The sequence below is a fragment of the Variovorax sp. FW301-JW7 genome (assembly GCF_058788795.1).
In genome coordinates, this window is the sequence record NZ_JBYTBC010000014.1 from 1 (window position 1) to 114,049 (window position 114,049).

A 114,049-nucleotide genomic window follows, 5' to 3' on the forward strand; every position below is an offset into this window, starting at 1 on the left:
CCGGTGAAGCGCTCGACGACGACGGCGTTCTGCGGCGCCGACGCGGGCAGCTGCAGCTTGATGAGCCGCGCCTGCTCAGAGAGCCGCGCGACGTTCAGGCCTTCGAGCTTCCATGGCGCTGCGCCATGGAAGATATTGAAACTGTCTGGCATGGATAACCACCTCCCCGGTGTCGCTGCCGGTATGCCCGGCTATGGTCTATTTCTTCACATGCGTGATCTTCCCGCCTGCCTTGTCGAACCAAAGACCGGCCTCGGAAGTACTGCATGAATCTGGATAACTCTACTTCAAGGAAGAAGCCTCGAAACGACTCTAAATTGAGTGCTTCTGATTGCATTTCCCCAGAAATTGGGTTGCTTGAGTTGGTAAAAGAAGGCGTTCGTTCTCATGTGGGCCGCAGGCGCTGCAGTGGACCTCGTGCCAACTTATGGATGAAGTTTTTCTGGCAAGCGACAGCTCGATGGACGCGACGCGAGCATCGCGCTTTGGTGAAAAAGAGCAGCGGCTGACCGCCCCATTGAAATCAGCCACGGTCGTGTCTGAAAAGAGCGACCGGGGCAGCCGGCACCCCGAGAACCGGACATTCACTCGCTATCTTTGGCGGCAGCCTGACAACTTGCGGCAGCGCCCACGCAGACGCGGCAAGCGCGACGATGCCGAGCCGCCCGCCGTTGCGACGAACGCGCGCACTACACGGCGCAACATCGCCCAAACCTCCCTCATCGCCCTCGCGAAACACCTGCCCGAAGCGCGTTTGCCGCCCTGTCTTTCCGTCGATACGATCCCGCGCCTTTGCCCTCGTTTCTCGCGACGGGCAGTGCTTTTTTCGAACAAGAAAGGAATGCGCGGGTGCCCCCAACAACGACTGCTTCTCCGACCGCTTCGAACGCCAATGCCAACGCCGACTGGCAACAGCGCAGCCGCCGCCATGTCTGGCACCCCTGCACCCAGAGCATCCGCCTCGACGTGGCGCCGCCGCTGCCCATCGCGCGCGGCGAGGGCGTCTGGCTGACCGACCACGAAGGCCGGCGCTACCTCGACGCCACCAGCTCGTGGTGGGTCAACCTGTTCGGCCACGCGCACCCGGCGATCAACGCCGCGCTGAAGGCGCAGCTGGACACGCTGCCGCACGTGATGCTCGCCGGCTGCACGCACGCGCCGGCGGTCGAGCTGGCCGAGCGGCTGGCGGCGCTCACGGGCCATGCGCTGGGCCATTGCTTCTATGCCTCCGACGGCGCCTCGGCCGTGGAGATCGCGCTCAAGATGAGCTTCCACGCCTGGCGCAACGCGGGCCGCGCCGGCAAGCGCCGCTTCGTCGCGCTGCGCGGCGGGTACCACGGCGAGACGCTGGGCGCGCTGCACGTCACCGACGTGCCCGTGTTCCGCGACGCCTATGCGCCGCTGCTCGCCAGCGCGCACCTCGTGGCCTCGCCCGACGCGCGTGCCGCCCGGCCCGGCGAAGACGCCGCCGCTGTCGCGAACCGCGCCGCCGACGAGCTCGAAGCGCTCTTGGCCGCGCAACACGACAGCATCGCCGCCGTGATCGTCGAGCCGCTGGTGCAGTGCGCCACCGGCATGGCGATGCACGACCCGGCCTACCTGCGCCGCGTGCGTGCGCTGTGCGACTGCTTCGGCGTGCACCTGATCGCCGACGAGATCGCGGTTGGCTGCGGGCGCACCGGCACCTTCTTCGCGTGCGAGCAGGCCGGCATCTGGCCCGACTTCCTGTGCCTGTCGAAGGGCATCAGCGGCGGCTACCTGCCGCTGGCGCTGGTGATGACCCGCGAAGCCATCTACCAGGGCTTCGTCGACGACGACGCCGCGCGCAGCTTCCTGCACTCGCATTCCTACACCGGCAACGCGCTGGCCTGCCGCGCGGCGCTCGCCACGCTCGACCTGTTCGAGCAGGAAGACGCGCTGAACCGCAACCAGGACCGCGCCGCGCGCCTGCTGGCGCGGCTGCGCGAGGGGCTCGCCGGCCAGCCGATCGACCACCTGCGCCAGCGCGGAATGATCACGGCCTTCGACGTGCGCGAGCCCGGCGCGCGTTTCGCCGAGCGCTTCCACCTCGCGGCGCGCGACCACGGCCTGCTGATGCGGCCCATCGGTGCGACCGTGTACCTGATGCCGCCGTACGCCATCGCGGACGACGTGATCGATCAACTGGTGGACGGCACGCTCGCGACGCTGAAAGCCGTCACCACCGCACCCGGCGCCACCGCCGACGAAGGAGCCCGCGATGCTGCGCTTGCTTGAACGCCTGCAGGACGAGATCACCGCGCTCGACGCGCGCTCGCTGCGCCGCCGCCGGCAGATCGCCGAGACCGCCTGCGCGCCCGAGCAGATCCTCACGCTGGCCGGCGCCACCGCGCCGCGCACGATGCTCGGCTTCAGCAGCAACGACTACCTGGGCCTGGCCGCGCACCCCGCGCTGGCCGAGGCGCTGGCCGAAGGCGCAGCGCGCTACGGCACGGGCAGCGGCGGCTCGCACCTGATCCTGGGCCACTCGCGTGCCCATGCGCAGCTCGAGGAGCGGCTGGGCGAATGGATGGCGCCGCACATTCCGCAGGCGCGCAGCCTGTTCTTCTGCACCGGCTACATGGCCAACCTGGCGGTGCTGTCGGCGCTGGGCGACGGCGAGGCGGTGATCTTCTCGGAGACGCTGAACCACGCCTCGCTGATCGACGGCGCGCGGCTGGCCCGCGCCCGCGTGGAACGCTACCCGCACTGCGACCTGCAGGCGCTCGACGCGCAGCTGGCTGCCTGCGACGCGCCGGTCAAGATCATCGTGAGCGACGCCGTCTTCAGCATGGACGGCCACATCGCCCCGGTGGCGGGCCTGCTCGCGCTGGCCGAGCAGCACGACGCCTGGCTGGTGATCGACGACGCACACGGCTTCGGCGTGCTCGGCGCCACCGGGCGCGGCGCGCTGCAGGCGCTGGCGCTGCGCTCCGAGCGGCTGGTGCTGATCGGCACGCTGGGCAAGGCGGCCGGCGTGTCGGGTGCCTTCGTGGCGGCGCACCGCACGGTGATCGACTTCCTGGTGCAGCGCGCGCGGCCCTACATCTTCACCACGGCCGCGCCGCCGGCGGTGGCGCATGCGCTGCTCACCAGCCTGGCGCTCATCGAGGGCGAGGAGGGCATGCGCCGCCGCGCGCAGCTGCGCGCCCGCATCACCCAGCTGCGCAACGGCCTGAAGCAGGTGCTGCCGGCCGACGGCAGCGCCTGGCTGGCCGATTCGCCGACCGCGATCCAGCCGCTCATCGTGGGCGACAACGCGCGCGCCATGCAGACCATGGAACGGCTCGATGCACACGGCCTGCGCGTGGGCGCGATCCGCCCGCCCACGGTGCCTGCCGGCACCGCGCGGCTGCGCATCGCGCTGTCGGCCAGCCACACCGAGGCCGACGTGGCGCGGCTCATCGATGCGCTGGGCGAGGCCCTGGCCGAACCGTGGCCGGAGGCCGCATGACGACAACGGCAGCCGCTGCGCAGCGCCGCTGGTTCGTCACCGGCACCGACACCGGCGTGGGCAAGACGCTGGTGAGCAGCGCCATGCTCGCGCTGCTGGCCGCCTCGGGCCTGCGCGCGGTCGGCATGAAGCCGGTGGCGGCGGGGCTCGATGCCATCGACGGCGAATGGCGCAACGAAGACGTCGAGCGCCTGCAGGCGGCCGGCAACGTCGCCGCGCCGCTGGCCTGGCGCTGCCCCTACGTGCTGAAGGCGCCGATGTCGCCGCACCTGGCGGCGCGGGAAGAGGGCGTGCAGGTCGCGCTGCCCGTGCTGCTCGATGCCTTCGAGCGGCTGTCGGCGCAGGCCGACGCGGTGGTGGTGGAAGGCGTGGGCGGCTTCTGCGTGCCGCTGGGCGACGACCTGGACACGGCCGACCTCGCGGTGGCGCTGGGCCTGCCCGTGATCCTCGTGGTCGGGCTGCGGCTGGGCTGCCTCAACCATGCGCTGCTCACCGCCGAGGCGATCCGTGCGCGCGGGCTGGTGCTGGCCGGCTGGGTCGCGAGCGTGGTCGAGCCGCAGATGCTCTCGCCCGAAGGCAACCTGCAGACGCTGCGCGCCCGGCTCGGTGCGCCGCTGTTGGGCGTGGTGCCGCACCTGGCCGCGCCCGAGGCCGCGCGCGCCGCCGAGCACCTCGACCTGCGCGCGCTGCGGGCGAGCGCGGCGCATGCCGCGCGTCGCACCGAGGCGCCGCTCGTGTCAGCCGCGACGGCCTGAATCGGCCAGCCGCTGGGCGCGCACGCCGCCCTGGCGCGCGAGCATCCAGCCCGGGTACTCGGGCGCCAGCGCGCTGGCCTTGTCGAGCGCCGCGAGTTCGTCGGCCGTGAGCCGCACCTCGGTGGCGGCGATGTTGTCGTCCAACTGGTCGATGCGCTTGGCGCCGACGATCACGCTGGTCACCACCGGCTGGTGCAGCAGCCAGGCCAGTGCGATCTGCGCCACCGACACGCCGCGCGGTTCGGCGAACTGGCGCATGAGGTCGATGCAGTCGTAGGCGCGTTCCACGTTCACCGGCGGAAAGTCGAAGCTCGCGCGGCGGCTGCCTTGCGCGGTGGCGGTGTGGCGGTCGACCTTGCCGCTGAGCAGGCCGCCGGCCAGCGGGCTCCAGACCATCAGGCCGAGCTGCTCGCTGCGCAGCATCGGCACCAGCTCGCGCTCCAGGTCGCGCCCGGCCACCGTGTAGTAGGCCTGCAGCGACTCGAAGCGCGCCAGCCGGTCGCGCTCGGCGATGCCCAGCGCCTTGGCGATCTGCCACGCGGCCCAGTTCGACACGCCCACGTAGCGCACGTGGCCCTGGCGCACGAGGTCGTCGAGCGCGCGCACCGTTTCCTCGATCGGCGTGATCGGGTCGATGCCGTGGATCTGGTACAGGTCGATGTGGTCCAGCTGCAGCCGCTTCAGGCTGGCCTTCACGCCGTCCATGATGTGGTAGCGCGAGGCGCCGGCCGAGTTCACGCCCTTGCTGCCGGTTTCGCCCAGCACCTTGGTCGCGACCACCACGCGGTCGCGCGGCACCTTCAGGTTCTTCAGCGCCTGGCCGGTGATGGTTTCGGACAGGCCCTCGGAGTACACGTCGGCCGTGTCGATGAAGTTGATGCCGGCGTCGAGCGAGCGGCCGATGAGGCCTTCGGCCTCGCCTTGCTGCAGCTGGCCGATGTGGTCCCAGATGCCCGGCGCGCCGCCGAAGGTCATCGTGCCGAGGCAGAGTTCGGAAACCAGGAGGCCGGTGCGGCCGAATTGGCGGTATTGCATCGAAAGTTGTCCTTTGCGGGTGGAGGGGCCGTCCGGCCTGACGGGTGGCCGGCGGTTGCGAAAAAGTATCCCGCCGGCGCGCCCCGGCGGGCGAGCGCGTTTCTGCAAAGTCTTTGCCTATTTCTCCAGACCTCGTGCGCAGGCCGTGCGAAGGAGAGGATGCGACGCTAAGCTGCGGGCAGCCCAATCCTCCATGGCCGCCACCGCGGCCGCTCTCCTTTGTCAGAGGCCTACCCATGTCTGATGAAACCCCCGACACCGCCACCGTCCTCGCCATGCCGATGCCGCTGGAACCCGAACTCGATGCCGCCCGCGAAGAGCTGGTGCAGCTCATCCGCCACATCACGCGCGGGCAGGACGGCACGGTCGAATGCGCCGTGCCCGGCCTGCAGGTGCACTGCATCAGCAAGCCCGACGGCCCCAAGCACGGCTTCGCGACGCCGGCGCTGGGCCTCATTGCGCAGGGCTCCAAGCGGATCATCGTGGGCGACGACATCTACGTGTACGACCCCATGAACTACCTCGTCACCTCGGTCGACCTGCCGGTGTGCGGCCAGGTGTGCGTGACCAGCGAGAACGAGCCCTACCTGGGCGTGCGGCTGGAGCTGGCGCTCGACGAGATCGGCGACCTCATCGGCGACGAGAAGCTGCCGGCCAAGGCCAACGCGCCGGCCTCGCGCGGCATGTACGTGAACCGCATCGCCATGCCGGTGCTGGAGCCCGTGCTGCGCCTGCTGCGGCTGCTCGACACGCCCGAAGACATTCCGATCATGGCGCCGCTCATCAAGCGCGAGATCATGTACCGGCTGCTGGTGAACGGCGAGGGCGCGCGGCTGCGCCAGATCGCGCTGCACGACAGCCACACGCAGCGCATCGCCAAAGCCATCAGCGCGCTGCGCACCAACTACGCGCAGTCGCTGCGCGTGGAAGACATGGCGCGCGCGGTGCACATGAGCGTGTCGTCGTTCCACCACCACTTCAAGGCCGTGACGGCGATGAGCCCGCTGCAGTACCAGAAGCAGCTGCGCCTGCAGGAGGCGCGCCGCCAGATGCTGATCGCCGGCACCGACGTGGCCAGCGCCGCGCACAACGTGGGCTACGAAAGCCCTTCGCAGTTCGCGCGCGAGTACGGCCGCATGTTCGGCGCGCCGCCGCTGCGCGACAAGCGCCGCTGGCTCGGCGAGGCCGGCAACGACGCGACCTCGATGGAAGCCGCGTAGGCATTGCATCGGTCGCATTGCATCGGTCGCATCGCGCCCGTGCGCCTATAGCACCTGCCGCGATTTCTTGCGTCGTCGCGGCCATGCAGGTTTCGCAAATTCTCGCTATCGTTTTGTTCGCTGCAGCACCCGTCCGCCCGTGGAGGCGGGACTACTCAACAACTCGGAGAGATGCATGCTTTGGGAAAAGAAGCTGGCGCAGTGGAGCGCCGCGGTTCGCGCACGGGCCAACCTGCCCGCGCGGCTCACCTTGTGGGACGGCCAGTCCTACGACTTCGGTGACTTCAGCGGACCGGCGGTCACGCTGCACGTGAAATCGCCCGCGGCGCTGTCGCTGATGCTGCAGCCCACGCTCGACAACCTGGGCGAGGCCTACGTCAAGAGCAAGATCGACATCGAAGGCAAGCTCAGCGACGTGATCGACATCGCCTACGGCCTGGCGAAGACCTCGCTCGACAAGCCCGGCGGCGCGCTGCAAAGCATGGCCCGCTACTTCGCGCACACCAAGTCGTCGGACAAAAAATCGATCGAGTACCACTACGACGTGTCGAACGCGTTCTACCAACTCTGGCTCGACGCGAACATGGTCTATTCGTGTGCCTACTTCGAGAACGGCGACGAAGACCTGGCCACCGCGCAGCTGAAGAAAATAGACCACATCCTCACCAAGATCGAACTCAAACCGGGCCAGACACTGCTCGACATCGGCTGCGGCTGGGGCGCGCTGGTGATCCGCGCGGCGCAGAAGTTCGGCGCGCGCTGCGTAGGCGTCACGCTGTCGCAGAACCAGTTCGACCTCGCGACCGAGCGCGTGAAGGCCGCAGGCCTCGCAGACCGCATCGAGATCCGCCTGCAGGACTACCGCGACGTGACCGGCCAGTTCGACCGCATCACCAGCGTCGGCATGTTCGAGCACGTGGGCCGCAAGAACCTGCCCGAGTACTTCAAGCGCGTGCAGCAGCTGCTGGCCGACGACGGCATCGTCATGAACCACGGCATCACCTCGTCCGACCCCGAGGGCGGCGGTGTGTCGTACGGCGGCGGCGACTTCATCGACCGCTACGTGTTCCCCAACGGCGAGCTGCCGCACATCAGCCTGGCGCTGCAGGCCATGCAGCAGGGCGGGCTGGAGGCCTTCGACGTGGAGAATCTGCGCCGCCACTACGCGCAGACGCTGCGCCACTGGAGCGACGCCTACGAGGCCCATGCCGACGAGGCGCGCGCACTCGTCGACGAAGAGAAGTTCCGCATCTGGCGCATCTACCTCGCGGGCTGCGCCTATGCCTTCGAGAACGACGACGTGGCGATCTACCAGATCGTCGGGCGCAAGGCGGGCAGGGCGGCGAGCACGCTCCCGTGGTCGCGCCGCTATATCTACGACGGCACCTCGGCGCTGCGCGCCTGACCCGTCAAGGCCGCGGTGCGGCTACTCGAGCGTGAAGCCGATCTTCACCGTCACCTGCCAGTGCGCGACCTTGCCGTCGACCACATGGCCGCGCGTCTCGGTGACGGTGAACCACTGGATGTTGCGCACCGTCTCGTGCGCCTTCGCGATGGCGGTCTGCACCGCGTCCTCGATGCTGGTCTTGGACGAGCCCGTCAGCTCGAGCGACTTGTAGACATGGTTCGACATGGCGGCTGCTCCTTGGGTGGTTGCGCGCCCATCGTAGCCAGCGCAGGGGGCGCGAGGCAACACCTTTGGGCGCGCGGATGCGATGCAAACCGCATCAGGACATTCGCAATCCGTCGTTGGCAACGGCGGGTGCGCTTCGCAGAATCGGCGGCATCGAACCAGGGAAACCGCCCGCCATGCCACTGCACACCGTCGCTTCTTCGTCCCCGGCCGCACAGGCCCGCCACGTCCTCGCGCTGACCGCCATTGCCTGGTGCATCGCGCCGGCGTCGCCGCATGAAGTGGCGCGCCGCGCACCGCATGGCCATGTGCCGCTGCGCGTGCGCAGGCGGCTGCATGCCACGGCCGTGGCGGCCCTTTTGCCCTATGCCTGGTGAGCCGCACGACCCCGCAGATTCCAGATATCGATAGAGGAATTCAGCGCAAACGGCCCGCACGATGGCTCGCAGAATTTGAAGCACACCCGCTTCCACTGCGCCATCGCCGAACACCGTGTCCTACTCGCTCTCCCTGCTCGACAAGAGCCTGATCCCCGAAGGTGCCGATGCCGCGCAGGCGTTCCAGCACACCATCGCGCTGGCCCGGCGCGCCGAACGGCTGGGCTACCGCCGCTACTGGCTGGCCGAGCACCACGGCAACCGCACCTACGCCGGTTCGGCGCCCGAGGTGCTGGCCTCTCACCTGCTGGCCAAGACCTCGCGCATCCGCATCGGCACCGGCGGCGTCATGCTGCAGCACTACAGCCCGTTCAAGGTCGCGGAGACCTTCAAGGTGCTGGCCTCGCTGGCGCCGGGCCGTGTCGACCTGGGCATCGGCAAGGCGCCGGGCGGCCTGCCGCTGACCAGCAAGGCGCTGCAATCGCTGCACGATCCGGCGAAGGCGAAGGCCCTCGATTTCGAAGCGCGCCTGCGCGAACTCGACGCCTTCCTGCACGACGGCGTGCCCGCCGACCATGCGCTGGCCGGCGCCGTGGCCACGCCGTTCCCGCCGGTGGCGCCGCAGCGCGTGCTGCTCGGCGGCAGTCCCGAGAGCGCGCTGCTCGCGGCGCGGCTGGGCTGGCAATTCGTCTATGCGGGCCACTTCAACGGCGACCCCGTGAACATCGGGCAATCGATCGACGCCTACCGCGGCGCGACCGGCCGCGCGCCGCTGCTCGCGCTGTTCGCCTTTGCCGCCGAAACGCACGACGAGGCCGCCGAGCACGTGGGCGCGCTGCGCAGCTTCCGCGTGACCTTGCCCACGGGCCAGAGCGTGAACCTGCCCAGCCTCGAGGCCGCCGCCGAGTTCGCGCGGCAGGCCGGCGCGAGCGACTACCGCACCGAGGAGCGGCGCCCGCATGTCATCGCCGGCACCGGCGACGAGGTGCGCGACGCGCTCGAGGCCCTCAGCGCACGCCACGGCATCGAGGAGTTCGTGATCGACATCCCGGTGGCGGACTTCGGCGCGCGCGCCACGGCGGTCGAGCTGCTGGCGCAGGCCCGCGAACCCGCGCTGGCCTGAGTTTTTTTCTTTTTCCCATCACAAGAACGATCGTCATGAGCAACATCCAGTTCGGCGTCATGCTGCAAGGGGCCGGCAGCCACATGAATGCCTGGAAACACCCGGGCGGCCCGGCCGATGCCAGCGTCAACCTCGACTTCTTCATCCGCAACGCGCAGAAGGCCGAGGCCGCGGGCATCGCCTTCGCGTTCGTGGCCGACGGGCTCTACATCAACGAGAAGTCGATCCCGCACTTCCTCAACCGCTTCGAGCCGATCTCGATCCTGTCGGCGCTGGCCGCCGTCACCACGAAGATCGGCCTGGCGGGCACCATCTCCAGCTCGTACAGCGACCCGTTCACGGTGGCGCGGCAGTTCGCCTCGCTCGACCTCATCAGCGGTGGGCGCGCGGGATGGAACGTGGTGACCACGCCGCTGGAAGGCAGCGCGAAGAACTACAGCCGCGCGCACCCCGAGCACGCGCTGCGCTACGAGATCGCCGACGAGTACCTGGCCGTGACGCAGGGCCTGTGGGACAGCTGGGACGACGACGCCTTCGTGCGCGACCGCGAGAGCGGCCAGTTCTTCGACCGCGACAAGCTGCACACGCTGGACCACAAGGGCCGCTTCTTCCAGGTGGCCGGGCCGCTGAACATCCAGCGCTCGCCGCAGGGGCAGCCGGTGATCTTCCAGGCCGGTTCGTCGGACGCGGGCATCGGCCTGGCGGGCAAGTACGCCGACGCGGTGTTCACCCATTCGCCCTCGCTCGAAGACACGCGTGCGTTCCTCAAGCAGGTCAAGGCCAGCGCCGTGGCGCAGGGGCGGCAGGCCGGCGACGTGAAGATCTTCCCGGGCATCGGCCCGGTGGTCGCGGCCACCGAGGCGGAAGCCGAGGCCAAGTACCTCGCCATCCGCGCACTGCTGACGGTCGAGGAGGCGCTGGCCTACCTGGGCCGCTTCTTCGATCACCACGACTTCAGCCAGTACCCGCTCGACGCGCCGTTCCCCGAGCTGGGCGAGATCGGCCGCAACAGCTTCCGCTCGACCACCGACCGCATCAAGGCGAATGCCAAGGCCAAGGGCCAGACGCTGCGCGAGGTGGCGCTCGAAGTCGCCACGCCGCGCACGCAGTTCGTGGGCACGGGCGAGCGCATCGCCGACGAGATCATCCGCTGGGTGGACGAGGGCGCGGCCGACGGCTTCATCCTCGGCTTCCCGGTGCTGGGGCAGGGCCTGGACGACTTCATCGCGTTCGTGATTCCGGCGCTGGAGGCGCGCGGCCGCTACCAGCGCACGCTGCCCGGCCAGACCCTGCGCGACCATCTGGGCCTGCCGCGCAAGGCGAGCCGCCATGCCGCGCCGCAGGGCGGCGCCACCGCCGAGCGCAAGGCCGCCTGATGGGCGCCGCGCTGCCACGACCGGCCCTGAAGGACATTCACCGCGTCGAATCCACCATTACCGGCTACGGCGACGAATTCATTGCGCTGCGGCGCGACATTCACCGCCACCCCGAGCTGTCGTTCAAGGAGCACCGCACCTCGGCGCTCGTGGCCGAGCGGCTCGCGGCCTGGGGCTACGAGGTCACGACCGGCCTGGCCGGCACCGGCGTGGTGGGCACGCTGCGGCGCGGGCCGGGGCGCAGCCTCGGTATCCGCGCCGACATGGACGCGCTGCCGATCCAGGAAGCCACGGGCCTGTCGTATGCGAGCGAGAACGCGGGCGTGATGCATGCGTGTGGCCATGACGGCCACACGGCGATCCTGCTTGCGGCGGCGCGTTTCCTGGCCGAGGCGGGCGCCTTTCGCGGCACGCTGCACCTGATCTTCCAGCCCGCCGAAGAACTGGGCGCGGGTGCGAAGAAGATGATCGACGAGGGCTTGTTCACGCGCTTCCCGTGCGACGCCGTCTTCGGCCTGCACAACTGGCCCGGCGTGGGGGCAGGGCACGTCGGCTGCGTCACCGGTCCCGCGATGGCGGCCATCGACCAGGCGCACATCACGGTGCGCGGCAAGGGCGGCCACGGCGCGCAGCCGCACGAGACGGTGGACCCCGTGGTCGCGAGCGCGCACCTGATCGCGGCGCTGCAGACCGTGGTGTCGCGCAACGTCGATCCGCTCGACATGGGCGTGGTCACGGTGGGCTCCATCCACGGCGGCGAGGCCTCCAACGTGATTCCGAACACGGTCGAGCTCAAGCTCACGGCACGCTCGTTCAAGCCCGAGGTGCGCGCGCTGCTGGCACAACGCATTCCCGCGCTGGCACGGGCGCAGGCCGAGAGCTTCGGTGCGCAGGCCGAGGTGGACTACCGGCCGGGCTTTCCGCCGGTGATCAACCACGCGGAAGAAACCGCCTTTGCGCGCGCCGTGGCGCTCGACACCTTCGGCGCGCAGCGGGTCGATCCGGCCTTCCGCCCGCGCACCGCCAGCGAAGACTTCGCCTACATGCTGCAGGCGCGCCCCGGCAGCTACGTGTTCTTCGGCAACGGCGAGAGCGCCTCGCTGCACAGCCCGCGCTACGACTTCAACGACGCGATCCTCGCGCCCGCGGCCGTGTACTGGGGCCGGCTGGCCGAGCGCTTTCTTTCCGCCGACGGCGACACCCAGGAAACCACCCCATGAGCGAACAGTTTCTCTACACCACGCCGCTGGACCCGTTGGCCCGGCCGTTGATCGAAGGGCTCACCTTCGAGTACGACAGCCGCTACGGCGACGTGCTGCGCGAACCCGGTGCACCGCGCGAGATCGACCGCTACGCGCCCGAGGTGTTCGCGCCGCCGCACGGCAACTTCGTGCTGCTGCTGCGCGACGGCGTGGCGATCGGCGGCGGCGCCTTCATGCGCCACGACGAGCGCACCGCCGAGCTCAAGCGCGTGTGGACGCACGGCGCGCTGCGCCGCCAGGGCCTGGCCAGCCGCGTGCTGGCCGAGCTGGAGGCGCAGGTGCTGCGCCAGGGCTACGAACGCATCTACCTCACGACCGGCTTTCGCCAGCCCGAGGCCGTGGGCCTGTACCGCAGCCATGGCTACACGGCGCTCTTCACCGACGACGCCGACCCCGAGACGCCGCGCAAGCTGCCCTTCGAGAAGCACCTGGCGCAGTGGGCGACGCAAGGCCGCGTGGGTGCGGCACTGAGCGAGGCAGTGTCGCGATGAACACGACCACCGTGCTCGACGCCGGCCCGGAGCCTCGCACCCCCACGGCACCCCTGCGCCGCAGCGATGCGGCACCGCCCGCCAAGGGCGACTACTCGCACTTTCGCATCGTCCCCGCGACCTACCCGGCGCGCACCGTCGGCACCGTCTTCGCGGTGGCGGTGATCGGCCTCGTGCTGCATTCGGTGCTCACCAACCCGCGCTGGGGCTGGCCGGTGTTCGCGCAGTGGTTCTTCTCGGAGCCGGTGCTGGCCGGGCTGGGCCGCACGCTGTTGCTCACGGCGCTGGGCGCGGTGCTGGGCTTCTTCTTCGGCACGGGGCTGGCGCTGGCGCGGGTGTCGCGCTCGCCGCTGCTGGCGCGGCTGGCCTGGGTGTTCACCTGGCTCTTCCGTTCGGTGCCGGTGATCGTGCTGCTCTTGATCATCAACAACCTGGGTTACCTGTACGAGACCGTGTCGCTGGGCGTGCCGTTCACCGACCTGACCTTCTTCTCGTACCCGACCACGCAGCTCATCAGCCCGTTCGTGGCGGCGCTGCTGGGCCTCACGCTGAACCAGGCGGCCTTCGCCTCGGAGATCGTGCGCGGAGGCATCCTGTCGGTGGACCAGGGGCAGCTCGAGGCCGCCGCCGCGCTGGGCCTTTCGCGCCGGCGCCAGGCCTCGCGCATCGTGCTGCCGCAGGCCATGCGCAGCATCCTGCCCACGGCCTTCAACGACATCATCGGGCTGGCCAAGGGCACCTCGAACCTCTACATCCTGGCGCTGCCCGAGCTGTTCTACACGATCCAGATCATCTACCGGCGCAACCTGGAAGTGATTCCGCTGCTCATGGTGGCGACCGTGTGGTACCTCGTGATCCTCACCGTGCTGTCGGTGGCGCAGCACTACATCGAGCGGCATTTTTCGCGCGGGGCGCTGCGTCATGCGCCGCGCTCGTGGCTGTGCGGCGTGGTGCACGGGCTGTGGGCGCGGGGCAGGGCGCCGGCCGTGGTGCCCGTGTCGGCACCGGCACCGGCCCCCGCGCAGGTGCCGCGCTGGAACGGCTCGCGCGCCCCGGGCGGCGAGGTGACGATCCACGGCGTGTCCAAGCGCTTCGGCGCGCTGCAGGTGCTCGACGACGTGACCTTCACCGCGCCGCGCGGCAGCGTCACGGTGATCCTCGGCCCCTCGGGCTCGGGCAAATCGACGCTGCTGCGCACCATCAACCACCTGGAGCGCGTGGACGACGGCTTCATTGCCATCGACGGCGAACTCATCGGCTACCGGCGCGATGCCGACACGCTGTACGAGCTGCACGAGAAGGACATCCTCACGCGCCGCGTCGACGTGGGCATGGTGTTCCAGAACTTCAACCTGTTCCCGCACCTCACGGTGCTGGAGAACATCGTCGAGGCGCCGCAGTCGGTGCGCGGCCTGCCGCGCGCCGAGGCCGAGGCGCTGGCCACCGACCTGCTGGCCCGCGTCGGCCTGGCCGACCGCAAGGACGCCTACCCGCGCCAGCTCTCGGGCGGCCAGCAGCAGCGCGTGGCGATCGCGCGGGCGCTGGCGCTCAAGCCCAAGGTGCTGCTGTTCGACGAGCCCACCTCGGCGCTCGACCCCGAACTGGTGGGCGAGGTGCTGGCGGTGATCGAGGAACTCGCGAGCTCCGGCACCACGCTGCTCATCGTGACGCACGAGATCGGATTTGCCCGCGAGGTGGCCGACACCGTGGTCTTCATGGAGCAGGGCCGCATCCTCGAGACCGGCACGCCCGAGCAGGTGTTCAACGCACCGCGGCATCCGCGCACGGCCGAATTCCTGGCCAAGGTGCTCTGAGTTTTTTCTTCTTTCTCTTTTCCAACCGACCGCTTTCATGACCCATCGACGCCTTCTCCTGTCCGTTCTCCTGGCGGCCTTGCTGCCGATCGCCGCCACGGCCCAGACCGCCCCGGCGCCCGACCTGAGCCCCGAGCAACCCGGCCGTCCGCGCGCGCAGAAGATTGAAGAGGCCGTGCGGCTCGCGAAGGACTTCAAGTTCCAGAAGGAAGGCGTGCTCGTCGTCGGCACCACCACCGGCCGGCTGCCGTTCGCGGCCTACGCCACCGACACCAAGACACCCGTGGGCAACGCGCCCGACATCGCGCAGCTCGTGGCCGACAGCCTGGGGCGCAAGCTGGAGCTGGTGTCCACCGCCTGGGCCGACTGGCCGCTGGGCCTGCAGTCGGGCAAGTTCGACGTGGTGGTGTCCAACGTGACCGTCACCGAGGAGCGCAAGGAGAAGTTCGACTTCTCGACCTACCGCAACGACCAGCTGGGCATCTACGTGAAGTCGGACAGCAAGCTCGGGCCCATCAAGGAGCCCAAGGACATCGCGGGCCTGAAGCTCATCGTGACGGCCAGCACGAACCAGGAGCAGATCCTGCTGCGCTGGAACAAGCAGAACATTGCCGCCGGCCTCAAGCCCATCGAGATCCAGTACTACGACGACGATGTGGTGCAGCGCCTGGCCATCCAGTCGGGCCGCGCCGACGCCTACGTGGGCCCCAACGCCATCGCGGCCTACGAGGCGCGCGACGGCAAGACCCGGCTCGCGGGCCTGGTGTCGGGCGGCTGGCCGCTCAACGCCGAGATCGCCGTCACCTCGCGCAAGGGCTCGGGCATTGCCGAGGCCGTGACGCTGGCGCTCAACACGCAGATCAGGAACGGCAACTACGGCAAGGCGCTGTCGCGCTGGAACCTGGCGTCCGAAGCGATCGAGGTGGCGCGCACCAACCCGCCCGGCCTGCCGAAGAACTGAGGGGAGGGGACCATGTCGCTCAAGAAAAAACTGGGGGCGCTGGCCACCCTCGGGCTGATGGCGTTCGCGCCGGCGCACGCCGCCGACACCTTCGACTTCAGCCCCGAGCAGAAGGGCCGCCTGCACACCGGCAAGGACGCCGAGGCCGTCAACGCCATTCCACCCAGCTTCAAGTTCGTGAAGGAGGGCGTGCTGACCATCGCCATCGCGCCGTTCGCGCCGCCGATCTCCACCTACGCCACCGACGCGAAGACGGTGGTGGGCTTCGACCCCGACTTTGCCCACCTCATCGCCGAGGCGCTGGGCCTGAAGCTGGAGCTGCGGCCCGTCGCCTGGGCCGACTGGCCGCTGGGCCTGAGCTCGGGCAAGTACGACGCCGTGATCTCCAACGTGGGCGTGACCGAGCAGCGCAAGGAGAAGTTCGACTTCTCGACCTACCGGCTCGGCCTGCACGGCTTCTACGTGCGCACCGACAGCGCCATCCAGTCGATCAAGGAGCCGAAGGACGTGGCGGGCCTGAAGCTCACGACCGGCGCCGGCACCAACCAGGAGCGCATCCTGCTCGAGTGGGACCGGCAGAACGTGGCCGCGGGCCTGAAGCCGGTGTCGATCCAGTACTACGACGACGATGTGACGCGCTGGCTGGCGGTGACGACGAAACGCGTCGATGCCAACTTCAACCCCAACGCACCGCAGGCCTACGAGGCCGCGAAGAACGGGCAGCTGCGGCTGGCCGGCACCGTGAACGCGGGCTGGCCGCTGAAGTCGGACGTGGCCGTGGCCACGCGCAAGGGCAGCGGGCTGGCGGTGGCGCTCACCACCGCGGCCAACAACCTGATCCGCAACGGCACCTACGCCAAGGCGCTCGCGCGCTGGCGTCTGGCCGAAGAGGCGCTGCCGAAATCGGAGGTCAACCCGCCGGGGTTGCCGAAGTTCTGACCCTGCGAGCGACACGACCATGACCATCCACCACATCGGTTTCCTCACGCCCGGCAACTACGACGAGGCCGACCCGCACGCCGGCCTCGAAGCCGCGCTGCGGCTCTTTGAATTCGGCGAGCGGCGCGGCTTCGACAGCGCCTGGGTGCGCCAGCGCCACCTGGAGCGCGCCGTGTCGTCGGCACCGACCTTCCTGGCCGCCGCCACGCAGCGCACGCGCCGCATCGAACTCGGCGCGGCCGTGATCCAGATGGGCTACGAAAACCCGTTCCGGCTGGCCGAAGACCTGGCCACCGTCGACGTGCTCTCGCGCGGCCGCCTGCAGGTGGGCCTGAGCGCGGGCGCGCCGCCGCACGGCGCCTTGCTGGGCGGGCGCTTCCAGGACGCACCGCCGGCCACGGTCGACTTCACGCACAAGCGCGTGGCGCGGCTGCGCGCCAACCTCGAAGACGTGCTGCTGGGCGACGAAGACACGGTGGTCGAATCCGCCGGTGGGCGCGTGCGTCCGCGCGTGCAGCCCTATGCACCCGGCCTCGTCGGGCGGCTCTGGTACGGCGGCGGGTCGCTGCGCTCGGCCGAATGGGCGGGGCGCAACGGCTTTCACCTGCTGCTAGGCAACGTGCTCACGGGCGAGACCACCGACGATTTCCTCGAGGCGCAGACCGGCCTCGTCGAACGCTACCGCGCCAGCGAAGTGCCGGGCGCGCGACGTGGACGGATCGCGCTGGGCCGCGTGATCGTGCCGCTCGACGGCGCCGATGCCGCCACGCGGCGGCGCTACCGCGCGTTCGCCGCGGGCCGTGTCGAGCGCACGCTGTCGCCGCAGGGCGAACGCCGCACGCTGTTCGCCGGCGACCTCGTGGGCAGCGCCGACGAGATCCTGGAGCGCCTGCACCGCGACCCGGTGCTGCCGCTGGTGAGCGAGCTGCGCGTGGAGCTGCCCTACAACTTCGACAGCGAGGCCTACGAGCAGATCCTGGACGACCTGGCGGTGCGCATCGCGCCCGAACTGGGCTGGCGCGTGCGCGCCGAGCTGCCGCATGAAGCGCTCGCGGTCGCCTGAGCCTCAGACGCTTTGCGCATGCGCTTATCGCAAACGCTTCGTTGGTGATCGCGGGTGGCCTGCCTAGAGTTCGCTCTGATCTGTTTCAGATGTCTTCCATTCAACACAAGGAGTCCCGCATGTCGATCTTCAGCAGATGGTGGCGCGTTGCGTCCCTCGCCACGCTGACCTTCCTGGCCACCGCACCGTCGGCCTTCGCGCAGGCTTCGGCCGACGGCAGCGGCCCGCTGGTCTCCACCGACTGGCTCGAGAAGAACCTGCGCAACCCCAAGCTGCGCGTGATCGAGGTCAGCGTGAACCCGGGCCTGTACGAGCGCGGCCACATCCCGGGCGCGGTGAACTTCTCGTGGCACAACGACCTCAACGACCGCGTGCGCCGCGATATCGTGAGCCAGGCCGAGTTCGAGAAGCTGCTGTCGTCGGCCGGTGTCGACAAGGACACCACCGTGATCCTCTACGGCGACACCAACAACTGGTTCGCGGCCTGGGGCGCCTGGGTGTTCGACCAGTACGGCGTGCAGAACGTGAAGCTGCTCGACGGCGGGCGCAAGAAGTGGGAGGCCGAGAACCGCGTGCTCGACAACCGCGCGCCCGAGCACGTCGCCACGCGCTTCAAGGTGACGCAGCCCAACCCGCAGCTGCGCGCGCGGCTGGCCGACGTGCTGGCCGTGGCCGAGGGCCGCTCCGACGCGAAGCTGGTCGACATCCGCTCGGCCGACGAGTACAGCGGCAAGATCTTCGCGCCGGCCGGCGCCGCCGAACTGGCGGTGCGCGCGGGCCACGTGCCCGGCGCGGCCAACGTGCCCTGGGGCCGTGCGGTGAACGAAGACGGCACCTTCAAGTCGGCCGCCGAGCTGAAGGCGATCTACGCGGCCGTGGGCATCGACGGCAGCAAACCGGCCATCACCTACTGCCGCATCGGCGAGCGCTCGAGCCACACCTGGTTCGCGCTGCACAAGATCCTGGGCTACAAGAACGTGCGCAACTACGACGGCTCGTGGACCGAGTACGGCAACGCCGTCGGCGTGCCGGTCAACAACCCGGCCGGCACGGTGTGGGCGTCCAAGTGAATGAATGAGTTGAGGTGAGATGAGTTCGAGGTGAGTCGGCGTTGGAGGGGCCTCGCGGCCTCTCTGATGAGCGACATTGGGCGAGCCCTCGGGCTCGCTTTTTTTTGGTCAACACAAAAGGACCGAGGCATGTCCGCTTCGTCAATCAACGCGGCGCCTGCGCCGCTTTCCCGCACAGGCCTGGCCGCTGCGGTCGTCGTGTTGTTGCTGGTCGCCGCCGGCGTGCATCTGCTCGGCGAGCGCAGCGGCGGCCGTGCGCTGGCCTTCGCGCTCGGGCTGGGCGCGGTGCTCGGCGTGGTGCTGCAGCGCTCGCGCTTCTGCTTCTATTGCCATGCGCGCGACTACTTCGAGGGCGGCGACGCACGCGGCCTGCTGGCCATCGTGGCCGCGCTGGCGGTCGGCACCGTGGGCATGCACGTCGTCATGACGGGCTGGCTGCCGGTGCCGCAGCCGGGGCGGTTGCCGCCCGATGCGCACATCGGGCCGGTCAGCGGCGCGCTCGTGCTCGCGGGGCTGGCCTTCGGCGCGGGCATGGTGGTGTCGGGCTCGTGCATCAGCGCGCACTGGTACCGGCTGGGCGAAGGCTCGCCGACCGCGCCGTTCGCGCTGCTCGGTGCGGGCGCGGGATTCCTGCTCGGCTTTGCGAGCTGGAACTGGCTCTACAGCGCCACCATCGCCACCGCGCCCGTGGTGTGGCTGCCGCATCACCTGGGCTATGCGGGCTCGGCCGCGCTGCAGCTGGCGGTGTTCGCGGCGCTCGCGGCCTGGCTCTGGCGGAAGCTGCCGGCGGGCGAGGCGGCGTCGCCCACATCGCACAGCTTCATCGACGCCGCGCGCCGCCTGCTGCACGGGCGCTGGCCGTATGCGTGGGGCGGGCTCGCGGTCGATGCGATCGCCGTGATCGTGGTGCTGCGGCTGCGTCCGCTGGGCGTGACAGCGGCGCTCGGCAGCGCCGCGCGCGACCTCGGCAATGCGCACGGCCTGCTGCCGCAGCGGCTGGACGGCCTCGACGGTTTCGGTGGCTGCGTCACGGCGGTGGTCGAAAGCCTCTGGCAGACGCCCAACGCGCTGCTGGTCGGTGGCCTCGTGGCTGGCGCACTGGCCGCGGCGTTGGCGAGCGGGCAGTTCAAGCCCGCATGGCCCACGGTGGGGCAGGTCGTGCGCGGCCTCGGCGGCGGCGTGCTGCTGGGGTGGGGCGCGATGACCGGACTGGGCTGCACGGTCGGCAACCTGCTGTCGGGCACGATGGCCGGCGCGCTGTCGGGTTGGGTGTTCGGTGCGAGCGTGCTGCTGGCGGTGTGGGGTGGATTGCGATTGAAGCGGCTGGCGACGAGGGCTTAACGCCCTGTTCATCGTCACGCGGCAGACACCGCATTTCCATATGCGGAGTCCTTCTTTCGGGACGGCGCGGGGCAGGGCACAGTCCCCCACGCACAGGCACAGGACGACGCCGCCCCGCGCGGTCGTCCGCCTGTCTTCTCTTCCAAAGAACACCCGAGGGATTCCATGCTCCGACCACTCCTGACCGCGGCTCTGCTGGCCGCCGGCCTGCTACAGGCGCCTGTTGCCGCCGCCGAAACCGTGCGATGGGCGCGCAGCGCCGACCCCGCCACGCTCGATCCGCATGCGGTCAACACCGGCACCAACTTCGGGTTGCTGCACCAGATCTATGAGCCGTTGATCCTGCGTGGCGCCGACAGCAAGCTGCAGCCCGCGCTGGCCACCTCGTGGAAGCTCACGGCCGACCCGACGGTGTGGGAGTTCAAGCTGCGCCCCGGCGTCAAGTTCCATGACGGCGCGCTGCTCACGGCCGACGACGTGGTGTTCTCGCTGCAGCGCGCGCAGGCGCCGAGCTCGGCGCTCAAGTCGCTGCTGTCGTCGGTGGCCGAGGTGAAGAAGGTCGATGCGCTCACGGTGCAGGTCAAGACCAAGGGCCCGAACCTGATCTTCCCGAACAACCTCACGAACCTCTTCATCCTCAACGAGGCTTGGGCCCGGGCGAACAAGGCCGAGCAGTCGCAGGACGTGGCCAGCAAGACCGAGAACTTCGCCACCCGCAACGAGAACGGCACCGGCCCCTACGTGCTGGCCTCGCGCGAGGTCGATGCGCGCACGGTGCTCAAGCAGTTCCCGCAGTACTGGGGCCGCGGCCAGTTTCCGCTGGACGTGACCGAGCTGGTCTACGTGCCGATCAAGTCGCCCGCCACGCGCGTGGCCGCGCTGCTGTCGGGCGAGGTCGATTTCGTGCAGGACCTGCCGGCGCAGGACGTGGGCCGGCTCAAGGCCGACAAGCGCCTGCGCGTGACCGAAGGGCCCGAGAACCGCTCGATCTTCCTGGGCCTGAACGTGGGCGCGAAGGAACTCAAGTACGCCGACGTGAAGGGCAGGAATCCGCTGGCCGACCCGAAGGTGCGCGAGGCCATCGGCCTGGCCATCGACCGCGACGCGATCAAGGCGGCGGTGATGCGCGGGCTGTCGAACCCCTCGGGCATCATCGTGCCGCCGTTCGTGCACGGCTACGAGAAGGGCTTCGCGGCCTACCCGAAGGCCAACGCGGCGCAGGCGAAGAAGCTGCTGGCCGAGGCCGGCTACCCGAACGGCTTTGCGATCACGCTGCACACGCCGAACGACCGCTACGTGAACGACGAGGCCATCGGCACGGCGGTGTCGGGCTTTCTCGGGCGCATCGGCATCAAGACCACGGTGGCGGCGCGCCCGATCGCGCTGCACAGCACCGCCATCAACTCGGCCGACACCGACTTCTACCTGTTCGGCTGGGGCGTGCCGACCTACGACTCGGCCTACATCTTCGATTACCTGGTGCACACGCGCGGCAAGGACGGCCGCGGCCCGACCAACGCCACCGGCTACAGCAACGCCGAGGTCGACGCACAGATCGCATCGCTCGCGGCCGAAAGCGACAAGGCGAAACGCGACGCCACCATCAAAAGCATCTGGCAGACGGTGCAGAAGGAGCGCATCTACATCGCGCTGCACGACCAGGTGCTCAACTTCGCCTCGACCCCGAAGTTGGACATTCCGGTCAGCCCCGACGGCAGCGTGTTCTTCAAGAACGTGAAGGTAGCCAAACCCTGACTACACACACCTCATGTGGGTTCATCTCTTACGCCGGCTCGGCCAGTCCGTGCTGGTGCTGCTGGCGGTGTCGTTCGTGTCCTTCCTGGTGTTCCGCCACATCGGCGACCCGACCATCAGCCTGCTCGGCGAAGACGCCACGCTGGAAGAGCGCGCCGCGCTGACGGCCGAGCTGGGCTTCGACGGCCCGGTTCCGGTGCAGTACCTGCGCTACGTGGGCCATGCGCTGCAGGGCGACCTGGGCGTGTCGTACCGGCTCAAGCGGCCGGTGGTCGAGCTCATCGCCGAGCGGTTGCCGGCCACGCTCGAACTGGCGCTGGTGGCGGCCGTGCTGGCGGTGGCGGGCGGCGTGGCGTTGGGCGTCTACACCGCGATCCGGTGCGACAGCGTGGCGAGCCGCGCGGTCATGGCGGTGTCGCTGGTCGGCGTGTCGCTGCCCACCTTCCTGATCGGCATCGGGCTCATCTACCTGTTCGCGGTCGAGCTGCGCTGGCTGCCCTCGTTCGGGCGCGGCGACACGGTGCAGCTGGGCGGCTGGAGCACCGGGCTGCTCACGGCCTCGGGCTGGGCCTCGCTGCTGATGCCCGCGCTGACGCTGGGCCTGTACAAGCTGACGCTGATCATGCGGCTGGTGCGCGCCGAGATGCTGGAGGTGCTGCGCGCCGACTACATCCGCTTCGGCCGTGCGCGCGGGTTGCGCGAGCGCGACCTGAACTACGGCCATGCGCTGCGCAACACGCTGATCCCGGTCATCACCATCACTGGGCTGCAGATCGGCTCGCTGGTGGCCTTTGCCATCGTCACCGAGACGGTGTTCCAGTGGCCGGGCGTGGGCCTGCTGTTCATCACCTCGATCCAGGGGGTGGACGTGCCGGTGGTGGCGGCCTACCTGCTGCTGATCGCGCTGCTCTACGTGGCGATCAATTTCATCGTCGACCTGCTGTATGTGCTGGTCGATCCGCGCCTGCGACGCGCCTGACTCCTTCTTGTTTTTCCGAATGACGCTTCCTTCCCCGACCGGCGCCCCCGCGCCGCGCCGCTGGCGCAACGCCGAGTCGCCCGTGCTGCGCGCCTTCGCACGCTCGCGCACCGTGCAGCTGGCCGCCTTCGTGCTGCTGCTGGTTGCCCTGGCCTCGCTGTTCGCACCGTGGATCGCGCGGCAAGACCCCTTCGACCCAGCCGTGCTCGACCTGATCGATGCCTTCACGCCGCCGGGGCAGCAGGGCGCCTCGGGCGCGTTCTACCCGCTGGGCGCCGACGACCAGGGGCGCGACGTGTTCTCGGCCATCCTCTACGGGCTGCGCATGTCGCTGCTGGTGGGCGTGAGCGCGGTGGGGCTGTCGCTGGCCATCGGCGTGCCGCTCGGGCTGGCGGCGGGCTATGCGGGCGGCTGGTTCGACACGCTGGTGATGCGCGTGGCCGACGTGCAGCTGACCTTTCCGGTGCTGCTGGTGGCGCTCTTGATCTTCGGCATTGCGCGCGGCCTGCTGCCCGAGGGCTACCGCGACGACATGGCGGTGTACGTGATCGTGGCGGCCATCGGGTTGTCGGAGTGGGTGCAGTACGCGCGCACGGTGCGCGGCGCCGTGATGCTCGAGAAGCACAAGGACTACGTGGCCGCCGCGCAGATCATCGGCCGCTCGCGCACCGGCATCCTGGTGCGGCACATCCTGCCGAACCTGCTGGCGCCGGTGCTGGTGATTGCCACCATCAGCTTCGCGCTGGCCATCGTGGCGGAGTCGACGCTGTCGTACCTGGGCGTGGGGCTGCCGCCCACGCAACCGTCGCTGGGCACGCTGATCCGCATCGGGCAGGGCTTCCTGTTCTCGGGCGAGTGGTGGATCCTGCTGTTTCCGGCGCTGGTGCTGCTGGCGCTGGCGCTGTCGGTCAACCTGGCGGGCGACTGGCTGCGCGACGCCTTGAATCCGAGGCTGCAATGAGCGCGCGCGACCCATCGCCATCGCCCCACGGTGAAACACCCGTGCTGCGGGTGCGCGGGCTGGACGTGGCCTTCGACATGCACCGGGGCACGGTGCAGGTGCTCAATGGCGTCTCGTTCGAGATCGCACCGGGCGAAATCCTGGGCGTGGTCGGCGAGTCGGGCGCGGGCAAGTCGATGGTCGGCGCGGCCGTCATCGGGCTGGTGCCGCCGCCGGGGCGCATCGCGGGCGGCACGGTCGAGCTGCATGGCGAGCGCATCGACACGCTGCGCGGCGAAGACATGCGCCGCGTGCGCGGGCGCCGCATCGGCAGCGTGTTCCAGGACCCGCTGACCAGCCTGAACCCGGTCTACCCGATCGGACGGCACCTCATCGAAACCATCCGCACGCACCTGCCCGTGAGCGAGCAGGAGGCACGCCGGCGCGCGCTGGCGCTGCTGGCCGACGTGGAGATTCCCGACCCCGAAAGCCGCATCGACCAGTACCCGCACCAGTTCTCGGGCGGCATGCGCCAGCGCGTGGCGATTGCGCTCGCGCTGTGCGCCGAGCCGCAGCTGCTGATTGCCGACGAGCCCACCACCGCGCTCGACGTGTCGGTGCAGGCGCAGGTGATCCGCGTGTTCCGGCGCGTCTGCCGCGAGCGCGGCACTGCCGCGATGCTCATCACGCACGACATGGGCGTGATCGCCGAGGCGGCCGACCGCGTGATGGTGATGTACCAGGGCCGCGTGCTCGAGACCGGCCCGGTGCGCCAGGTGCTCGACCACCCGCGCGAGCCGTACACGCGCGCGCTGATGGCCGCGATTCCTTCGGTGCACGACAGGCTGCATCGGCTGCCGGTGCCGGAGATCGGCGCGGACATCGCCGTGGCCGCCGCGTTGCCGCCCGCGCAGGCCGAGACCGTGGCTGCGCCAGAATTGGCCGACAGCCCGCCGCTGATCCGCGTGCAGGGCTTGTCGCGCGAGTTCGATCTTTCGGCCGGCTGGCTCGTGCGCACGCTGGCACGCCAGCCGAAGAAGGTGCTGCACGCAGTCGACAGCGTGAGCTTCGACATCGCGCGCGGCCGCACCTTCGGGCTGGTCGGCGAGTCGGGTTCGGGCAAGTCGACCGTGGCGCGCATGATCGCCGGCCTCACGCGGCCCACGGGCGGCAGCGTGCATTTCGACGGCATCGACCGCTGGGGCGACGCCGCGCAGACGGCCGCGCTGCGCCGGCGCTTCCAGATGATCTTCCAGGACCCGCACGCCAGCCTCAACCCGCGCTGGCGCGTGGACCGCCTCATCGCCGAGCCGGTCGAGGTGCTGGGCCTGGCCGCCAGCGCCGACGAAACCGCCGAGCGCGTGGCTCAGGCGCTGCGCCGCGTGCGCATGTCGCCCGACGACGGTCGGCGCTACCCGCACCAGTTCTCGGGCGGCCAGCGCCAGCGCATCGCCATCGCGCGGGCGCTGGCCAGCCAGCCCGAGTTCATCGTCTGCGACGAACCGACCTCGTCGCTCGACGTGTCGGTGCAGGCCCAGGTGCTGAACCTCATGCGCGACCTGCAGGACGAGTTCGGCCTGACCTACCTGCTGATCAGCCACAACCTCGCCGTGATCCGCCACATGTGCGACGACGTGGGCGTGATGCAGCGCGGGCGGCTGGTGGAGCAGGGCAGCGCGGCCGAGGTGCTCGATGCGCCGAAGCACGCCTACACGCGGGCGTTGATGGCGGCGGTGCCGGACATGCGGCACGCACCGGCGGCCGTGCTCGCCACGGCATGAAGTGCCCTCAGGGCACGCGCTGCAGCTGCTCGCGCAGGATGCGCCGGATCTCCAGGATCGCCAGCGGGTGCTCCTGCACGCTGTGCGCCGACGGAATCACCAGCTCCGACACCGCGCCGTCGAGGTGCGCGCTGGTGTAGGGCACGATGCCGTCGCTCGACTCGGCCAGCGGCAGGCCGGGCCTGTCGTTGCCGATGATCGAGTGGTAGCGCACCTTCGGGCTCAGCGGCAACCCGGACGACAGGCGCACGAACGCATCGCGGTCGCTGAGGTTGTCGATGCTGTTGGGAATGCGCAGCGGGCCCATGTCCTGCGAGCTGGGCGCCACGCGCATCAGCTCGCGCGAGATGTCGTTGAGCTGGCCCAGCATCGCCACCGGCAGCGTGATGAGGTTGGCCACCCAGCGCGAGATGCGCTTGTTGGCGAACGAGGTGCCGCGGTGCGGCGACGCGATGAAGATCGCATCGCTGACCTGGGGCAGCGGCTCGAAGCGCAGATAGGGCCCCAGCCCTTCCTCGATGCGGCGGCGCTGCGCGGCCGGCATGGGGTAGCCCTCGCGCAGCGCGTCCCACAGCACGTCGCCCGACGACGACACCAAGAGGCGCGAGAGCACGCCGCCCATGCTGTGGCCGATGAGCGTGAGGTTGCGCGAGGCCTCGGCGCGGCCCTGCGGATCGAAGTGCGCCAAGGTCTGCGTGATGGCTTCGCGGATGGCCAGGTTGTTCAGCGGCAGCGGCGCGTTGGTGGGGTAGTACACCTGCCAGATCTGGTAGCGGCGGCGCAGCGTCTCGTCGCCGAGCACTTCGTTCGCCACGTTGATCCACGCCTCGGGGCTGCTGGCCAGGCCGTGCAGCATGACGATGGTGCGGCGCTTCGGGTCGTAGGGCTGCATCAGGTAGATGTGCGGCCGGGTCAGGCCCTCGGCGCCGCCGAACAGGCTGCGCAGCGCCTGCAGCGCGAAGTCGGAGCGGGCCAGCCACAGGCCGTAGCCCGAGGTGAAGTTGGCGGCCAGCGGAATCTCTTCGCCGGCCAGTCGGATCGTGCTGGTGCGGTAGGGGTCGAACACGGCGATGCGCAGCGTGCGCGTGGCCAGCACGTCCTGCAAGGTGGCGCCGTCGAACTGCAGCAGCGCGGTGAGGGCGGGGAAGGGCGTTTCGCTGAAGGGCGGGGCGTTTTCGTCGGCTTGCGCCGCGGTCGGACGGTCGTCGCCCGCGGCCACCAGCTCGGCGCCGAAGCCGTCGCGGCGGTAGATGTTGCGCAGGCCCGAGAAGGTCAGCGAGGCGGCGGGAATCAGCTCTTTCGGCGGGGGCGCGTCGGGCGCGAGCTGCAGCGCCGACAGGTCTGCGTCGATGCGCCAGCCGCTCACCTGCGGAATGGCGGCCACCGATGTGTCGCCCTTGCGGTAGCGGCTGAACAGGCCGGTGATGGCGCGCTGCACCGCGTAGTTGTAGTAGTCGCGCACCTGCGTCTGGCGGTCTTCGAAGGCGCGGTCGCGCGGGTTGCGCGCCGTGTGGAACAGGTAGGCGTAGGCGTGGCGCGCGGTTTCCAGCCAGGCTTCGATGGCTTCGGGCGCCATGGGCTGCGCGGCCGAGCCGCCGTCGCCGCCCGCCAGCGCGAGCTGCAGCCACACCTCGGACAGTGCCGACATGCGTTGTTCGTCGCTCAGGCCGGCGGAGGTGGCGAGGTTCTGGCGGCAGGCACGGCCGTCCTTGCGGCACTGGTCGGCATCGGAACCGATGACGCGCAGCACCTCCTGTGCCGAGCTGCTGAGCTGGCCGGTGGTGAGCACGTCGCCGCGCCGCTGCGCCAGGTAGTCGGCCGGCGAGATGGTGCCGACGGTGACGCCCGCGCAGCCGGTGAGCAGCGACAGCGCGAGCAGCAGCGCGGGGAAGCCGAAGCGCCTCATGGCGCCACGCCCGGCAGGCCCTGGCGGATCGCCTGCGAGAAGTTCACGCCGGGTTGCTGGTCGGTCGCGATGGCCCGGTCGGTGATGCGGCCGCCGGCGCGCAGCGCGTCCATGCCCAGGCCGGGCGTCAGGCCGCCCACGTCGTGCAGGTACTCGGGCAGGTAGCCCGAGGCCAGCAGGCGGTAGTCCATCGGCAGGCCGGGCACGACGTGCCGGGCGAGGCTGTAGACGATGGTGGTGCAGTTGGCGGTGAGCGTGTTGTAGAAGCTCGGCGCACGCGCCAGCGCGTTGGCCTCGCCCACGTAGCCCAGGAACAGCGAACGCATTTCGGCCTGCGGCAGGTGCACGCGGTACATGTAGACGTCTTCGCCGCGCACGTTGGTGCGCACGCGCAGGATGTCGTGCTCGTCGGCGGCCACGAGGCTGTTCTCGAATTGCTTGAAGAAGCCGCCGATGGACGAGAAGCTCTCGCCGCGCTCCTTGCGGATCTCGATGGAGAAAGTGACGAACTGGCCGTCGTCGAAGCCGAAGGACACCAGCGTGTGGGCGATGGCCGGGCCGGTCCAGTACGACAGCGACACGTCGACCGAGCGCAGGCGGTCCAGGTCGTAGCGGCGCGTGTCCCAGCGCACGGTGTAGTCGGTGTCGCTGCGCCAGTCGAAGTTGCGCACGTTCTCCATCGTGACCACGCTGCCCTCGACGCGCGGCGTCAGGTAGCGCGCCACGTCGTCGGCCCATTCGCGGTTCTGCGAAGGCAGGATGGTGTTCCACCAGCCGAGCAGCATGGCGAAGCCGATGGCATACGACAGCAGCGGGCGGGCGGCCTTGCCGCGCCACACGCGCACGATCGCCGCCAGGCCGAAGAGACCCCACAGCACCATCGCGCCGACCTTGAGCGGCGTTGCCACCGGCAGCTGGTACCAGAGGGCCGCACAGGCCCAGGCGGCGGACAGCAGCAGGGCGAAGCTCACCAGCAGACGGCCGAGGGAGCGCAGGAGGATTCGGAGCATGAAGAAACGCGGAGGTGGAGGGCGGCCGATTCTCGTCGAGTTGCAGCCGCCCACCGGCGGGCTACAGCGGGTAGGTCACCAGCTTGAAGTCCGGGTCCTCGGGGAAGGACTTCACCGTGAAACCCAGCCGCCGCACCAGCTTGAGCATGTCGGGGTTGCCGGCCAGCACCAGCCCGTCCATTTCGGAAAGGCCGCGGTCGCGCGCCACGTCGATGATGCTTTCCATCAGGCGCGAGCCGATCCCCTTGCCGCTGAACTCGTCGGCCACCACGAGCGAGAACTCGCAGCTGGTCTGGTCGGGGTTGGTGATGTAGCGCGACACGCCCACGATGCGCTCGGTTTCGAGCACGGTGCCGTCGGGCGCAGTGCTGCGTTCCATGATGGTGGCGACCAGCGCCATCTCGCGGTCGTAGTCGATGAGCGTGAAGCGCGACAGCATCGACGGCGGCAGCTCGTGAAAGCGCGAGACGAAACGGAACCAGCGGCTTTCGGGCGACAGGCCCTGCACCAGCGCCTGCAGCATCTGCGCGTCGTTCGGATGCACCGGCCGCACCACGTACGCGCCGCCACCGGGCAGCGGCCATTCGCGCCGGTAACGCGCGGGGTACGGCATGATGGCCAGGTGCTGGTAGCCGTTGCCCACCGGGCCCGCCACAGCCTGCGTGCTGCTGTCGACCACGATGCGCGCATCGACCGACACCGCGCCGTGCTCGTCCACGATGATGGGGTTGATGTCCATCTCGCGCAGCTCGGGCAGCTCGCACACCATTTCGGACACGCGCAGCAGCACGTCCTCGATGGCCTCCATGTTCACGGGGTTGGCGCCGCGCCATTCGCCCAGCGTCTCGGCCACGCGCGAGCGCTCGATGAGGTGGCGCGCCAGGAACTGGTTCAGCGGCGGCAGCTCCATGGCGCGGTCGTTCATGAGCTCGATCATGGTGCCGCCCGCGCCGAAGACGATCACCGGGCCGAAGGGCTGGTCGGTGACCAGGCCCACGTAGATCTCGCGCCCGCGCCGCGCGCGCACCATCTTCTGCACGGTCACGCCGTTGATGCGGGCATCGGGCGCCAGGCGCGCCACGCGCTCCATCATCTCCAGGTAGGTGTCGCGCGCGCTGGTGCCGTTCATCACGTTCAGCGCCACGCCCTCGACGTCGGACTTGTGCGAGATGTCGGGCGAGTCGATCTTCAGCGCCACCGGAAAGCCCAACTGCGTGGCGATCATCATGGCCTCGTTGGCGCTGCGCGCGAGCAGGGTGCGCGTGATCGGGATGTGGAAGCACGACAGCAGCGACTTCGACTCCATCTCGGTCAGCACCTTGCGCCGCTCGGCCAGCACGCTCTCGATGAGCAGGCGCGCGCCGTCGATGTCGGGCTTGGCCAGCGCCGACAGCGGCGGCGGCGTCTGCTGCAGCAGCTGCTGGTTCTGGTAGAAGGCCGCGATGTTGCCGAAGGCGCCCACGGCCGCCTCGGGCGTGCGAAAGCTCGGGATGGTGGCCTCGGCCAGCACGGCCCGCGCATTGCCCACCGAGGCATCGCCCATCCAGCACGACAGGAGCGGCTTGGGCATGGGGCGCGGAATGTCGGCCAGCGCGCGCGCCGTGGCGGCCGCGTCGACGCCGGCCTTGGGCGAGAAGATGGCGAGCACGCCGTCGATCTGGCTGTCGGCCGAAGCCGTGTCGATGGCGGCGCGAAAGTGCGCGGGCGTGGCGTCTTCCGAGAGGTCGATGAGGTCGGTGAGCGAGGCCAGCGCGGGTAGCGAGGGCTGCAGCAGCTTCTGCGCGGGCGCCGAAAGGCGGCCCAGGTCCAGCCCGATCTCGTTGATCCAGTCGGCCGCGAGCACGCCGGGGCCGCCACCGTTGGTGACCACGGCCAGCCGCTTGCCCACCGGCCGGTAGCGCGAGGCCAGGCACTTGGCGGCCGAGAACAGCTCGACGAAGGAGCGCACCCGCACCGCGCCCGCGCGGCGCAGGGCGGCATCGAACACGTCGTCGCTGCCCACGATGGCCGCGCTGTGCGTCTGCGCGGCCTCGTTGCCGGCCGGCTTGCGGCCCGCCTTGAGCACCACCACCGGCTTGGCGTGCGAGGCCGAGCGCAGCGCGCTCATGAAGCGGCGCGCATCGGCAATGCCTTCGAGGTACACGATGATGCTGTGCGTGCTCGAATCGTTGGCCAGGAAGTCGAGCACCTGCGGAATGTCGACCGAGGTGTGCGGCCCGAGCGACACCACGCTCGAGAAGCCCACCCCGTTCTGCCGCGCCCAGTCGAGCATCGAGGCCGTGAGCGCGCCCGACTGCGACACCAGCGCCAGCGGCCCCGTGCGCGCGAGCGGGCCGGCCACGCTGGCGTTCAGGTGCAGCGGCGGGCGCTGGAAGCCCAGCGAATTCGGGCCCAGCAGGTGCACGCCTTCGCGGCGCGCGATCTTGCGCCACTGCGCGGCCTGTTCGGCGGCGATGCCGGTGGAGATGACCACCGCCGCCTTGCAGCCGATGCGGCCCGCGATTTCGAGCGCGGCGGCCACGTCGCGCGGCGCCAGCGCGATCAGCGCCAGGTCGGCGTGCGTCTGCGCCAGCTCTTCGAGCGTGCCCTGGGTGCGCACGTCGAGAAAGCGCAGGGTGCCGTCGAAGCGGTCGGCGCGGAAGGCTTCGCGCAGCGTGTGGCCCAGGGCGGTCTGGCCGCCCGGATCGCTGGGCTGGCCGACGAAGGCCACGATCGACGCCGGGGCGAACAGGGGGGTCAGGAAATGCTTGTCCATGCCCTAGTTTGCCCGGATCGGGGCGTGCCGCAAGCACCGCGTGTACACTCGCCGGCTCATGTCGTGCCTTTCACTTTCCCCCGTTGCAGCATCCAGCGCCGCCGTTGTCGGCCGCACGATGCCGTTCGCCGCCTGCGTGCGAACGAGCGACGCAGTGAATGCACGAATGATTACCACCATGACCGCCGCGGCCCCCTGAGCACGCGCAGGGTGGCCGCTCCGGCAGCCACCTGGTGTCTCTTCTCCCGAATGAACGAAACCCAGCTGGCAGCTGGGTTTTTTGTTTTTGTCCTGTTCGTTCGTTGTTTGGAGAAGCCCATGTACCGCGATCCCGTCTCGTCCTTCCTGCCCCAGCCCAGCCATCCTGCGGCCATTCGCCCCCTGCGCGTCGGCATGATCGGCATCGGCACCGTGGGCACGGGCACCTTCCGCGTGCTGGCCCGCAACCAGGCGCTCATCGCCGCCCGTGCCGGGCGCGGCATCGAGGTGACGGTGGTGGCGGCGCGCAACCTCGCGCGGGCCCAGGGCATCGTGGGCGAGGGCGTGGCGCTCACGGCCGACCCGATGCAGGTGGCCACCGACCCCGATGTCGACGTGGTGGTCGAGGTGGCCGGCGGCACCGGCCCGGCGCGCGACTGGGTGCTGGCGGCCATTGCGCACGGCAAGCACGTGGTCACGGCCAACAAGGCGCTGCTGGCCGTGCACGGCCCCGAGATCTTCGCCGCCGCCAGCGCGCATGGCGTGGCCGTGATGTACGAAGGCGCGGTGGCGGTGAGCATCCCCATCGTGAAAGCGCTGCGCGAGGGCCTCACGGCCAACCGCATCGAGTGGGTGGCGGGCATCGTCAACGGCACCACCAACTTCATCCTGAGCAAGATGCGCGACGAGGGCCTGGACTTCGGCGACGCGCTCGCGCAGGCCCAGGCACTGGGCTATGCCGAGGCCGATCCGGCCTTCGACATCGAGGGCGTCGACGCCGCCCACAAGACCGCGCTGCTGGCCGCCAACGCCTTCGGCATGCCGGTGCGCTTTGCCGATGCGCAGGTCGAGGGCATCACCGCGCTGCAACGTGTTGACGTGGCCTGCGCCGAACAGCTGGGCTTTCGCGTCAAGCTGCTGGGCGTGGCGCGCCGACGTGAAGAGGGCGTGGAACTGCGCGTGCAGCCCGCGCTGGTGCCGGCGACGCACCTGCTCGCGCAGGTGAACGGTTCGATGAACGGCATCATGGTCAAGGGCGACGCGGCGGGCGTCACGATGTACTACGGCGCAGGCGCCGGCTCGGAGCAGACCGCCTCCGCCGTGATCGCCGACCTGGTCGACGTGGCGCGCCTGGACGGCACCCACGCCGGCCAGCGCGTGCCGCACACCGGCTTCCATGCGCATGCGGTGCGCGAACTGCCGGTGCTGCCGCGCGCGGCCGTGCGCAGCGCGCACTACCTGCGCGTGCCGGTGCAGGCGGCGACCGACATCGCGGCCGTGGCCGACCTGCTGGCCGCGCAGCGGCTGCCGGTGGGGCAACTGGTGCTGGCGAACGGGCCGGCGGAGGTGGCGCCGCAGGTGCTGGTGATCACCGAGTCGGCGCTGCAAAGCGCGGTCGATCTGGCGCTGCATGCGTTGCAGGCCAGCTCCTTCGTGGCAGGCCCTGTGATCGCACTGCGCGTCGAAACTCTCGACGACTGAGAGGCTGTCACCGAACTCCCGAGGATTTTCAATCGGACTGACATGCGCCGCTGCGAGGATGGCCCGCAGTGCTCGTCGTTGTCCTTGTGAAGTCTTTTCCCGGGAGTTGTGGAACATGGCCGCCCGTTCAATCCGTCGCCGTGCCGAGCGGGCTTTCACCCTCATCGAGCTGATGGTGGTGCTGGTCATCATCGGCGTGCTCGCCGCGCTCATCGTGCCGAGCCTGATGGACCGCCCCGACCAGGCCCGCGCCACCGCGGCCCGCCAGGACGTGGCCGCGATCATGCAGGGGCTGAAGCTCTACCGCCTGGACAACGGCGCCTACCCCAGCGCCACGCAGGGCCTGCGCGCGCTCGTCGAGAAGCCGGCCACGGGCAAGGTGCCGACGAACTGGCGCACCTACCTCGAACGCCTGCCCCAGGACCCGTGGGGCAATGCCTACCAGTACCTGAACCCCGGCACGCACGGCGAGGTCGACGTGTTCTCGCTGGGCGCCGACGGCGAGCCCGACGGAGAAAAAGCCAACGCGGACATCGGCTCCTGGTAGCGCGGGAACGGCACCGTGGGCGCGATGGCAGGGATCGGAACAGGCCGCCGGCAACGGCGCATGCGCGGCATGGCGGTGATCAGCGCCTTGCTGATCGTCGCGGTGATCGCTGCGCTGGCAGCGGCGCTGCTCGGGCGGCAGTCGGCCTTCATCCGCACCACGCAGGGCGAACAGTCGCGCGTGCAGGCGCGCTGGCTGCTGCGCGGCGAGCTGGGCGCGGCGCAGCGGCTGCTGCGCGCCGAGGCCGTGCGCGAGCCGACCACGCGGCTGGACGGCCTGTGGACCCGGCCGTTCGCCGGGCCCGTGGCGGGGCAGGTGGCCGCCGAGGGCGCGCGGCTGCTCAGCGAGATCAGCGACGAGCAAAGCAAGTTCAACCTGCGCAACCTCGTCGACCGGGGCCGCATCGACCCGGCCGAAGCGGCCGTGTTCCAACGGCTCTGCACCATGACGGGCGTCTCGCAGGCCCAGGCTCAGGCGCTCATGCGGCGCGTGGTCGGCAGCATCGCCGACCCCGAAGGCGAAGCCGCGCAGACGATGCCCGATGCGGCGGCCGACACCATGGCAGCGACGTTGGGCCTGCCGCCGGCGTTGCCGCGTGCCCCGCAGGCCCCGCGCCCGCGCGTGCTGGAAGACCTGCTGGCCGTGCCTGGCGTCGATGCCGGCGTGATCGCGCGGCTCGCGCCTTTCGTCACGCTGCTGCCGGCGCGCACCTGGATCAACGCGAACACGGCCAGCGCCGAGCTGCTCGCGGCCGGCGTGCCCGGGCTGGCGCTGGACAAGGCGCGTGCGCTGCTCGCCGCGCGCGACCGCGGCCAGTGGTTCATCAACCGCGGCGACTTTGCGAACCGGCTCCAGATGCCCGCGCTCGACGAGCGCGACGTGCGCATCGGCATCGACAGCAACTGGTTCCGCGTGGCCAGCGTGCTCGACACGCCGCGCACGAAGTTCGTGCAGGTGGCGCTGCTGCAGGACGACAAGACCGGCGTGCCGCGCGTGGTCTGGCTGCGGGAGGGCGTGTGAGCGCACTGAAGGTCGATCGCCTGCGCCTGCAACTGCCGCCCTGGCCGGGCGAGGGCGCCACCGATCCCGTGGATGCCGAAGTGCACTGCGGCTGGCGCGCGGCTGACGGCCAGTGGCATGACGGCGGCGCGCTCGCGCTGGGCGCCGTGGCCGGCCGCTTCGAGGCGCGCCATCTCGAGGTCGCGCTGGCGCCGGGCGAGGTGGCGCTGGCGAGCTTCGCGCTGCCGCCGCTGACGGGGCGGCACCTGCATGCGGCGGCGCTCGGGGCCATCGAGCCCTGTGCGTTGCAACCGATCGACGCGCTGGCGGTGGGCATCGGTCCGCGCGGGGCCGACGGCACGGTGCCCGCCGCCTGGATCGCGCGCGACGCGATGGCGCGCTGGCTGGCGCTGCTGCGGCGGCACGGCATCGCGCCGCGCGCGCTGTGCCTGCCGACCGCCTTCCTGCCGACGCCGGCCGAGGGCTGGACAGGCCTGCAACTGGACCGCTGGCTCGTGGTGCGCACCGGCGCCGGCGCGGGCTTCATGCAGGCGCTGCCGCACGGCGCGGACCGCGACACCGCGCTCGCGGCGCACGTGACGACCGGCGAGGCCGCGCCACCGGTCGTGCACTGGACGGCGCAGGAGGAGGGCGACCCGGCGCGCTGGTCGGGCGAGGGCTGGCGCTGGGCGCTGTCCGCGAGCGACCCCGCGCAGGCGCACGCGGGCGTGGCGGCGCTGCTGCGGCCGGCGGCCTTGTGGGGTTGCATGGCCGCGCTGGTGTGGACGGCCGGTCTCCAGGTGCATGCCCACCGGCTGGCGACGCAGGGCCAGGCCCTGAAGCGAGAGATGGCCGCGCGGGTCAAGGCCGCGTTTCCCGAGCTGCCCGTGGTCGTCAACCCCGTGCAGCAGGCGCGCCAGCAGAAGGAGGCGCGGGCGGGCCAGGCACCGCAGGCCGCGGTCGGCGGCGACTACGCGGCGCTGTCGCGCGCGGCGGTGGGCTTGCTCGCGCAGCTGCCGGCCGGGCAGGTCCAGGCGCTGCACTACACGGCGGGCGAGCTGCGCATCCGCTGGCGCGAGGGCGCGGCGCCGAACACCGAGGCGCTGCGCGTGCTGCAGGCGCAGGCGCGCGAGCGAAGCCTGTCCGTCGACCCGGAGGCCGGCGCGCTGCGCATCACGCCGGCCACGGCCCGCGCAGAGAAGGACACCCCGTGAACCTGTCCCGAAGGGGCGCTGTCTTCCTCGACCCCGCGCGGCGAATGGCACGCGAAGCGGTCGGGCGCTGGCGCGGGCTTCCCGCACGCGACCGCCTCGGCGCGGGCGTTGCACTGTTGATCGTGGTGCTGGCGATCCTGTGGCTGGGCCTGGCCCGCCCCGCGCTCGACACCGCCGCCCGCTGGCAGCGCGACCTGCCGAAGCTGCGGGCCCAGTCCGCCGAACTCGACACGCTGCTGGCCGACGTGCCCAGCGACCATGCCACACCCGACACGGCAGCAGGCGGCATCGACGCCGCCCTCGATCGCGCCGGCCTGCGCGGGCACTACCGCCTGCACGACGCCGTGGCCGATGGGCCTCTCGCAGCCGGGAGCCCCGTGCAGCCCGCCCGCGCGTGGCGCGTCGAATTCCCGGAGCCCGTGCCGGCCGCGCAGGTGTTCGCCTGGCTCGTGGCGGTCTCGGCGCGCCGTGAGCTCGAGATCACAAGGGCGCAGCTGGCGCGCATCGACAGTCCCGACGACGACAGCGAAGGCACGCCGCAGGGCCGCGTGCGCGGCGCGGTGGCGCTGCAGTCCACACAACTCACCAAGGATGGCCAGTGACACGAGATCGAAACGGCGCGGCCCTGCGCCGATGGACGGCGGCATGCTGCCTGGGTGTCTTCGCGATCGCCGCCAGCGCCGCGACCCCATCGCCGCCTGCCAAAACCGCGCCGCGTGCCGGTGCCGAAGAGCGCGTGGTGCTGAACTTCGTCGATGCCGACATCACCTCGGTGGTCTCGGCGCTGGCGCGGTTCCTGGGCCGCAACTTCCTGTTCGATCCGCGCGTGAAGGGGCAGATCACGCTGGTCTCTGAAGGCGAGGTGCCGGCCGCCACCGCCCACGGCATGCTGGCCTCGGCGCTGCGCATGCGCGGCTTCGCGATCGTCGACGTGGGCGAGGTGAGCCGCGTCGTGCCCGTGGCCGACGCCAAGCAGCAGGGCGGCTCGGTGAACGCGCGCAGCCCCGGCGGCGGGCTCGCGACGCGCACCTTCCGGCTCAACTACGAGAACGCCGAGGCGATGGTGCCGGTGCTCAAGCCGCTGGTCGCGGCCGAGAACAGCATCGCGGCCTACGCCGCCAACAACACGCTGGTGGTCACCGACTACATCGACAACCTCGAGCGGCTGGCACGCATCATCGAGAGCATCGACACGCCGACCGCGCTCGACGCCCAGCTGGTCAAGCTGCGCCACGGCATCGCGACCGACATCGCCGCGCTGGCCACCGAGCTGCTCGAAGGCAGCGGCGAAAAGGGCCGGCGCGACATCGTGGTGCTGGCCGACCCGCGCTCCAACAGCATCGTGATCCGCTCCAGCAGCCCGGGCCGCACGGCGCTGGCGCGCGAACTCATCGGCAAGCTCGAGAGTGCGCAGGGCGACCCGGGCAACCTGCATGTGGTCTACCTGCGCAACGCGCAGGCGGTGCACCTGGCGAACGTGCTGCGCGGGTTGCTCACGGGCGAATCGGGCGACCAGAGCGCCACGGGCGGTGGCGGCAGCTCGGTGCGCGCCGCGCTGGGCGCGGGCGGCATGCTCGGCGGGGCGGGGGCGGGGGCGGCGAATGGCGGCGCAGCGAATGGTGCATCGGCCACTGGCAGCCAGCCCGCGACCGGCAGCGCCACGGCAAGCACCGCCGGCAAGTTCGGAGGCCTGCGCGGCACGGCCGGCGGCGCCAACGGCCAGGCACAGGGCGCGGCAGGCGGCACCGGCGGCACGTCCACCGCGTTCTCCAGCGGCGGTGTCACGGTGCAGGCCGACGCCACCACCAACACGCTCATCATCGCGGCGCCCGAACCGATGTACCGCAGCCTGCGCAGCGTGATCGACCTGCTCGACCAGCGGCGCGCGCAGGTGCTGGTCGAAAGCCTGATCGTCGAGGTCACCGAGCGCGACGCGGCCGAGCTGGGCATCCAGTGGATGGCCGGCGGCAACAACGGCCGCGTGCGCGGCGGCACCAACTTCGGCGGCGCGGGCCTCAACGCCAACGCGCGCACCACCATCGACGCCATGCCGCGCGGCCTGAACATCGGCGTGGTCGACGGCACCATCAACCTGCCCGGCGTGGGCGAGGTGCTCAACCTGAAGGTGCTGGCGCGCGCGCTGCAGGCAAAAGACGGCGCCAACATCCTCTCGACGCCGAACATCCTCACGCTGGACAACGAACCCGCCTCGATCATGGTCGGCAAGACCGTGCCCTTCGTGAGCGGCCAGTACATCACCAACGGCAACAGCAGCACCAACCCGTTCCAGACCATCCAGCGAGAGGACATCGGCCTGAAGCTCAACATCCGGCCGCAGATTTCCGAGGGCGGTACGGTCAAGCTCGACATCTACCAGGAGGTGTCGAGCATCGACGAGCAGACCTCGGGCGCGGCCGGCATCGTCACCAACAAGCGCGCGCTCGACACCAGCATCCTCGTGGACGACGGCCAGATCATGGTGCTGGGCGGGCTGATGGAAGACAGCGTCGCCAACGGCACCGAGGCCGTGCCGGGCCTGGGCTCGCTGCCGCTGCTGGGCAACCTGTTTCGCTACGACAAGCGCCAGCGCGTCAAGACCAACCTCATGGTGTTCCTGCGGCCCTACGTGATCCGCGACGCCAACGCCAGCCGCGGCCTCACGCTCGACCGCTACAACTTCATGCGCCTGCAGCAGGGCCGTGCACGCCCGATGGCGCACGGCCTGCTGCCCGACAGCGGCGCGCCGTTGCTGCCGCCGGCCGACCTGCCCAGCCTGCGGCAAGCACCCGAGGTCGACCTGCGCCCCCAGAGCTGGGAGCACACGCGCGAGCAGCCGCCGCCGCCCACCGCCACGGCCAGCGCGGTGCGCCAGGCACCCGCCGCAGCGCCGCCGCCACCCCCGACGCAGCGCTCGCGGCTGCCGACGGGCGTGACGGTCGAGTCCGACCCCGCCGCGCTGTACGGCGGCGCCAACGACAAGGTCACCGTGGTGCAGTTCGCCGACACGAAGACCGAGCAGGAGGCGCTGCGCATCGTGCAGCGCGTGCGCGTGAGCGGCATCGGCGCCTACATCGTCGGCGGCCCGGGCGGGGAGGGTGCGATGGTGCGCGTGGACGTGCCGCGCGAGCCGCAGGCCGTGGACAACACGGTCGCCGTGCTGCGCGAGCTGGGCTACCGGCCCGAACGGATGGTGACGCCATGAACACGGCCCGCGCCGACACCGCCTTGCCGCAGGCCTGGGCCCGCAGCCAGCGCGTCGCGGTGCAGCGCGACGGCGAGGAGGCCTTCCTGGCGGTCAGCCCGCGCACGCCCGGCTGGGCCGTGGTCGAGGCGCGCCGCCTGCTGGGCGCGCTGCCGCTGCGGCAGGTGGGCGACGACGACATGGAGCGCCTGCTCGCCGAGCGCCAGGCCGAATCCGGCGACGCCGCCTCGGTGGTCGGCGCGGTGGAGCAGCAGGTCGACCTGGCGCGGCTGATGCAGGACATCCCGGCCGTCACCGACCTGCTCGACGCGCAGGACGACGCGCCCGTCATCCGCATGATCAACGCGCTGCTCACGCAGGCCGCGCGCGACGGCGCGAGCGACGTGCACCTCGAATCCTTCGAGACCCATTCGGTGGTGCGCTTTCGCGTCGACGGCACGCTGCGCGACGTGGTGACGCCGCGCCGGGCGCTGCATGCGGCGCTGATCTCGCGCATCAAGATCATGTCGCAGCTCGACATCGCCGAAAAACGCCTGCCGCAGGACGGGCGCATCACGCTGCGCGTGGGCGGTCGGCCGATCGACGTGCGCGTGTCGACCGTGCCCACGGCGCATGGCGAGCGCGCCGTGCTGCGGCTGCTCGAGAAGGACGCCGGCCGACTGCGGCTCGAACGGCTGGGCATGGCACCCGACACGCTGGCCGAACTCACGCGGCTGGTGCGCCAGCCGCACGGCATCGTGCTGGTCACCGGCCCCACGGGCAGCGGCAAGACCACCACGCTGTACGCCGCGCTGGGCCAGCTCGACCTGGGCACCAGCAACATCCTCACCGTGGAAGACCCGGTGGAGTACGACCTGCCGGGCATCGGCCAGATCCCGGTGCACGCCAAGATCGGCATGACCTTCGGCGCGGCCCTGCGCGCCGCGCTGCGGCAGGACCCCGACAACCTCATGATCGGCGAGATCCGCGACCTGGAAACCGCGCAGATCGCCGTGCAGTCCTCGCTCACGGGCCACGGCGTGCTGGCCTCGCTGCACACCAACGATGCGGTGTCGGCCGTCACGCGCATGGCCGACATGGGCATCGAGCCCTTCCTGCTGTCGTCTTCGTTGCTGGGCGTGCTGGCGCAGCGGCTGGTGCGCTGCCTGTGCCCGGCCTGCAAGGCGCCGCGCGTGCAGGACGACGGCCGCACGGTCTACGTGCCCGTGGGCTGCGCGGCCTGCGGCCACTCGGGCTTCAAGGGGCGTACTGGCATCCACGAACTCTTCGTGGTGCACGACGACATCCGCCGCCTGATCCACGAAGGTGGCGACGAGCAGGCCATGCGCGCCGCCGCCGTGCGCCACGGAATGCGCTCGATGCGCGAGGACGGCCAGCGCTGGGTGCGCGAGGGCGTGACCACCGCCGAGGAAATCCTGCGCGTCACGCGCGACGCCTGAGCACGCCATGGCACGGTTCCAGTACGAAGCGGCGAACGCGGCCGGCGAGGTGCAGCGCGGCAGCGCCGAGGGCGAATCCGCGCGCGCCGTGCGCGCCCAGCTGCGCGAACGTGGCCTGACGCCGCTCGGCATCCGCGAACAGGCAACCAGCGGCGGCGCGCTGGCCTGGCTGCAGCCGAGACTCGGCGCGGCCGACCTGTGCTGGGCCACGCGCGAACTCGCGAGCCTGTTGGGCGCGCGCCTCACGCTCGAAGCCGCGCTCGTCGCCACCATCGAACAGGCCGAGCGCCGCCACGTGGCTGAAGCATTGGGCGCGGTCTGCGACGGCGTGCGCGCCGGCCTGCGGCTGGCCGATGCACTGGGCGAACGGCCGCGCGACTTTCCGCCGATCTACCGCGCGCTCGTCAGCGCCGGCGAAGACTCGGGCGACCTCGCACGCGTGATGGAACGGCTGGCCGACTACCTCGAGAACCGCGACACCCTGCGCGGCAAAGTGCTCACCGCCTTCATCTACCCGGCCATCGTCGGCTTCGTCTCGCTGTGCATCGTGGTCTTCCTGCTGGGCTACGTCGTGCCGCAGGTCATCGGCGCGTTCGCGCAGGCGCGCCAGGAGCTGCCGGCCATCACGCGCGTGATGCTGGCGGCGAGCGCCTTCGTGCGCGAATGGGGCTGGCTCACGGCGGGCGTGTGCGCGGGCGCCGGGTTGCTCGCCCGCGCCGCGCTGCGCGATGCGGGGCGGCGGCTGCGCTGGCATGCGCTCGTGCTGCGCCTGCCGCTGGTGGGGCGCTATGCGCTCGGTGTGGACACGGCGCGCTTCGCGTCCACGCTGGCGATCCTCATGGACGCGGGCGTGCCGCTGTTGCGCGGGCTCGAGGCCGCGCGCCAGACCCTGGGCAACGACTGGCTGCGCCGCTGCGTGCTCGAGGCGACGGGCCGCGTGAAGGAGGGCGCACCGCTCGCGGCGGCGCTGAAGGCACAGAAGATTTTTCCGTCGAACCTCGTGCACCTGGTGGCCAGCGGCGAGAAGACGGGAGCGTTGGCGGCCATGTTCGAGCGCGCGGCGCAGAACCTCTCCCGAGATCTGGAGCGCCGCGCGATGCGCCTGACCACGCTGCTGGAGCCGCTGATGATCCTCGCCATGGGGGGCGTGGTCATGGCGATCGTGCTCGCGGTGCTCATGCCGATCATGGAAATCAACCAGATGGTGCGCTGAATGTTCGGGAGCTTGGCGCACGCCGACGCCCGGTTTCGCACGCATTCACGGGTGCGTGTTCCCGAGCTTTTTTCGGGTGGCTGTCACCTCGCGAACGCACCATCGATCCTGTCGCTGCACAGGCGACACGAATCCAATTTTCTGGTCCCTTCAAAGGAGTTTCCATGCGTGCAAAGTTCAAGTCGGTCGCCCTGTCGGCCGTGATGATGGCGGCCCTCGTGGCCGCCGGCGCCGCTTCCGCCCAGATCGCCGTCGGCGGCGGTGCGACCCTGCCCGAAGTGCTCTATGACGACATCCTGCCCAGCGGCGTCGGCCTCACCGACTTCAGCTACACCGGCACCGGCAGCGGCGCCGGCAAGACGGCCTTCGTGAGCAACAGCGCGACCGCCTTCCGCAACGAGTCCGTGAGTGGCACGCCGGCCTGGGCCGTTGGCCAGTCGGTGCATTTCGCCGGCAGCGATTCCGCGCTGAGCCAGGCGGAGTTCAACACCTACACCGCCAACGCCGCCGGTGCCACCGGCTGGGGCCCGATGATCCAGGTGCCTGCCGTGGCCACCTCGGTGCTCATCCCCTACAAGCGCGCCGGCATCGCCGACCTGAACCTGAGCGACGCCAAGATGTGCGCCGTCTTCAGCAACAAGACCGGCGGCCAGACCTGGGGCCAGGTGCGCGGCACGGCTGACGCGACGACCGTGAAGGTCGTCTACCGCACCGACACCAGCGGCACCACCGAGCTGCTGAGCCGCTACCTCGTGGCCGCCTGCCCGGGCGCCGGCTTCACGGTGTCGAACAACTTCGCCACGGTGGTGGGCGGTGCACTCTCGCCGGCCAACGTGATCCCCTCGCACTGGGTCGGCGTTGCCGGCAGCAGCGGCGTGTCGGGCGCCTTCGGTACCGACGGTCGCGTGGGCTACCTCAGCCCCGAGCCGAACTACACGGGCGCGAGCAACGCGGTCGTCGCGAAGATCAACAACGTGCTGCCGGTCGCCAGCTCGATCCGCAACGCGCTCGCCAAGCAGGTGCTCCCGAACGGCCCGGCGGCCAACCCGCTGAGCTGGGTGCCCGCCTACGTGATGCCGGCCGCCGGCACCGAGTACCCGATCTTCGGCACCACCAACCTGCTGCTGAACCAGTGCTACAAGGACGCCGCGATCCAGACCAAGGTCAAGAACCTGCTGACGGGCCTGACCGGCACGACCTACGACGCCAAGATCGAAACCGGCCCCAGCTCGCACAACTTCGTGGTGATCCCGAACGGCACGTCGCCGGGCACCCCGCCGGCCGCCAACAACAACTGGAAGACCGTCATCGCCGCCAACTTCCTGAACCCCGCCAGCTCGCTGAGCATCGGCTACGCCAGCGTCTGCAACGGCAAGGGCCGTCCGTAAGTTGCTGATCGGTACGGCCTGAGCGGGCCTCGCCCGTTCGCCGACCGAAGGCCCCGTGGAGAGGCTGCGCTTCGGCGCGGCCGATCCCCGGGGCCTCTTCGCTGTTCGCGGCGGAGCAGAACGAATGAATGTCATGCGTGCGTCACCGTCGATCACTACCGTGACCACGGCCTTCCGCAGTCCCGAGGGCGTGGAAGAACGAAGTCACCCAGGAGCCTGTGCGTCCCACCGGTATGAGAGCGAACGCGGCATCGGTCCGTGCCCTGGCACTGATCGGGTGCCTGGCCTGGGGCGTGGGCGTGCAGGCGCAGCGGCCACCCGAGCCAGCCGCCAGGGCGGCCTCGGCGGCGCGCCGGGCGTTCGACATCGCACCGCAGCGGCTGGGCGATGCGCTCGATGTCTACAGCCGGATGACCGGCCTGGACATCCTGATCGACGGCGAGCACGCGCAGCGGCGGTCGGGCGCGGTGCGCGGCACGCTGAGCGCGGCCGAGGCGCTCGAAGCGATGCTGGCCGGCACGGGCATGGAGGCGCGCCATGCGAATGCGGGCTCGGTGGTGATCCGCGAGGCCGCCGCGGGGCCGAAGGAGGCGGGTCTGTCGCCGGAAGCGGCGGGCCTGGAGGGGTCGGGTTTCAACGAAGGGGATGTCTTGCATCAAGCCTATGCCGCACAGGTCCAGCACGCCTTGCGTGGTGCCCTGTGCGATACCACGCAGACGCGGCCGGGCAGCTACCGCCTCGCGCTGCAGCTGCACCTGGACGCGCGCGGTGCGGTGGACCGCTTTCGCCTGCTGAGCACCACCGGCGAGCCCGACCGCGATGCCGCGGTGCGGCTCAAGGTGCAGCGGCTGTCGGTCGGCGCGCCGCCGCCGCCGTCATTGCCGCAACCGCTCGTGGTGCTGCTGTTGCCGGAGGGCCCGGGCGCGCGCACCGACTGCACGCCGCCGGTGGCGCCATGAGCGAGAGCCTGGCCTCCACGCTGCGCGCGCGCATGGTCGCGCGCTATGTCGAGCTGCGCGGCAAGCTCGAACGCATCGTCGGTTCGCGCGACGACGCGGCCGACGCGATGCAGGAAACCTGGCTGCGGCTCGCGGCCATGGGCGACGCGGGCACGGTGCACAACGCCGACGCCTACCTGCTGCGCATGGCCGCCAACATCGCGACCGACGGCTACCGCCGCGACAGCGTGCTGCTGGTGCGCGGCGAGATCGATGCGCTGGTGCACCTCGTGGACGAAACGGGCGACCCCGAGCGCATTGCCAGTGCGCGCAGTGACGTGCAGGCACTGAGCGATGTGCTGGCGCGCATGCCGGCGCGCCGCCGCGAGATCCTCGTGGCCGCGCGCGTCGAGGGGCTGCTCAACAGCGAGATCGCGCTGCGCTTCGAGGTGTCGCTGAGCACCGTCGAGAAAGAGCTGCGCGCGGCGCTGGAGTATTGCAAGAAGCATTTGCCGGACGTGGACGCGGTGCAACGCGGCCACTTTGCCGGGCCGAGACACAACTGATGATGAGTGCCATGTCTTCCCCCGATACCGAAACCGGTCTGCTGGAGCGCCAGGCGCGGGCCTGGTGGGCACGCCTGCATTCGGGCCAGGCCACGCGCGCCGACGCCGATGCGTTCAAGCAGTGGGCCGCGTTGAGTGCCGCCCACGCACAGGCCTGGCGCGAGCTGATGCGCGTGTGGTCCGCGCTCGATCCGCTGCTGGCCGAAGAAGCGGCACGACAGGCCGAAGCCGCACGCTCACGCACGCGAGGCCACCGTTTCTGGCCGGCACTGTCGAACGCGCTGCATTCGCCGGGGCGCCGGGCTTTCCTTGGCGGTGCGGTCGCGGCCTCGGTGACCGCGGGCGTGCTCGCGGTCGATCCGCCGCTGGGCCTGTGGCCGTCGGTCGGCGAGCTGACGGCCGACTACAGCACCGCGACCGGCGAGCAGCGGCAGGTGGCGCTGGGCGAGGGCGTGAGTGTGCGCATGAACACGCAGACGCAGATCAACCGCCTGCAAGGCGCGCGCGGCCTGGCGCTGGTCGCCGGCGAAGCCGAGATCGCGACGGCCGGCGAGGCCGAACTGTTCGTCGAAGCTGGCGGCGGCCGGCTGCAGGCGCGCGGCGCGCGCTTCAACATCCGTCACACCGGCCCCGAAGTCTGCGTGACCTGCCTCGACGGCCGTGTGCTGGTGTCGGTGAACGGGCAGCAGCGTTCGGTCGAGGCGGGCCGGCAGGTGGTGTACGACCCCAGCGGGCTGCACGAGGTGGTGCGCGCCGACCTGGCGAACGTGAGCACCTGGGGCACGGGCGTGCTGTCGTTCGACGGCACGCCGCTGGCCGAGGTCATCGCGGAGATCAACCGCTACCGGCCGGGCCGGATCATCCTGCGCAACGAAGCACTGGGCCGCGTGGCGGTGCGCATGCAGCTGTCGCTGCGCAGCATCGACAACGCGCTGGCGATGATCCGTGAGCTCTACGGCGCGAAGTTGCGCAGCCTGCCCGGCGGCATCGTGCTGCTGAGCTGAATTTCTGACACACCGCGAGCAGCCTGCAAAAAGCTTACGGGTTGCATCGCGCAGGCTCGTCATGGGGTATGCAACCGACGCCTCATGACACCCGCCTGAGCGACGAAGCGCTGGCCTGGGTCGTGCGCCTCAACCGCCTGCATGGCAGCGAGGCCGAGGCGCAGGCGCTCGCAGGCTGGTGTGCGCGCAGTGCGGCGCATGCGCGGGCCTGGCGCGACGCCGTTGCGCTGTGGCAGTTGCTGTTGCCCGCGGCGTGCCAGCCCCGGCCGTTGCCCGCCCCTCGATTCCCGTCGATCGCCCGTGAGGCGAACGACATCCATGTGTCCGTGCACCGTCCGGGTTCCCGGGCGGCGTTCGATCCCGCCGTTTCTCCCATCGCGCCGTTTCGCTCCCGCTCATCATGGTCCTGAATCCGCACGCCCATTCTTCGCGCCGACGCGCCGTTTCGACCGAGGGCGAGCTGCGCCTCACGCCGCTGGCGCGTGCGCTGGCCGTGGCGCTGGCCACCGCGGGTGCGATGGGTGTGGCCCAGGCGCGGCAAGCCTTCAGTCCCGCCTGGTTCGCCGACAAGGGCGCGGCGCAGGCCGGTGCGGTCCAGAGCGGGCGCCTGCCGAACGGCATGCCGGCGTCGAGCCTCACGAACCCGGGGCTGCAACAGCAGCAGGCGAATGCGCAGCTGCAGCGTTCGATCAGCAACCTGAACCTCGCGGCGCAGGCCATTGCGGCGCAGCAGGCCGCGCAGTCGGCGGCGCGTGAGGCCGCGCGCAACACACCGTCGTCGGTGCCCGACGGTCTCACCGAAGGCGGGCTTGCGGTCGACACGAACAGCCTCACGGCCGGCTGGCACAACGCCAACAGACCCGAACAGACGCCGTCGGCCGACGGCCGCACGCACGTGGCGATCCAGCAGACCGGCGACCGTGCGGTGCTGAACTGGGAGACCTTCAACGTCGGGCGCAACACCACGGTCGATTTCAAGCAGCAGGCCGACTGGGCTGTGCTCAACCGCGTGAACGACCCGAAGGCGCGGCCCTCGCAGATCCAGGGCCAGATCAAGGCCGACGGCACGGTGCTCGTCGCCAACCGCAACGGCATCGTGTTCAGCGGCACCAGCCAGACCGACACGCGCAACCTCGTGGCGGCCGCCGCGCACATCAGCGACGACCAGTTCAAGGCACGCGGCATCCACAGCGCACGCGCGGGCGAAGGCTACGCGCCGAGCTTCACCGATGCGCAGGGCAGCGTGAAGGTCGAGGCGGGCGCGCAGCTCACCACGCGCACGCCCGCCTCGGTGACACAAGGCGGCGGCTACGTGCTGCTGATGGGCAAGGCGGTGCACAACGCCGGCACCGTCACCACGCCGCGCGGGCAGGCGCAGCTTGCGGCGGGCGACTTCTTCATCGTGCGGCCGGGGCAGGGCACGGCCGAGAACACCTTCTCGACCACGCGCGGCAACGAGGTCGCACCGCAGTTCCTGCCCGACAGCACGGCGGGGCAGGTGAGCAACACCGGCCTGCTGCGCGCGCCCGAGGGCGACATCACGCTGGCCGGGCGCAAGGTGGTGCAGGACGGCGTGGCGCTGGCCACGACCACGGTCGACACGCGCGGCACGATCCATCTGCTGGCATCGGCCGCGGATGCGAAGAGCAGTGTCACCGTCACCGGGCGCGCGTTGAACGCGGTGCTGCTCGACACGCAGGACGGCCGCACCGCGCTCGACAGCCAGCGCAGCGCACTCATCAACGAGTCAGCCAGGCAGGACGTGCTGCGCCGGGGCGCTGCGTTGGGCGCGTTCGACAACCTCTCGCTGCTCAACGACCGGCGCGACCTGTCGCGCATCGAGATCGTCTCGGGCGGGGGCGTGCTGTTCGAAGGTGCTTCGACCACGCTCGCCACCGGCGGCCAGATCGCGGTGAGCGCGGGCCACCAGGGCGGGCGCAGCACCGTGGCCGACGGCGCGCGGCTCGACGTGTCGGGCGCCGTCGGCGTGCGGGTGGCCATGGCCTCGAACAACGTCGAGATCAACATCCAGGGCAACGAGCAGCGCGACGCACCGGTCAACCGCGACACCACGATGCTCAACAACAGCAACGTGTGGATCGACCGGCGCAAGCTCACGCGCGTGGCCGCGGGCACCGGCGGCTACGACGGCGAGCGCTGGTACACGGCCGGCGGCCTGCTCGAGGTGGGCGGCTACCTGGGCCTGCAAGGCCACGGCGTCGGCGAATGGGCGGCGCAGGGCGGCCACGTGGTCTTCACGGGCGCCGAGGTGGTGACGCAGGCGGGCTCGAACATCAACCTGTCGGGCGGCACGCTGGACGTGCAGACCGGCGTCATCCGCCAGAGCTGGCTCAAGGGCCGCGACGGGCGGCTGTACGAGGCGTCGAGCGCGCCGGCCGACATCGTCTACACCGGTGTCTACAAGGGCTTCGAAGACGAACACAAGCGCTGGGGCGACAAGACCACGGGCTACTTCTACAACCCGCTGATCGGCCCGCAGCAACGGCTCGAGAACGGCTACACGGTGGGCCGCGACGCGGGCCGCCTCGAAGTGGCGACGGGCGCGGCGGTGCTGCGCGGCGACATCACGGCCACCGCCTACCAGGGGCCGGGCCAGGGCACCAAGAGCGACGCCGCGCTCGACGGCTATGCGCAGTCGCACGCTGCGGCGGCCCGCGCAGGCCAGCTCACGCTCGGCAACGACCAGATCGTCGGCTTCAACGACGACCCCACGAAGGGCGCGGTGGGCATCTTCCGCCAGCTGGTGCCGACGCTCGATCGCATCGTGTTCGCAGACGGTGCGGCGGGCGCCGACACGGCCAGGCTCGGGGCCGGCGACCCGCTGCCCGCCGCCGACAAGGAAGCGCTGCGCCTGGACAGCCGGCAGCTCAGCGGCTTCGGCCTGGGCGCGCTCGTGGCCCTGGCCGGCAAAGAGATCGCGGTGGACGGCGCGCTGGGCGTGGCACCGGGAGGGCGCATCGCGCTGCACGCGACGACGGTGGCGGTGCGCGGCGACCTGACGGCGCGCGGCGGCCAGATCATGTTGGGCAACGTGGTGCGCAGCGCCACCAACGTGGGGGGACCGGGCGAGGTCAGCGTGCCGCTGGCGGAAGGCACGGTGCCCGAGACCATCGGCGTGCGCGTCGCGCCCGGCGTGACGCTCGATGCGCGCGGGCTCTGGAGCAACCTGCAGATGGACCCGTCGGGCAGCAGCGGCCTGCCGTACCTCGACGGCGGCGCGGTGCGTATCCGCACGACGGGCGCGATCGACCTGGCTGCGGGTTCGCTGATCGATGTGTCGTCGGGCGGTGCGGTGCTGGCCAACGGCAAGACACGCGGCGGGCGCGGCGGCGATGTGGACCTGCTGGCGGACAGCTTCACCCTGGCCCCTGTGGCGACCCACGGCCTGTTGCATGCGGATGGCGACATCCGGGGCTACGGCGTGAGCGGTGGCGGCACCTTGCGGATGGCGTCGGGCACGGGGGTGGTGATCGGCGGCACTGTGCCGGGTGGCGATAGGCAACTGTCAGCCGGGCAGGCCGCGCCGACCGACTTGATCCTGCTGCAGGACTACCAGGTGCGCGCGGGCGACGTCCTGCCGGTTGACTACCACTACCAACGCACGCGAGCCTTACCCGGAGAAGCTGTGGGATCGCAGCCGCTCTTCGATGATGGTGCGAACGCCGTCACCATCGCGGCGGATTGGAGGCTGCCCCGACCGAATGGGCCGCGCGGAGGGTACTCAGTCACCGCCATCGTGAACGGCGAGTCAAGGGTCTTTCGTTCGAGGGGCGTCGAGGAAGGCGAGGAACCCGCGACAGTGCCTGCGGGCGCCAGGATTGTGGGAATGTCCAATGTCGTCGAATTTCCCATCATCTTTGTCGTTCCCGCTGCCGTCTTCCCGAATGGGCTGAGCGTCGCTGAACAAACGGCAACCGTCATCGCAGGCCGGGTTGCGCCTGCCGATTTCATCATCGCGCACGGAACACAGGTAGCCGCAGGCGCGCGCTTCCGCCAACCGGTGAGTACCCTCGCGAGCGTCGCCATCGACACCGGCATCTTCCAGTCGGGCTTCTCGCGCTACGACGTCAACGGACACCTCGGCCTGGTCGTGGCCGACGGCGCGAAGCTCGACGTGCACATGCCGGTCTACCGCTTCGCGCCCGACGCGAAGACCGTCGCCGGCGGCAGCGAGCCCGATCGCGCACTCGCGCTGTGGATGCCGCCGCTGTGGACCGAAGACCCGATGCGCGGCGTGCTCACGCAGCGCGGCGGTGCAAGCCTGCAGCTGCAGGCGCTCGTGGACAACGGCGTGGCCACAGTGTCGCGAGCACCGATAGACGTGCGCCCGGGGGCCGAAATCACGGTCGACCCGGCCCAGTCCATCAGCCTGCGCGGCCGCGAGATCACCATCGACGGCCTGCTGCGCGCACCGGGCGGCACGATCAGCGTGGAGGGCAGCGGGTTGCCGGGCGAACCCGGCCAACCCGGGCTGGTGTGGATCGGCGAGCGCGCTGTGCTCGACGCCTCGGCGCGGGCTGCGGTGGCGCACGACAACTTCGGCCGGGCCTACGGCCTGGTGCCCGACGGCGGCACGATCCGCATCGGCGGCGCGTTCGATTGGGAGCAGACCGGGCTGACCCAGGCACCCGAAGCTTTCGTCGTCATTCGCCCGGGCGCGCTGCTCGACGCGTCGGGCACACGTGCCGACCTTGACTCGGGCGCGGGCGGTCCGCGCGGCATGACGTCGCCGGTGGCGGTGGCGAGCAACGGCGGCACCATCATCCTCTCGTCGAGCCAGGGCCTCTACCTGGACGGTACGCTGCGCGCGGCGGCGGGCGGGGCGGGCGCTGCGGGCGGCACGCTGGCAGTGGCCCTCGAGTCGGCGATCTACAAGCGCGGACTCACGACAGGCGAACTCCTGCGCCACCGCGAGATGGTGCTGGCCCAGACGCAAGGCGACAGCCCGCTCGCGGCCGGGACTTCGCGGTTCGACGCACGACAACTCCTGCGCACGGGCACGGGCCGGATCGGTGTGGATCGCATCGAAGCCGGGGGCTTTGACAACCTGTCGCTGCTGGTCCACGGCCCATTGAGCTTCGACGGCGACGTGGCGCTGAACCTGGGACAGAGCCTGCGACTCTACGCCGCTTCGTACGCGCACAGCGACGCGGCGGCGGCAGGGTCTTCGGTGTCTCTGAGTGCGCCCTATGTCCGTCTGGCGGGAGTGCGAAGGCCGAAAGTCCCCGATGACTCAGTCATGCCCGAGGCCGGCTGGGCGCAGGGTCCGTCCACGCAGGCGCCCGACGGCACCTTCGAGGTCGTGGCCGACCTGATCGACGTGCGCGACCGCGTCGGCTTCGGCGCCCACGCCGCAGTCGACTTGCGCACCTCGAACTACACCATGGACCGGCGCGGATTCGCAGCCGTCGAACTCACGAGCCGCGGCGACATCCGTCTCCTGGGCGGCATGGGGAGCGAGGGGCTCACCGACATCACGACGGAGCTGGCAACCGCCGGCAACCTGGCATTGACCGCCGCGCAGGTGTACCCGGCCACGGATACCAGTGCCCGGCTCCTGGCAGGCGTGATGCCACGGGACCCGGCTTCCGGCGAGACGCCGCGCTACGCCGAGGGCAGCGTGCTGGCGATCCGCCGCCACGGTGATGGCGAGGTCGCGACGCCGTACTCGGCGTTCGGCAGCTTGCGGCTCGGTGCCGAGACCATCGAGCAAGGCGGCGTTTTGCGCGCGCCGTTGGGGCGCCTGCAATTGGGCTCCAGCTTCACGGGCGAGGTGGCTGAGCGGGTGACGCTGCTGGCGGGCAGCGAAACCTCGGTGAGCGGTGCGGGACTGCAGATGCCCTATGGCGGCACGGTCGACGGCCTGAGTTATCGCTACGGCGGACAGGCCGTGACGCCGGTCGGTGCGGGCGGAATGGAAGGCTCAGCGGCCGTCCGGCGCGGCATCGGCTTCAACGCCCGCCATGTCGACGCGCAGGCCGGTTCGCTGCTCGACCTGTCGGGTGGCGGCACGCTGTCGGGCGCGGGCTTCACCACCGGTCGGGGCGGCTCGGTCGACGTGCTGGCCACGCCGCTCGCGAACGCGAACCCCTTCAACGGCTACAGCGACCGCCGCAGCGGCGTGTATGCCATCGTGCCCGGCAGCGCGGCCAGCTATGCGCCGGTGGCGCCCGAGGCCGGCTTCGGCGCACCGGCGGTGGGACAGCAGGTGACCCTTCCGGCCGGCGTGCCGGGCCTGCCGGCCGGCACCTACACGCTGATGCCCTCGACCTATGCGCTGCTGCCCGGCGCCTTCCGCGTGGAGATCGGCGCGGGCGACCGCATCGGCCTGTCGGGCGTGACCGGCGTGGGCAACGGCTCGTATGTCGCGCCCGGCTACCTGGGCGTGGCCCACACCGCGATCCGCGAGGCGCTGCCGAACCGCCTGGTGCTCACGCCGGGCACGCAGGTGCGCGCGCATTCCAGCTACCGCGAGACCGACTACAACACGTTCATGCGCGCGGACGCGGCGCGCCAGGGTTTTGCGCGCGGCATGCTCACGGTCGACGCGAAGACGCTGGACATCTTCCTGGCCAAGCCGACCGACACCGATACGAACCGCCTGGGCTTCACCTTCGACGGCCAGGTGCGCCTGGATGCGGCGCCCGGCACCGACGGCTTCGGCGGCACGGTGAACGTGCGCGGCCTGGGCGAGGTGCTGGCGGCGGGGCAGACGGCCGCCACCGGCCTGGCCGGTGCGTCGGTGCAGGCCGACGAACTCAGCAAGCTGCATGCACCCCGGCTGGTGCTCAACGGGGGCATCGCCGTGAAGGAGTACGGCCAGCGCGGACGGCTGGCCACGATCGACGGCGACGGCAGCCTGGTGGTGCGCAGCGGTGCGCGCCTGTCGGCGGGCGACATCGTGCTGGCGAGCAGCCCCGGCTTCGTGGGCGAGCAGCAGATCGTCATCGAGGAAGGCGCCTCGCTCAGCACCCTGGGCCAGAAGGCCTCGGGCTTCGATTCGAGCGCGGGCTATGTGTTCACGGGCACCTCGGTGCTGGCGTTGTCGAACGGCTGGTTGAACCTGCAGTTGGGCGCGTCGTCGCCCGATGTGCCGTATTCCGTCGGCATCCACGTCGGCCAGTGCGTGACGGCCTCGTGCAGCGGCACCACGCAGCTGGTGTCCGAGGGCACGCTGGCCATCGCCACGAACGGCGCGCTGACGCTGGCCGACAACGTGTCCTACGGCACGCGCAACCTGTCGCTCGCGGTGGCGGCGGTCAACCTTGGCGAGGACGCGGCCATTGCCACCGCAGGCGCCAACGGCCGCCTGCCGCTGGGCCTGGCGCTGAACCAGGCGCGGCTGGACCGCCTGCTGGCGGGCAACACCGCCATCGGCGCGCCGGCGCTCGAGACTTTGATCTTCAACGCGCGCGACGCCGTGAACATCTTCGGTGCCGTGAAGCTCGACGCCAGCGGCCTCGACCGGCTGGTGTTCGGCACGCCGGCGATCCACGGCTACGGCGCGGCGGGCGACGTGGCCGCGATCCGTGCGGGCGAATTCGTCTGGTCCGGCTCCGACGCCGTGCCCGGCGCGGCCATGGCCGACCTGCTGGGTGCGGGCACGCTCGACATCGGCGCCCGCACCATCGTGCTGGGCCACGGCCCGTATGCACAGCCCAGCGGCCAGGTCACCGATGCGCGCCTGGCGCTGGGCTTTGCCGACGTGAAGCTGAACGCCAGCGAACGCGTCACTTCGAGCGGCCGCGGCACGCTCGCGGTGCACCAGCGCCAGGGCGCGTACACGCCGGGCGAGGGCTATGCCTACGAAGGCGGCAACCTCGCGGTGGTGGCGCCGGTGCTCACGGGGCAGGCGGCCTCGACGATGCGCATCACCGCGGGCGGCGACATCACCGTGGCCGTGCCCGAAGGCGTGGCACCGGGCACGAGCGACGCGCTGGGCGCGACACTGGAACTCAGGGGGAAGCGCGTCGGGCTGGAGGGCAGCATCGTGCTGCCCTCCGGCCGGCTGGTGCTGGCGGCGACCGACAACGTCACGCTCGGCGCGGCCTCGCGCATCGACCTGTCGGGCCGCACCGTGACGCTGTTCGACGTGGTGAAGGACAGCGCCGGCGGCGAGCTGCTGATGACCAGCGCGGCCGGCCACATCACGCAGGCGGCGGGCGGCCTCATCGATGTGTCGGCGCGCCGCCAGCGCGGCGGAACGATCGAGGCCGTGGCGCTGGGCGAGGGCGCCGGCCATGTCGCGCTGGACGGCGCGCTGCGCGGCGCCACCAGCGGCAGCTACGACGCGGGCGGCACCCTGGTGCCCTACGACGCGGGCGAGCTGACCGTGCGCGCCCGGACCCTGTCCGACTTCGCGGGCCTGAACCAGCGGCTCAACGACGGCGGCGTGTTCGGCGCGCGGCGCTTCCAGATCAAGCAGGGCGACCTCGTGGTGGGCGACGGCGTGAAGGCGCGCGAGGTGTCCATTGCCCTGGACGGCGGCAGCCTGCGCGTGGACGGGCGCATCGACGCGAGCGGCGTGCAGGTCGGCTCCATCCGGCTGGCCGCGGCGGGCGACCTGCGCGTGAACGGCGCGCTCGACGCGCACGGCACCGGCCTGCGCGTGGACAGCGCGGGCCGCATCATCGACAGCCCGAACCGCGCGGTGGTCGACCTCACGAGCCGCGACGGCACGCTCACGCTGGGCAGCGGCGCACGCATCGACCTGCGCGCCGGCACCGACGTGCCGGTGGGCACCCGCGCCGGGCAGAACGACGGCCGCGCGCGCGGCACGCTCGACCTCAATGCGCCGCGCCTCGGCGCGGACGACGTGGCCGTGGCGGTCGAGGGCACGCCCGCCATCTCGGGCGCGAAGACCGTCGCGGTGAATGCCTTCCGCACCTACGACGACGCGCCGCTGGCTTCCACGCCCGACGTGACGGGCCACAGGCCGCAACTGATCACGCAGAAATTCCTCGATGAGATCGACGGCCACAGCGTCGCCTTCATCGACAAGGCGCTGGTCAATGCCTCGCTGTCGGCACGCCTCGCAGGCCTGGGCAGCTACCACCTGCGCCCGGGCGTGGAGATCGTGAGCGACCGGCTGAACAACCCGAACGGCGACCTCACGGTGGACGGCGACCTCGACCTCTCGGGCTACCGCTACGGCCCCGCGGCCCACCGCGGCGATCCGGCGCGGCGCGGCTTCGGCGAGCCCGGCAAGCTGGTGATCCGCGCGGCCGGCGCACTCAACGTGCACGGCAGCATCAACGACGGCTTCGCGCCGCCGCCGGCCACGCCGGACGACGTGGGCTGGATGCTCGCCGAAGGGCGCTACGCCGGCGGCGCCGTCGTCGTGCCCATCGACGGCGTGACGCTCGACACCGGCACCCGCTTTCCCGCGGGCGCCACCCTCAACTACAGCGTGGCCATGAACCCCACCACGCTGCCCGCCGGCACCGTGCTGCCCGTGGACGCGGTGCTGCAAGCGCCGTGGAGCCTTCCGGCCGGCACCGTGATCGCGGCCAACATCTACCGCCCCGACGGTTCGCTGGCCCATGCCGCCGGCTCGGTGCTGGCCACGGCCGTGACGCTGCCGCCCGAGACGCGGCTGGGCGCCGGCACCGCGCTGCGCTCGCCGGCCTCGGTGGGCGCGCTGACCTGGCCCAAGGGCGTGGAGCTGCCGGTGGAGATGACCATGGCCGGCCCGCTGCAGCTCGCGCGCGGCGCGCTGATTCCGTCGAACACCTTGCTGGAACTGCCCGGCAACACGCCGGTGCAGCTGCGGCCCACGGTCGATGGCGTGCAGGGGCGCAACTGGGCGATCGCCCCGATGCTCGGTGAAGGCGCCACCTCGTGGGACCTGCAACTGGTGGCGGGTGCCGACCTCGGTGCGGCCGACCGCCGGGCCGTGCGGCCGGATTCGCGCGCGGCATTGCAGCTGGCCGACGCGCACAGCGTGTTGAAGTTCACGATCGAAATGGGGCCCGGCAACGGTCCACCGATGTGGGCGCCGGGCAACTGGCTGGGTCGTCCGCCCGGCACACCGGTCGAGCCCGAGGACCTGTGGTGGTGCGACATCGGCGCCGGCCTCTGCGTGCCCGGCGGTGGCCAGGAACGGGCTGTCGGCGCGCCGAACACGCCCGCCTTCAGCGTGCTGCGCACCGGCACCGGCGACCTCGAACTGCTGGCAGCCGGCGACCTGCGGATGCGTTCGCCCTTCGGCGTGTACACGGCCGGCACGGCCACCGCGACCGAGGCGGGCCACAACCGCCCGCGCGGCACCAACGCCGACGGCCTGCTGGGGCCGCAGTCGCCGCTGACCGACTACAACGGCGCGCTCTCGGCCTACCGTGCGTGGTACCCCGACCAGGGCGGCAACCTGCTGATCGCGGCGGGCGGCGACCTCGTGGGTCACATCGTCTCCGATGAACGCTCGAGCGTGCTGGCCGGCAACTGGCTCTGGCGGCAAGGCTCGGGCACGGCGGGCATCGACAGCCCGATCCCGAGCGCATGGTGGATCAACTTCGGCGCCTACGTCGGCGGCATCCCGGTGCCCGGCACGTTCACCCCGCCGACGCTGGCCGGCTTCACAGGTTTCGGCACGCTGGGCGGCGGCAACCTGAGCGTGCGCGTGGGCGGTGATGCGGGGGCCATTGCACCGCGCACGCCGCAGCCACTGGTGAACTCGCAGGACAGACCCAGCAGCGGCGGGCTCGTGCTCGCCGTGGCGAGCACCGGCCGCGTCGGCGCGGATGGTGCCCTGACCCTCACGGGCGGCGGCGACATCGACATGCGCGTGGCCGGCGCCCTGAACCCGCACCGCGCGCTCAACGGGGCCGCGGAGAACCTCGTGCTGACCGGCGCCATCGCCAACCTGCGCGGCAGCACCGACGTGCGCGCGGCGTCGATCGGCAGCCTGGGCCTGCAGTACCTGTCGAGCAATTTCAACCTGAGCGACCCGATCGACACGCGTGCCATCGATCCCTTCAACCCGACCTTTGCCGATGCGCGCGGCGGCATCAACCTGCTGCCGGGCGACGCGACGATGCGCCTGAGCACGCGCGGCGACCTGGTGCTCGGCGCCGCGGCCGACCCCGGGCGCGTGCCCACGCCCAACAGCTCGGCCTTCAGCCTCGGAGGCACCGGCTACGACGGAGGCGGGCAGGGCTGGTTCAGCCTGTGGAGCGACCGCAGCACGATCGACCTGCTGTCGGCGGGTGGGCACCTCACGCCCGTGATGGCACGCCGGGACAGCGCCGACTCGACACTGAAGACCACCTCGCCGGATGCATGGATCGTCTATCCGGGCATCTTTCACGCCGCCGCGTTGACGGGGAACATCTACGCCGGCTACGCGGCGCTGCCGCAAGCACGGTACTACCCCGTGGCACTGAGCTACGGGCTGACCCTGGCGCCTTCCGCACGCGGCGAATTCGAGATGCTGTCGGGCGGGTCGATCTACGCGGGCCAACTCGGCATGGGCATGTCGGGCACCGGCACGCCGCTGCCGACGCCGTTCAATCCGGCGTTTTTTGCCGAGTTCGACGCGCAGGGGGTGAAGCAGTTCGTCACCAACGCCTCGCCCACGGGGACGGCCATTTCCGGCTCCCAGTTCTTCGGGCCTTCGCTGTTCGCTTTCGGCCCGAACACGGCAGCGCAGCCGCTGGCCCGTGACGCCGCTGCGCCGCCCGTTCGCTTCTATGCGGCCAGCGGCGACATCGTCGGCCTGCGCACCGGCGAGACGCTGACCCTGCCCGACGGCAGCGCGACCTGGTACCACGCCGCGGGCCCGATCTGGATCAAGGCCGGCCGGGACATCGTCAACACCGGCGATGCGCCGGGCACGTTCTGGGTGGAGCGTCCGAGCGAGCTCCAGAGCACAGCCTCACGCGGCAACCTCATCGTCCACCAGCAGCCCTCCGACGTCTCGGTGATCTCCGCGGGCCGCGACATCCTCTACGCCAACGTCGACATCGCCGGCCCCGGCACGCTCGAAGTCTCGGCGGGCCGGCACCTGCGGCAGGAAGACCGCGGCGGCATCACCTCGATCGGCCCCATCGTGCCCGGCGACACGCGGCCCGGCGCCTCGGTGGCGCTCATGGCCGGCGTGGGCGCGCAGGCGGCGACGCAGGGGCTGGACATGGCGCCGGTCCGCGCGCGCTACCTCGACCCCTCGAACCGCGCCGAAACCGGCACGCCGCTGGCGCAGCAGCCGGGCAAGGCCGCGAAGACCTACGACGTTGAACTGGCTGCCTGGCTGAAGGCGCGCTACGGCTTCGACGCCGGCACCACCGCGCAGGCGCTCGCGTACTTCGACGCACTGGCCCCGGCGCAGCAGCGCATCTTCCTGCGCGAGGTGTACTACGCCGAGCTGCGCGAAGGCGGGCGCGAGTACAACGACGCAGACGGTCCGCGCCAGGGCAGCTACCTGCGCGGGCGCGAGATGATCGCCACGCTGTTCCCGATGCGCGCGGCGCTCGACGGCGACATCACCATGTTCGGCGGCTCGGGCGTGCGCACCCAGTTCGGCGGCGACATCGACATGCTGGCGCCGGGCGGCAGCATCATCCTGGGCGTGCAGGGCGCGGTGCCGCCGGCCACCTCGGGCGTGCTGACGCAGGGGCAGGGCAACATCCGCTTCTTCAGCGAGGGCAGCCTGCTGCTCGGGCTGTCGCGCATCATGACCACCTTCGGCGGCAGCATCCTCGCGTGGTCGGAGAAGGGCGACATCAACGCCGGGCGCGGCGCCAAGACCACCGTGGTGTTCACGCCGCCCAAGCGCGTGTACGACAACGTCGGCAACGTCGAGGTGTCGCCGCAGGCCCCGAGCTCGGGCGCGGGCATCGCGACGCTGGCGCCCATCGCCGAAGTGCCGCCGGGCGACGTCGACCTGATCGCGCCGCTGGGCACCATCGACGCCGGCGAGGCGGGCATCCGTGTGTCGGGCAACGTCAACGTGGCCGCGCTGCAGGTGGTGAACGCCGCCAACATCCAGGTCAAGGGCGAATCGGCCGGCCTGCCGGTGGTGGCCTCGGTGAACGTGGGCGCGCTGACCAACGCCAGCGCCGCCGCCTCGCAGGCCAGCATGGCGGCGCAGGACGTGATGCAGCGCGAACGCGCGGCGGCGCGACAGGCGCTGCCGTCGGTGTTTACGGTGCGCGTGCTGGGCTTCGGCAACGAGCCGGTCAGTGGAACCGGAAGCAACGGCGCACAGGCGCCGGCCGACAGCGCCAAGGCCGCCACCACCGCCGTCAGCTACAACCCGCGCAGCGTGATCCGCGTGCTCGGCGGCGGTGGCAGCCTGCCGCCGGCGATGAGCCGGCAACTGACGGACGAGGAGCGCGCCAACCTGCAACGCTGAACGACCCGTCGAGCCCGCGCCCTGGCCGACGGGCGCCCGTGTTCCTTCCCTTGTTGTCCCAGGCCTGGCCGCTGCCGCCACCGGAGAGTCCGGGGCGGCGCGACGGGCGCTCAGCGAAACCGACCATGACTCCCCATCCTCACGCCTTGCGACGCGCCCCGGACCGGTTCTCCTCGATGCGGCCTTCGGTCTGGCGCCTGATCGACGACCGGGTCGCGCTGCCCGCGCTGCGCCCGGCCCCACGGCCGGTGGCGGCGCCGACGCCGGGCGTGCAGCTGCAGCAGCACCTCGCGGCGCAGTACACGCCGCTGCAACGGCGCCTCGAACGGCAGCTCGGCTGCGCGGACCTCGCCAGCGAATGCCTGCACGAGGCCTGGCTGCGGCTGGGCGAATGCACGCTGCAGGAGGTGCCCGCGAACCCCGACGCCTACGTGTACCGCGTGGCGTCCAACCTCGCGATGGACCGCATCCGCGCGCGCAAGCGCTGGCAGGGCGTGAGCGCGGAGGGGGCCGACCTGGAGGCGATGGCCGACCCGCGCCCCGGTCCGGCGCAGATCGCACAGGCGCGCTCGGACGTCGCCGCCGTCGACCGCGCCATGGCGCGGCTGCCGCAGCGCCATCGTTCGGTGCTGCTGGCGCTGCGCTGGCACGAGATGTCGCGCCAGGACGTGGCCCGGCGCCAGGGCACGACGGCGCGGCGGGTCGACACCACGCTGCGGCAGGCGCTGGCCGAATTGCGCCGGGACGGCGCGGCAACGTGAAGGGAGCGAACAAGATGAAGTGGATGTCGCCGTTGCGGGTCACCATGCAGGAGCTCGATGCCCGACTCTCGAAGATCGTCGAGCGCGCGCGCGAAGGCCCGGTGGCGGTCAACCGCTACGGCTCGCCCTGGGTCTGGATCGTGAGCCATCAGGCCTGGGTGCAGGCCGACAACCTGCGCGCGCTGGTGCCCCAGAGCCATCCGCTGGTGGCGCTGCGCGACCAGGTGGAAGACACGCTGCGCCACGAGCGCACGCTGCTGGCCGAGCTGGAGCGCCAGCATGGCGGCACGGTCGATGCGGCGACGCTGTTCAAGAGCCTGATGCTGCAGATCATCTATTCGCTCGAAGACGCGCAGAAGGTGCACGAGAGCCTGGCCTACAACATGCTCTTTCGCTGGTTCGTGGGCTTCGAGCGCTTTGCCGACGAGCTGCCCGCGCGCGCGGCCTTTGCGCGCGAACTCGAAGCCTTCGGCGGCGATCCGCGTGCGGTGCGTGTCGTGACGCGGGCGCTGTCGGGCGCCTTCCTGCCGGAGTCGGGCGACGGCGATTTCCGCGTAAACCGCGGGCTGCTGCATGCGCTGTCGAACTGGGCCTCGGCGCCGGATGCGCGCCCGCGCGAAACGGCGCCCTGAGCGCCGCGAAGGTTCAGGGCGCGGCGCGCACGATGCCGGGCGCCGTGGGCAGCACCGGCGCGGCGATGCGCAGCGAGGTGCCGGCCTTGTCGACCGTCACGGCGTCGGCCTCGATGCCCGCGAGCGTGAGCGCGCGGCCCAGCGCATCGCCGACCCGGTAGGACTGCGGCGCGCCGTCGTTCACCGACAGCACGGCCACGCCGGCCTGGCCCGTGCCCTTGATCAAGCCCTTGACCGCGATGTTCGCGCGGACCTCGCCGGGCCCGAACCAGGCCGCGAGCGCATCGGCCGTGGGATCGGCGACGACGGCCTGCGCGGGCGCGGTTCGCACTTGCGGGGCAGAAGGCGTGAGCAGCCGGCCCCAGGTCACGACACCGGCCACGACCAGCGACAGGCCCGCGGCATGAACGAGAAGGCGGGCGGAGGGGGGCGTGAAAGGGCGCATGGTGAAGGGCGGTCAGCGGGCCGCGAGGGCGGCGGGCACCCCCTGTGTCTATCACGCGGGCGTTGGGGTTTCGTGTCAGCACTGCGTTTCATCGCGGCATCACGCAGCCTGCCTAGCATCGGCCGCATGGCGTGTTTCCACGACGGGATGACGAGCGGCATGCGATGGCCAAGGCGCGGGGAGGGCGGCTTCTCGCTGATCGAACTCATGATCGTGCTGGTCATCGTCGGCATCGCCACCGCCGCGATCAGCCTGGGCATTGCGCCCGACCCCGCGCAGGAACTGCGGCGCGACGCGCGCGAGCTGGCGCGGCACCTGGCCGTGGCGCAGAACGAGGTGCGCGTGGACGGCCGCACGATCGCGTGGCAGGCCGATGCCGAGGGCTACCGCTTTGCGCGCGGCACCTGGGTGCAGCGCGGCGGCAGCGCGATCCCGCAGGTGACGACACTCGGCGCGCTCGACACCTTCGCCGCGGACGACGAACTGCGTCCGCGCGGCTGGCGCGTGGGGCCGGTCGAGGTCGTGCCGGCCAGGCCGGTCGTGCTCACGTCGGAGCCCGTGGGCGCCAGCTGGCAGCGCGAACTGCGGCATGGCGCGACCACGGTGACGGTGACGCGGGATGCATCCGGGGCGTTTCATGTGCGCTAAGAACCGCGGCTTCACGCTGATCGAAATCCTCATCGCGCTGACCATCGTGAGCATCGCGCTGGCCGCGATCGTGCGCGCCTCGAGCCTCACCATCGGCAACCTCGGCCTGCTGGAGCGGCAGTCGCTGGCGATGCTGTCGGCGGGCAACCAGCTGGCGGAACTGCAGCTGGGCGGCGCGCCCCCCACGCCGGGCGTGTCGCGCAGCGACTGCCCGCAGGGCGGCATCCGCTTCGTCTGCCGGCTGGAGGTCGGGACCATGGTCGATGGCTTGCGGCCGGTGCGCGTGCAGGTCTACGCGGCCGACGACGAAGACCGGCTGCTGGCCACGCTGCACACGCGCAGTGCCCCACCATGAAGCGCACGCAGCGCGGCTTCACGCTGGTCGAAGTGATGATCGCCATCGCGCTCATGGCCGTGCTCGCCGTGATGTCCTGGCGCGGCCTGGACAGCGTGAGCCGCGCGAACGACCAACTCGAAGACCGCACCGAGCGCGTGGCCCGGCTGCTGCGCGCGCTGGACCAGTTCGAGCGCGACGTAGCCTTGCGCGCGACCACCGAGCTGCCGGCGCCGGCGGCTGCATCGGCGAATCCTTCGGCCGCCGCGTCACTGCTGCCGGTGGCGATGCAGGCGCGCCAGCCGAACGGCGCACCGTTCGTGGTCGAGATCGTGCGCACCGCGCCGGCCGCGGCCGGGCAGTGGCAGCGCGTGCAATGGTGGGTGCGCGGCGATGTGCTCTACCGCGCGGCGGGGCCCGTGTCGGCCGTGTTTCCGCTGCAGGCGCCCGAGCCTGCGGACCGGGTGGCGGTGCTCGACGGTGTCGCGACCTTCCAGCTGCGCGCCTGGGAACCCGGCTTGGGCTGGCGCCGCCTGCCGGGCGTGGCGCCGGCGCGCGCACCGGCCACTGGGGTGGAGTTGCTGCTGGCGGTGTCGTCGGGCAATGACGCCGCACCGCGGCCGTTCCGGCGCGTGTTGGCGTTCTGAGCCGCCTCAGGCCTCAGGTGCGCGCAGGCGCGGCTCCCAATCTTCGACCCGCCCCGCATCCACCCGCTTGCGAAACGTGGCGCGCCAGCGCTCGGCCAAGGCGGGCAGGGCAGCGGCCTGTTCCCATTCGGGCGCGAAGCGCGCGTCACGCGAAAACAGCAGTGCGATGAGGCGCGACAGCGGCCACTCCGGGTGCGGGCGTTCCACGCGCGTGGCCATCGCGCCGGCCCGCACCCAGCCGGGTTCGAGCACGCGGTAGTACCAACCCGTGCAGCCGCGCGCCTGCATCTCGCGCGCCATGCCGGGCCTGCCGAAGTGCGCGTCGAGCTTCCAGCAGGGCTGGCGGCCCTGCGACACCTGCACCCGCGCATCGCCCAGCTGCACGATGTCGCCGATGCACACGGTCGATTCGTCCCAGCCCGTGGTCGAGATGTTCTCACCCAAGGCGCCCGCGTGCGCCAGCAGTTCGGTGCGGTGGCCACCCGCCGCCCAGCCCGCGTAATGTTCGCGCGGGTAGTGGTGCACGGCCTTCTCGACACCGCCGTGGATGCGCAAGTCGGCCTGCGCATCGCCCTGCAGGCCGGTGGGCGACAGCCACAGCGCATCGGTCGTGGGCGTCTTGCGGATGCCGCTGCGCGTGCGGCCGTCGGGCAGCAGGGCCACAGGGCCGACCAGCAGGGCGTCGATGGTCAGGGCGGGTTGCGTCATGCGAGCTGCTCCAGCCATGCCGTCAGCATGCGTGTCGCGGCATCGGAGCGCAGGTCGGCCAGTTCGGCGCTGCAGGCGCGCAGCGCGGGAATGTCGATGCCGGCCGCGGCCAGTTCGTGGTGGTGCCCGATGAGCCAGGGCTCGATGCGTGCGGGGTCGGCCTCGGGATGGAACTGCAGCGCCAGCGCATGGCGGCCGTGGCGGAAGGCCTGGTGCGGCGTGCGCGCGGTGCTCGCCAGCAGTTCGGCACCGGGCGGCAGGTCGAAGGTGTCGCCGTGCCAGTGCAGCACGGGTTCGCCGTCCAGCGCCGCGAGGCACGAGGCCCGGCCCGCCGCGCTCAGGTCGACCGGCGCCCAGCCGATCTCCGCGTGCCCCGACGGGTACACGCGCGCGCCGAGCGCACGGGCCATGAGCTGCGCGCCCAGGCACAGGCCCAGCGTGGGCCGATGCAGCGCCAGCCGCTCGCGCAGGCCGCCGATCTCCTCGGCGAGCCAGGGGTAGGTTGCCGTGTCGTAGGCCCCGATGGGCCCGCCGAGCACCACGACGAGATCGGCGTGGCGCCACTCGTCGGCGCTGAGCGCGAACGGGCCCGCCTGCCGGTAGTCGATGGCGTGGCCGGCCTGGGTGAGCGCGCTGGCGAAGCGCCCGAGGTCTTCGAAGGCGAGGTGTTGCAGGGCGATGGATGGCATGCGGCGAGTGTCCTTTCTTCTTTCAGGCGCGGCAGGCGGTGTCGTCGCACGGGCCGTCTGGCGATGCATCGTCTGCAGGTTGTGCAATGAGGTGCGCAGGCGCCTCTTCGGCCGCGAGTTGCCCGATGGCGGCGCCCAAAGCCATGTCGTCGATCAACCCGAAGTGGCTCATGCGCAGGCGCCCCTGCCGGTCGACCAGCACCGTGCTCGGCGTGCCCTGCCACTGGTAGTCGCGCATCGTGGCGGGAATGCCGCCGGTGGGCGAAGGCTGGTCGATGCCGATGGGAAAGCCCAGCCGGTACTCGCGCACGAAGGCGTCGAGCGCGGCGGGCGTCATGACGTCGTGGTGCTCGAACACCGAGTGCAGGCCGATCACCGCGACGTCTTTCGCGGCGAACAGTTTCTGCGTCTTCTTCGCCTGCGGGAGGCCGTGCGACACGCAGGCCGGGCACAGCATCTGGAACGCGTGCAGCACCACGACCCGGCCGCGCAGCGACGCGAGCGTGACCGGCGCATCGGTGTTGAGCCACTGCGCGACCTGCAGCTCGGGTGCCTCGGGGCGCGGCCAGGCCATGTCAGGCCGCCTCGGTGCGCAGCTTCACCTGCGGGAAATCCACCGGCACCTGGAACGCCACGTTCACGTAGTTGGTGAACAGGTTCAGCGCGACGTGGGCCAGGATCTCGACGATGTGCCGGTCGTCGAAGCCCACGGCGCGCAGGGCCTGCACGTCGGCGTCGCTGACCTGGCCGCGTGCATCGACGAGCTTGAGCGCAAAGCGCAGCGCCGCCGCCGTGCGCGGGTCGGCCGATTCGCCGGCTTGGGCAGCGGTCATGTCGGCGGCCGACACGCCCGCCTTGCGGCCCAGCGCGGTGTGCGCTGCAAGGCAGTAGTGGCAGGCGTTGCGGTCGGCGACGGCCACGGCGATCTGCTCGCCGAGCTGCGCCGGAATGACGCCGCCGCCGAGCGCGCCGAACGATCCCCAGAGGCTGCGCAGCGCCGCGGGCGAGTTGGCGACGGCGCGGAACATGTTCGGCGTGGCGCCGAAGGCACCGTGGATCTGGGCGAGCAGGACCTGGGCGTCGCCAGTGGCGGCGGTGTCCGAGACGAGGTGGATGCGGGACATGAAGACTTCCTTTCGGTGGTGGTGACAGCAATGACGTTGATGGCAGTGTCTTCCAGCAGTCCGTATGATTTGAACGCTTTCATCCATTCAACATACCTTTTCGTCCAATGCCGAGAGAAACACCGCCGCCCATCGACAGGCTCTCGTCCCTGCTCGAGCGTTTCCGTGTCCGGGCCCACCTGTTCCACACGGGGCCGCTGTGCGGCGTGACGCACTTCGCGGCGAAGGAAGGGCGCAGCTTCCTGCATGTGATGCGGCGCGGCGAGATGGTGGTCACGCATTCGGCGCCGTCGGTGCGTTCGGCGGGCGTGCCGCGCAAGCTGGTCGTGAAGGAGCCCAGCCTGCTGTTCTACCCGCGCCCGCTGGCGCACGACTTCCACAACGCGCCCACCGAAGGCTCGGATTTCGTCTGCGCCACGGTCGACTTCGACGGCGGCGAGGCGCACCCGCTGGTGCGCGCCTTGCCGCCGCTGGTGCGGCTGCCGCTGCATGCGGTCGACGGCCTCGAAGCTTCGCTGGCGCTGCTGTTCGCGGAAACCGGGCGCGTGCTGTGCGGGCACCGGCTGCTGGCCGACCGGCTGTTCGAGGTGGTGCTGATCCAGCTGCTGCGCTGGCTGCTCGACCATCCGCAGGAGAGCGGCGTGCCCGTCGGCCTGCTGACGGGCCTGGGCGATCCGCAACTGGCGCGCGTGCTGGTCGCGCTGCACGAGCGCCCGGGCGAGCCGTGGCCGCTCGAACAGATGGCCACCGAGGCCGGCATGTCGCGCAGCGCGTTCGCGGCGCGCTTCAAGTCGGTGGTGGGCGCGACGCCCGCCGACTACCTGGCGCAGTGGCGCCTGACGATCGCGCAGGCCGAGCTGCGCACGGGTGCGTCGGTCAAGGCGATTGCCGACAGCCTCGGCTACGCGAACGCTTCGGCGCTGTCGCGCCTGTTCGCACAGAAGGTGGGCGTGTCGCCGCGCGAATGGCTCGCACGGCAGTCTGCTTGAACGTTCAGTTCGCGGCGCGCAGGAAGCGCTCGGTCAGCAGCACCCAGTAGGCGCCACCCACCGCAACGTTGCTGTCGTTGAAGTCGTAGCCCGGGTTGTGGACCATGCAGGCGCCGTGCGCGTCGCCGTCGCCATTGCCGATGAGCAGGTAGCAGCCGGGCACGCGCTCCAGCATGAAGGCGAAGTCTTCGCTGCCCGGCAGCGGCGGCGTTTGCCAGGTGACCTGCGCCGGGCCCACGAGTTCTTCGGCCACCGTGCGGGCAAAGGCGGTTTCTTCGGGCGTGTTGACCAGCACCGCGTAGCCGGGCCGCCAGTCGATCTGCGCCTGCACGCCGAAGCTCTCGGCCTGCGCGGCCACCAGCGCCTTGATGCGGGTTTCGATCTTCTTGCGCACCTCGCGGTCGAGGGCCCGCACGCTCAGCTCGAGCACGGCGCTCTGCGGGATCACGTTGTTGGCCTTGCCCGCGTGGATGGCGCCCACCGTGACCACCGCCATCTGCAGTGGGTCGATGTTGCGCGAGACCACGCTCTGCAGCGCCATCACGGTGCTGGCCGCGGCCACGATGGGGTCGGCCGCGCGGTGCGGCATGGCGCCGTGGCCGCCCACGCCGGTGAGGGTGATGGTGGCGTAGTCGGACGAGGCCATGGCCGGGCCTTCGCGCATCGCCAGCCGGCCCTGCGCCATGCCGGGCATGTTGTGCATCGCGAAGATGGCGTCGCAGGGGTAGCGCTCGAACAGGCCGTCGTCGATCATGCGCACCGCGCCGCCGCCGCCTTCCTCGGCGGGCTGGAAGATCAGGTTCAGCGTGCCGTCGAAGCGCCCGCGTTCGGCCAGGTGCTGCGCCGCCGCCAGCAGCATCGCCGTGTGGCCGTCGTGGCCGCAGGCGTGCATCACGCCCGTGTGCGCGCTGGCGTAAGCCAGGCCTGTGGCCTCGTCGATGGGCAGGGCGTCCATGTCGGCGCGCAGGCCGAGGCGGCGCGTACCGCTGCCGCGCACCAGCCGGCCCACCACGCCGGTGCCGCCCACATGGCGCTCGACGGTGTAGCCCCAGGCCTGGAGTTTTGCGGCCACCAGCGCCGAGGTGCGGTGCTCGTCGAAGCCGAGTTCGGGGTGCTGGTGGATGTCGCGGCGGATGCCGATGAAGGTGTCGGCGCTGGCGTGCAGGTCGTTCAGGAGGGCGGTGGTGCTCATTGGGGTTCCAGGCGGATGGACTTGGCGATGTCGCGGTAGCGCGCGGTCTCGGCTTCGTAGAACTTCGCCGATTCGGCCAGCGTCGTCTGCGGCGAGGCCAGCTGCGTCTGGGCCGCGAGCTGCTCGCGCACGCTGGTTTCCTTCAGCGCCGCGCCGACGGCCTGGTGCAGCTTCTGCACCACGTCCTCGGGCGTGTTCTTGCGCACGAAGAAGCCGCTCCAGGTCTTGTAGTTGAAGTTCTTCAGCTCCTTGCCTTCGCTGGCGGTGGGCACGTTCTTCAGCAGCTCCGAGCGCTGCCCGCCGAGCTGGCCGAGGATCTTCAGCCGGCCCTGGTCGGCCAGCGCGCCCATGGCGGCGCTGTACACCAGCACGGCAAAGTCGACCTGGCCGCCGCCGATGTCCTGCAGCAGCGGCGCGTTGCCCTTGTAGGGCGCGTGCATGAGCTTCACGCCGGTGTCCAGCTGCACCTTCTCGAGGATCAGGTGGTACAGCGAGCCGATGCCCACGCTGCCGTACGACAGCGGCTTGTCGGGCGACTTGCGCGCCAGGGCAATGAGCTCGTCGACGCTGTTGGCCGGCAGGTCCTTGCGGGCGACGAAGACCATCACCGCCTCGGCCACCGGGTGCACCATGCGGAAGTCTTCGGCCTTGAGCTTCACGGCCGCATTGGCCAGCGGCGCCAGGATGATCTCGTTGGGCGAGCCCTGAAAGAGGTAGTAGCCGTCGGCCGGCGCGGCCAGTACCTTCTGCGCGGCCATGGCGCCGCTCACGCCGCCCAGGTTCTCCACGACCACCTGCTGGCCCAGCGCCTTGCCCAGCGGCACGGTGAAGATGCGCGCGGTGGCGTCCGAGGGGCCGCCGGCCGGGTAGGGAACCATCAGGTTCACGGGCTTGGCGGGAAAGCCGTCGGCGCGGGCGGGGCCCGCGGCCAGCAGCATCAGCCCGCAGCCGAGCAGCAGCGCGGATCGGAAGAGCGAAGTCGTCGTCAAAGTCATGTCTCCTGGGGTGGTGCCGGCTCGTGGGGCCGGATGCAGGGGAATGCTAGGAGCGGCCCCGCGCAACGTCCAATGCATTGTTGGCTGCATTAGCATGAGTCCAATGCATTCATGAAAACGAGGCTTTCGCCATGACGCTGGTTCAACTGAGGCACCTGATTTCGCTGGCCCACACGGGCTCGTTCAGCCAGTCGGCGCAGGCGCTGCACCTGACACAGCCCGCGCTCAGCCGCAGCGTGCGCGCGCTCGAGGACGAGCTGGGCATGCCGTTGTTCGACCGCATCGGCCGGCGCAACGAGCTCACGGCCTTCGGGCGCGAGGTGCTGGAGCGCGCGCGGCTCTTGGTGTCGGAGGCCGAGGCGCTGCGCGACCGTGGCCGGCAGATGCGCGAAGGCGAGGGCGGCACGGTGCGCATCGGGCTGGGCTCGGGGCCGGGCGCGCTGCTGATGACGCCCTTTTTGCTGCACATGGCGACGCACCACCCGGCCGTGCGCACCGTGATCGCGCGCGGCAGCACCGACCTGCTGGCGCAGGCGCTGCGCGAGCGCAGCCTGGACGCGCTGGTGGTCGATGCGCGCGCGCTCAAGCCCGCGCCCGACCTGGTGCTGACCCACGTGTACGAGCTGCGCGGCGCTTTCCTGTGCCGCCGCGGCCATCCGCTCACGCGGCTGCGCAAGGGCGTGAGTTTCGAGGCGGTGCAGCGCTACCCGATCGCCTCGACGCCGCTGAGCGACGAGGTGGCCCGCACGCTGGTCGAGACCTACGGCCCGCAGGCGCATCCGGCCAACTGCGTGACCCTGCAGTGCGAGGAGCTGCCCAGCATCGCCGATGTGGTGCGCCAGAGCGACACGGTGCTGCTGGCGGTGCACGCGACGGCGCCCGACCTGGTCCGGCTGCGGATGGAGCCGCCGATGCGCGGCACGGCGCGCTTCGGGCTGGTGACGCTGCGCCAGCGCACGGAGGCGCCGGCGCTGGCGATTCTTCGGCGGTTGATGCAGGAGCAGATGGCGCAGGATTGAGGCGCCGTCGGTTCAAGATGCGGCCATCGCCGAAAGTGCAAGCTGGAGTTCGTCCAGCAGGTCCGCCACGCGCATGTGATCCGAAGCGGTGTCGCCGCGGGCGATATCTTCCAACGCGTCGGCAGGCGCTGCCACGGCCGCAGCGTCGACCATCAAGGCCGCGCCCCTGATCCGGTGCGCATGGTGCGCCGCACTCGCGGTGTCGCCCGCAGCGAACGCCCGACGCAACGCCGCCAGGTCTTCCTCCATGGCCTCGTGAAACTGCGGTGGCAAGGCCGAGTCGGGTTGCTGCGGCGACGACGGCGCGCCGCCCAGCCAGAGCTGCAGCATGCTCGACAGCTCGTCCAGCCGCAGCGGCTTCTTGAGCACGCCGTCCATCCCGCATTCCATGCATTCGTCGAGGTGCGCCGAGTCGGTTGCGGCCGAGATCGCGATCACGGGCAGATGGTTCGCACCGGCCTCGCGCTCGCACTCCCGGATGCGGCGTGTCGCTTCGTAGCCGCTCATTCCGGGCATGTGGCAGTCCATGAGCACGAGCGCAAAAGGATGCGGCGGCGCGAGCGCGGCCAGTGCCGCCGCGCCGTCGGCTTCGATCCGGGCGTCATAGCCCAGCAGGCGCAACTGCTCCGCGATGATGAACTGGTTGCCCGGGTGGTCCTCCACGACCAGCACGGTGGCCGCAGGACCGGAAGGCGGCTTGCCATGCGCCGCAGCGGTGCCCCTGGAAACCTCTTGTGCCGGTGCCCCGAGCTGCACCGGCAAGGCGAACTCGACCGAGGTGCCCGCACCAAGGCGGCTGGTCAACCGGATCTCGCCGCCCATCAACTCGACCAGCTCCTTGCAGATGGTCAGCCCCAGCCCGGTGCCGCCGAAGCGCCGGGTCGTGGCGCTGTCGGCCTGCGAATAGGCGTCGAAGAGGGTGGCCTGCTGCGAGGGCGCGATGCCGATGCCGGTGTCGCTCACAGTGACCGTCAGCAGGCCGTTCATGTCGCCGTCGTCCAGCAGCTCCAGCGTCACGTCGATGCGCCCGCGCTCGGTGAACTTCACGGCATTTCCCAGCAGGTTGAGCAGCACTTGCCGCAACCGCGTGGGGTCGATCAGCACCTGGCGGCCCGAGGGGTTGTGCGTGCGCACCGCGATGACCAGCGGCTTGTCCTGCGCGTTGACGCGCGCCACATGCGCCACCTTTTGCGCCAGCGTGTCGACGTCGGTGGGCACCAGTTCCAGCGCGAGGCGCCGGGCGTCCAGCTTCGAGAGGTCGAGCACATCGTCCAGCAGCGACAGCAGGGCTTCGGCAGCCGCCGAGGCGGTGCGCGTGAAGCGCTTCTGGCGTGCATCCAGCGGCGTGTGCGCCAGCATCTCGATGGAGGCCAGCACAGCGTTCATGGGCGTGCGGATCTCGTGGCTCATGACCGCCAGGAAGTTCGACTTGGTGCGCTCGCTCTTCTGTGCGGCGCGCTGCGCCACGCGGGCGCGCCAGGCGAACCAGCCGAGCAGCACGACGCCGCCGAGCAGCAGCAACAGCTGCGGCAGGCGGTAGCGCACGATCGACAGCAGCGACGGTTCGCCGAAGTCGGTCTGCTCCAGCCACCGGTCGTTCATCTGGCCGGTTTCCGCCGCCGAGAGGCTGGCGAGCGACTTCTCCACGATCGAATGCAGCAGCGGCAGGTCGGCGCGAACGCCCATCTGGGCCAGGTACAGCAGGTCGCCCACCGTGCCCGAGATGCTCAGCCGGCTGGCATACCTGCGGCGCATCATGGGCAGGAACACCGCGTCGGAGCCGATGGCGGCATAGGCCTGGCCTGAGATCACCGCGTCCAGGCTCTCCATCGGTTCGCTGGTGGGCAGCACGCGCACGCCGGGGTAGCGATCGGCAAAGACATGCTCGTAGGAGCCCCCGCCGCGCACGGCCGCCACCTTGCCCTCCAGGTCCTTCATGTGCAGGACGATCGGGGCATCGGTGCGCGTGACGATGAGGGTCTGTGCCACGAAGAAGGGATCGGTCAGGCGCAGCCGGGCGCCGACCTCGCGCGTGGTGCGCTGGGCGCTGGCGTTCGGGAACATGTCGACCTTGCCGTCGAGGAAGGCCTGCTGGGCTTCCTGCCAGTCGTGGGTGGCGTGCAGCTCGAAGCGCAGGCCCGACTTGCGCGCGACCGCGTCGAGGTACTCCGCGATGAGGCCCTTGTAGCGGCCGTGCTCGATGGACTCCAGCGGGCTCAGCCGCGTGTCGGCGGCATAGCGCACGACGGGGTTGGCGTTCATCCAGCGATGCTCTTCCTCGGTGAAGACGGGCTGCGTCTGCGCCCATGCGGGGCCGGCGGGGAGGGCCATCGCGCCGCACATCGTCCAGCGGGCCACTCGCCCGAGCGCGCGCCAGGGGTTCATGTCTTGTCCAGCTGGTGGCGGATCTTGAACAGCTCGTTGTCCGTGCGGATGCCGAGCTTGCGGAAGGCCGCGTGTTTCTGCGTGCTGATGGTGTTCACGTTGCGGGAGAACTTCGCCGCGATCTGCGTGACCGACAGGCCTTCCAGGCAGCAGCGCAGCACCTCGCGCTCGCGCGGGGACAGCAGGGGATGCGCCGTGAGCGCGTCGGCGTCGGTGTGGTGCGAGGCTGCTTCGGAATGGGTCGCGATGTCCGCCGCCATGTCGGGATGCAGGTGGATGCGGCCCTTGGCCACCGTGCGCACGGCCGCCACCACCTCGCCGAGTTCCTGGCTCTTACCGACGTAGCCGCGCGCGCCGGCCTTCAGCGCCAGTGCCACGGTGGCCGCGCCGTAGTGCGCGGAGATGACGATCGTCTGGCTGAGTGGATGCCGGACCTTCAGCGCCCGCAGGAGGTTGAGCCCGTCGATGTCGGAAGGGCCGAGCGAGAAATCCATGAGCACGATGTCGGCCGGCAAGGCGGCCACCACCAACCACCTTGCCAGCCTGGACGGCGGGGCGACATGGATCGCCTTTGACGGCGGCATGGCCGGTGACGGTGGCAGGCTCGTCGCCTTCGGCGGCAGCGCCACGGGAACGGTGCCCACCGCCCACAGGTCCATCGCGGCCGACATCCGCGTGGTGACCGCCATCGACAAGGGCAGCAACCTGCCGTTGACCCACGAGATCCCGCTCGACGGCCTGTCGACGTTCGAGCTCGTCTACCTGTAAGCAACGGCCGACGAAGAGCCCGTCGATCCATCTGCGCTCGTGGTTCTTCTGTCGTCAAGCGCATCGTCTCGGGACCCTGGACGGGTCCCGGCGAATCCCCCGCTTGAGACTTTCTTGAAGCTCCCTAAGGAAAAATTTGTGAAGAGAATTGCAACCCTTGCTGCCATCTCCGGTGTGGCCGCCGTGATGTTCGCGCCGATCCATGCGAGCGCGGAAAGTGCCGAGCTCCGGATCGCCGGCACCATCGTGCCGGCCGCTTGCCAACCGGCTTTTTCCAACGGTGGCGTGATCGACTACGGCAAGATTCCCGCCAGCTCGCTGAAACCGACGGCGCAGACCACGCTCCCGCAAAAGTCGACCCATTTGACCCTGACCTGCGATGCGTCTACGTTGTTTGCCTTCAAGGTGGTCGACGAACGCGCGGGGACCGCGGTAACTTCCCTGGAAACCATTTCCGGGCAGACCGATGCGCGCTACAAGTTCGGCTTGGGCGCTGTGGATGGCAAGAACACTGGCGCCTATTCGATGCGGGTCCTGAGCGCGACCAGCGATCGAGGCTACGCGTATCCCCTTGAGAGCTCGAACGGCGGGTTGAACTGGGGGGGCACTCAAGGCGGCATGACCACTGGCGGCGAGTCGCTCTTTGCATTCGCCGACTTCGTCTCGGACAGGGCGCCCGACGCCTACCGCTCCATCAAGGCTTCTTTCATTGTGGGCACCGCCATCGACCGGGGCAATAACCTGTCGCTGAACCGCGAGATCCCGCTGGACGGCCTGTCGACGTTCGAACTCGTCTACCTGTAAGCCACTGGGCTGCATCGGGCGGCGCCGCCGCTCGATGCAGGGTTGTGCCGGCCGAGGTATCGGGCACAACCCTCTCCAGGACATCCGGCTCCCCGAGCCCGCCCTGGCATCGAGGGCCATCCGGCATCGCGCCCGGACCGATCGGGATCGGCGCGGTGCCCCCTGGCGCCACGGCTGGCGAACAGCCCGTCGATCCACCCCATTTTTGATTCTTCTCGAAAGCGCCCCTTTCGAGACGGCGGACGCGCTCGTCCGTACACAGGAAAGAGAACCGTGAAATTCATCCCCGCCACCTTTGCTTTTGCACTGTCCGTCTCGGCCGCACTGGCCGTGGGCCTCGCGCCGCTGCCGCTGCATGCCGCGGGCATGCTGCCGGAGACCTCGATCGTCATCGTCAACGAGAGCGATGGCGAAGCCAGCATCAACGTCAAGAACACGGATGCCAAGCCGGCCCTCATGTTCACGTCGCTGGCGGGCATCCCCGGAGACGACGACACCCTGCTGATCGTGACGCCGCCGGTCGCCCGGGTCGAGCCGGGGCAAACCCAGCTCGTGCGATTTCTGCTGCAGACCAGGCAGCCGCTCACGACGCAGCGCCTGCGGCGCGTGACCTTCGAAGGCATCCCGCCGAAGAACATGGAACCGGGCATCCGCGTGAACATGAACGTTCGCCAGAACCTGCCGGTGCTGATCCACCCCAAGGGCCTGGCGAAGGACGACCAGCCATGGAAGCGACTGAAGTGGTCGGCCGGGGCCGACACGCTGCGCGTCGTGAACGACAGCCCGTACGTCGTGCGCCTGGCCACCTCGGTGCAGCTGCTGCCGTCTACCGCGACGGTCGAGCTGCCGCGCCCCTATGTGCTGCCCGGTGAGACCGTGGAAGTGCCCTTGTCGGCTGCGGCCCGTGGGGCCGCCACGGTGCGGCTGGTGCCCGCGACGGTGTACGGCTTCACCGTGGCCAGCTACGACGTCCGACTCGCGGCGCACTGACGATGGCTGCACTGTCCTTCCGCACCGCGGCCTCGGCGGCCGCACACCGGCCGCGCGGGCGCGCGTGGCACCGAACTCACCGCCGCTCGCCGGTCGCCGCGGCGGTGGTGGGCGAGCGCACGAAGGGCGCTTTGGTCGGCCTGCCGGCGATGCTTTCCGTGCTGCTGGTGTCTCCCTCGGCCTTTGCCCTGGCCGGCGAGGAGCGCGCCGACGCCATCGAGCAGTTCGTCAAGGAGAAGCAGGTCGCCGGCTTCGACCTGGACGTGCTCAAGCAGCGTGGCCTCGACCCGAAGCTGGCGGAGTATTTCCAGCACGAAGCCCGCTTTCGCACCGGGACGAACGTCGTGACGCTGTTCGTCAACGACGAGCGCCGCGGGCTGGTGCCTGCCACCTTCGATGCGGAAGGCCGCCTGTGCTTCGACAAGACACTGCGGGACAAGGCCGGCCTTGTCACCGGCCCGGAGGTGGGCGACGCAGCGGCGGGCGCCACGGCCTGCGATGAATTCCAGCGCCAGTTCCCCAGCACCATCATCGAGCTGCGCCCCGGCAGGGACGAGGTCCGCCTCATCGTGCCGACCGATGCGTTCCGGGCCCGCGAGCGCGCCGACACCTTCAGCAGCGGCGGCGCTGCCGGCCTGCTGAACTACGACCTGCTGACGATGGACAGCCGCCATGCCGGTGGCACCAGCAGCTTCCATTCGCTGAGCACCGAAGCCGGCCTGAACGTGGGCGACTGGATCTTCCGCAGTCGCCAGAGCTACACGTCGAGCAACGGCAAGGAGAAGCTCCAGCACCTGCATGCCTACGGCCAGAAGACGCTGACCGGCCTGGGCTCGACGGTGCAGGGCGGCCAGATCAACATCGCCAGCTCGGTCTTCCCGGGCGATCCGATCTTGGGCGTGCAGATCGTCCCGGAGGAGGCCCTGCGCGCCGACGCACGCGACAACGGCGCCGTGGTCGAGGGCATCGCCCACACGCAAGCCCGCGTCGAGGTGCGGCAGAACCACGCGCTGATCTATTCGACGGTCGTTCCGCCCGGGCCGTTCTCGCTGACGGGCCTGCCGCTGCTCAGCGGCGCGAGCGACCTGGAGGTGACGGTCATCGAGGCCGACGGCTCGCGTCGGCCGTTCACCGTGCCGGCCGCCGCCCTGGGCGCGACCGCGCTGCGCACCACGGCGGGCTACGCGTTCGCCGTCGGGCGCTACCGCCCGTACGGCCACCGCGACCTGCAAGACAAGCCCTGGGTGGCGACCGGCACCGGCACCTGGGCACTGGACAAGCGCACGCACCTGACGGCGGGCGCCATGGCGGCCTCGCGCTACCAGGCCGCGGCATGGGCCGTGAACCGCATGGTGGTGCCGGGCACGATGGCGGGGTTTCGCCAGGCCGTGTCCAACGCGACGGGTGAGGGCGTGCGCGGCACGCAGGTCGATGCCTCGCTGAGCAGCGTGATCTCGCCTGCCTTGTCGGCGTCGCTGAGCGCCACACAGCAGACCCGGGGCTACCGCGCCCTGGCGGACACGGTCAACCGGAACCTGTTCGACACCGCCTGGACGCGCCAGCGCCACAAGGGCCAGTACACGGGCTCCGTCGGCTGGACCGACGCGGACCTTGGCAGTTTTCGGCTGGCCTATTCGGCCTCCTCGACCTTCGACGGACGCAGCATCCAGCGCGTGATCGGCTCGTGGGTGAAGTCGTTCCCGCACGCCACGGTGTCGCTCAACCTGGAACGCAGCACCGGCGACCTGGGCCGCTTCGACAACCGGCATGCGGCCTATGTCACCGTGAGCATTCCGCTGGGCTCGAAAACGCTCAAGACCTACGTCAACCGCTACGACGACCGCACCCGCGCCGGCGTCACGCTCAACGAGCGCATCGACGACACGACGAGCTACCAGGTCTCGGCCGAGCGCGACAGCCGCGACGGGCGCAACGACTTCGGGGGGCGCCTGAGCCTGCTGCCGCGCTACACGCAGGCCAACCTGGGGTTCTCGCGCAACGGTTCCACCACCACCTACAGCGGGCAGCTGCAGGGCGGCATCGTCGCCCACAAGGACGGCGTGACGTTCTCGCCGTACCCCGTGCAGGACACCTTCGGCATCGTCTCGGTGGGGAAGGTGTCCGGCGTCCGGATCGGCACGCCGCAAGGCCCCGTGTGGACCGACGCCTGGGGGCGCGCGGTGGCCCCGCAGCTGTTCCCGTACCACACAAGCCGGCTGGAGGTTGCGACCCGGTCGCTGCCGCGCAACGTCGACCTGGTGAACGGCTACCAGGAGCTCGATGCGGGCCGCGGATCGGTCAACCACATCCGCTTCGGCGTGGTCAACGCCCGCCGGGTGCTGCTGAAAGCCGTCGGTCCCGCAGGGAAGGCGCTCGAGAAGGGCGGGGCGGTGGTCGACGGCGACAACCAGTACGTCACCTCGGTCGTCGACGGCGGGCAGGTCTTTCTGCCCGACGTGCGGGACGGCGCGAACCTGCGGGTCACGCTGTCGAACGGCGACAGCTGCAGGCTCGCGTTTTCGCTGCCGGAAACCTCCGACGCCGCTACCTACTTTGAATCGGCCGATGCCACCTGCACGGCCATGGAAGCACACGAATGATCACGATGAAAAACCTGCGCCGGGACCGCGCGTTGTTCGGCATGGCGCTTGCCGCGCTCTTCGCCCTGGCAGGAACGCCGGCGCATGCACAGGCCTCGGCACGCTGCGACACGCAACTGAGCGAGCCGCACGTCGACTACGGACGGATGACCCGCGGACAACTGCTGGAGCGCCAGCCCGACCCCGCCCGCGCCTCGCTGGGCAAGCGCCTCGTGACGCTCACGGCGGTGTGCGCCGAACGCACGGCGATGGCGCTGTCGTTCCAGGGCGCGGCAGCGGACGACACGGGGTTCCGCTTTGCCGGGAACGGTCGCTTCACTCTCCGGGTCGTGCAGACGCAGCTCGACGGCAGGTCGGTTCGCCTGGCCGCATCGCAGGCGGACGCCACAGGCTCGGCCCCTTCGTCGCTGCTTCGACCCGGCGACCGGATGTCGCCCATGGACGGCGCAGGCCTGGCCCAGGGCCAACGCCTGACGGTCCAGCTCGAGATCGAGCCCTTCGTGGGCGCCGCCGCCACGCGCGTCGCGGCCGAGAGCACCTGGGAAGGCGCGGGGCGTTTCGAAGTCCTGGGCCGTTAGCCCGCTGTCCGGCGCGCAGGCCACCCCGTCGACTCGCCCACAAGGCGATTCGGAATCCGATCCATCCATCCACCTCTGGAGCGATCCTTGAAGCAGAGTCATTGCACCGTCCACACCGCCATCCCTTCCACGCTGCGGCTGCCCATCACGTGGGGCGAGACCGCGTGCGCCACCATTGCGGTGGTCGACCCGGAGCTGCGGCCCCGACAGCAGATGGGGCGGGCCATCCGCAGGCTCGGCCATTGGCCGCTGGTCCTCACCAGCGCACTGGAACTGATGCAGGCGTGCCGCTACCTCCAGCTTCGCTTCGACGCCGTGGTCGTGGCCTGCCCGGTGGACGCCGGCGCCGCGGGCGCACTGATCGCCCAGGTGCGGGAGCAGGTGGGCCCGGAGTGCCCGCTGATCCTGAGCGCCGGCAAGCGCGTTCTGCGTGAACTGGCGGTCCTGCACGCACGCGAACCCGACCACGTGGAGGTGGCGCCGTCTTCTTTCGAAGAGGCGTACCTGCTGATGCGGTGCTTCCTGGAGTGGCGCCGGGCACGGGTGGCGGGCAGGTTCGTCGAGTGGGGCGCGTTCCGCTTCGACCTGTCCACGGACAGCGCGCAGGTGGCCGGCGTCCGGGTCGAATTGACACCCAATGAGTTCGACCTGGCCATCGCGCTGTTCAGGAACGTCGATCAGGTCCTGACCCACCACGCGCTGCGCGCGCTGGTCTGGGACAGCGGCCACCGCTGCGGCTCCGGGGTGCTCTCCACGAACGTGTGCGGCCTGCGTCGCAAGCTCGGGCTGGGCTCGGGGCGCCATGGGCTGGAACTGCAGGCCGTTCCGGGGCAGGGCTACCGGTTGAGCACCACGGCCAGCGCGCCGGAAGAGAACAGGCGCCGGCAGCGGGAACCCGTCCGAAGGGCAGGGGAACGCGCGTGGGGGAGCGCAGCCGCTGCGCCGGGGTCGGCCGCCTAGGCGCTTGCCGATGCGGCTTCTGCCGCCGCATCGGGCCGCGCCAGCCCCGACGCCACGGCCGCCAGGATGCCGCGCAGCCAGCGGTGTGCTGGCTCGTGCTGCGAGCGGTCGTGCCACAGCTGGTAGAAGCGCATGCGCGGAAAGCCCTGCGGCGCGGGCACCGCCACCAGCGGCAGCGTGTGCACGAACTGCATCGCGAAATGGCGCGCGGTGGTGAAGACCAGGTCGGTGCCCACCAGCAGGTGCGGCGCCACGGTGAAGTAGGGCACGGCAATGCAGGCTTCACGTGTCTGGCGCAAGGTGGCCAGGTGCGTTTCGACCACGCCGCGCTGCGACGCCGCATACGGCGTGGGCACCACATGGCGCGCCGCGATGTAGCGCTCCATCGTCATGGCGCCCTTGGCGGCCAGCGGGTTGTTCTTGCCCATGAGGCACATCAGGTCGTCTTCGAGCAGCAGCGACAGGTGCAGCCGGTCGGGCGGCTGCGGCCAGTTGCCGATGACGATGTCGAGCTCGCCCTGGGCCAGCGCGCGCTCGTAGTCGTAGGTGACGCTCAGCGGGTGCACCACCAGCCGCGCATGCGGCGCCTCGGCGCGGAACCGCGTGGTCACGTCGGCCAGGAAGCTCATCGCCAGGTAGTCGGGCAGCGCGAGGTGGAAGGTCATCGCGCTGGAGGCAGGCTCGAACTGCTCCGGGCCCGAGAGCATGCGGTCGATTTCGAGCAGCGCGCCACGCGCGCGGTCGCGCAGCTGCAGCGCCCGCTCGGTCGGCACCATGCCGCTGCGCTCGCGCACGAGGATGGGGTCGGCGAACACCTCGCGCAGCCGGCGCAGCGCGGTGCTGATGGCGGGCTGGGTCTGGTTCATCCGCACCGCCACCCGGGAGACGCTGCGTTCGGCCACCAGGGCGACCAGCACGCGCAGCAGGTAGGTGTCGACGGGGGCGTGGGAGCGTGACATGGCGGCTGGGCGGAGAAAAGAGGCGTTGCCGACGGCAGGACCATCATGGCAAACCGTTATGCCGCACATTCTAGAGAGCGTGATCCGGGGCCGCGATATCTGCCTACAGTTCGCCACCAGCGGGAACGGCAGCCGCAAGCGGACCCACAGAAGGTCCCAGGCGGCGCGTCCCGTCCACACCTAGAAATGGAGACAACCATGAGCATGGACGCCACGATGGCGCCAGTCCGGGAACACACCGCCACGGCGGAACTGGACGGCATCTACCGCAAGATCATCTTCCGCCTGATTCCCTTCCTGATGCTGCTGTGGGTGCTGGCCTGGATCGACCGGGTCAACATCGGCTTCATCAAGCTGACGATGCTCGACGACCTGAAGTGGAGCGAGGCGTCCTACGGGCTGGGCGCGGGGATCTTCTTCCTGGGTTACTTCTTCTTCGAGGTGCCGAGCAACCTGCTGCTGCAGAAGATCGGCGCCAAGAAGACCATCATGCGCATCACCATCGGTTGGGGCCTGACCTCGATCGCCACGATGTTCGTGAAGAGCACCGAGGTGTTCTACCTGCTGCGCTTCCTGCTGGGCGTGTTCGAGGCGGGTTTCTACCCCGGCATCATCCTGTACCTGACCTACTGGTTCCCGGACAGCCGGCGCGCCAAGGCCTTCGGCATGTTCATGTCGGCCTCGGCTTTCGCGGGCGTGATCGGCGGGCCGCTGGCCGGCACCATCATGAACAACATGCACGGCGTGAACGGCTGGGCCGGCTGGCAGTGGGTGCTGCTGCTCGAGGGCATTCCCTCGGTGCTGGCCGGCATCGCCACCTACTTCTACCTGACCGACCGCCCCGAGCAGGCCCACTGGCTCACGGCGCGTGAACGCCAGCTGGTGCACGACGACCTGGAGCGCGACCGCAAGGCGCTGGGCCACCGCGAGCACAGCATGCTGGCCTCGCTGAAGAACGGCAAGTTCTGGCTGCTGATCCTGATCTTCTTCTGCATCATCGCGGCGAACTCGTCGCTCACCTTCTACGGCCCGACGCTGGTGAAAGAGATCGGTTTCACCAACCCGCTGACCATCGGCTGGATCATGGCCGGAGCCTACCTGTGCGGCGCGGCCGGCATGATCTGGAACGGCTTCCACTCCGACCGCCACCAGGAGGCGCGCTACCACTGCGCACTGGCCGCGGCGCTGGGTTCGGGTGCGTTGCTGGTGGTCGCGCTGTTCCTGCGCCAGAGCCCGGCCCTCGTGCTGGCGGGCCTCACGCTGGCCATCGTCGGCACCATGAGCGCGATCCCCGTGTTCTGGCAGATGCCCAACCGCTTCCTGGCCGGCACCGCAGCCGCCGGCGGCGTGGCGCTGATCAACTCGATCGCCAACCTCGCGGGCTTCGGCGCACCGTGGATGCTGGGCCTCATCAAGACCGCCACCGGCAGCCTCGCGCCGGGGCTGTATGTGGTCGCGGCGGTGGAAGTCTGCGCCGCCGTGCTGATCCTGCTGTTCGTGCCGCGTCTGCAGAAGACGTCCGCGCGCTGATTCTTCCCACCCCTTCGTCCGACTGTCTGAATACAAAGGAGATGCGCTCCATGCCTTCCCACGCCCATCGTTTCGATCTCCAGGCGCTCAACGCCATGGACTGCGACGCGTTCGTCGCCGCACTCGGGCCGACTTTCGAGAACTCGCCCTGGGTCGCACGCTCAGCCTGGTCGCTGCGGCCCTTCGCCACCATCGACGCGCTGCACGAAGCCATGCTCGACGTGGTGCGCCGCGCACCCGACGCCCAGCAGCTGGCCTTCCTCTGCGGCCACCCCGAGCTGGCGGGCCGCGAAGCCCAGTCCGGCACGATGACTGCCGAGTCGGTCGGCGAGCAGGGCAGTGCGGGCCTGAATGCGCTGAGCCGCGAAGAGATGGCCGAGATCCAGCGGCTGAACCGCGTGTACCGAGAGCGGCACGGCTTTCCTTTCATCATCGCGGTGCGGCGCAGCACCAAGGGCCAGATCTTCGAGGCGCTGCGCAGCCGCGCCGCCGAGTCCACCGAAGCCGAGCGCCGCGCGGCGCTGACGCAGATCGGCCTCATCACCCGCGGTCGCATCGACACGCTGCTGGGTGCGTCCATCTCCCAAGGAGCGGTCCATGCCTGAGAAGGAAATTTCCCTGCCCGCACGCCGTCGCTTCGCGCTGTCGGGCCTCGCGCTCGGCGCTGCAGCCCTGGCGCCCCACGGTGCTGTTGCGCAAACAACGGCCGCACCCGCCGGCCCGGCCCAGGCCAGCGGCCCGATCGTGCTGCACGGCGTGAGCCCGCGCCTGACCGTGCATGCGCTCGACACCTTCCACGGCGCCGCGGCGACCGGCCTGCGCATCGACTTCTCGGTGCGCGAGGGCGACGGCTTCAAGCTGCTGCGCACCGTGACCATGAACGGCAACGGCCGCTCCGACGAGCCGCTCTTGATCGGCGACAGCTACCGCGCCGGCGACTACGAGCTGCTGCTGCACGTGGACGAGTACTTTGCGCGCAAGCAATCGCGCCTGCCCACGCCGCCGTTCCTGTCGAAGCTGCCGGTGCGCATCCGCGTGGCCAACGTGGCCGAGCGCATCCACCTGCCGATCCAGTTCGGCCCGTGGAGCTACACCTACTCGCGCGGCAGCTGACCCGGCGAAGCTCGTTCGTTCCCATCGTCCGCAAGGAGTTTTCTTCTCATGACCGGCATCACGACCCATGTGCTCGACATCACCACCGGCCGCCCGCTCGTCGGGCTGAAGGTCGACCTCTACGACGTGGCGACCACGCCGCCGACGCGCCTGAACAGCACGCGCACCAACGCCGACGGCCGCACCGACGCGCCCATGCTCGCCGCCGCCTCGGCGCGCACCGGGCAGTTCGAGCTGCAGTTCCATGTCGGGGACCACTTCAAGGCGGCCGATGCGCTGTCGGATGTGGTGCCCGTGCGCTTTGCCATCGCCGACGCCGCGCAGCACTACCACGTGCCGATGCTGTGCGCCCCCTGGTTTTTTTCCACCTATCGCGGCAGCTGACCGCGGGAGCTTTTCCTGAATGACAACATCCCATGACCCCCACGCAGGCGCGTACCTGCTCGACTCCATCCGCCTCGCCATGGGCAACATCCGCGAGCGCAAGACCTGGCCCTTCGGCGCCGTGATCGCGCGCGACGGCAAGGTGATTGCCACCGCCGTCAACGAGGTGGACGCCCTGTGCGACCCCTCGGCCCACGCCGAGATGCAGGCCGTGCGCGCCGCCGCGAAGGCCCTGAAGAGCACCGACCTGTCGGGCTGCACCGTGTATGCCAGCGGCTACCCGTGCTCGATGTGCCTGACGGCCATGTACCTGTCGGGCGTGAAGGAGGTGTTCTACGCCTACTCGAACGAAGACGGCGAGCCCTTCGACCTGTCGGCCGCACGTGGCTACGTCGAGATCGCCCGGCCGGTGGAGCAGCGTGAGATGAAGCTGCATTCGCTGCCGGTGCGCGATGAAAGCGACGAGGACCTGTACGAGGCCTGGAGCAAGGTGACGCAGCCGGCGGGTTGAGCCGCAAGAAAACCCCGCACTGCCCCCGACGCTAAGGGCGGGCGGGCAGCTTCCCGGCCGGCATCCGCAGCTCGTCGAGGAAGCGCCGCGCGGCAATCGACAGCGTCGACTTCTGCCGCCGGATCACGTGGATGCGGTGCACCGTGGCGCCGATGTCGGCGATGGCGCAGGCCTTGAGCCCCCATTCCTGCGCGATGCGGGCCGCGTAGCCGGGCAGCACGACCACCCCCGCACCCGCACGCACCAGCCCGAGCGCGGCGGTGAGCGTGCCGACCTCGATCGCGCTGGGCAGCGCGATGCCCTGGCGCGCCACGATGTCGTCGATGGTGCGCCGCACCGTGTACACGTTGCGCAGGCTGATGTGCTCCCAGCGGGCCAGCTCCTTCCACGGGACCTTCTTCTTCGTGGCCATCGGGTGGTCCGCGCGCACCACGGCGAACATCGAATCCTCGAACGCGACCTGGGTGTCGGCGCCGGCAATCTCGTGGTCGATCGCGCCGAGGCCGAAGTCGACCCGGCCGGCCAGGACGCTCGCGACGGTCTCGTCGGTCGAGAGTTCGTGCAGGTCGAACTGCACGCCGGGGTAGCGCCTTCGGTAGTCGGCGATCAGCGGGGCCAGCAGGCCGTAGACCATCATCGGTGAGGCGGCGATGCCGACGCGCCCGCGCTGCAGGTCGGCGAGTTCGGCCACGCTGCGCGCGGCCGAGCGCATGGTCGCGATGATCTCCACCGCGAAGGGATGGAACTCCACGGCCTGCGCATTGGGCTGCACGCGCCGCGTGGTGCGGTCGAACAGCGCGAACCCCAGTTGCGTCTCGAGTTCGGCGACCACCTTGCTCACGGCCGACTGCGTCATGTGGCGCTGGGTGGCGGCCGCGGTGAAGCTGCGCGTGTCGAACAGCGCCAGGAAGACCTCGAGCTGCCGGATGGTGATATTCATTCCAAAGGAGACTTGGTTTATTCGAATAATTCCATTGTTGCATCAATGAGGGCTGCCTACGATCAGGCGCAATCCCATCACCGACCCGCCTGCACCATGGAAACCTCCACCGAATCCCGCCCTTGCTGCCACGTCGATGTCGATGCCGAAGGCGTCGCCAACGTGCAGTTCGACAACGGCCGCCTCAACCTGCTGACCGCCGAGGCCGCCGCCATCTACACCGAGACGCTGCACGAGCTGCAGTGGCGCGACGACATCCGCCTCATGGTCCTGCGCGGGCGCCCCACGGCCTTCGTGGGCGGGGCCGACATCAAGTTCCTCAAGGACGCGAAGCACCGCGACATCGACGCCTACATCAAGGGCGTGTTCGCGCTGTGCGAGCAGCTGCGCGCCTTGCCGTTTCCCACCATGTCGGTCGTGTCGGGCTACTGCCTGGGCGCCGGCATGGAGGTCGCGACCGTGTGCGACCTGAAGATCGCCGCGAAGGACGCGCGCTTCGGCATGCCCGAGGTCAAGCTCGGCGTGCCCTCGGTCATTCATGGTGCGCTGCTGCCGGGTCTGATCGGCTGGGGCCGCACGCGCGACCTGCTGCTGTCGGGCCGCATGATCGATGCCGACACGGCCTGCAGCTGGGGCCTCATCACCGCGACGGCGCCCGCCGAATCGCTCGAGGACGAAGTTGCCACGTGGCGCCATGAGCTGCTGTCGGGCGCGCCGCAGGCCCTGCGCAACCAGAAGGCGCTGATCCGCAGCTGGGAACGCATGCCCACGCAGGACGCCATCGCCGTCGGCGTCGAGGCGCTGGTGCGCGCCTACGACACGAGCGAGCCCAAGGACTACATCGAGGCCTTCCTGCGCGCGAGAAAGCGCGGCTGAAGCAGCCTCCCAAGGAGACACAGACACATGACAACGATCTCGAAATTCGTGCGCGCCGCCTCCCTCGGTCTGGCGCTGGCCTCGGGGCTTTCCGCGGCCGTCGCGTCCACGTACCCCGACCGCCCCGTGACACTGGTCGTGCCCTTCACGGCCGGTGGCATGACCGACGTGCTCGCCCGCCAGCTGTCGCGCAAGATGCAAGACGAGCTCAAGCAGCCAGCGGTGGTCGAGAACCGCGTGGGCGCGGGCGGCATCATCGGTGCGGAGCGCGTCGCCAAGTCGCGCCCGGACGGGTACACGCTGCTCATCACGACGACGGCGCATGTCGTCAACCCGGCCATCACCAGGCAGCTGCCGTATGACACCGAGAAGGACTTCGTGCCCGTGGCCCTGCTGGCACGCACGCCGAACGTGCTGGTCGTCCATCCCTCGGTGCCGGCGAAGAACCTGCAGGAACTGATCGCGTTCGCGAAGAAGAGCGGCGGCGTGTCCTACGGATCGTCGGGCACCGGCGGTACGACGCACCTGTCGGGCGAGCTGCTGGCGGCCCGCACGGGCGCGCCGTTCCTGCACGTGCCCTACAAGGGCACGGCGCTGGCGGTGAACGACGTGCTGGGCGGACAGATCCACGCGGCCTTCGTCGATGCGCTCACGGCGGTGAAGTACGTCGAGAGCCAGAAGCTGCGCGCCATCGCCGTGTCGACCGCGCAGCGCAACCCCTCACTGCCCGACGTGCCCACCATCGCCGAGCAAGGCGTGCCCGGCTACGAGACCGAAATCTGGATCGGCCTGTATGCGCCGCGCGGCACGCCGCCCGCGATCGTGCAGCAGCTCAACCGCATCGCCATCGGCGCGATGAGCGAGCCGGCATTCAAGGAAATGCTGGCAAGTCAGGGCACGGCGCCAGGCACGATGGATGCCGTGGCTTTCGCGGCCTTCGTGAAGCGCGAGATCGCCAAGTGGCAGGCCATCGTGCGCGACGCGCGCATCGAGCCGCAATGAAGGAGGGCGGCGTGACGACGATGGCACGGCCTCTCTCAGGTGTCCGCATCCTCGATCTGACGAGCGTCATCATGGGGCCGTACGCCACGCAGATGCTCGCGGAGTACGGCGCCGACGTGATCAAGGTCGAGCCGCCCGAGGGCGACATCATGCGCGGCATGGGGCCGGTGCGCGAAGAGGGCATGGGGCCGGTCTTTCTCAACCTGAATCGCGGCAAGCGCAGCCTGTGCCTCGACCTGAAGGCGCCCGAAGCGGCCGACACGCTGCTGCGCGCGGTGGCCACGGCCGACGTGTTCATCACCAACATGCGACAGGGCGCGCTCGCGCGCCTCGGGCTGGGATGGGACGACCTGAAGCGGCACCACCCGAAGCTGATCTACGTTTTCCTGTCGGGCTTCGCGCAGGACGGTCCGTACGCGGGCCGCCCCGCGTACGACGACCTGATCCAGGGCATGGTGGGCCTGCCCGCGCTCGTGGCCGCCGCCGGCGACGGCGAGCCACAGTACCTGCCGCTGAACATCGCCGACAAGACCATGGGCCTGTTCGCCGCGCAGACCGTGCTGGCCGCGCTGCTGCAGCGCCACCGGAACGACGCACAGGCCCAGGGCCAGTTCATCGAAGTGCCGATGTTCGAGACCATGGCGAACTTCGTGCTGCTCGATCACATGGCCGGCGCGAGCTTCGAGCCGCCGCTGGGGCAGCCCGGAAACCCGAGGCTGTTGTCGCGCTACCGCAAGCCTTACCGCACACAGGACGGATGGCTGAGCACGCTGCTCTACACCGACAAGCATTGGGAAAGCTTCCTGCGGCTGGTGGGGCAGGAGGCGCTGTGGCACAGCGACCCGCGCTTTCGCACCATGGCCAGCCGCACCCAGCACATCGACGCGGTGTATGCCTTCGTGGAGCAGCACATCGCGCAGCACCCGACGGCGCACTGGCTGGAGGTCCTGTTGGCGGCGGACATTCCGGTGGCATGCATTCCCGGCGTCGAGGCCCTCATCCGCGAGTTGCGCGACAGCGAGAGCGGCCCGGTGCGGGACTACGCCGACGCGCGCGGCCACACCTACGTCGGCCTGGAGCCGGCGGCGCGCTGGCTGCATGCGCAGCCGGTGGCGGGGAGGGCGGCGCCCCGGCTCGGCGAGCACACGGAGGAGCTGCTGCGGGAGCTGTCGGCAGAGTCTGTCCAGCCACGAACAGCAGCGACAACGTGAGGGGTCGTCGGCTCAGAGCGGCGGGCCCGGGCGAACGATGACCGGCGCATGCTGCGCCATCAGCCCGGCGACCCACTCGATGAACGCGCGCAGCTTGGCGCTCACATGCCGGTTCGGCGCGAACGCCACGTACAGCGGCATCGGATCGAGCTGCCAGTCTTCGAACAGCGGCACCAGTTCGCCGCGCGCCCGGTGCGGCGCGGCCATGTAGTCCGGCAGCCAGAGGATGCCCAGGCCCGCCAGCCCCGCTGCGAGGTAGGCATTGCCGTCGTCGACCGAGAGCACGTAGCGACCCTGCACGTCGACGCGCTCGCCGCCCCGGCGCATGGCGTACGGAAAGGTCTTGCCGTGGCGCGACCACAGGAAGCCGACGATGCGGTGGTGCGTGTCTTCCAGCTCGCGCGGGTGCGTCGGCGCGCCGGCCAGCTCAAGATAGCCCGGCGCCGCATAGACCCCGAGCTGCAGGTCGCCCACGCGGCGGGCCATGAGCGAGGGGTCGGTGAGCTCGCCGCCGCGCACGACGCAATCGACGTTCTCGCCGATCACATCGACCATGCGGTCGCTCACGCCCATGTCGAGCTGGATGTCGGGGTAGCGCGCATGAAAGGCCGGCAGCGCGGGCACCAGGATCATGCGGGCCAGCGGGCTGGGCACGTCCACCCGCAGGCGGCCGCGGGGCAGGGCGGCGGCGCCCGACAGGCTGGTCTCGGCATCGTCAAGGTCGGCCAGCAGCCGCACCGCACGCTCGTAGTACGCCGCGCCATCGGCCGTGACGTTGACCTTGCGTGTGGTGCGGTTGAGCAGCTTCACACGCAGCCGCGCCTCCAGCTGCTGCACGAGCTGGGTCACGCTGGTCTTGCTCATGTGCAGCGTGTCGGCGGCCTTGGTGAAGCTGCCGGCTTCCACCACGCGGGTGAAGGCCTGCATTGCATCGAAACGGTCCATGGGAGGGCTCCTGCGGGGCGATTGTTTGGGATCTGCAAACAGTGATTGTTGGCTTTGCCCATTTATCGATGGCGCGTGGCTTCCTAAAGTCTCTGCATCGTCCTCACTCACCGCAGAAAGAAAACACCCCATGGCCTCCTCGCGCGACGTCGTTTTTCCACCCGGGCGCCAAGCGCTCTACGAACGCAACCGCTATTCGCCGGCCGTTCGCGCCAACGGCTTCCTGTTCGTGTCGGGGCAGGTCGGCAGCCGCGAAGACGGTTCGCCGGAGCCTGAACTGGAGGCGCAGGTGCGGCGCGCCTTCGACAACCTGAACGCGATCCTGAAAGCCGCAGGCTGCAGCTTCGACGACGTGGTCGACGTGACGGTCTTCATCGTCGACCCGGAATCGAACTTCGAAACGATCTGGAAACTGGTGCCCGAGTACTGGGGCGAAGCGCCACACCCGACGCTGACCGGCATCGGCGTGACGTGGCTGTATGGGTTTCAGTTCGAGATCAAGGTGATTGCGAAGCTGCCGCAGACCTGATTCGGGGAAGCTTCGCGGTGGCCTGAAACGAAGCCCTGGCGGCCGGATCGCTCAACGCAACAGGCTTCGCGCCGCGACCAGGTCCGCTGAAGTCTCGTCGCCCGCCGCGATGACATGCGGGCGCAGCAACGGGTCGGCCTCCTCGGCATGGCCCATGTGGACCAGCAACTGCGCCAGCGCCACGGCCGCGCGCACCTGCAAAGGCTTCACGCCCTGCGACCGGGCCACGGCCATGGCCGACAGGTAGCTCTCGCGGGCTTCCTCGGGCCGTCCCGCGGCCACCAGCACGCGCCCGCGGGTCGTGAGCAGTTCGGACAGGCGCAGGCGGTCGCCGCCCGTCTCGATGCGCTGCGCGATGTCGTCGCACAGCGTGAGGCTCGCGGCGTGCAGCGACAGGTCGGACAGGCCGCGCGCCATGGTGGTCAGGAACACGGTGGTGACCATTTCGTAGCGGCTGACCCGCAGCGTCTCGACCGCGCGGCGGATGAGCTCCACGCCTTCGGCCGGGCGCCCCTCGATCACCAGGATCTGCCCGCGCGTGGCGCTTGCGATGCCGAGGTAGGGCGTGAGCGAATGGCGCCGGGCCACGGCCTCGACGGTGTCGGCCAATTCGCGGATCTTCGCGACGTTGCCCAGGTGGACATGCACCGAGCCGGCCCAGATGAGGGCGATGCAGTACGTGACCGCATGGCCGCAGTCGCGTGCCTTGGCGATCGTCTCGTCCGCCACCGCGACGGCCTCGGCATAGTGCCCCGTGAGCCACAGGCTGCGCGCCACGCCGCACATGGCGCGGATGTAGTAATCGAAGCCCAGCCGCGAGGTGGTGTCGGTCGACGGGCCTGCGCCGCTGCTGGCCACCCGCTGCCAGTGGCCCATGGCTTCCTGCACATGGCCGACGAGGTGCAGCGCGACGCCCATCAGCGAATCGACGATGGCCCGGCATTCCGGGTCGTCCAGCGCGGGCAGGAGCGCCTGGGCCTTGCGCGCGGTCGCCAGCGCCTCGGTGAAGCGTCCGTCGCGGTGCAGCAGCAGGGCGTGGCCGTTGAGCAGGTGCAGGGTCGCGCGCGGGTCGCCCAGGTCTTCCGACACCTGGATGCCGCGGCGAAAGGCGGTGTCGGCCTCGTCGCCGTCGCCCCCGATGAACATGAGCGATTGCCCCAGCGCACCGCGCAGGCGAACCTCGGCGTGAGAGCCGACGCACTCGGGTGGCATGCGGTCGAGCGCGGCCTGCGCCCAGCGCGCGCATTCCTTCAGCAGCGACAGCTGCAGCAGCAATGGGCAGAACGAGGCCGCCAGCTCGACCGCCGCGGCCGGGTGCGCGCCGTCGCGAAAGTGGAACGCCATGGCAGCACCCAGGTTCGGCAGCTCCAGCCGGACCGTGTCGAGGGCCTCCTTGCCGAGCGGATGCGCGGCCTGCCGCGTGGCCCATCGCCCGTAGAAACGAGAGAAGCGCTCGGCCAGAGCCTGGGCTTCGCCGCTGAGCTCGAGCCGCTTGCCGCCGTACGACTTCGTCGTGTCCAGCAGGCCATAGCGCAGCGCGGCGCCGCCCGCATCGACATTGACGAGCGACTTCGAGACCAGCCCGGCCAGCAACTCGACACCTTCCGAGGGATCGCTGTCGAAGCAGCACACGTCCAGCGCCGCATCGAGCGCGAAGCTGCCGGCGAACACCGACAGGCGCCGCAGCAGGCGCTTCTCGCTGTCGGTGAGCAGCTGGAAGCTCCAGTCGAGCGTGGCCCCGAGCGTCTGGTGGCGCGGCACGGCCGTGCGCCGCCCGTGCCACATGAGCCTGGCACTCGCATCGAAATGCGAGGTGATGGCCTGCAGGCCCAGGGCCTCGATGCGTCCCGCCGCCAGCTCGATCGCGAGGGCGATGCCGTCGAGTTCGCGGCACAGCTGCGAGGCCAGCAGAGCGTCGCTGTCTTTCAGCTCGAAGCCCGCGCCGCTGGCCGCCGCGCGTTCCACGAACAGCTGCACGGCGGGATAGGCCAGCGCCGCCCGGGCGGTGGCGCCTTCGCCCGGAGGGGGAAAGGCCAGCGGCGGCAGGCGGTAGACGAACTCGCCCTCGGCACGCAGCGCCTCGCGGCTGGTGGCCAGGATGTGAACGAAGGGGCAGTGGCGAACAAGCCATTCGGTCAGCTCCGCTGCGGCCACGATGACGTGCTCGCAGCAGTCCAGCACGATCAGCGCCTTGCGCTCGGCCAGGTGGGCGGCGATGAGCGGCAGCTCGTCCTGGCCGTTCTGCAGACCGACCGCATGGGCCACGGCCGCGCGGATGGAGCCCATGGCGCCGACCTGCGCGAGGTCCACGAAGTGCACGTCGTGCGCGAAGTGCTCCGCCGCAGCCTGGATCGATGCGACGGCGACCGTCGTCTTGCCGATGCCACCGGCGCCGACCACCGAGACCAGCCGCCGCTGCAGCAGGGCGGTGACGATGGCGTCGATGTCGCCGCCGCGTCCCACGATCGTCGAGCCCAGCGCGGGCAGGGCCGTGCCGGGGCGGGCCGTGGGCGCAGGGACCTCGGCGCCATGGCTCTGGCGCTCGACGGCGGCAACGAAGGTGTAGCCCTTGTTGGCCGTGTTCACGACGTAGCGCGTGCCCGCGACGCCGTCGCCCAGGGCCTTGCGCACCGCGTGCATGTGAAAGCGCAGGCTGCCTTCGTCCACCACCACGTCGCGCCACACGCGCGCGAGCAGGTCGTTCTTGCTGACGACGGCGCCTGCGTTCTCGACCAGCACGACGAGCAGGTCGAGGGCCCGGCCGCCCAGGCGCACCGGCACGCCGTCCCGCTGCAGCAGGCGTTCGTCGGGCGAAAGGAGGAACGGTCCGAAGGTGGCTTGCCACCGGGCAGCGGGCGGGGTGGCGGGGCGATTCACGATAAGAAGATCAGGCGTGGACCAGGCGGTAAATTCTACGGCGGGGCCTGCGTTTCATGGGACCTTCCGGATGTCCGCTTCCTCGTCGTCGTCGCGCACCATGAGCAGCTGGAGGCGAACGATTTTCTCGTCCTGGATGGTGAAGTAGATGTCCACCATCACGGGCTGCGACATGCCGGCCACCGCGAAGTCGCCGCGCAACCCGGCGGCCAGGATCACGACGTCGTAGTGCCGGCGCACGTCCATCGCCGTGATGTGCACCCGCTCGCCGATGATCTCGCGCTCGAGCCATTCGCAGATGGCGTGGATGCCCCAGAAATTGCGCAGCTGGTCGTTCACCTGCGCATCGGGTGCAAACAGGCCGATCACGGCGCGCAGGTCGCCGCCGTTGACGGCGGCGATGAAGTCGCTGACGACGCGGTGGGCGTCCGGCGGGAGTTCCGGCGTGCCGGAGTCGGAAGAGGTGTCCATGGTTCGATCCGCAAGGCCTTCGCGCCATCTTGCGCGTTCGCGGGGCGGCCGCGCGTTAGTTCTTGTTAGGGCCTTGCGGGGCGCGAGACGAGGGCGCACCACGCACCCCTCTCCAAGGAGGTAGCCGCGAAGAGAGGCGCCGTGGCCCCGCTGCGCGCCGACGATGCCTGCAGGCCAGCGCCACCGGTTCTCGGCGGCGGGCCGCAACCCCTCAACCCTGGAGTTCGTCATCATGAAACTGAAGACCCGTGCATTGCTTGCCCCTCTGTTCGCCGCCCCGCTCGTGCTGGGCATCGTCGCCGCCAGTCCGGCCGCCAACGCCGCCACCGGCGACCGCATCAACAACGTGGTCCTGGTGCACGGCGGCTTTGTCGACGGCGGCGGCTGGGAGCCCGTCTACAAGCTGCTGAAGGCCAAGGGCTACAACGTCAGCATCGTGCAGAACCCGACGATCTCGTTCGCCGGCGACGTGGCCGCCACGAAGGCCGTGCTCGACGCGCAGGACGGCCCCGTCGTTCTCGTGGGTCACTCGTACGGCGGCGCGGTGGTCACCGAAGCCGGCAACGACCCGAAGGTGTCGCGCCTGGTCTACATCGCCGCCTTCGCGCCGGACAAGGGCGAATCGGTCAAGACCCTGATCTCGAACCCGGTGCCGGGCGCGCCCGTGCCGCCGATCCTGCCGCCGGTGAACGGCTTCCTGATGCTGGACAAGGTCAAGTTCGCGGGCGCCTTCGCCGGCGACCTGCCGGCCGAGCGGGCCGCGTTCCTTGCCAATGCCCAGGTGCCCTGGAGCGTCGAGGCCCTGACGGGCGAGGTCACGACCGCGGCGTGGAAGACCAAGCCCAGCTGGTACCTCGTGGCGACCGACGACAAGATGATCCCGCCGCCCGCGCAGCGCCTCATGTCCCAGCGCGCCGGCGCCACGGTGGTCGAGACGCGCGGCAGCCATGCCGTGTACGAGTCGAAGCCCTCGGCCGTGGCCTCGATCATCGAGAAGGCGGCGCTGGCGAAGGTGCAGCCGCAGTAAGGCCGGGCCGCCAACAAGCTCTAACTGGACCGGCGCACGCCGGAGGCCGAGCATCTCCTTCGGATCGACGCCGTCGTCGATCGCGAAGGAGATGCCATGTGGAATCGTCCGTTGGAACCCGTGAACGTCCTGGTCTGGCTGGCCGAGCCGCTGCTGCGGGCCGGCGTGCGCGCCACGCTCTTCGGCGCCGGGCTGCCGTGGCTGGCCGAGAGCCTGCCGTCGGCGGCGCAGCGCGGCGGCCATGTCGTCGTGACGGACTGGTCTTCCGGCCTGCGCCTGGCGCACCGCGATGCCGAGCCCGGGCTCCCATCGCTGCAGGCGCATTCGAAGATCCTGGTCATCGCCCCGCGGGCGCGCGAGTGCGCCGCGGCCTCGGCGCTGCGTGCCGGTGTCGACGGCCTGGTGCTGTCCAGCTGCACGCCCGACGAGCTGGTGCTGGCCATCCGTTCGCTGGCCGAAGGTGCGCGCTACGTGTGCCCCGAGGTGGCGCAGCGCGTGGCGGCGCGCGACCCCGGCGGGCAGCTGACGCTGCGCGAGGACCAGGTGCTGCGGCTGCTGGCGCGCGGCCAGTGCAACAAGACCATCGCGCGCCAGCTCGGCATCGCGGTCGGCACGGTGAAGACGCATGTCAAGGGCGTCCTGGCCAAGCTCGGCGCGTCGTCGCGCACGGAAGCGGCGAGCATCGCGGCGGAAAAAGGGATGGTGGAGATCCCCGAGTTCCGCAGCCGTCGCGCCGCATGGCCGCCAGGCCCCGCTGGCGCTGCGCAGCTACCGGCATGAGAAGCTGGCCGCGCTGGTGATGCTGCCGCTGTCGTAGGCCGGCATGCGCGGGTAGGCGCACATCAGGCCGCTGGCCGCGGGCGCGGTGGCGGGTGTGTTCAGCGCGACCTGGTCGGGCGGCGCGATGCCTTTCTCGACCCAGTCGGTCAGCGCCTGGTAGTTGAGCGCCTCCGGGTACAGCGGCGGGTTGGCCTGCGCATTGGCCGTGCCGTTGGTCGGAAAGTGCCCCATGCCCGGGATCAGGTAGAGCTTGTAGAAGCCCTGCACGGCAGGCAGGCCGCCCATCTGCGCGGCCACGCGCCGGTAGTAGTCGATGGCGCCCGCATGCGGGATCAGCTGGTCGGACGACCCCATGACGGTGATCAGCTTGCCGCCGCGGTCGCGAAAGCGGCTCAGGTCGGGGTGGTCCGTGTCGATGTCCGAGAACTGCGGCTGCAGGGCGCGCCCACGCTCGCCCATGTCGGCCAGTTGCGCGTAGCTAAGGTTCTTCCAGCCGTTCGCGCCATTGCCGGTCGCGTTCACGAAGCTCGGGCCGGCGCGGGTCGGGTCCTGCAGGAACAGGGCCGCCATGTCCGAGGCGATGAAGAACGGGGCCGGCCCGGCCACCAGGCCCAGGTTCGCGCCGCGCGGCAGGCCCCACCACAGCTGCTGGGGCGACAGCGTCACGCCCATGCCGTTGTCGACGGCCGGGTCGGGCACCGAACCGTCGGCCGTCGGGCCGAACCACATCTTGTTGACGGCGTTCGCCTGCACGGTGCTCAGGCAGTCTGCCGTGGTGTTGGTGCCGCCGTCGGCGGTGCACAGCAGGGCCGTGTCCTTGGTGGGGTCGTAGCGGCATTGCGCCGGGTCCAGCAGGTAGCCCAGGTGCTGGCCGCCCACGAGGTCGCAGGCGTTGAGCGCCGCCATCGAGACGGCGCTGGACTGCCCGGCGCTGAGCGGCACGCCGCCCAGGTCGCGCTGGATCACGATCTGCGGATAGAGCGCGCCGATGGAAAAGCGCGACCAGTTGATGGCCGGCGAGGTGGCGATGATGCCGTCGAAGTCTTCGGGGTACTTCTGCGCCTGCTTCAGGCCCTGGCGTCCGCCGGTGGAGCCGCCGTGCCAGTAGGTGTAGCGCGCGGGCGCGGCGAAATAGGCGGCGGCCAGGGCCTTCGCCTTCAGCGTCATCTGGTGGATGCCGCGCTCGGCGAACTCGTTCCAGCCCACGGTGTTGACGCTGCCGTCGGGGTTCATCAGGAAGCTCGAGTTGCCGGCGGGGTGGCCGGTGTCGGTCGTTGCCGCCACCGCGCCTTCCTCGCCCGCCACGCGCCATGGGGAGGCCGTGGGCGCATCGGCGAAGGCCGTGAGCGAGCTCTGAGGACCACCGGCCATGGCAGCGCCGCCGAGCAGGTGCAGGCGCCGGTTCCACTTGGCCGCCGCAGGCAGCCAGACCTCGATGCCGATGCCCCGCGTGGTCGAGGGCGCATCGGCGGGGCCGGCATGGCCCGGCCCGACCAGCAGCTTGACCAGGCACAGGTCCGACGCGGCGACGGGCGTGCTGCCCGTGGCCGTGCCCGACAGCAGCAGCGCCTCGCCCGCCTTGAAGGCTTTGACCAGCAGCACCTGCGTGTCGGCATCGGGCTGGAACGCGGTCTTCAACGAGTCGTCGCAGGCCAGCGGTGCCGGCGACGCGGCCGGTGGCGGTGCGGGGGAGGGCGCGGGCGGCGGCACGAAGCCGAAGAGGCCGCCGCCCCCACCGCCGTTGCCGCCGCCGCAGGCCACGAGCGCGGCGCACAGGCCGCCGGCGGCGATGCGTGCGCTGGCGCGCAGCAGGGCGTGGATGTCGATCATCTTGTCCATGAGGCCTCCGGGTTCGAGCGGTGAGAAAGCGATCAGAAGTTGTGCGAGATGCCGAACTGCAGCCCGCGCGCCGGACGGCCCGGCGTGCTGGCCGGCGACGAGTCGGCCACCACGTAGGCCGCGTTGCCGCGGTTGCGCACGAGCGAGTAGGTGCCGTACAGCGCGGTGCGCTTGCTGAGGTAGTGCACGTAGCCGACGGCGTATTGCGTGGCGTCGTCGTTGTCCAGGCCGCCCGGGCCGGAGCGGTTGGAGCGCGCCACCGAGGCCTTGATCACGCCCGGGCCGACCGGCACGCTCACGCCCAGCAGCGTGTTGACCTGTTTGTCGCCTTCGGTTTTCTGCCGGTAGTAGTTCGCGTAGAGCTTCACGGGGCCGAAGTCGTAGGTGCCGCCGATGCTCGCCACGCGGTAGTCGTTGGGGCCGACCGGCGTCACGCCGTAGGCCAGTGCGACGTCGGCCGTGCCGTTGCTCCAGCCCACGCGCCCGCCGCGGTAGCGCGCGCCTTCCTGGCCTTCGGGCAGGGCGTACATCGCCTGGCCGTAGAAGCCGCCCAGGCCCTTGGGCAGGAAGTAGCCCACGGAGTTGTTGGCGCGCGCCAGCGTGCGCGCACCGCCCAGGCCGAAGGGCCAGCCTTCGATGATGTTGGCCGAGCCGCCCACGCCCACGGTGCCGAAGGGCGAGAACTGCGAGATGTTCCAGAAGGTGGGCGTGTAGTCGCGACCGAGCCGCAACTCGCCGAAGCTGTTGTGCGACAGGCTCAGCGTGGAGCGGCGATGAAAGCCGGTGCCCTGGATCTCGCCCGTGTCGGGCAACAGCGCCATCTCCAGCCAGAAGCTCGCGGCCAGCCCGCCGCCCAGATCTTCCGTGCCGCGAAAGCCCAGGCGGCTGGGGAAGATGTTGCCGCCCTGGTCCATCGACTTGACCGAGCGCCCGTCGCTCTTGGAGTAGGTGATGTTCATGTCCAGCGTGCCGAACAGCTGGACGCTCGATTGCGCCGTGGCGCCCGCGCTGGCGGCCATGCACAACGCACCGGCGACGGTGTGCGGCAGCCGTCGGTGCAGGCGTTGAAAGGGGTGGTGGGTGATCCTCATGTCTCTATCTCCTTGTTGTAGAAATGGCGTGCGTCGGCACACGGCGCCTGCAGGGAAGGCGCCGCGGCGTGAAAACTGCGGAAGAAAAAGGGCGCGGCCGTCAGCCGCGCGGGGGCATCGTGGTCAGTCGATGCGGATGTTCTTGGCCTTGATCAGCCGGCCCATGGCCTGCGATTCGCGGTCGATGGCGGCCGCGGCCTCGGCGGGCGTGCTGCCGATCGGGTCGAGGCCGGCGTCGCTGAGCAGCTTGCCCATCTCGGGCGAATGCGTGATGGCGACGATCTCCTTGTGCAGCCGCTCCACGATGGCCGGCGGCGTCTTGGCCGGCACCCAGAAGCCCAGCCAGGTGAACACCTCCACGCCCGGGTAGCTTTCCGACAGCGTGGGCACGTTGGGCAGCGCCGCACTGCGCTTGCTGCCGGTGTAGGCCAGGGCCTTGAGCCGCCCCGCCTTGATGTTCGGCAGCGCCGACACGGGCGGCTCGAAGCCCAGCTGCACCTGGCCGGCGATCAGGTCCGGCGCGGCGCTCTGCTTGTAGGGCACGTGCAGCAGCTCGATGTCGGCCGCGTCCTGGAACAGCTCGAAGCCCAGGTGCGAGGTGGTGCCCGAGCCGTACGACGCGAACGAGATCCTGCCCGGCTCCTTCTTGGCGAGTGCGACCAGCTCGGGGATGGTCTTCGCCGGCATCGCGGGGGTGGCCACGATGAACGAGCCGCCCTTGAGCGCCTGCGTGACGGGCACGAGGTCGTGCTTCGCGTCGTAGGGCATCTTCGAGAGCAGGTACGGCGTCATGGTGAACGGGTTGCTCGTCGAGAACAGCACCGTGTAGCCGTCGGGCGCGGCCTTGGCGACCGCGTCGGTGCCGATGGAGGCCAATGCACCGGGCCGGTTCTCGACCACCACGGGCGTGTTGAGCGCGCGGCTGAGGCGGTCGGCGTAGGCGCGTGCGAACAGGTCGGAGCCGACGCCCACCGGCGTGGGCGTGATGATCTTGATCGGGCGCGAAGGCCACGGTGTGCCCTGGCCCCAGGCGGAGGCGAGCATGCACGACGTGGCCAGCACGGCGAGCAGCGGGTGAACGAGTCTTTTCATGGGTTGTCTGTCTCCGGTGTTTCTTGTGTTTGAGCTGATGGCGCTCAGGCGGCGTCTGGCAGCGGCGGGTAGTCCATGCGGTCCAGGCCCGGCACCGTCACCCGCGCCGGGTCGTTGCCGTTCGCCTGCAGCTGCTCGACGGCGTAGTCGGTCACGCAGCCCGAGAGCAATTGGCGCGGGTCTTCGAGCACCACGCGCAGCCGCGTGTTGAGCGCGCGCCAGTCGTCCGGCCCGGCAATGGCCGGCATCTCGGCCACCGCGCGGGTGTCGGCATCGAGCACGGGGCGCACGGTCGAACCCGGTTCGTAGCGCGGGTAGCCGTCGTACATGAGCGAGCCCAGTTCGCTCACGGCGCGCGTGTGGGCCCACAGCTGGCGCATCGGCGTCTCGAAGGCGCGCACGGCGGCCACGTCGGCGCCGGGCTGGAACTCGCCGCCGACGTGCGGCGCGATGAAGAGCCGGTCGAGCGAGAGCGTGTGGCGCGAGGCGCCGAGGATCATGGCGCACACCGAATTGGTGGTCCAGGTCACGCCGGCAGTGGGCCGGCCCTGGCGCCCGACGACCAATGCCATCGCGCGCGACCAGTCGATGGCATGCCCGTCGAGCCAGCCGATCACGCGGTGGCTGATGTCCATGCCGACGAGGAAGAAGGTCGCGATCATCACGGCGTTCATCGGCACCGTGGCGCCGACGGCGCTGCCCGTGCCTTCGAGGTAGTGCGTGCGCATGTCTTCGGGCGTGAAGAGGGCGGGCTGTTCGAGCACGCGCTCGAGGTAGCGCTCGGTGAGCACGCACGAGTAGTGCACCAGCTCGGCGATCTTCTGCTCGCGCCCGCGGTAGGCCGGCACGGCGATCGTGTCGCGCCACAGGGCGACCGAGTTGGCTTCGCGCGCGATGCGCGTGGCCACCAGCAGCCGCTCGGCTTCCTTGCGCCACAGCGGACCGTCGGGGTCGACCATGCGCATCTTGAGGATCGACGCCACGGCCGGCCCGTGGTGCGAGATGCCCGCCAGCTCCTTGAAGCCGCGCGTGGACAGGCGAAAGCCCTGCACCTCGGGGTCGCGGCCGTTGCCGGGGAACAGCACCACGTCGGCGCTGGTGGCGACGATGAGCGGGTCGCCCGCCGTTGCGGCGCCGGTCAGCGCGGCCAGGTTCGCGCCGATGCCTTGCGGCCCGCCGGTGTAGATTTCGAAGAGCCGCAACAGCTCGGGGCTCTGGTGGGGGTTGGCAGGGGCGTTCATGCAAGCTCCTTGTCTGCCGCGAGGTCGAGCCGGTACACGCGGCTCGGCGTGCGAAAGCGCACCTCGCCGCTGAGGCTGTTCGTGACCACGAGGTAGCGCTGGCCTTGCGCTTCGAAGCAGGTCGCGTCGGTGCCGCCGGAGGTCGGAAACTCGGCGACGGGCACGAGCTGCCCTTGCGCCATGCGGTAGACCACCGACTGCAGCTGCGGAATCGGCGCCTCGCGCGTGCCGTGCAGGAAGTTGACCTGCACCAGCCGGCCGCCGTCCGCCGTGGCGATCCATTCGAACTCGCGCCCGCCCGGGCCGCTGAGCACCTGGTGCGGCACGAAGCGGCCGTCGCTCCAGCGCAGCAGCATGGTGTTGTCATGCAGGCAGGCGAACACGAACCAGGTGGCGCCTTCCGCCTCGAAGCAGCAGAAGGCGCGCCCGCTCTTGCCCTCGAAGGTCTGGAACGGCTCGAAGGCCTCGCCGTTCCATCGCAGCACGTGCGAAGGCACGGCCTGGTCGGCATACGCGAGCAGCTGCTGGCCGCCCACCTCGATGAAGGCCCAGTTGTAGCCCCAGCCCGAATGCACCGTCTGGAACTTGACGAAGCGCTCGCCGTCCCATTCGAAGATGCACGACTCGGCGCCCGGCGCGAGCGGCGTGTCGCCGTGGGTCACGCCTTGTGCGAGCGCGAGGAAGTGGCGCTCGCCGATCTGGAAGTGGGCCCACTGCTTGGCGGCCGAGGTGGGCACGCGCTGGAAGACCTCGAAGCGGCCGTCGATCACTTCGAAGATCGTCGAGTGCGTGTCCAGTGCATACGGCCCCGATCCGGTGCGCAGGCTGGCGGTGGCCAGGAAGGCACGCGTGCCGATGCGAAAGAACGCGGCATCTTCGCCGCCCGGCACCGCAAGGCGCGTGTGTTCCACGAAGCGGCCGTCGTCCCACCGGTAGACCAGCGCATCGACGTCGCTGTTGCCCAGCGTCATCTGCGCGGGCTGGCCGGCAACGTCCTGGGCCAGTTGCGGCACCACGAGGTAGCGCGTGCCGTCGTGTTCGAAGACCTCGGCGGCGCGCGCGCCCGAGGTGTCCAGTTCCTGGATGCAGTGCATGGTGATGTCGGACATGGTTCAGAAGCCGAACAGGCGTGCGGGGTTGTCGGCCAGCACCTTGCGGCGCGCGGTGGCATCGGGAATCCAGTCGGCCAGCAGGTTCAGCAGCTCGCCGGTGTCGCGCCCGCCTTCGGGAATGTGCGGCCAGTCGCTGCCCCAGATCACGCGCTCGGGCACGGCCTCGACGATGGCCTGTGCGAGCGGACGCAGCCTGGCGTAGTTGCCGTCCTTCGCCAGGCGGTACGGGCCCGAGAGCTTGAACCAGCCGCGCCCGTCGGCCACGGCGCGCAATAGGCGGTCGAAGTCGGCGCGCGTGAGGCCGTCGCTCTCGAGCATGTAGCCCATGTGGTCGATCACGAAGTCCGAGTCGAGATCGGGCAGCACCGGGATCAGGTCGCGCACGACCCAGCCTGGCGTGTAGAACTGCACGTGCCAGCCCAGCGGGCGGATGCGCTGGATGCTGCGTTCGATGTAGGCATGCAGCTCGGCCGTGGGCAGCTGGGCGCGCAGGAACAGGTCGAGCCGCAGCGCCCGCACACGGCGTGCGTGCATGGCGCGCAGGGCCTCGTCGGACACGCTGTCGTCGACCATCGCCACGCCGCGCGCACGGTCGCCGGCGGCGTCCAGGGCATCGAGCATGCAGCGGTTGTCGGTGCCGTAGAAGCTGGGTTGCACGATCACGAAGCGCTCGATGTCGAGCACGCCGAGGGCGGCTTGCAGCTGCGCCAGGTTGCCGTCGGGCAGCGTGTAGTGCGGCTGGTCGACGCGCGGGTAGCGCTCGGCAGGGCCGAAGACATGCACGTGCGCGTCGCAGGCGCCGGCGGGCACCTCGAAGGCGGCGCGGGTCAAGGTCTGCGCGTCGCGCATGGGCTTGGAGGTCAGGATCTCGTGGGTCATGGTCAGGCGGTGGCGGGAGAAAGGGATGAAGAAGACGAGCCGACGGACGCATGGCCGGCCAGCGCGCCGCGCACGCGCTCCTGCATCGCGGCGAGCAGCACGTCGGTGTCGATGCCCGTCATGAGGAAGGGCGCCGCGCCGCGCGCCAGCAGCTCGGCGTTGAGCGCCGCGTCGGCGATGCCGCCGATCGACAGCGGCGTGCCGGCGCGCGCGCAGGCGGCGAGGGCGGTGTCCAGTGCGTGCTGCATCAGCGGATGGCGGTAGTCGCCGGGCACGCCGAGTTCGGCGCTCAGGTCGTTGCAGCCGATGCTCACCAGGTCGATGCCGGGCACCCGCGCGATCGCCTCGGCGTTCTCGATGCCCAACGGGCTCTCGATCAGCACGTTGACGACCACCGCATCGTTGGCCAGCCGGTAGGTCTCGGCCGGCGGCAGGCGGCGGTAGCCGAACTGCGGCAGCGCGGCGATGGCCGAACGGTGACCGTGCGGCGCAAAGCGGCAGGCGGCGGCCAGATCGGCGGCCTGCGCGGCGGTCTCGACGCGCGGAAAGATCAGGCCCGACGCACCCGCGTCGAGCAGCCGGCCGATGGCGCCGTACTCGCGCTCGGGCACGCGCACCAGCGCCATCAGGCCCAGGTCGTGCGCCGCGGCGCAGATGGCGCCCGCCGCGTCGAGCGCGATGGTGCTGTGCTCCAGGTCGATCCAGACCGCGTGATGGCCGCTGGCCTTGGCCAGCCGGGCGATGTCGGGCGTGCGCGCCATGCGGATGCCGAAGGCCGTCAAGGGTTCGCCGCGGGCCAGCCCCCGGATCAACGGATGGCCCTGGAAGGGCTGGGGTGCAGGCGGCTCCTGCGATGTGTCTCTGCGTGTCATGCAGGCATCGTAGGCAAGCTGTCTTATATTTGGAAATACTGTTTATCGTCGGTTTCTCATACCTGGTAGATATCATGGAACTGCGCCATCTCCGCTATTTCGTCGCCGTCGCCGAGGAGCTCAACTTCACGCGCGCCGCGCAGCGCCTGCATATCGCCCAGCCGCCGCTGAGCATCCAGATCCAGGCGCTCGAGGAAGAGCTCAAGGTCCGGCTGCTCGAGCGCGACAAGCGGCGCGTGTTCCTCACGCAGGCGGGCCGCCACTTCCTCGAACGCGCGCGCGGCATCCTGCAGGAGGTGGAGACGGCCAAGGGCGAGGCGCAGAGCGCGGCCTCCGGCGAGGTCGGCAGCATCGCGCTGGGCTACACGGCGTCGTCGATGCTGTCGCCGGCCATGCCCGCGGCCATCCTGCGCTTTCGCAAGCAGCACGCGCGGGTGGTGCTCACGCTGAAGGAGATGACCTCGCTCGACCAGCTCGACGCCGTGCATGGGCACGCCCTCGACGTGGCCGTGCTGCGCCGCCCGAACGTCGAGATCCCGACCGGCCTGATCGTCGAGGAGTGGTACCAGTCGCCGCTGATGGCGGTGGTGCCGCGCGACCACCGTCTCAGCGGCAAGCCGCTGCGCATCGCCGACCTGCGCGACGAACCGCTGGTGATGTACCCGCGCAATGCCGGCATCGGCCTGTACTGGAAAGTGCAGGACCTGTGCGCCAAGGCCGGCTTCAGGCCGCGCATGGTGCAGGAGGCGCGCGAGGCCTCGACCATCGCGGGGCTGGTCGCCGCCGGCGTCGGCATCGCGCTGGTGCCGGGCGACACGCGCTGCATCCAGCTCGATGGCGTGGTCTACCAGTCGGTGCTCGACAAGGAGGCCGTGTCGAGCCTGTACCTGGCGCACCGGGAGGCGGACCCGAATCCCTATGTGGGGCTGATCCTCAAGGAGCTGCGGGCGGCGTTGAAGCGCAGGCCGGCGCGCACTGCAAGGCGACAGGGCGCCTAACGACCAGGCGCGCGCCCCGTCACCCGTGCGCGCAGTGGCAAGACGCCCGGTAGCCGCGCAGGCCGCCCAGGTCGAGCACCGTCAGCCCGCGCGTCTCGAGGCGAATGAGTCCCTGTGCCTGGAAGCGTTGCAGCGCCACGTTCACGCGCTGCCGCGACACGTTCGCGAGCAGGCCGATCTCGGTCTGTCCCACTTCCAGCAGGCGCGGCGCATTCGGATAGAGCTCCGGGTTGAACAAGCTCGCCAGGCAGTTCGCGACCCGCGCGTCGGTGTCGAGCAAGCGTTCGTGTTCCAGTGCGCCGATGAACAGGCTGAGCCGCGCGTTGAGCAGCTCCTGCAGGTAGTGGTTGAACGGCACGCTGGTGTCGCGCAGCCATTCGAAGGTGCGGCGCGGCATGAGGGCCACGCGCGTGGGCCGCAGCGCGAACACGTCGTAGCGGCGCGCCTCGTGCTTGAACAGCGAGCCTTCCCCGAACCACACGCCGGACGACACGCCCGTGAGGGTCGAGATGCGTCCGTCCTCGGACGCGACCGACATCTTGGCGAAGCCGTCGATCAGCCCCATCCAGTGCTCGACCTGCTGGCCCGCTCGCGCGATGCAGCCGCCGCGCGAGAACTTTCGTTCCTGCATGCTGCCGAGCACGTGCTCGAGGTCGGCGGGTGACAGGGCCGACGCCCATTTGGAACGCCGAACCATTTCTTCCATGGCCTGCGCCACGCAGGGGAGGGGAGCGTCGCAGGGGTCAGGGATTACCTGTAGCAATTCGCGCGTCATCTGTCGTCGCGACGACCGCGGGCCGGGATGTCCATTCGTATTCTTTCCAAGACATACAACACAGGAGACCTTCATGTTCGCTGCACCCCCACGTCCCCGCAAGCGGGTTTTTCCGTGGCCTCGCCGGCCCCGCGCGACCGCCGCGGGCCTGGCGATGGCCGCCGCGCTGATGCTGGTGGCGGGATGCGGCGGAGGCTCTTCCGGAGGCGGTGTCGCGTTTCCGTTCTTCCCCGGCACCAGCACGCCGCCCCCGACGCTGGCGCCGGCCGCGTTCCAGGTGAAGACGCTCTCGTCGCCGCCCGACATGGTCAGCGGCGGCGATGCGCTGATCGAAATCACCGCGCCCGCAGGCGTGCCGCTCGACAAGGTGCGCGTGAGTCTGAACGGCACCGACGTGAGCGCGCAGGTGCCGGTGGCCGATGCCGCGGCCCGCGTGCTGCGCGGCCTCGTCACGGGGCTGACGACGGATGCGTCCAGCACCACGGGCAGCAGCAACTCGCTGGTAGTGAGCAACGCCGACAACGCCGCGCAGCGCACCGAGACGAAGCTGGTGAACTACCCGATCACCGGGCCCATTCTGTCGGGCCCGCACATCTCGCCCTATGAATGCCGCACGGTGCAGAACGGCCTGGGCGCACCGCTCGACGCCGACTGCTCGGCCACGACGCAGGTGCTCTGGTACTACCGCACCAAGGCCAACACCTTCGTGCCGCTGACCGACCCCACCGGCCCGCGCCCGGCCGACCTGGTGACGACCACCACCAACGACGGCGCCACCGTGCCCTACATCGTGCGCGTGGAGTCGGGCACCATCAACCGCGGCGTGTACCGGCTCGCGGTGCTCGACAACCCGGCCAAGGATGCGCCCGCCACCTGGAAGCCCGGCCCGGGATGGAACAAGAAGCTGGTCGTGTACTTCGACTGCTGCGGCTCGGCCCAGTACAACCAGGGCGTGCATCCCATCGAGTCGATCCTCGGCGACTTCGGCCACGTGCAACTGTCGCGCGGCTTCGCCTTCATGAACTCGACCGAGCTGTGGAACAACCAGCACGCCAACCCGCACCTTCAGGGCGAGACGCTGATGATGCTGAAGGAGCACGTCATCGAGGAATTCGGCACCGTGCCCAAGTGGACGGCCGGCTTCGGCGGCTCGGGCGGCGCCATCCAGCAGTACCTGATCGCGCAGCTCTACCCGGGCCTGCTCGACGGCATCCAACCCATCGTGTCCTTCCCCGAGACGCTGATGCCCGAGGTGATGGAGTGCCGGCTGCTCAACAACGTCTACAAGCTCGACGCCGTGACCTGGACCCCGGCCAAGAAAGACGCGGTGAACGGCTTCAACCGCGGCACCTGCGACGCCTGGGACTGGTCGTTCGCGAGCATCATCAAGTCGGACAACGCGGTGGGCTGCGGCTTTCTTGAGCCGGCCCACGCGGCCAACGTGTTCAACCGCGCGACCAACCCGGGCGGCATCCGCTGCGACCTGTTCCAGACCAACGTGAACCTGCTGGGCAAGCGCCCCGGCACGCAGGAGGCGCGGCGCCCCATCGACAACGTCGGCGTGCAATACGGCCTGGCCGCGCTGAACAGCGGGGCGATCTCGGTGAAGGAGTTCCTCGACCTGAACGAGAAGGTCGGCGGCTACGACGGCGACGGCAACACGCAGGCGGCGCGCTCCGAGGCGGACGCCGAGGCGCTGAAGCTCACCTACGCGGGCGGCTTCAAGAACGGCTTCAAGGGGCCGGGCCTGGCGAACATCCCGATCATCACGCAGCGCAACAACGCCGACGCGACGGGCGACATCCACGACACGATGCAGGACCTGATCATCCGTGCCCGCCTGCAGCGCGCCAACGGCCGCAGCGACAACCAGATCATCTGGACGATGGGCGCGAACACCCCGCTCGTCGACATGACGGCCTGGTCGATCGACCTGCTCAACCGGTGGCTCGACAACATGGCGGCCGACCCCGCATCGGCCTCGGCCGACAAGGTGGTGCGCAACAAGCCCGCCGGCGCGAACGATGCCTGCTGGGACAAGGCCGGCAAGCGCATCGACGAGGCAGCCTCGCAGGACCCGGCGGCGAGCTGCAACACGGTCTACCCGCGCTTCAGCACGCCGCGCCTCGTGGCCGGCTCGCCGCTGGTCAACGACGTGCTCAAGTGCCAGCTCAAGCCGGTCAACGCGGCCGACTATGCGGTGACCATCGCCGGCGCCGACCTGGCGCGGCTGCAGTCGCTCTTCCCGGGCGGCGTGTGCGACTGGAGCAAGCCGGGCGCGGGCCAGGAGGCGCTGCGCGGTACCTTCCTGCGGCTGCCGCTAAACTGAAGGGGCGAAAGCCCGGGTGGCCCGCACCCCGCCCGGGCTTTCAAAAATTAACGCTGCTCTAACGATTCGGCGCTAGTCTGCGCCCTGGATCGAAGAACGGGAGCCAGTGTGCGGGTGCTGCTTGTCGAAGACGACGAAATGATCGGGAAGAGCCTGCTGCGCGGCCTGGAGCGCTCGGGCTGGGCGGTGGACTGGGTGCGCGACGGCCTGCTGGCGCGCAGTGCGCTGGCCGACGGCGACTACACCTGCGTGCTGCTCGACCTGGGCCTGCCGGGCCTGGACGGTGTCGAGGTGCTGCGCCACGCGCGCGGCATGGGCAATGCCACGCCGATCCTGATCCTCACGGCGCGCGACGGCCTCGGCCAGCGCGTGGAGGGGCTCGACCTGGGCGCCGACGACTACCTGCTCAAGCCCTTCGAACTGCCCGAGCTGCTGGCGCGCATGCGCGCGGTGGTGCGCCGGCGCCACGGCGCGGCCAACTCGATCATCGGCAGCGGCAGCGTGCAGCTCGACCTCACCACGCGCGAGGTGCTCTTTCGGGGCACGCGCGAGACGCTCACGGCCCGCGAGTTCGCGCTGATGCACGCCATGCTGGAGCGCCCGGGCGCCATCCTGTCGCGCGAGCAGCTCGAGAACCGCATCTACGGATGGGGCGAGGAGGTGATGAGCAACGCGGTCGACGTGATCATCCACAACATGCGGCGCAAGCTCGGCGCCGACACCATCCGCAACGTGCGCGGCCTGGGCTGGCGCGTGGTCGACGCATGACCACCGGACCCGGCCGGCCCTGGTACTCGCCGAGTTCGCTGCGCAACAAGCTGCTGGCGTGGCTGGTGCTGGTGCACCTGGTCGCGGCGGCGGGCTTTGCCTGGTTCACCTACGAGAGCTACGACCGGCTCATCGTCACCTTCAAGGACGACCAGATGCAGATGCTGGCCGACGCCTACGCCAGCAACGCGGCCGTGCCCGAGCTCAAGCCGGCGGACGAACGCAGCACCTTCGAGCGCGGCACCTTCGTCATCCAGGTCTGGAACGGCCGGGGCGAGCTGCTGGCCAGTTCCTGGCCGGCGCTGCCCGTGGTGCGCCAGCCGGCGGAGGGGCTGACCACCGTGCGCACCGGCCCGGGCAGCGAGGGCCTGTGGCGTGTCTACTCGACCGCGCCGGTGGCCGACCCCGGCCGCTTCCAGGTGCAGGTGATCCAGAACGGCGGCGTGGTGCGCCGGCTGGTGGCCAAGCGGGCGCTGTCGTCCATCGCGCCCATCGCGCTCCTGCTGCCGCTGTCGCTGGCCGCGCTGTGGTGGGTGGTGTGGGCCACCTCGCGCAAGCTGCGCAGCGTTGTGCTCGACGTGGCGGCGCAGGACGAGCGCAGCCTGTCGGAGCTGTCGGTCTCGCGCGTGCCCGACGAGATCGCACCGCTGGTGGAAGCCTTCAACAGCCTGCTCGGGCGCCTGCGCCAAGCCTTCGCCGCGCAGCGCCGCTTCGTGCAGGACGCCGCGCACGAGCTGCGCACGCCCATCGCCGCCATCGGCCTGCAGCTGGACAACATGCGCGCCGAAGTGCCGGGCGAAGCCGTGGCCGAGCACTACACGCACCTCAAGGGCGGCGTGACGCGCGCCCAGCACCTGATCGAGCAGCTGCTGCGCCTGTCGCGCCAGGAAAGCAGCACCGAACCCGAAGCGCCGGTGGCGTTGGACGTGGCCTCGGTGCTGCGCGACAGCGTGGCCCAGCTCATGGTGGTGGCCGACCGGCGCCGCATCGACATCGGCTTCGAGGGCCAGGCCGCCGCGACGGTGACCGCGCCGCCGGCCGAGCTGCGCAGCGTGTTCGACAACCTGATCGACAACGCGCTGCGCCACTCGCCCGAAGGCGGCGTGGTCGACGTGCGGCTGCACGAGGTGGACGGGCGGCCGGTGGTCGACGTGGTGGACAACGGGCCGGGCATTCCGCCCGAGCTGATCGACCGCGCCTTCGACCGTTTCTTCCGCGTGCCGGGCAACCCGACCGAGGGCAGCGGGCTGGGCCTGGCCATCGCGCGCATGGCCGCGCTGCGCAACGGCCTGCGCATCGTGCTGTCCAACCGCCATGACGCGCAGGGCCGGCCGGCGGGGCTGCGCGCGCGCGTGCACCTGCGCGCCGCCGACGCGGGTCGCGCGGCTTAACGCTGGGTTAACTCTCGCCTAAAGGTCGCATAAAGCGGCCTTCCTACAGTGACTCCTGTCGCGACAGCGGCCGTGCCGCAAGGCGCGATCCCCATCCCCAACAAGGAGTTCACATGCGAAAGACCCTCGGCCTCCTGGCCATCCTGACCCTGGCCGGCGCGGCCTCTGCCGAAACCTACGACGGCGTGCACCAGGGGGGCGGACTGCTCTCGCGCGACGACGTGGCGGCCCAGGCCGTGGCCGCGGCCCACGCCCCCGACCAGAACGTGACGCGCGGCTCGCGCGGGCCCGATCCCTTCACCTCGACCGTCTCGCGCGAGGCCATGCGCCAGGTGGCGGTGGCGACCGCGCATGCGCCCGACCAGAACGTGGTGAGCGGTTCGCGCGTCAACAGCACGATCGTCTCCACGATGCCGACCACGCGGACGGCCGCGGGCGCCGCCGCCGAACGCCAACCCTGACGCACGCGCCGAGCGAGCCCTCGATGACAACCGAAACCGAAGACGGTTGCACCCGTCGCACGGTGCTGGTGACCGGTGCAGCCGGCGTTGCAGCGGTCGCGCTGCCGCTGGTGGCGAGTGCCGAACCGGTGGCGCCAGCCGCTGCCGCGCCAGGGCCGACGATGGCGGTCAGCCTGCGCATCAACGGCGCGCCGCATGCGCTGTCGATCGATCCGCGGGTCACGCTGCTCGACCTGCTGCGCGAGCAGCTGCAGCTCACGGGCTCCAAGAAGGGCTGCGACCACGGCCAGTGCGGCGCCTGCACGGTGCTGGTGAACGGGCGGCGCATCAACAGCTGCCTCACGCTCGCGGTGCTGCACGAGGGCGATGCGGTCACGACCATCGAGGGCCTGGGCGAGCCGAAGACGATGCACCCGATGCAGGCCGCCTTCGTCAAGCACGACGGCTACCAGTGCGGCTACTGCACGCCGGGCCAGATCTGCTCGGCGGTCGGCATGCTGGGCGAGCTGCGCGGCGGCATGCCCAGCCATGTCACGCACGACCTGGCGGCGCCCGTGGCCTTCAGCGACGAGGAGGTGCGCGAACGCATGAGCGGCAACATCTGCCGCTGCGCGGGCTATCCGAACATCGTCGCGGCCATCCGCGAAGTGGCGGGAGCCGCGGCATGAGGACCTTCACCTTCGAACGCGCCGCCACGCCGGCCGCCGCCGCGCTGGCGATGCAGCAGCACCCGGGCGCGCGCTTCATCGCGGGCGGCACGAACCTGCTGGACCTGATGAAGCTCGACATCGAGCGGCCCCCGCACCTGATCGACGTCAACCGCCTGGGGCTGGACCGCATCGAGGCGCTGCCGGGCGGCGGCCTGAAGATCGGCGCGCTGGTGCGCAACAGCGACCTCGCGGCCGACGCGCGCGTGCGGCAAGGCCATCCGCTGCTGTCGCGCGCCTTGCTGTCGGGCGCGAGCGCGCAGCTGCGCAACAAGGCGACCACTGCGGGCAATCTGCTGCAGCGCACGCGCTGCTTCTATTTCTACGACACGACCAAGCCCTGCAACAAGCGCACGCCGGGCAGCGGCTGCGCGGCCATGGAGGGCTTCAACCGCATCCACGCGATCTTCGGCGCCAGCACGCAATGCATCGCGGTGCATTCGTCCGACATGGCGGTGGCGCTGCGCGCGCTCGACGCGCAGGTGGAGACGGTGTCCGCCAGTGGCAGCACGCGGCGCATTCCCATCGCCGAGCTGCATCGCCTGCCGGGCGACACGCCCGAGGTCGAGACCGTGCTCGCGCCCGACGAGCTGATCACCGCCGTGACCTTGCCACCGCCGCTGGGCGGCACGCAGCTGTACCGCAAGGTGCGCGACCGTGCGTCGTACGCCTTTGCGCTGGTTTCCGTCGCGGCCGTGGTGGTGCGCGAGGGCCGCACGGTGACCGCCGCGCGCCTGGCCTTCGGCGGACTGGCCGCGAAGCCCTGGCGCAACGAAGAGGCCGAGCGCCGGCTCGTCGGCACCGACGGCGGCGCGCAGGCGCGCGAGGCCGTGGCCGACCTGCTGCTGGCCGGAGCGCGCGGCCACGGGCACAACGATTTCAAGATCCCGCTGCTGCGGCGCACCCTGCACGCCACGCTGGCGCAGGCGATCGACACCTGAACGCAGGAGGGCGACGACATGCAATTCACCGAAGCCGCCGGGCCCAGCGCCCTGGACCGCGAGCGCGTGCTGGGGCGCCCGCTCGACCGCATCGACGGGCCGCTGAAGGTCAGCGGCCGTGCCCGCTACAGCTACGAATACGGCAACGAGGTGCCCGACGCCGCCTATGGCTGGATCGTGCTGGCGGGCATCGCCAAGGGCCGCATCACGCGCATCGACACCGCCGAGGCGCAGCGCGCGCCGGGCGTGCTGCTGGTCTACACCTACGCCAACGTGCCGCGCATGGCGCCGAAGGGGCGCGCCAATGTGGTGTCGCAGCTGTCGGGCCCCGAGGTGCAGCAGCACGGCCAGGCAGTGGCCTTCGTGGTGGCGCAGAGCCTCGAGCAGGCGCGCGCGGCCTCGTTCCTGATCCGCATCGACTACGAGCGCGGCGCGGGCCGTTTCGACCTCGCGGCCGCGCAGGCCGGCGCCCCCAAGCCCGGCGACGACCCCAGCGCCGGCAGCGAGAGCGCGGCCGACACGGCGGTGGGCGACTTCCAGGGCGCCTACGACGCCGCACCCGTCACGATCGACCAGACGTACACCACGCCCGACCAGCACCCCGCGATGCTGGAGCCGCAGGCCACCACCGCGCGCTGGGAGGGCGACCGGCTCACGCTCTACACCTCGCACCAGATGCCCAACTGGGCCGCCAGCGACGTGGCCGCCATGCTGGACGTGCCGGCCGCGCAAGTGCGCGTGGTTTCGGCTTTCGTGGGCGGCGGCTTCGGCTCCAAGCTGCGCACGCATGCCGACGCGGTGCTTTCGGCCTTTGCCGCGCGCGAGCTGCGCCGGCCGGTGAAGACGGCGCTGGCGCGCGAGCAGCTGCTCAACCACACGGCGCGGCGCGCCGCGACGATCCAGCGCGTGCGCCTGGGCGCCACGCCCGACGGCCGGCTCACGGCCATCGGCCACGAGACCTGGACCAGCAACCTGCCGGGCCGCAGCTACTACGAGGGCGCCTCGCGCCAGACGCGCCTGCTGTACGCCGCCCCGAACCGCATGACGGCGCACCGCGTGGCCGCGCTCGACCTGCCCGAGGCCGCCGCCATGCGCGCGCCGGCGACCGCCAGCGGGCAGATGGCCTTCGAGGTGGCGCTCGACGAGCTGGCTGAAAAGCTGCGCATCGACCCGGTGCAGCTGCGCATCCTCAACGACAGCCCGCACGATCCCGAGCGCGGGCCCTCGCGCCCGTACTCGGGGCGCAAGCTGATCGAGTGCCTGCGCGAGGGCGCGCGGCGCTTCGGGTGGGACCGGAGAAGCTCTGAGCCGGGGAGGGTGCGCGACGGCCGCTGGCTGGTCGGCATGGGCGTGGCCAGCGCCATCCACCACCACTCGGTGCGCCCGTCGAACGCCAGGCTGAGCCTCGATGCGCAGGGCCGGCTCTTGATCGAAACCTCGATGACCGACATCGGCACCGGCACCTACACCGTGCTGGCGCAGATCGCGGCCGAGATGACCGGCATCCCGATGGACCGCATCGGCGTGCGGCTGGGCGACACCGCGCTGCCCGCCGGCGCGGGCTCGATCGCGTCCATCGGCGCGTCGAGCGCGGGCGCCTCGGTCTTCGACGGCTGCCAGCAGCTGTGCCGCCTGCTGGCGCAGCGTGCCGGCTTCGATGTGCAGGCGGCGCGCTTCGAGCGCGGCCGCATCGCCCTGGGGCGCCGCTCGCACGCGCTCGGCGAGCTGGCGGGCGCGGAAGGCCTCAGCGTGCTCGGCAACGTCGAGCCTGGCGACCTGCACCGCCGCTATGCGCAGGCCGCGTTCGGCGCCCACTTCTGCGAGGTGGGGGTGGACATCGACACCGGCGAGACGCGCGTGCGCCGCATGCTCGGCGTGTTCGCGGCGGGCCGCATCCTCAACATGAAGACCGCGCGCAGCCAGGCCATCGGCGGCATGGTGTTCGGCGTGGGCGCGGCGTTGCACGAGGAAGCCGTGGTCGATGCGCGCCACGGCTACTTCGTGAACCACGACATGGCCGAGTACCTGGTCCCGGTGCACGCCGACATCCCCGACATCGACGCCGTCTACCTGCAGGACAGCGACGACCTCGCGAGCCCGATCAAGTCGAAGGGCATCGGCGAGCTGGGCACCTGCGGTTCGGCCGCCGCGGTGGCGAATGCCATCTTCAACGCCACCGGCGTGCGCGTGCGGAACTACCCGATCACGCTCGACAAGCTGCTGACCGGGCTGCCGATGCGTGCTTGAATGGCTTCGCCATGCCTGCCACAGCCTCTTTCGCCGCACTGACTCGCCAGCTTCTTCTTGCCGCTGCCGCCTTCGTCGTGCTGTCGCTCGCCGGCTGCGCGACGCTCCCCGACGAAGGCCCGCGCACCGCCAGCACCTCGCTGCCCGTGCAGGGCCCTGCGACGCCGCTCGACCGCATTGCCACCGCATCGATGCAAGGGGCCGAACCCGGCGCCAGCGGCTTTCGCCTGATGCTGGGCCTGGCCAGCATGGACACGCGCCTGGCGCTGCTGCGCGGTGCGCAGCGCTCGCTCGACCTGCAGTACTACCACCTGCACGACGACGCGACCGGCCGGCTGGTGCTGCGCGAGCTGCGCAACGCGGCCGGGCGCGGCGTGCGCGTGCGGCTGCTGGTGGACGACCTCTACACGCAAGACATCGGGCCGCTGCTCGAAGGCCTGGGCGCCTATCCGAACGTGGAGGTGCGCATCTTCAACCCCTTTCCCACGCGTGGCGGCACGGCCGTGCGCTTCGGCCTGGCGCTGTTTGACTTCGCGCGCCTGAACCGCCGCATGCACAACAAGCTGTTCGTGGCCGATGGCGTGCTGGCCGTGGCCGGCGGGCGCAACCTGGGCGACATCTACTTCATGCGCGATGCCGACGCCAACTTCTTCGACTACGACGTGCTGGTGGCGGGCGCGGTGCTGCCGCAGATGGCAAGCCTGTTCGACGAGTACTGGAATGCGCCGCAGGTGCGCACGGCAAGCTCGGTGCTGCGCCCCTCGGCCGATGCCGACGCCCTGCGCCGTGCCTTCGACGCGCGCGTGGACGGTGCCGACACGCCCGAGCCGGTGCCGTTTCGCACCGTCGATCCCACGGGCCGCGTCACCCTGGGCGACGAGCTGGCGGCGGGCCGCGTGAAGCTGGCGTTCGGCACGGCGCAGGCCTTTGCCGATGCACCGGCCAAGGCCTGGGGCCGAATGGAAACGCGGCGCCTGCCCAGCGGCGCGCTCATCGACACCAGCCGCCGCCTGCTGGGCGAGGCGGCGCAGCAGGCGCAGTCCGAGATCACGACCTCGTCGCCGTACTTCGTGCCGGGCCCGGCGGCGCTGGAAGGCATGCGCCGCAACGCGGCGCGGGGCATCCGGCAGACGCTCATCACCAATTCATTGGCCGCCACGGACGAGCCCGTGGTCCACACCGGCTACCGACGCTACCGCGCCCAGTTGCTGCAGGGCGGCATGCGCATCCACGAGATCCATCCGAACGCGGGCCGGGCGTTGTTCGTCGGCAGCATCGGCGCGGGTGCGCAGGTGCGGCTGCACACCAAGGCACTGGTGATCGACCGCAAGACGCTGTTCCTGGGCTCGGTCAACATGGACCCGCGCTCCGATGCGCTGAACACCGAGTTCGGCCTGCGCATCGATTGCCCCGCGCTGGCGGAGGAGGCGAGCGCCTTCTTCAACGAGCTGATGCTGCACGCCGCGTACCAGGTGCGCCTGAAGCCGGGCAGCGACGATGCGCTGGAATGGTGGCGCATCGACAGCGACCCGTCCGTCAGGGTGACGGATGACGAGCCCGGCGCGGACCTGCCGACCCGCGTCAGGCTCTACCTGCAGTCGCTGGTGATCCCCGAGTCGATGCTGTAGCGGGCCCGGTCTACCGGTCGAACGCGGCCTGCAGCTCGGCCTTGCTGGTGACGCCGCGGTGCAGCTGGAGCATGAGCAGCAGGCGTGCCTTCTGCGGGCTCAGGTCGCCGGCCATCACGGCGCCGGCCTCGTCGCTGGTCTTGCCGCCACCCACGAAGCCGTAGACCGGCCGTGTGCGGCCGTTGTGCACGCGCGTGGAGACGACCACCGGCACGCCCTTGGACAGCGCGTACTTGAGCGCCTCGAACATCGAGACGTTCATGTTGCCCATGCCCACCGCCTGCACCACGATGCCCTTGGCGCCCTGGTCGACGGCGTAGCGCATGAGCGAGCCGTCGGCGCCGCCGAACATGGCCACGATTTCCACGCGCGGCATCTCGGCGCTGCCGATGTCGATGTGCTGGCGGCGCAGCGGCGCGCGCGTGAAGATGACCTTGTCGTCCCACACCTCGCCCAGGAAGCCGAAGTCGCCCGAATTGAAGGTCTCGACGTTGGCGGTGTGCGTTTTGGTGACGTTGCGCGCCGCGTTGATCTGGTTGTTCATTGCCAGCATCACGCCCTTGCCGCGCGCTTCGGGCGTGGTGGCGATGCGGATGGCGTTGAGCAGGTTGCGCGGACCGTCGAAGTCGGGCGACGAG

The 114,049-nt window shown here is 70.6% G+C and carries 95 protein-coding genes (1 of these 95 cut by a window edge); 67 read left to right on the plus strand and 28 right to left on the minus strand.

The window, feature by feature from the left end:
• The first annotated feature begins 849 nt into the window (after positions 1-849).
• From AC3WQM_RS27960 to bioD, 3 genes are read left to right on the plus strand one after another with little or no spacing between them, the layout of a single operon-like run.
• Complete coding sequence (locus AC3WQM_RS27960) at positions 850-2,256, plus strand: adenosylmethionine--8-amino-7-oxononanoate transaminase (RefSeq protein ID WP_492683274.1); 1,407 nt, start codon at positions 850-852, stop codon at positions 2,254-2,256.
• The gene (bioF, locus tag AC3WQM_RS27965; protein ID WP_492683275.1) at positions 2,240-3,472 is read left to right on the plus strand and encodes an 8-amino-7-oxononanoate synthase; all 1,233 of its coding nucleotides are present in this window, start codon (positions 2,240-2,242) and stop codon (positions 3,470-3,472) included. Before AC3WQM_RS27960 ends, bioF begins: the two co-directional genes overlap by 17 nt.
• A complete protein-coding gene (bioD, locus tag AC3WQM_RS27970) occupies positions 3,469-4,227 on the plus strand; it encodes a dethiobiotin synthase (RefSeq protein WP_492683276.1) in 759 nt (252 codons plus the stop codon). The genes bioF and bioD overlap by 4 nt, the downstream gene beginning before the upstream one ends.
• Here bioD and AC3WQM_RS27975 read toward each other — a convergent pair.
• Positions 4,210-5,262, minus strand: a complete 1,053-nt coding sequence (locus tag AC3WQM_RS27975) for an aldo/keto reductase (protein ID WP_307693683.1) — start codon at positions 5,260-5,262, stop codon at positions 4,210-4,212. The genes bioD and AC3WQM_RS27975 overlap by 18 nt on opposite strands.
• A gap of 236 nt (positions 5,263-5,498) precedes the next feature.
• Here AC3WQM_RS27975 and AC3WQM_RS27980 point away from each other — a divergent pair, with 236 nt between their 5' ends.
• Entirely contained in the window at positions 5,499-6,482 is a 984-nt protein-coding gene (locus tag AC3WQM_RS27980) for an AraC family transcriptional regulator (protein WP_062482185.1), read from the plus strand.
• Between the two features lie 175 nt (positions 6,483-6,657).
• Entirely contained in the window at positions 6,658-7,887 is a 1,230-nt protein-coding gene (locus AC3WQM_RS27985; RefSeq protein WP_492683277.1) for a class I SAM-dependent methyltransferase, read from the plus strand.
• A gap of 21 nt (positions 7,888-7,908) precedes the next feature.
• On the opposite strand, the gene AC3WQM_RS27990 is transcribed toward AC3WQM_RS27985, so the two are convergent.
• Positions 7,909-8,115 (minus strand): dodecin, encoded by a 207-nt coding sequence (locus AC3WQM_RS27990; protein WP_062482179.1) that lies wholly within the window; start codon positions 8,113-8,115, stop codon positions 7,909-7,911.
• A 176-nt stretch (positions 8,116-8,291) separates the two neighbouring features.
• Here AC3WQM_RS27990 and AC3WQM_RS27995 point away from each other — a divergent pair, with 176 nt between their 5' ends.
• The 15 genes from AC3WQM_RS27995 (at position 8,292) to AC3WQM_RS28065 (ending at position 25,387) form a co-directional block, all read left to right on the plus strand.
• Entirely contained in the window at positions 8,292-8,492 is a 201-nt protein-coding gene (locus AC3WQM_RS27995; protein WP_062482175.1) for a hypothetical protein, read from the plus strand.
• A gap of 115 nt (positions 8,493-8,607) precedes the next feature.
• The gene (locus AC3WQM_RS28000; RefSeq protein ID WP_492683278.1) at positions 8,608-9,615 is read left to right on the plus strand and encodes an LLM class flavin-dependent oxidoreductase; all 1,008 of its coding nucleotides are present in this window, start codon (positions 8,608-8,610) and stop codon (positions 9,613-9,615) included.
• A gap of 35 nt (positions 9,616-9,650) precedes the next feature.
• Positions 9,651-10,991, plus strand: a complete 1,341-nt coding sequence (locus tag AC3WQM_RS28005; RefSeq protein WP_492683279.1) for an LLM class flavin-dependent oxidoreductase — start codon at positions 9,651-9,653, stop codon at positions 10,989-10,991.
• Positions 10,991-12,211, plus strand: a complete 1,221-nt coding sequence (locus tag AC3WQM_RS28010; RefSeq protein ID WP_492683280.1) for a M20 aminoacylase family protein — start codon at positions 10,991-10,993, stop codon at positions 12,209-12,211. Before AC3WQM_RS28005 ends, AC3WQM_RS28010 begins: the two co-directional genes overlap by 1 nt.
• The gene (locus AC3WQM_RS28015; RefSeq protein WP_492683281.1) at positions 12,208-12,744 is read left to right on the plus strand and encodes a GNAT family N-acetyltransferase; all 537 of its coding nucleotides are present in this window, start codon (positions 12,208-12,210) and stop codon (positions 12,742-12,744) included. Before AC3WQM_RS28010 ends, AC3WQM_RS28015 begins: the two co-directional genes overlap by 4 nt.
• Positions 12,741-14,558 carry an amino acid ABC transporter permease/ATP-binding protein gene (locus AC3WQM_RS28020; RefSeq protein WP_492683282.1) on the plus strand — a complete coding sequence of 606 codons (1,818 nt, stop codon included), beginning with the start codon at positions 12,741-12,743 and terminating at the stop codon, positions 14,556-14,558. The genes AC3WQM_RS28015 and AC3WQM_RS28020 overlap by 4 nt, the downstream gene beginning before the upstream one ends.
• 37 nt (positions 14,559-14,595) lie before the next feature.
• Positions 14,596-15,519 (plus strand): ABC transporter substrate-binding protein, encoded by a 924-nt coding sequence (locus tag AC3WQM_RS28025; RefSeq protein WP_492683283.1) that lies wholly within the window; start codon positions 14,596-14,598, stop codon positions 15,517-15,519.
• A 12-nt stretch (positions 15,520-15,531) separates the two neighbouring features.
• Positions 15,532-16,458: an ABC transporter substrate-binding protein gene (locus AC3WQM_RS28030; RefSeq protein ID WP_492683284.1), complete on the plus strand. Its 927-nt coding sequence runs from the start codon at positions 15,532-15,534 to the stop codon at positions 16,456-16,458.
• A 19-nt stretch (positions 16,459-16,477) separates the two neighbouring features.
• Positions 16,478-17,521, plus strand: coding sequence for an LLM class flavin-dependent oxidoreductase (locus AC3WQM_RS28035; protein WP_307583628.1), 1,044 nt, complete (start codon positions 16,478-16,480; stop codon positions 17,519-17,521).
• A gap of 119 nt (positions 17,522-17,640) precedes the next feature.
• On the plus strand, positions 17,641-18,591 hold the full coding sequence (locus AC3WQM_RS28040; RefSeq protein ID WP_492683285.1) for a sulfurtransferase: 951 nt from the start codon (positions 17,641-17,643) through the stop codon (positions 18,589-18,591).
• 129 nt (positions 18,592-18,720) lie between these two features.
• A complete protein-coding gene (locus AC3WQM_RS28045) occupies positions 18,721-19,932 on the plus strand; it encodes a YeeE/YedE family protein (RefSeq protein WP_492683286.1) in 1,212 nt (403 codons plus the stop codon).
• Positions 19,933-20,097: 165 nt separating this feature from the next.
• Positions 20,098-21,687: an ABC transporter substrate-binding protein gene (locus tag AC3WQM_RS28050; RefSeq protein ID WP_492683287.1), complete on the plus strand. Its 1,590-nt coding sequence runs from the start codon at positions 20,098-20,100 to the stop codon at positions 21,685-21,687.
• Between the two features lie 13 nt (positions 21,688-21,700).
• Positions 21,701-22,666 (plus strand): ABC transporter permease, encoded by a 966-nt coding sequence (locus AC3WQM_RS28055; protein ID WP_492683288.1) that lies wholly within the window; start codon positions 21,701-21,703, stop codon positions 22,664-22,666.
• 19 nt (positions 22,667-22,685) lie between these two features.
• Positions 22,686-23,627 (plus strand): ABC transporter permease, encoded by a 942-nt coding sequence (locus AC3WQM_RS28060; protein WP_307638254.1) that lies wholly within the window; start codon positions 22,686-22,688, stop codon positions 23,625-23,627.
• A complete protein-coding gene (locus tag AC3WQM_RS28065; RefSeq protein ID WP_492683289.1) occupies positions 23,624-25,387 on the plus strand; it encodes a dipeptide ABC transporter ATP-binding protein in 1,764 nt (587 codons plus the stop codon). Before AC3WQM_RS28060 ends, AC3WQM_RS28065 begins: the two co-directional genes overlap by 4 nt.
• Positions 25,388-25,394: 7 nt before the next feature.
• On the opposite strand, the gene AC3WQM_RS28070 is transcribed toward AC3WQM_RS28065, so the two are convergent.
• From AC3WQM_RS28070 to AC3WQM_RS28080, 3 genes are all read right to left on the minus strand, one after another.
• Entirely contained in the window at positions 25,395-27,293 is a 1,899-nt protein-coding gene (locus AC3WQM_RS28070; RefSeq protein ID WP_492683290.1) for an esterase/lipase family protein, read from the minus strand.
• Entirely contained in the window at positions 27,290-28,303 is a 1,014-nt protein-coding gene (locus AC3WQM_RS28075; protein ID WP_492683291.1) for an Lnb N-terminal periplasmic domain-containing protein, read from the minus strand. The genes AC3WQM_RS28070 and AC3WQM_RS28075 overlap by 4 nt, the downstream gene beginning before the upstream one ends.
• Positions 28,304-28,364: 61 nt before the next feature.
• Positions 28,365-31,058, minus strand: coding sequence for a bifunctional acetate--CoA ligase family protein/GNAT family N-acetyltransferase (locus AC3WQM_RS28080; RefSeq protein ID WP_489056831.1), 2,694 nt, complete (start codon positions 31,056-31,058; stop codon positions 28,365-28,367).
• 318 nt (positions 31,059-31,376) lie between these two features.
• Between AC3WQM_RS28080 and AC3WQM_RS28085 the strand changes: the two genes are divergently transcribed.
• The 16 genes from AC3WQM_RS28085 to AC3WQM_RS28160 all read left to right on the plus strand — a co-directional run bounded on the left by AC3WQM_RS28085 (position 31,377) and on the right by AC3WQM_RS28160 (position 60,010).
• Positions 31,377-32,738 (plus strand): homoserine dehydrogenase, encoded by a 1,362-nt coding sequence (locus AC3WQM_RS28085; protein ID WP_492683292.1) that lies wholly within the window; start codon positions 31,377-31,379, stop codon positions 32,736-32,738.
• A gap of 115 nt (positions 32,739-32,853) precedes the next feature.
• On the plus strand, positions 32,854-33,285 hold the full coding sequence (gspG, locus tag AC3WQM_RS28090; protein ID WP_489056829.1) for a type II secretion system major pseudopilin GspG: 432 nt from the start codon (positions 32,854-32,856) through the stop codon (positions 33,283-33,285).
• A gap of 69 nt (positions 33,286-33,354) precedes the next feature.
• Positions 33,355-34,305, plus strand: coding sequence for a type II secretion system minor pseudopilin GspK (gene gspK, locus AC3WQM_RS28095; protein ID WP_492683293.1), 951 nt, complete (start codon positions 33,355-33,357; stop codon positions 34,303-34,305).
• Positions 34,302-35,498: a type II secretion system protein GspL gene (gene gspL, locus AC3WQM_RS28100; RefSeq protein ID WP_492683294.1), complete on the plus strand. Its 1,197-nt coding sequence runs from the start codon at positions 34,302-34,304 to the stop codon at positions 35,496-35,498. Before gspK ends, gspL begins: the two co-directional genes overlap by 4 nt.
• Positions 35,495-36,100 carry a type II secretion system protein M gene (locus AC3WQM_RS28105; protein ID WP_492683296.1) on the plus strand — a complete coding sequence of 202 codons (606 nt, stop codon included), beginning with the start codon at positions 35,495-35,497 and terminating at the stop codon, positions 36,098-36,100. Before gspL ends, AC3WQM_RS28105 begins: the two co-directional genes overlap by 4 nt.
• Positions 36,097-38,700: a type II secretion system secretin GspD gene (gene gspD, locus AC3WQM_RS28110; protein ID WP_492683297.1), complete on the plus strand. Its 2,604-nt coding sequence runs from the start codon at positions 36,097-36,099 to the stop codon at positions 38,698-38,700. The genes AC3WQM_RS28105 and gspD overlap by 4 nt, the downstream gene beginning before the upstream one ends.
• Positions 38,697-40,139, plus strand: coding sequence for a type II secretion system ATPase GspE (gene gspE / locus AC3WQM_RS28115; RefSeq protein WP_492683299.1), 1,443 nt, complete (start codon positions 38,697-38,699; stop codon positions 40,137-40,139). The genes gspD and gspE overlap by 4 nt, the downstream gene beginning before the upstream one ends.
• Positions 40,140-40,146: 7 nt before the next feature.
• Entirely contained in the window at positions 40,147-41,352 is a 1,206-nt protein-coding gene (gspF, locus tag AC3WQM_RS28120; protein ID WP_492683300.1) for a type II secretion system inner membrane protein GspF, read from the plus strand.
• 164 nt (positions 41,353-41,516) lie between these two features.
• Positions 41,517-42,740 carry a substrate-binding domain-containing protein gene (locus tag AC3WQM_RS28125; RefSeq protein WP_492683301.1) on the plus strand — a complete coding sequence of 408 codons (1,224 nt, stop codon included), beginning with the start codon at positions 41,517-41,519 and terminating at the stop codon, positions 42,738-42,740.
• A gap of 233 nt (positions 42,741-42,973) precedes the next feature.
• Complete coding sequence (locus AC3WQM_RS28130; RefSeq protein ID WP_492683302.1) at positions 42,974-43,699, plus strand: hypothetical protein; 726 nt, start codon at positions 42,974-42,976, stop codon at positions 43,697-43,699.
• On the plus strand, positions 43,696-44,244 hold the full coding sequence (locus tag AC3WQM_RS28135) for an RNA polymerase sigma factor (RefSeq protein ID WP_492683304.1): 549 nt from the start codon (positions 43,696-43,698) through the stop codon (positions 44,242-44,244). The genes AC3WQM_RS28130 and AC3WQM_RS28135 overlap by 4 nt, the downstream gene beginning before the upstream one ends.
• An 11-nt stretch (positions 44,245-44,255) precedes the next feature.
• Entirely contained in the window at positions 44,256-45,248 is a 993-nt protein-coding gene (locus AC3WQM_RS28140; protein WP_492683305.1) for a FecR family protein, read from the plus strand.
• Positions 45,249-45,316: 68 nt separating this feature from the next.
• Entirely contained in the window at positions 45,317-45,658 is a 342-nt protein-coding gene (locus tag AC3WQM_RS28145; protein WP_492683306.1) for a FecR/PupR family sigma factor regulator, read from the plus strand.
• Complete coding sequence (locus AC3WQM_RS28150) at positions 45,649-58,617, plus strand: filamentous hemagglutinin family protein (RefSeq protein ID WP_492683307.1); 12,969 nt, start codon at positions 45,649-45,651, stop codon at positions 58,615-58,617. The genes AC3WQM_RS28145 and AC3WQM_RS28150 overlap by 10 nt, the downstream gene beginning before the upstream one ends.
• Before the next feature lie 125 nt (positions 58,618-58,742).
• Positions 58,743-59,378 carry an RNA polymerase sigma factor gene (locus AC3WQM_RS28155; protein ID WP_492683309.1) on the plus strand — a complete coding sequence of 212 codons (636 nt, stop codon included), beginning with the start codon at positions 58,743-58,745 and terminating at the stop codon, positions 59,376-59,378.
• 14 nt (positions 59,379-59,392) lie between these two features.
• Complete coding sequence (locus AC3WQM_RS28160; RefSeq protein WP_492683310.1) at positions 59,393-60,010, plus strand: transposase; 618 nt, start codon at positions 59,393-59,395, stop codon at positions 60,008-60,010.
• A gap of 13 nt (positions 60,011-60,023) precedes the next feature.
• On the opposite strand, the gene AC3WQM_RS28165 is transcribed toward AC3WQM_RS28160, so the two are convergent.
• Positions 60,024-60,455 carry a type II secretion system protein N gene (locus AC3WQM_RS28165; protein WP_492683311.1) on the minus strand — a complete coding sequence of 144 codons (432 nt, stop codon included), beginning with the start codon at positions 60,453-60,455 and terminating at the stop codon, positions 60,024-60,026.
• A 159-nt stretch (positions 60,456-60,614) separates the two neighbouring features.
• On the opposite strand from AC3WQM_RS28165, the gene AC3WQM_RS28170 reads away from it, so the two are divergent.
• From AC3WQM_RS28170 to AC3WQM_RS28180, 3 genes are read left to right on the plus strand one after another with little or no spacing between them, the layout of a single operon-like run.
• Complete coding sequence (locus AC3WQM_RS28170) at positions 60,615-61,103, plus strand: prepilin-type N-terminal cleavage/methylation domain-containing protein (RefSeq protein ID WP_492683312.1); 489 nt, start codon at positions 60,615-60,617, stop codon at positions 61,101-61,103.
• Positions 61,093-61,458, plus strand: coding sequence for a type II secretion system minor pseudopilin GspI (gene gspI, locus AC3WQM_RS28175; RefSeq protein WP_492683313.1), 366 nt, complete (start codon positions 61,093-61,095; stop codon positions 61,456-61,458). The genes AC3WQM_RS28170 and gspI overlap by 11 nt, the downstream gene beginning before the upstream one ends.
• Complete coding sequence (locus tag AC3WQM_RS28180; RefSeq protein ID WP_492683314.1) at positions 61,455-62,084, plus strand: type II secretion system protein GspJ; 630 nt, start codon at positions 61,455-61,457, stop codon at positions 62,082-62,084. Before gspI ends, AC3WQM_RS28180 begins: the two co-directional genes overlap by 4 nt.
• A 6-nt stretch (positions 62,085-62,090) precedes the next feature.
• Here the strand turns inward: AC3WQM_RS28180 and AC3WQM_RS28185 are convergent, their stop codons facing one another.
• The 4 genes from AC3WQM_RS28185 to AC3WQM_RS28200 are packed head-to-tail and all read right to left on the minus strand — an operon-like array spanning position 62,091 to position 64,605.
• Complete coding sequence (locus AC3WQM_RS28185) at positions 62,091-62,792, minus strand: MOSC domain-containing protein (RefSeq protein WP_492683315.1); 702 nt, start codon at positions 62,790-62,792, stop codon at positions 62,091-62,093.
• Complete coding sequence (locus AC3WQM_RS28190) at positions 62,789-63,481, minus strand: glutamine amidotransferase (RefSeq protein WP_492683316.1); 693 nt, start codon at positions 63,479-63,481, stop codon at positions 62,789-62,791. Before AC3WQM_RS28190 ends, AC3WQM_RS28185 begins: the two co-directional genes overlap by 4 nt.
• 22 nt (positions 63,482-63,503) lie before the next feature.
• Positions 63,504-64,055, minus strand: a complete 552-nt coding sequence (locus tag AC3WQM_RS28195; protein ID WP_492683317.1) for a redoxin family protein — start codon at positions 64,053-64,055, stop codon at positions 63,504-63,506.
• 1 nt (position 64,056) lies between these two features.
• Complete coding sequence (locus AC3WQM_RS28200) at positions 64,057-64,605, minus strand: carboxymuconolactone decarboxylase family protein (protein WP_492683318.1); 549 nt, start codon at positions 64,603-64,605, stop codon at positions 64,057-64,059.
• Between the two features lie 107 nt (positions 64,606-64,712).
• On the opposite strand from AC3WQM_RS28200, the gene AC3WQM_RS28205 reads away from it, so the two are divergent.
• Positions 64,713-65,594, plus strand: coding sequence for an AraC family transcriptional regulator (locus tag AC3WQM_RS28205; RefSeq protein WP_492683319.1), 882 nt, complete (start codon positions 64,713-64,715; stop codon positions 65,592-65,594).
• 4 nt (positions 65,595-65,598) lie between these two features.
• On the opposite strand, the gene AC3WQM_RS28210 is transcribed toward AC3WQM_RS28205, so the two are convergent.
• The gene (locus AC3WQM_RS28210; protein WP_492683320.1) at positions 65,599-66,786 is read right to left on the minus strand and encodes a M20 aminoacylase family protein; all 1,188 of its coding nucleotides are present in this window, start codon (positions 66,784-66,786) and stop codon (positions 65,599-65,601) included.
• Entirely contained in the window at positions 66,783-67,781 is a 999-nt protein-coding gene (locus AC3WQM_RS28215) for a tripartite tricarboxylate transporter substrate binding protein (protein ID WP_492683321.1), read from the minus strand. The genes AC3WQM_RS28210 and AC3WQM_RS28215 overlap by 4 nt, the downstream gene beginning before the upstream one ends.
• A gap of 131 nt (positions 67,782-67,912) precedes the next feature.
• On the opposite strand from AC3WQM_RS28215, the gene AC3WQM_RS28220 reads away from it, so the two are divergent.
• Positions 67,913-68,800, plus strand: coding sequence for a LysR family transcriptional regulator (locus AC3WQM_RS28220; RefSeq protein ID WP_492683323.1), 888 nt, complete (start codon positions 67,913-67,915; stop codon positions 68,798-68,800).
• 12 nt (positions 68,801-68,812) lie between these two features.
• On the opposite strand, the gene AC3WQM_RS28225 is transcribed toward AC3WQM_RS28220, so the two are convergent.
• Together AC3WQM_RS28225 and AC3WQM_RS28230 are read right to left on the minus strand one after the other, a co-directional pair.
• Positions 68,813-71,185, minus strand: a complete 2,373-nt coding sequence (locus tag AC3WQM_RS28225; protein WP_492683324.1) for an ATP-binding protein — start codon at positions 71,183-71,185, stop codon at positions 68,813-68,815.
• A complete protein-coding gene (locus AC3WQM_RS28230; protein WP_492683326.1) occupies positions 71,182-71,709 on the minus strand; it encodes a LuxR C-terminal-related transcriptional regulator in 528 nt (175 codons plus the stop codon). The genes AC3WQM_RS28225 and AC3WQM_RS28230 overlap by 4 nt, the downstream gene beginning before the upstream one ends.
• On the opposite strand from AC3WQM_RS28230, the gene AC3WQM_RS28235 reads away from it, so the two are divergent.
• The 6 genes from AC3WQM_RS28235 (at position 71,687) to AC3WQM_RS28260 (ending at position 77,885) form a co-directional block, all read left to right on the plus strand.
• A complete protein-coding gene (locus AC3WQM_RS28235; RefSeq protein ID WP_492683327.1) occupies positions 71,687-71,953 on the plus strand; it encodes a hypothetical protein in 267 nt (88 codons plus the stop codon). The genes AC3WQM_RS28230 and AC3WQM_RS28235 overlap by 23 nt on opposite strands.
• A gap of 114 nt (positions 71,954-72,067) precedes the next feature.
• Positions 72,068-72,757 carry a DUF1120 domain-containing protein gene (locus AC3WQM_RS28240; protein WP_492683328.1) on the plus strand — a complete coding sequence of 230 codons (690 nt, stop codon included), beginning with the start codon at positions 72,068-72,070 and terminating at the stop codon, positions 72,755-72,757.
• Between the two features lie 273 nt (positions 72,758-73,030).
• Positions 73,031-73,747, plus strand: coding sequence for a fimbria/pilus chaperone family protein (locus AC3WQM_RS28245; protein WP_492683330.1), 717 nt, complete (start codon positions 73,031-73,033; stop codon positions 73,745-73,747).
• Between the two features lie 2 nt (positions 73,748-73,749).
• On the plus strand, positions 73,750-76,347 hold the full coding sequence (locus AC3WQM_RS28250; protein ID WP_492683331.1) for a fimbria/pilus outer membrane usher protein: 2,598 nt from the start codon (positions 73,750-73,752) through the stop codon (positions 76,345-76,347).
• 5 nt (positions 76,348-76,352) lie between these two features.
• Complete coding sequence (locus AC3WQM_RS28255) at positions 76,353-76,925, plus strand: DUF1120 domain-containing protein (RefSeq protein WP_492683332.1); 573 nt, start codon at positions 76,353-76,355, stop codon at positions 76,923-76,925.
• Positions 76,926-77,012: 87 nt separating this feature from the next.
• On the plus strand, positions 77,013-77,885 hold the full coding sequence (locus AC3WQM_RS28260) for a winged helix-turn-helix transcriptional regulator (protein WP_492683333.1): 873 nt from the start codon (positions 77,013-77,015) through the stop codon (positions 77,883-77,885).
• Here AC3WQM_RS28260 and AC3WQM_RS28265 read toward each other — a convergent pair.
• Entirely contained in the window at positions 77,882-78,844 is a 963-nt protein-coding gene (locus AC3WQM_RS28265; RefSeq protein WP_095947651.1) for a LysR family transcriptional regulator, read from the minus strand. The genes AC3WQM_RS28260 and AC3WQM_RS28265 overlap by 4 nt on opposite strands.
• Before the next feature lie 204 nt (positions 78,845-79,048).
• On the opposite strand from AC3WQM_RS28265, the gene AC3WQM_RS28270 reads away from it, so the two are divergent.
• Genes AC3WQM_RS28270 through AC3WQM_RS28290 form a run of 5 tightly spaced genes read left to right on the plus strand, consistent with a single transcriptional unit; the run spans position 79,049 to position 82,382 of the window.
• Positions 79,049-80,374, plus strand: a complete 1,326-nt coding sequence (locus AC3WQM_RS28270; RefSeq protein WP_492683389.1) for an MFS transporter — start codon at positions 79,049-79,051, stop codon at positions 80,372-80,374.
• Between the two features lie 50 nt (positions 80,375-80,424).
• Positions 80,425-80,979, plus strand: a complete 555-nt coding sequence (gene uraD, locus AC3WQM_RS28275; protein WP_095747602.1) for a 2-oxo-4-hydroxy-4-carboxy-5-ureidoimidazoline decarboxylase — start codon at positions 80,425-80,427, stop codon at positions 80,977-80,979.
• Positions 80,972-81,487: a hydroxyisourate hydrolase gene (locus AC3WQM_RS28280; protein WP_307638215.1), complete on the plus strand. Its 516-nt coding sequence runs from the start codon at positions 80,972-80,974 to the stop codon at positions 81,485-81,487. The genes uraD and AC3WQM_RS28280 overlap by 8 nt, the downstream gene beginning before the upstream one ends.
• Positions 81,488-81,535: 48 nt before the next feature.
• Positions 81,536-81,871, plus strand: a complete 336-nt coding sequence (uraH, locus tag AC3WQM_RS28285) for a hydroxyisourate hydrolase (protein WP_062472877.1) — start codon at positions 81,536-81,538, stop codon at positions 81,869-81,871.
• 19 nt (positions 81,872-81,890) lie between these two features.
• A complete protein-coding gene (locus tag AC3WQM_RS28290) occupies positions 81,891-82,382 on the plus strand; it encodes a nucleoside deaminase (RefSeq protein ID WP_492683334.1) in 492 nt (163 codons plus the stop codon).
• A gap of 31 nt (positions 82,383-82,413) precedes the next feature.
• Here the strand turns inward: AC3WQM_RS28290 and AC3WQM_RS28295 are convergent, their stop codons facing one another.
• A complete protein-coding gene (locus tag AC3WQM_RS28295; RefSeq protein ID WP_492683335.1) occupies positions 82,414-83,322 on the minus strand; it encodes a LysR family transcriptional regulator in 909 nt (302 codons plus the stop codon).
• A gap of 96 nt (positions 83,323-83,418) precedes the next feature.
• Between AC3WQM_RS28295 and AC3WQM_RS28300 the strand changes: the two genes are divergently transcribed.
• The 3 genes from AC3WQM_RS28300 to AC3WQM_RS28310 are packed head-to-tail and all read left to right on the plus strand — an operon-like array spanning position 83,419 to position 86,411.
• Positions 83,419-84,198 (plus strand): enoyl-CoA hydratase-related protein, encoded by a 780-nt coding sequence (locus AC3WQM_RS28300; RefSeq protein WP_492683336.1) that lies wholly within the window; start codon positions 83,419-83,421, stop codon positions 84,196-84,198.
• A 27-nt stretch (positions 84,199-84,225) separates the two neighbouring features.
• Positions 84,226-85,200: a Bug family tripartite tricarboxylate transporter substrate binding protein gene (locus tag AC3WQM_RS28305; RefSeq protein ID WP_492683337.1), complete on the plus strand. Its 975-nt coding sequence runs from the start codon at positions 84,226-84,228 to the stop codon at positions 85,198-85,200.
• Between the two features lie 20 nt (positions 85,201-85,220).
• Positions 85,221-86,411, plus strand: coding sequence for a CaiB/BaiF CoA transferase family protein (locus AC3WQM_RS28310; RefSeq protein ID WP_492683390.1), 1,191 nt, complete (start codon positions 85,221-85,223; stop codon positions 86,409-86,411).
• A gap of 12 nt (positions 86,412-86,423) precedes the next feature.
• Here AC3WQM_RS28310 and AC3WQM_RS28315 read toward each other — a convergent pair whose 3' ends face one another.
• A complete protein-coding gene (locus tag AC3WQM_RS28315; RefSeq protein WP_492683338.1) occupies positions 86,424-87,356 on the minus strand; it encodes a LysR family transcriptional regulator in 933 nt (310 codons plus the stop codon).
• Positions 87,357-87,486: 130 nt separating this feature from the next.
• On the opposite strand from AC3WQM_RS28315, the gene AC3WQM_RS28320 reads away from it, so the two are divergent.
• A complete protein-coding gene (locus AC3WQM_RS28320) occupies positions 87,487-87,885 on the plus strand; it encodes a RidA family protein (RefSeq protein ID WP_492683339.1) in 399 nt (132 codons plus the stop codon).
• 51 nt (positions 87,886-87,936) lie between these two features.
• Here the strand turns inward: AC3WQM_RS28320 and AC3WQM_RS28325 are convergent, their stop codons facing one another.
• Both AC3WQM_RS28325 and AC3WQM_RS28330 read right to left on the minus strand, forming a co-directional pair.
• On the minus strand, positions 87,937-90,762 hold the full coding sequence (locus tag AC3WQM_RS28325) for an ATP-binding protein (RefSeq protein ID WP_492683340.1): 2,826 nt from the start codon (positions 90,760-90,762) through the stop codon (positions 87,937-87,939).
• Between the two features lie 54 nt (positions 90,763-90,816).
• Positions 90,817-91,233, minus strand: a complete 417-nt coding sequence (locus AC3WQM_RS28330; RefSeq protein WP_492683341.1) for a nuclear transport factor 2 family protein — start codon at positions 91,231-91,233, stop codon at positions 90,817-90,819.
• A gap of 232 nt (positions 91,234-91,465) precedes the next feature.
• On the opposite strand from AC3WQM_RS28330, the gene AC3WQM_RS28335 reads away from it, so the two are divergent.
• Positions 91,466-92,260 carry an alpha/beta hydrolase gene (locus tag AC3WQM_RS28335; RefSeq protein ID WP_492683342.1) on the plus strand — a complete coding sequence of 265 codons (795 nt, stop codon included), beginning with the start codon at positions 91,466-91,468 and terminating at the stop codon, positions 92,258-92,260.
• 96 nt (positions 92,261-92,356) lie between these two features.
• The gene (locus tag AC3WQM_RS28340) at positions 92,357-93,040 is read left to right on the plus strand and encodes a LuxR C-terminal-related transcriptional regulator (protein ID WP_492683343.1); all 684 of its coding nucleotides are present in this window, start codon (positions 92,357-92,359) and stop codon (positions 93,038-93,040) included.
• Here the strand turns inward: AC3WQM_RS28340 and AC3WQM_RS28345 are convergent.
• The 7 genes from AC3WQM_RS28345 to AC3WQM_RS28375 all read right to left on the minus strand — a co-directional run bounded on the left by AC3WQM_RS28345 (position 93,029) and on the right by AC3WQM_RS28375 (position 101,166).
• Positions 93,029-94,879: a tannase/feruloyl esterase family alpha/beta hydrolase gene (locus AC3WQM_RS28345; protein WP_492683344.1), complete on the minus strand. Its 1,851-nt coding sequence runs from the start codon at positions 94,877-94,879 to the stop codon at positions 93,029-93,031. The genes AC3WQM_RS28340 and AC3WQM_RS28345 overlap by 12 nt on opposite strands.
• 32 nt (positions 94,880-94,911) lie before the next feature.
• Complete coding sequence (locus AC3WQM_RS28350; RefSeq protein WP_492683346.1) at positions 94,912-95,970, minus strand: porin; 1,059 nt, start codon at positions 95,968-95,970, stop codon at positions 94,912-94,914.
• Positions 95,971-96,093: 123 nt separating this feature from the next.
• Positions 96,094-97,062: a Bug family tripartite tricarboxylate transporter substrate binding protein gene (locus AC3WQM_RS28355; RefSeq protein ID WP_492683347.1), complete on the minus strand. Its 969-nt coding sequence runs from the start codon at positions 97,060-97,062 to the stop codon at positions 96,094-96,096.
• A 44-nt stretch (positions 97,063-97,106) separates the two neighbouring features.
• On the minus strand, positions 97,107-98,303 hold the full coding sequence (locus AC3WQM_RS28360) for a DUF5624 domain-containing protein (RefSeq protein ID WP_492683349.1): 1,197 nt from the start codon (positions 98,301-98,303) through the stop codon (positions 97,107-97,109).
• Positions 98,300-99,412, minus strand: coding sequence for a hypothetical protein (locus tag AC3WQM_RS28365; protein WP_492683351.1), 1,113 nt, complete (start codon positions 99,410-99,412; stop codon positions 98,300-98,302). The genes AC3WQM_RS28360 and AC3WQM_RS28365 overlap by 4 nt, the downstream gene beginning before the upstream one ends.
• 3 nt (positions 99,413-99,415) lie before the next feature.
• Entirely contained in the window at positions 99,416-100,294 is an 879-nt protein-coding gene (locus AC3WQM_RS28370) for an amidohydrolase family protein (RefSeq protein ID WP_492683352.1), read from the minus strand.
• A 2-nt stretch (positions 100,295-100,296) separates the two neighbouring features.
• Positions 100,297-101,166 (minus strand): HpcH/HpaI aldolase family protein, encoded by an 870-nt coding sequence (locus tag AC3WQM_RS28375; protein WP_492683353.1) that lies wholly within the window; start codon positions 101,164-101,166, stop codon positions 100,297-100,299.
• A 74-nt stretch (positions 101,167-101,240) separates the two neighbouring features.
• On the opposite strand from AC3WQM_RS28375, the gene AC3WQM_RS28380 reads away from it, so the two are divergent.
• Positions 101,241-102,164, plus strand: a complete 924-nt coding sequence (locus AC3WQM_RS28380) for a LysR substrate-binding domain-containing protein (protein ID WP_492683354.1) — start codon at positions 101,241-101,243, stop codon at positions 102,162-102,164.
• A 19-nt stretch (positions 102,165-102,183) separates the two neighbouring features.
• Here the strand turns inward: AC3WQM_RS28380 and AC3WQM_RS28385 are convergent, their stop codons facing one another.
• Positions 102,184-102,870 (minus strand): Crp/Fnr family transcriptional regulator, encoded by a 687-nt coding sequence (locus tag AC3WQM_RS28385; protein WP_492683355.1) that lies wholly within the window; start codon positions 102,868-102,870, stop codon positions 102,184-102,186.
• A 142-nt stretch (positions 102,871-103,012) separates the two neighbouring features.
• Between AC3WQM_RS28385 and AC3WQM_RS28390 the strand changes: the two genes are divergently transcribed.
• The 8 genes from AC3WQM_RS28390 to AC3WQM_RS28425 all read left to right on the plus strand — a co-directional run bounded on the left by AC3WQM_RS28390 (position 103,013) and on the right by AC3WQM_RS28425 (position 113,411).
• Positions 103,013-105,268: a DUF6351 family protein gene (locus AC3WQM_RS28390; RefSeq protein WP_492683356.1), complete on the plus strand. Its 2,256-nt coding sequence runs from the start codon at positions 103,013-103,015 to the stop codon at positions 105,266-105,268.
• A gap of 108 nt (positions 105,269-105,376) precedes the next feature.
• On the plus strand, positions 105,377-106,036 hold the full coding sequence (locus tag AC3WQM_RS28395) for a response regulator (RefSeq protein WP_492683357.1): 660 nt from the start codon (positions 105,377-105,379) through the stop codon (positions 106,034-106,036).
• Positions 106,033-107,427: a sensor histidine kinase gene (locus tag AC3WQM_RS28400; protein WP_492683358.1), complete on the plus strand. Its 1,395-nt coding sequence runs from the start codon at positions 106,033-106,035 to the stop codon at positions 107,425-107,427. The genes AC3WQM_RS28395 and AC3WQM_RS28400 overlap by 4 nt, the downstream gene beginning before the upstream one ends.
• A 113-nt stretch (positions 107,428-107,540) precedes the next feature.
• Positions 107,541-107,888 (plus strand): DUF4148 domain-containing protein, encoded by a 348-nt coding sequence (locus AC3WQM_RS28405; protein WP_492683359.1) that lies wholly within the window; start codon positions 107,541-107,543, stop codon positions 107,886-107,888.
• A 23-nt stretch (positions 107,889-107,911) separates the two neighbouring features.
• Positions 107,912-108,556, plus strand: a complete 645-nt coding sequence (gene paoA, locus AC3WQM_RS28410; protein ID WP_492683360.1) for an aldehyde dehydrogenase iron-sulfur subunit PaoA — start codon at positions 107,912-107,914, stop codon at positions 108,554-108,556.
• Positions 108,553-109,536, plus strand: a complete 984-nt coding sequence (locus AC3WQM_RS28415) for an FAD binding domain-containing protein (RefSeq protein WP_492683361.1) — start codon at positions 108,553-108,555, stop codon at positions 109,534-109,536. The genes paoA and AC3WQM_RS28415 overlap by 4 nt, the downstream gene beginning before the upstream one ends.
• 18 nt (positions 109,537-109,554) lie before the next feature.
• Entirely contained in the window at positions 109,555-111,783 is a 2,229-nt protein-coding gene (locus tag AC3WQM_RS28420; protein ID WP_492683362.1) for a molybdopterin cofactor-binding domain-containing protein, read from the plus strand.
• An 11-nt stretch (positions 111,784-111,794) separates the two neighbouring features.
• Positions 111,795-113,411 carry a phospholipase D family protein gene (locus AC3WQM_RS28425; RefSeq protein ID WP_492683363.1) on the plus strand — a complete coding sequence of 539 codons (1,617 nt, stop codon included), beginning with the start codon at positions 111,795-111,797 and terminating at the stop codon, positions 113,409-113,411.
• Positions 113,412-113,421: 10 nt separating this feature from the next.
• Here AC3WQM_RS28425 and AC3WQM_RS28430 read toward each other — a convergent pair whose 3' ends face one another.
• Positions 113,422-114,049 carry the 3' portion of an asparaginase gene (locus tag AC3WQM_RS28430; RefSeq protein WP_492683364.1) on the minus strand. Its footprint extends 437 nt past the window's final position, so only the last 628 of its 1,065 coding nucleotides appear in the window; its start codon lies off the right edge, out of view; its stop codon occupies positions 113,422-113,424.

Excerpts from the sequence above, each read along its gene's own strand:
- bioF (WP_492683275.1), top strand. The coding sequence starts at position 2,240 with ATGCTGCGCTTGCTTGAACGCCTGCAGGACGAGATCACCGCGCTCGAC.
- bioD (WP_492683276.1), top strand. The coding sequence starts at position 3,469 with ATGACGACAACGGCAGCCGCTGCGCAGCGCCGCTGGTTCGTCACCGGC.
- AC3WQM_RS27975 (WP_307693683.1), bottom strand. The coding sequence starts at position 5,262 with ATGCAATACCGCCAATTCGGCCGCACCGGCCTCCTGGTTTCCGAACTC.
- AC3WQM_RS27980 (WP_062482185.1), top strand. The coding sequence starts at position 5,499 with ATGTCTGATGAAACCCCCGACACCGCCACCGTCCTCGCCATGCCGATG.
- AC3WQM_RS27985 (WP_492683277.1), top strand. The coding sequence starts at position 6,658 with ATGCTTTGGGAAAAGAAGCTGGCGCAGTGGAGCGCCGCGGTTCGCGCA.
- AC3WQM_RS27990 (WP_062482179.1), bottom strand. The coding sequence starts at position 8,115 with ATGTCGAACCATGTCTACAAGTCGCTCGAGCTGACGGGCTCGTCCAAG.
- AC3WQM_RS27995 (WP_062482175.1), top strand. The coding sequence starts at position 8,292 with ATGCCACTGCACACCGTCGCTTCTTCGTCCCCGGCCGCACAGGCCCGC.
- AC3WQM_RS28005 (WP_492683279.1), top strand. The coding sequence starts at position 9,651 with ATGAGCAACATCCAGTTCGGCGTCATGCTGCAAGGGGCCGGCAGCCAC.
- AC3WQM_RS28010 (WP_492683280.1), top strand. The coding sequence starts at position 10,991 with ATGGGCGCCGCGCTGCCACGACCGGCCCTGAAGGACATTCACCGCGTC.
- AC3WQM_RS28015 (WP_492683281.1), top strand. The coding sequence starts at position 12,208 with ATGAGCGAACAGTTTCTCTACACCACGCCGCTGGACCCGTTGGCCCGG.
- AC3WQM_RS28020 (WP_492683282.1), top strand. The coding sequence starts at position 12,741 with ATGAACACGACCACCGTGCTCGACGCCGGCCCGGAGCCTCGCACCCCC.
- AC3WQM_RS28025 (WP_492683283.1), top strand. The coding sequence starts at position 14,596 with ATGACCCATCGACGCCTTCTCCTGTCCGTTCTCCTGGCGGCCTTGCTG.
- AC3WQM_RS28030 (WP_492683284.1), top strand. The coding sequence starts at position 15,532 with ATGTCGCTCAAGAAAAAACTGGGGGCGCTGGCCACCCTCGGGCTGATG.
- AC3WQM_RS28035 (WP_307583628.1), top strand. The coding sequence starts at position 16,478 with ATGACCATCCACCACATCGGTTTCCTCACGCCCGGCAACTACGACGAG.
- AC3WQM_RS28040 (WP_492683285.1), top strand. The coding sequence starts at position 17,641 with ATGTCGATCTTCAGCAGATGGTGGCGCGTTGCGTCCCTCGCCACGCTG.
- AC3WQM_RS28045 (WP_492683286.1), top strand. The coding sequence starts at position 18,721 with ATGTCCGCTTCGTCAATCAACGCGGCGCCTGCGCCGCTTTCCCGCACA.
- AC3WQM_RS28050 (WP_492683287.1), top strand. The coding sequence starts at position 20,098 with ATGCTCCGACCACTCCTGACCGCGGCTCTGCTGGCCGCCGGCCTGCTA.
- AC3WQM_RS28055 (WP_492683288.1), top strand. The coding sequence starts at position 21,701 with ATGTGGGTTCATCTCTTACGCCGGCTCGGCCAGTCCGTGCTGGTGCTG.
- AC3WQM_RS28060 (WP_307638254.1), top strand. The coding sequence starts at position 22,686 with ATGACGCTTCCTTCCCCGACCGGCGCCCCCGCGCCGCGCCGCTGGCGC.
- AC3WQM_RS28065 (WP_492683289.1), top strand. The coding sequence starts at position 23,624 with ATGAGCGCGCGCGACCCATCGCCATCGCCCCACGGTGAAACACCCGTG.
- AC3WQM_RS28070 (WP_492683290.1), bottom strand. The coding sequence starts at position 27,293 with ATGAGGCGCTTCGGCTTCCCCGCGCTGCTGCTCGCGCTGTCGCTGCTC.
- AC3WQM_RS28075 (WP_492683291.1), bottom strand. The coding sequence starts at position 28,303 with ATGCTCCGAATCCTCCTGCGCTCCCTCGGCCGTCTGCTGGTGAGCTTC.
- AC3WQM_RS28080 (WP_489056831.1), bottom strand. The coding sequence starts at position 31,058 with ATGGACAAGCATTTCCTGACCCCCCTGTTCGCCCCGGCGTCGATCGTG.
- AC3WQM_RS28085 (WP_492683292.1), top strand. The coding sequence starts at position 31,377 with ATGTACCGCGATCCCGTCTCGTCCTTCCTGCCCCAGCCCAGCCATCCT.
- gspG (WP_489056829.1), top strand. The coding sequence starts at position 32,854 with ATGGCCGCCCGTTCAATCCGTCGCCGTGCCGAGCGGGCTTTCACCCTC.
- gspK (WP_492683293.1), top strand. The coding sequence starts at position 33,355 with ATGGCGGTGATCAGCGCCTTGCTGATCGTCGCGGTGATCGCTGCGCTG.
- gspE (WP_492683299.1), top strand. The coding sequence starts at position 38,697 with ATGAACACGGCCCGCGCCGACACCGCCTTGCCGCAGGCCTGGGCCCGC.
- gspF (WP_492683300.1), top strand. The coding sequence starts at position 40,147 with ATGGCACGGTTCCAGTACGAAGCGGCGAACGCGGCCGGCGAGGTGCAG.
- AC3WQM_RS28125 (WP_492683301.1), top strand. The coding sequence starts at position 41,517 with ATGCGTGCAAAGTTCAAGTCGGTCGCCCTGTCGGCCGTGATGATGGCG.
- AC3WQM_RS28130 (WP_492683302.1), top strand. The coding sequence starts at position 42,974 with ATGAGAGCGAACGCGGCATCGGTCCGTGCCCTGGCACTGATCGGGTGC.
- AC3WQM_RS28135 (WP_492683304.1), top strand. The coding sequence starts at position 43,696 with ATGAGCGAGAGCCTGGCCTCCACGCTGCGCGCGCGCATGGTCGCGCGC.
- AC3WQM_RS28140 (WP_492683305.1), top strand. The coding sequence starts at position 44,256 with ATGTCTTCCCCCGATACCGAAACCGGTCTGCTGGAGCGCCAGGCGCGG.
- AC3WQM_RS28145 (WP_492683306.1), top strand. The coding sequence starts at position 45,317 with ATGCAACCGACGCCTCATGACACCCGCCTGAGCGACGAAGCGCTGGCC.
- AC3WQM_RS28150 (WP_492683307.1), top strand. The coding sequence starts at position 45,649 with ATGGTCCTGAATCCGCACGCCCATTCTTCGCGCCGACGCGCCGTTTCG.
- AC3WQM_RS28155 (WP_492683309.1), top strand. The coding sequence starts at position 58,743 with ATGACTCCCCATCCTCACGCCTTGCGACGCGCCCCGGACCGGTTCTCC.
- AC3WQM_RS28160 (WP_492683310.1), top strand. The coding sequence starts at position 59,393 with ATGAAGTGGATGTCGCCGTTGCGGGTCACCATGCAGGAGCTCGATGCC.
- AC3WQM_RS28165 (WP_492683311.1), bottom strand. The coding sequence starts at position 60,455 with ATGCGCCCTTTCACGCCCCCCTCCGCCCGCCTTCTCGTTCATGCCGCG.
- AC3WQM_RS28170 (WP_492683312.1), top strand. The coding sequence starts at position 60,615 with ATGCGATGGCCAAGGCGCGGGGAGGGCGGCTTCTCGCTGATCGAACTC.
- gspI (WP_492683313.1), top strand. The coding sequence starts at position 61,093 with ATGTGCGCTAAGAACCGCGGCTTCACGCTGATCGAAATCCTCATCGCG.
- AC3WQM_RS28180 (WP_492683314.1), top strand. The coding sequence starts at position 61,455 with ATGAAGCGCACGCAGCGCGGCTTCACGCTGGTCGAAGTGATGATCGCC.
- AC3WQM_RS28185 (WP_492683315.1), bottom strand. The coding sequence starts at position 62,792 with ATGACGCAACCCGCCCTGACCATCGACGCCCTGCTGGTCGGCCCTGTG.
- AC3WQM_RS28190 (WP_492683316.1), bottom strand. The coding sequence starts at position 63,481 with ATGCCATCCATCGCCCTGCAACACCTCGCCTTCGAAGACCTCGGGCGC.
- AC3WQM_RS28195 (WP_492683317.1), bottom strand. The coding sequence starts at position 64,055 with ATGGCCTGGCCGCGCCCCGAGGCACCCGAGCTGCAGGTCGCGCAGTGG.
- AC3WQM_RS28200 (WP_492683318.1), bottom strand. The coding sequence starts at position 64,605 with ATGTCCCGCATCCACCTCGTCTCGGACACCGCCGCCACTGGCGACGCC.
- AC3WQM_RS28205 (WP_492683319.1), top strand. The coding sequence starts at position 64,713 with ATGCCGAGAGAAACACCGCCGCCCATCGACAGGCTCTCGTCCCTGCTC.
- AC3WQM_RS28210 (WP_492683320.1), bottom strand. The coding sequence starts at position 66,786 with ATGAGCACCACCGCCCTCCTGAACGACCTGCACGCCAGCGCCGACACC.
- AC3WQM_RS28215 (WP_492683321.1), bottom strand. The coding sequence starts at position 67,781 with ATGACTTTGACGACGACTTCGCTCTTCCGATCCGCGCTGCTGCTCGGC.
- AC3WQM_RS28220 (WP_492683323.1), top strand. The coding sequence starts at position 67,913 with ATGACGCTGGTTCAACTGAGGCACCTGATTTCGCTGGCCCACACGGGC.
- AC3WQM_RS28225 (WP_492683324.1), bottom strand. The coding sequence starts at position 71,185 with ATGAACCCCTGGCGCGCGCTCGGGCGAGTGGCCCGCTGGACGATGTGC.
- AC3WQM_RS28235 (WP_492683327.1), top strand. The coding sequence starts at position 71,687 with ATGTCGGCCGGCAAGGCGGCCACCACCAACCACCTTGCCAGCCTGGAC.
- AC3WQM_RS28250 (WP_492683331.1), top strand. The coding sequence starts at position 73,750 with ATGGCTGCACTGTCCTTCCGCACCGCGGCCTCGGCGGCCGCACACCGG.
- AC3WQM_RS28255 (WP_492683332.1), top strand. The coding sequence starts at position 76,353 with ATGAAAAACCTGCGCCGGGACCGCGCGTTGTTCGGCATGGCGCTTGCC.
- AC3WQM_RS28265 (WP_095947651.1), bottom strand. The coding sequence starts at position 78,844 with ATGTCACGCTCCCACGCCCCCGTCGACACCTACCTGCTGCGCGTGCTG.
- AC3WQM_RS28270 (WP_492683389.1), top strand. The coding sequence starts at position 79,049 with ATGGACGCCACGATGGCGCCAGTCCGGGAACACACCGCCACGGCGGAA.
- uraD (WP_095747602.1), top strand. The coding sequence starts at position 80,425 with ATGCCTTCCCACGCCCATCGTTTCGATCTCCAGGCGCTCAACGCCATG.
- AC3WQM_RS28280 (WP_307638215.1), top strand. The coding sequence starts at position 80,972 with ATGCCTGAGAAGGAAATTTCCCTGCCCGCACGCCGTCGCTTCGCGCTG.
- uraH (WP_062472877.1), top strand. The coding sequence starts at position 81,536 with ATGACCGGCATCACGACCCATGTGCTCGACATCACCACCGGCCGCCCG.
- AC3WQM_RS28290 (WP_492683334.1), top strand. The coding sequence starts at position 81,891 with ATGACAACATCCCATGACCCCCACGCAGGCGCGTACCTGCTCGACTCC.
- AC3WQM_RS28295 (WP_492683335.1), bottom strand. The coding sequence starts at position 83,322 with ATGAATATCACCATCCGGCAGCTCGAGGTCTTCCTGGCGCTGTTCGAC.
- AC3WQM_RS28300 (WP_492683336.1), top strand. The coding sequence starts at position 83,419 with ATGGAAACCTCCACCGAATCCCGCCCTTGCTGCCACGTCGATGTCGAT.
- AC3WQM_RS28305 (WP_492683337.1), top strand. The coding sequence starts at position 84,226 with ATGACAACGATCTCGAAATTCGTGCGCGCCGCCTCCCTCGGTCTGGCG.
- AC3WQM_RS28310 (WP_492683390.1), top strand. The coding sequence starts at position 85,221 with ATGGCACGGCCTCTCTCAGGTGTCCGCATCCTCGATCTGACGAGCGTC.
- AC3WQM_RS28315 (WP_492683338.1), bottom strand. The coding sequence starts at position 87,356 with ATGGACCGTTTCGATGCAATGCAGGCCTTCACCCGCGTGGTGGAAGCC.
- AC3WQM_RS28320 (WP_492683339.1), top strand. The coding sequence starts at position 87,487 with ATGGCCTCCTCGCGCGACGTCGTTTTTCCACCCGGGCGCCAAGCGCTC.
- AC3WQM_RS28330 (WP_492683341.1), bottom strand. The coding sequence starts at position 91,233 with ATGGACACCTCTTCCGACTCCGGCACGCCGGAACTCCCGCCGGACGCC.
- AC3WQM_RS28335 (WP_492683342.1), top strand. The coding sequence starts at position 91,466 with ATGAAACTGAAGACCCGTGCATTGCTTGCCCCTCTGTTCGCCGCCCCG.
- AC3WQM_RS28340 (WP_492683343.1), top strand. The coding sequence starts at position 92,357 with ATGTGGAATCGTCCGTTGGAACCCGTGAACGTCCTGGTCTGGCTGGCC.
- AC3WQM_RS28345 (WP_492683344.1), bottom strand. The coding sequence starts at position 94,879 with ATGGACAAGATGATCGACATCCACGCCCTGCTGCGCGCCAGCGCACGC.
- AC3WQM_RS28350 (WP_492683346.1), bottom strand. The coding sequence starts at position 95,970 with ATGAGGATCACCCACCACCCCTTTCAACGCCTGCACCGACGGCTGCCG.
- AC3WQM_RS28355 (WP_492683347.1), bottom strand. The coding sequence starts at position 97,062 with ATGAAAAGACTCGTTCACCCGCTGCTCGCCGTGCTGGCCACGTCGTGC.
- AC3WQM_RS28360 (WP_492683349.1), bottom strand. The coding sequence starts at position 98,303 with ATGAACGCCCCTGCCAACCCCCACCAGAGCCCCGAGCTGTTGCGGCTC.
- AC3WQM_RS28365 (WP_492683351.1), bottom strand. The coding sequence starts at position 99,412 with ATGTCCGACATCACCATGCACTGCATCCAGGAACTGGACACCTCGGGC.
- AC3WQM_RS28370 (WP_492683352.1), bottom strand. The coding sequence starts at position 100,294 with ATGACCCACGAGATCCTGACCTCCAAGCCCATGCGCGACGCGCAGACC.
- AC3WQM_RS28375 (WP_492683353.1), bottom strand. The coding sequence starts at position 101,166 with ATGACACGCAGAGACACATCGCAGGAGCCGCCTGCACCCCAGCCCTTC.
- AC3WQM_RS28380 (WP_492683354.1), top strand. The coding sequence starts at position 101,241 with ATGGAACTGCGCCATCTCCGCTATTTCGTCGCCGTCGCCGAGGAGCTC.
- AC3WQM_RS28385 (WP_492683355.1), bottom strand. The coding sequence starts at position 102,870 with ATGGAAGAAATGGTTCGGCGTTCCAAATGGGCGTCGGCCCTGTCACCC.
- AC3WQM_RS28390 (WP_492683356.1), top strand. The coding sequence starts at position 103,013 with ATGTTCGCTGCACCCCCACGTCCCCGCAAGCGGGTTTTTCCGTGGCCT.
- AC3WQM_RS28400 (WP_492683358.1), top strand. The coding sequence starts at position 106,033 with ATGACCACCGGACCCGGCCGGCCCTGGTACTCGCCGAGTTCGCTGCGC.
- AC3WQM_RS28405 (WP_492683359.1), top strand. The coding sequence starts at position 107,541 with ATGCGAAAGACCCTCGGCCTCCTGGCCATCCTGACCCTGGCCGGCGCG.
- paoA (WP_492683360.1), top strand. The coding sequence starts at position 107,912 with ATGACAACCGAAACCGAAGACGGTTGCACCCGTCGCACGGTGCTGGTG.
- AC3WQM_RS28415 (WP_492683361.1), top strand. The coding sequence starts at position 108,553 with ATGAGGACCTTCACCTTCGAACGCGCCGCCACGCCGGCCGCCGCCGCG.
- AC3WQM_RS28420 (WP_492683362.1), top strand. The coding sequence starts at position 109,555 with ATGCAATTCACCGAAGCCGCCGGGCCCAGCGCCCTGGACCGCGAGCGC.
- AC3WQM_RS28425 (WP_492683363.1), top strand. The coding sequence starts at position 111,795 with ATGCCTGCCACAGCCTCTTTCGCCGCACTGACTCGCCAGCTTCTTCTT.